The organism is Pseudomonas sp. FYR_7, from assembly GCF_043106155.1.
GTDB lineage: Bacteria > Pseudomonadota > Gammaproteobacteria > Pseudomonadales > Pseudomonadaceae > Aquipseudomonas > Aquipseudomonas parafulva_B.
Window position 1 is genome coordinate 56,693 of the sequence record NZ_JBICMI010000033.1, and the last position, 106,803, is coordinate 163,495.

The following is a 106,803-nucleotide window of genomic DNA, read 5'->3' on the forward strand; positions in this document are numbered from 1 at the left end:
GCGCATCCAGAATGCCCAGCCCAAGCCCGCGAACGTGGAACTGGACACCGCCAGCGGTGCCTTGATTGCCCAGGCCGAAGGGTATTACTGGGTGCTGGTGCGCGCGCGCACCCTGGGCAATGCCTTCGACATGCATCTGCCCCTACAGGTGGCGGATTTGCTGGCCCAGGGGCGTGTGCAGGCAAGCGCCGTCGATGCGCGGTTGCTGGCCGCCAGCGGCCTGCTGCACGCCGCCGCCGGCCAGCAGCAAGCCAGCCGGGAGATCACCTGGGTAGGCGGCGGGGCAACACTGGGTATCTTGCTGTTGCTATTGCTGGCCCTACGCAGCGTGCGCGCGCTGCTGGCGTTCGTGCCCGTGCTGGTCGGCATGCTGTTTGGCTCAGTGGTGTGCGTGGCAGTGTTCGGCCAGATGCATGTCATGACCCTGGTCCTGGGCTCCAGCCTGATCGGCGTCGCGATTGACTATCCGCTGCATTATCTGACCAAGAGCTGGAGCCTCAAGCCCTGGCAAAGCTGGACGGCCGTGCGCCTGACCCTGCCAGGCATGAGCCTGAGCCTGGCCACCAGTTGCATCGGCTATCTGGCATTGGCCTTCACCCCTTTCCCGGCGCTGACCCAGATTGCCGTTTTCTCCGCCGCTGGTCTGATGGGCGCCTACCTTGGTGCGGTGTGCCTGGTTCCGGCCCTACTGACCAAGGCTCAACTGCAACCCGCGGATTGGCCGATGCGTATCGCCCAGGCGCTCACCCGCTGGCGTAAGGCATTGCTGCGCAAAGTGCCGAGCGCAGCGTTGCTGGCCCTGCTACTGCTGTTCTGCGCCAGCGGCCTCTGGCACCTGCAGACCCACAACGATATCCGCCAATGGGTGGGCACGCCGCCGCAGCTGTTGCAGCAAGCCCAGGCAGTAGCACGCATCACCGGTTACCAGCCCACCAGCCAGTTCTACCTGGTGCGGGCTGCCGACCAGCAGCAATTGCTCGAACGCACCCAGCAGCTGGGGGCCAAGCTGGACGAGTTGGTGGCGCTGGACAAGCTCAAGGGCTACATGAGCCTCGGCCAACTGGTCGCTACCCCTGCCGAGCAAGCACAGGTGCGCGAGGCCTTGGCTGCGCTACCGGAGCATTGGCAGCCTCTGCTGGCGCTCGGCGTTCCCCAAGCGGCCCTTGACGCTGAAGTCGCGCAACTGCGCGCACTGCCACTGCAGCGCATCGACGACGTGCTGGCAGGCCCATTGGGCGAGGCATGGCGACCCTTGTGGCTGGGCAGCGCAGGTGACGGCGTTGCTGCCATCGTCAGCCTGCAAGGCTTGTCTGACGCCGCCCTGTTGCGGTTGCAGACGCAGGACCTGCCCGGTGTACAGCTGGTTGATCGTCTCGGCGAGCTGAACCAGTTGTTCGCCGCCACTCAGGTCAGCGCAGCGGAGCTCAAACTGCTTTCGTGCGCGTTGATTTTGATGCTGCTGGCCGTGCCTTTCGGGTTGCGGGGCTCTTTGCGCATCGTGGCCTTGCCGCTGCTGGCTGCACTGTGCAGCCTGGCGAGCCTCGGCTGGCTGGGCGAGCCGTTGACACTGTTCAGCCTGTTCGGGCTACTGCTGGTGACAGCCATCAGCGTCGACTACGCCATCCTCATGCATGAGCGCATCGGCGGCGCCGCGGTGAGCCTGCTCGGAACCCTGCTGGCTGCGTTGACCACATGGCTGTCGTTCGGCCTGCTGGCACTGTCCAGCACGCCGGCCGTCAGCAACTTTGGCGTGGCGGTGAGCCTGGGGCTGGTGTTCAGCTTCCTGCTGGCGCCTTGGGCAGCGCCCCGCGAGGGAGCGCACGACCGCTCATGATGATCGTTATCTTCTGGGCGCTGGCGCTGGCGCTCTTCACCCTGGCCAGCAGGCTGGGCAAGCGCCTCGGGTTGATCCCGATCGTCAGCCATCTGTTGCTGGCAACACTGGTGCTCCCTGCCTCGATGGGCCTGTGGGTGACGCCGCATTGGCGCTTGGAGGGCACTGCGCTGATCGCACCGGCATGGGTAAAAACGCTCTACGGCGGTAGTTTCGCCCTGTTGCTCGGCCACATTCTGATCGACGTGCTGGCGCTGCGCCCGGACCGCCAGGCGCTGAAACTTGCCGTGCCCAGTTTCCTGCTGCCGTTCGCCTGCGGTATCGCCTGTGCCTTCTGGGTGATAGGGCTGAGCGGTGTCGGTGCACTGGCACTGGGGCTGGTGTTCGCGATCACCGCCATACCGGTGCTCTACCTGTATCTCCAGGCAATCGGTTATCCCCCGGCGGCCAGCCGGCGGTTGTTGCAGGCTGCCATCCTGATCGACCTGGCATGCTGGCTGTTGCTAGGGGTAGGCCAGGGCAGCCTAGACCCCGGCACACTGGCCTTGCCGCTACTGGCGGCACTGCTGCCGTGGCCGTTGCACGCACTGGGTTTGCGTGCGCCTTCGCTGTATGGCGCGTTGTTCCTGGTGCTGTTGTTCATTGCCGAACACTACACGCTCAACGCACTGGTGCTGGGGGTTGGCTATCTGGCGTGCCTGGCCTGGCTCAAGGTCGCGGCGGCATTGCCGCTGCCAGAGCGGTACAACCGCCGCGTGCAGCAGGGTTTGGCGGTACCCATGATCCTGACTTACGGCGTGGTGCAGATCGATGCCCATCAAGCCTTGGGGCAGTTGGACGCGTGGCAGCTAGTTGCCCTGCTGGTGCTTCCGATCGTCAGCAAGTTGCTGGGCAACTGGCTGGGCCTGTGCTGGGCTGCTCCGTCGCCCGGCGCTGCCGGCAAATGGCGCGAGAGCCTGCTGCTGAACATTCGCGGCCTCAGTGAAATCGTTTTCCTCAACCTGCTGCTTTCCCAGCAGTTGATCACCCCAGCGGTGTACTTCGCGCTCATGCTGATGAGCCTGGTCGCCACCCTGATGCCGGCGCTGGCTGGCCTTCATCGCCTTCCACTCAACACAGAACCCATGGCAAGGAGCCCGCATGCCAAACCTTGAAACCCAACAACGCGAGGTCCTGGTCATCGGTGCCGGGCCTTCCGGCGCCATCGCGGCGGCCTTGCTCAAGCGCAGCGGGCACGACGTACTGGTGATCGAGCGTCAGCGTTTCCCGCGTTTTTCCATCGGCGAAAGCCTGCTGACGCACTGTCTGGACTTCGTCGAAGAGGCGGGCATGCTGGACGCCGTGCAGGCGGCAGGTTTCCAGTACAAGAATGGCGCTGCATTCGCCTGGGGCGACGAATACACCGCCTTCGACTTCGGGCAGACCTTCACGCCAGGCAAGACCAGCACCTTCCAGGTGCAGCGTGCCCGCTTCGACCAGATACTGGCCGACCAGGCCCAGGCTCAGGGCGTGGAAATCCGCTACGAGCATGAAGTTGTCAGCGCCGACATGGGCGGGCCACAGCCGCAGGTGGTGGTGCGCCGGCCCGATGGCAGCGAGTACCTGCTCCAGGCCCAGTTCGTCCTGGATGCCAGCGGCTACGGCCGCGTGCTGCCGCGCCTGCTGGACCTTGAAGCCCCGTCCGCTTTCCCAGTGCGCAAAGCGGTCTTCACGCACATCGAAGACCGCATCGACCACCCCGGCTTCGATCGCGACAAGATCCTCATCACCACCCACCCCGAGTACCGTGACGTCTGGTTCTGGACCATTCCCTTCAGTGATGGCCGCACCTCGTTGGGGGTAGTGGCCGCCGCTGAGCGCTTTGCCGCTGCCCCTGACGACCTCGATGCGTGCCTGAAGCACTTCGTGGCGCAAGCGCCTGGCCTGGCCAAGGTGCTGGCCAATGCAGTCTGGGACACCCCGGCTCGCACCATCGGCGGCTATTCGGCCAACGTGAAGGCGCTGCATGGGCCGGGCTACGCCCTGCTGGGCAATGCAGCGGAATTCCTTGACCCGGTGTTCTCCTCCGGTGTCACCATCGCCATGCGCTCTGCCAGCATGGCTGCCGGCCTGCTGCACCGCCAGCTGCAAGGGGAGGCAGTGGACTGGCAGAGCGCGTTTGCCGAGCCGCTGCAGCGTGGCGTCGATACCTTCCGTGTGTACGTGGAAGGCTGGTACGACGGCAGTTTCCAGGATGTGATCTATCACCCCGGCAGCTCACCGGAGATTCGCGCCATGATCAGCTCCATACTGGCCGGGTATGCCTGGGATACACGTAACCCGTTCGTCGCCGAGCCGCGGCGCCGGCTGCGTACCCTGGCCGAACTGTGCGCAAGGGACACCCCATGACCCAGCGCCCGTTCCTGAGCGAGACTTATGTGGAAGAAACCCGCATCGGGTTTCGCTTCCTGAGCAGCCACACCTGGCAGCATCACGTGCTGCGGGTGGCAATCGATGACCTCGCCCGGCTCTTCGCAGGCGCCCTTCCCCAGGCGCCGGTTCTGCTCGATGCCGGCTGCGGGCAGGGCAAGTCGTTCAAGCACCTGCAGCGGGTATTCGCCCCCTCCAGGCTGCTGGGCACCGACGCCGATCCGCACAGCCTCGACCTCAGCGCAGCCGAGGCCAAGCGCCTCGGTATCGAGGTGGAGTTGTCAGGCGGTGACTGCGCCAGCCTGCCCTACCCCGATGCCAGCATCGATGTACTGTTCTGCCACCAGACCTTCCATCACCTGGTCGAGCAGGAAAAGGCCCTGGCCGAGTTCTACCGCGTACTTAAACCGGGCGGCTACCTGCTGTTCGCCGAATCCACGCAAGCCTATATCGATACCTGGGTCATTCGCTGGTTCTTCCGTCACCCCATGCACGTGCAGAAAAGCGCCGAGGGCTATCTGCACATGCTGCGCGTGCAGGGGTTCGCGTTCGGGCCCGACAACGTGTCCTATCCCTACCTGTGGTGGAGCCGGGCCAAGGACTTCGGCCTGCTGGAGCGCCTGGGCCTGCGCAAGCCTCCACCGGTCGGCGAACGCGATGAAACGCTGGTCAATGTAGTGGCTCGCAAGCCCCTGGAGCACGCATGAAACCCTGGATGGCGCTTGCCCTTTGCCTGATGCTTGGTGCCTGCGCCGCCAGGGCACCACTGCCCGCATCCCTTCCGGCGCTTGCCCTGCCGCAGCAACTGCATGTTGAGCGCACCCAGGCCGGGCAGCGCCAGGACTGGCTACTGGTGATCCAGGACGAGGGCGGCCGTCTGCGCTGGTCGCTGCTCGACCTGCTGGGTATTCCCCAGGCGCGGCAAGTGCTGGACGGCCAGCAATGGCAGGCCGACGGCTTGCTGCCACCTAACCCGGCGGCCCGCGAGTTGTTCGCCGCCGTGCTGTTCGCCCTCACGCCACAGGACCAGCTGGCCCGGTTGTATCCCCAGGCCCGGGAGCAGCAGGGGCAGCGTTGGCTGGGCGCGCGCTGGCGGGTAACCTACCGCACGGCCCACGCGTTTGACTTGCACCTGGACCAAGGCCTGCGCTATGTAATCGACCCCCTGCCCCGTGAGCACACACCATGACCGCCTACCTCAATGCCCTGGGCCTGATCTGCACCCTGGGCCATGGCCAGGCCGACGTCGCCGCACGCCTGTTTGCCGGCGACTGTTCAGGGATGCGGCCCGCCCCAGGCTGGATTCCCGAGCGCCAGCCTCCGGTGGGCGCCGTGACGCAGCCGCTGCCAGCCGTCCCCTTGCCGGAGCAGCACAGCCGCAACAATCAGCTGTTGTACGCCGCCGCGCTGCAGATCGAGCCCGCCCTGCGCCAGGCGATCACGCAATACGGTGCCCACCGTGTCGGGGTGGTCCTGGGTACCAGCACCTCGGGCATCGCCGAAGGCAGTGCCGCCATTGGCCACTTCCTGGCGAGCGATCACTTCCCGGCCGATTATCACTATGCCCAGCAAGTGTTGAGCGCGCCGGCTGACTTTCTCGCCGACTGGCTGCAACTCGGCGGGCCGGCCTATGTGATTTCAACCGCGTGCACCTCCAGCGGCCGCGCGCTGCTGAGCGCTCGGCGTCTGCTGGACCTGGGCGTATGCGATGCGGTGTTGTGCGGTGGGGTGGACAGCCTCTGTCACCTCACGCTCAACGGGTTCAGCGCCCTGGAGGCGATCAGCGACCGCCGCTGCAATCCGTTCTCGGCCAACCGCGATGGCATCAATATCGGCGAGGCTGCCGCCTTGTTCTTGATGACCCGCGCGCCTGAAGCGCACGGCGAGCGCATCGCCCTGCTCGGCGCAGGCGCCAGTTCCGACGCCCACCACATCTCCGCGCCCGACCCAACTGGCGCCGGTGCCTTGCAGTGCATGGGCAAAGCGCTGGACAATGCCGGGCTTGAGCCCGCGCACATCCATTACCTGAACCTGCACGGCACCGCCACGCCCCATAACGACGCCATGGAAAGCCTGGCCGTCGATACCCTGTTCGGCGCCGGCCTACCGTGCTCATCCAGCAAGCCGATGACGGGCCATACCCTGGGCGCTGCCGGTGCGCTCGAGGCGGCGTTCTGCTGGCTGAGCCTGAGCAGGCACAACCCGTTGGGCTTGCTGCCGCCGCACCTGTGGGACGGCCAGCCCGACCCTGCCCTGCCTGAACTGACCCTGGTCGACGGCAGCCAGCGCCTGGCAGCCCATGGCCCACGCCGACTGATGAGCAACTCGTTCGCCTTCGGCGGCAACAACGTCAGCCTGATTCTTGGAGACATCGCATGATCACCTGGCCCCTGGCCGAGCTGCTGCCCCATGCTGGCGACATGATCCTGATCGATCACATCGAGCACTGTGACGAGGAGCAGATCAGCACCCGTACCACCGTACGGCCCGGCGCACTGTTCAATCGCGCCGATGGCAGCCTGCCGGCCTGGTTCGGCATCGAGCTGATGGCCCAGAGCGTCGCCGCCTACGCCGGTTGCCGGGCGCGACGCAATGGCCAGGCCGTCGAGCTGGGGTTTTTGCTCGGTGCCCGCAAGTACACGTGCGATGTCGAGTCTTTCCCGGCCGGCGCCCAATTGCATGTCCACGCCCAACGCTCGCTCGAAGACGAGAACGGCATGGGCGTTTTCGAATGTCACCTGCGCGGCCCCGGCATCCACGCCACCGCCCGCCTGAATGTGTACCGCCCGCCGCAAGCGGCCAGCTACCTGGCCGAAGCGGGCCCTGAGGAGCCCCTTTCATGACTGATACCATCCTGGTGACCGGTTCGAGCCGTGGAATCGGCCGTGCCATCGCCCTGCGCCTGGCACGTTCGGGTTACGACCTGGTACTGCATTGCCGCAGCGGCCGGTCCGAAGCCGACGTGGTGGCCGATCAAGTGCGTGCTCTGGGGCAGCAGGCGCGCGTATTGCAGTTCGACATCGGCGAACGCGCCGCCTGCCGCTTGGCGCTCGAAGCCGACGTGGAGGCGCACGGTGCTTACTACGGCGTGGTGTGCAATGCCGGCCTGACCCGCGATGGCGCTTTCCCCGCGCTGACCGACGAGGATTGGGACCAGGTGCTGCGGACCAACCTGGACGGTTTCTACAATGTGCTGCAGCCACTGACCATGCCCATGATCCGCCGCCGCGCGCCGGGCCGCATCGTCTGCATCACCTCGGTTTCAGGGCTCATCGGCAACCGCGGGCAGGTCAACTACAGCGCTTCGAAGGCGGGCCTGATCGGGGCGGCCAAGGCCTTGGCAATCGAACTGGGCAAGCGGCGCATCACCGTCAACTGCGTAGCGCCCGGGCTGATCGACACGGCCATGCTCGACGAACATGTGCCGGTGGACGAACTGATGAAGATGATCCCTGCCGGGCGCATGGGCACCGCTGAAGAGGTAGCAGGCGCCGTCAACTTCCTCATGTCGCCGGAGGCCAGCTACATCACCCGCCAAGTGCTGGCGGTCAACGGGGGGCTGTGCTGATGCGCCGCGTGGTCGTCACCGGCATGGCCGGCATCACCTCGCTGGGCAACGACTGGGCAACCATTGCCGGTCATTTCGCCAGCCAACGCAGTGGTATCCGCCGCATGGACGAGTGGGACCGCTTCGAGGAAATGAACACGCGCCTGGCCGGGCCCGTCGATGATTTCAAGGTCCCGGCGCACTGGACGCGCAAGCAGCTTCGCAGCATGGGCCGGGTGTCGCGCCTGGCCGTTGGCGCTGCCGAACAGGCCCTCGCCGATGCAGGCTTGCTCGGCGACCCGAGCATTCGCGATGGCCGCATGGGCGTTGCCTGCGGCTCATCCACCGGCAGTACCGACGAGATCAAGGCGTTCGGCAACATGCTGCTCAACTCGGTGGCCGACGGGCTCAACGCCAATTCCTATGTGCGCATGATGCCGCACACGACCGCCGCCAACATCAGCATTTTCTTCGGCCTGACCGGGCGCCTGATCCCCACGTCCAGTGCCTGCACCAGCGGCAGCCAAGGCATTGGTTATGCCTATGAAGCCATCAAGTACGGGCGCTTGCCGATGATGCTGGCCGGCGGTGCCGAAGAACTGTGCCCCACCGAGGCCATGGTCTTCGACGCGCTCTATGCCACCAGCCTCAAGAACGACACGCCGCACCTCAGCCCGCGCCCCTACGACTGCGGCAGGGATGGCCTGGTGATCGGCGAAGGCGCCGGCATGCTGGTGCTCGAAGAGCTTGAGCATGCACGGGCGCGAGGCGCGAAGATTCATGCCGAAATCATCGGTTTCGGCAGCAACGCCGACGGCCAGCACACGACCCGACCCGAACAGTCGACCATGCGCCGGGCCATGGAACTGGCGCTCGAAGACGCAGGCCTGGCACCGGAGGCGATTGGCTATGTGAACGGCCATGGCACCGCGACCGAGCAAGGCGACATCGCCGAAACCCTGGCCACCAGCAGCCTGTTTGGCCCACGCATGCCCCTCAGTTCGCAGAAGAGCTTCCTGGGCCATACCCTGGGAGCGTGCGGTGCGCTGGAGTCCTGGTTCAGCATCGAAATGATGAACAGCGACCGCTATGTGCACACGCTGAACCTGGACGCGGTAGACCCTCGCTGCGGCGAACTGGACTACCTGCGTGGTGAGTTCCGCCACATGAGCCACGGGTTCGTGATGAACAACAATTTTGCCTTCGGCGGGGTCAACACGTCGCTGATCTTCCGCCGCTGGCCCTGACCCTCGATAGGAGCGCAAGGAATGTCCTCACTGCTACGCGCCGCTGCACTAGGGCTGGTACTGGCCGGCCTTGCCGGTTGTACCTCCAAGCCGGTGCTCAACCCCTCGGAACAACTGGCTGCTGCCACCCCTTACACCCAGCAGCAGGTCCAGCAGGCGATCCTCAAGGCCATCGTCGAGCGTGGCTGGACGGCCCGTTCGGTGGGCGCCTCGGTCATTCAGGCCGACATCACCGTGCGCAATACCTTCTACGCCGCCGTGGATATTCACTACAGCGCCAGCCAGTTCCGCATCGATTACCGCGATAGCCGCGAACTGGGCTATGACGACGGCAAGATCCACCGCAACTACAACCGCTGGGTCTACAACCTGGACCGCAGCATCGTGCGCCAGCTCAACGCACTGTCCGCCGATCAGCTTCTGCAACGCAGCAACGCCTCATCCAACCACTGACCAAGGAAGACCCCGATGCGCTTGAAAACCCTGACCGCCGCCACCGCCCTGCTGCTCGCTGCCCTACCCGGCATGAGCCAGGCTCGCGACACAGCGCTGTACCTGCCGTTCGAAAAGGTGGTGCAGCAGATGCTCGCCGAGAAGAAGCTCGATGGCTCGGTCAAATTCTACCTGGCCGGCGTAAAGCCGCGCGGCAAGGTCACCGTGATCAGCCCCAACTCGGTCACCAACAAGAAAACCAACGCCTTCAACAAGAGTGACGAGGCTGCCTGTGAGTGGGCCCTGCAATCCGCGTTGCTGACCTTGCAGGACGCTGCTCGCAAGGCAAACGCCAATGCCGTGACGAACATCGCCAGCTACTACAAGCGCAACGAGCGCAAGGACGCTTCCACCTACGAATGCCACGCCGGTGCAGTGATTGCCGGTGTTGCGCTCAAGGGTGACCTGGCCCGCGTCAACTGATGACTCTCCGCGCTCACCGGGCAGGTTTCATCCCTGAACCTGCCCGGTGAGCAGCTCGGCAAATGCCTCGGCCATCGCCGACCTGCGGCACTGGCGCTGTACCAGCCAGACCGCCGAGGTGGCCTGCTCGTCCAGCAAGGTGCGGTACACCACGCCCTCGATGCGCATGCGCTGATAGGACGCCGGCAGCACCGACACCCCAAGCCCCGCCGACACCAGGCCGATGATGGTCATGGCCTCCCCTGCTTCCTGCGCGAAATGGGGACTGAAACCCGCCTGGCGCGCCAGATCCAGTAACTGCGCGTACAAACCACTGCCGTAGCTGCGTGGAAAGAAAACGAAAGGCTCGTGGGCCAGCGCTGCTAGGTGCACACCCTGCTCGGCGCCGTTGGCCAGCGCATGGGAGGCGTTGATCACTGCCACCAAGGGCTCACGAAACAGCTCGGTCGCAACCAGGCCGTCGGCCAGCGGCATGGGTCGCATCAGCCCCACTTCGATGGACTCGTCGAACACGCCCTGCGCCACTTCGCGGCTGCTCATTTCCATGAGGTTCAAATGCACGGCTGGAAAGCGCTGCCGGAACGCATGAATCGCCTTGGGAATTTTCGATGTGAACGGGGCCGAGGATGTGAAGCCGATCTTCATTTCACCCAGTTCACCCAACTGTGCGCGGCGGGCGACATCGGCGGCCTTTTCGACCTGCGCCAACACCTGGCGAGCCTCTTCCAGAAACAGTCGCCCGGCCTCGCTGAGCTCGACACGGCGGTTGGTCCGCTCGAACAGCCGCGCACCGAGTTCCTGCTCGAGCGCAAGGATCTGTTGGCTAAGTGGCGGCTGCGAGATGCCCAGTTGCTGGGCTGCCCGGCCGAAGTGCAACTCTTCGGCAACCGCGACGAAATAGCGTAGATGGCGCAGCTCCATCACCCACCTCATAGGTCGTGAAACGTCTTAATTAGGTCGAACAATATATTGGACCTAATTATTAGCCAGCTATATGATTTTTTCACTGCCTCTGAGGTAATTGCCCGTGAAAACCGCTGTAGCCCTCGTATCGACCCAACCTGAACCCGAGCCTGTGACCTCGCACGACGCCTGGATCGAAAAGGGCACCCCGGCGTTCATGAGAACGGTACTGGCGCTGTTCAGCGGCGGCTTCGCCACCTTTGCCCTGCTCTACTGTGTACAACCGATGATGCCCTTGCTGTCGAAGGAATTCGGCATCAACGCTGCACAGAGCAGCCTGGTGCTTTCGGTCTCGACTGGCATGCTGGCGCTTGGGCTGCTGGTCACGGGCCCGATCTCTGACCGCATCGGCCGCAAGCCAGTGATGGTGGCGGCCCTGGGCTGCGCGGCCTTGTCCACGATAGCCAGCGCGCTGATGCCGACCTGGGAGCTGGTCCTGGCAACTCGGGCCTTGGTCGGGTTGTCGTTGAGCGGGCTGGCGGCCGTGGCCATGACCTACCTTAGTGAAGAGATCCACCCACAGCACATTGGCCTGGCCATGGGCCTGTACATCGGCGGCAATGCCATCGGCGGCATGTGCGGGCGCCTGATCACGGGCGTGCTGATCGATTTCGTCAGCTGGCACGCGGCATTGCTCACCTTGGGAAGCCTGGCACTGCTGGCGGCCATCGTGTTCTGGAAGGCATTGCCCGAGTCGCGCAACTTCCAGCCCCAGACCCTGAACCCACGCACGCTGGTCAACGGGTTCCTCATGCACTTCAAGGACGCCGGCCTGCCCTGGCTGTTTCTCGAAGCCTTCCTGCTCATGGGCGCCTTCGTCACGCTGTTCAACTACATCGGCTACCGCTTGCTGGCCGAGCCTTATCACATGAATCAAGCCCTGGTGGGTTTGCTGTCGGTCGTCTACCTGTCTGGCATCTACAGTTCGGCCCAGGTGGGCGCTCTGGCTGACAGGCTGGGACGGCGCAAGGTGTTCTGGGCCAGCATCGTGGTCATGGGCGGCGGCTTGCTCATGACCCTGACCCAGCCGCTGTCGCTGATCATCCTGGGCATGCTTGTCTTCACATTCGGCTTCTTCGGGGCCCACTCGGTGGCCAGCAGCTGGATCGGGCGACGAGCGCTCAAAGCCAAGGGGCAGGCCTCCTCGCTGTACCTGTTCTGTTACTACGCCGGTTCAAGCGTGGCGGGCACGGCTGGCGGGGTGTTCTGGCACCATTGGGGCTGGAACGGCATCGGCCTGTTCATTGGATGCTTGCTGGCGGTGGCCCTGATGGTGGCGTTGCGCCTGAGCACCTTGGCGCCGAAGGCCGCCTGAAGGCAGGGGAACGCGGCAACGCAGGCAGGCTCGCAGTGGATCCGCCGCGAGCCTGCCTGCGACAGGATCACTGGATCAGTTGATGATCTCGACCCGGTCCACGTCCACCTCGCGGCTCATCAAGTGTTTTTCGACTTCACCGATGAGCTTGACCTTGGTCTTGTCATTGAATGGTGTGGGCGGCAGGTCCTCGTCGTCGATCTCGACCGTAATGGTGCCGGTGCTGTCCTTGAATTCGTATTTATCATCGTTGTCGAGCTTGCGGGTCACGTAGCCCTGCAAGACCACCGGCGTATCGTCCGCGGCCTCGCTGGCAGCGGCCACGGTGGCAATCGACTGCGCACCAGGGCCGGTGTAGCCGCCTGACGCCAGTGCAGCGGTGCTGAACAAGGGGGCAAGGATCAGGGCAAGGTAGCGTGCTTTCATGGGAGCGGGTCCTATCTCTGTTGGAGTAGGACCAGCCTAGCGAGCACCGCTGAATTGAAACTTAATGCGACAATCTCGCTGCACTCAGCCCCGGCCGGGCTACGCAGCGTCATGCGCTGTCACAAGCGGCTCACAGGTGATACTGCGCCGACAGCTCGTGCACGGCGTTGATGAAAGCGCCCGCGTGTTCAGGATCGACCTCCGGCGTGATGCCGTGGCCCAAGTTGAACACATGGCCGCTGCCGTGGCCGTAGCTGGCCAGGATGCGTGCCACTTCCGCACGAATGGCCTGCGGCCGGGCATACAGGACGGTCGGGTCCATGTTGCCCTGCAAGGCGACCTTGTCACCCACCCGGCGACGGGCATCGCCGATGTCGCAGGTCCAGTCCAGCCCCAATGCATCGGCCCCGGCATCGGCAATGCTTTCCAGCCACAGGCCGCCGTTCTTGGTGAACAGGATCACCGGCACCTTGCGCCCGTCGTGTTCGCGAATCAGGCCGCTGACGATCTTGCGCATATAGGCCAGGGAGAACTCCTGATAGGCCGCCGACGACAGGTTGCCGCCCCAGGTATCGAAGATCTGCACGGCCTGGGCACCGGCCAGGATCTGCCCATTGAGGTAGCTGGTCACCGACTGCGCCAGTTTGTCCAGTAACAGGTGCAGTGCCTGCGGATTGTCATAGGCCATGGCCTTGGTCTTGCGAAAATCCTTGGAGGAGCCGCCTTCGACCATGTAGGTGGCCAGGGTCCAGGGGCTGCCGGAGAAGCCGATCAGCGGCACGCGGCCGTTGAGTTCGCGGCGGATGGTACTGACCGCGTCCATCACATAGCCCAGGTCTTTCTGCGCGTCGGGAACAGGCAGCGCCTCGATGTCGGCCGGGGTGCTGACCACCTTCCTGAAACGCGGGCCTTCACCGGTTTCGAAATACAGGCCAAGGCCCATGGCGTCCGGGATGGTGAGGATGTCCGAGAACAGGATCGCCGCATCCAGCGGGTAACGGTCCAGCGGCTGCAGGGTCACTTCGCAGGCGAACTGCGGGTTCTTGCACAGGCTCATGAAGTCGCCGGCCTTGGCGCGGCTGGCGCGGTACTCCGGAAGATAGCGGCCGGCCTGGCGCATCATCCAGACCGGGGTCACGTCAACGGGTTGCTTGAGCAGAGCACGCAGGAAACGGTCGTTCTTCAGGGCAGTCATGTCGGCATCCGGAAAAATAGTGGGGGCATTTTCTCAGACACCGACACAAAAGGCACGGTCGGGGCCATGCGTTTTGTTTTTTGCGTGCTTCAGGTCAAGCATTCCCGGGCAGGTCTGGCGCTTGTCCCTGGCAAGTGAGGCCGCCCAGCGACCCCACGTGACCTGCCAGAGCGCGCTTAGACCTCCAGGTAGTCCAGGATGCCTTCGGCTGCGGTGCGCCCTTCGAAGATCGCGGTCACGACCAGGTCCGACCCGCGCACCATGTCGCCACCGGCGAACACTTTCGGGTTGCTGGTCTGATGCTTGAACCTGCTCTTCTCCGGCGCCACCACACGGCCCTGGCTGTCGAGCTGGATATCGTGCTGCTCGAACCAGGGGGCAGGGCTGGGGCGGAAGCCGAACGCGATCACCACCGCATCGGCCGGCAGGATCTCTTCGGAGCCTGGGATCGGCTCCGGGCTGCGGCGCCCACGCGCATCAGGCTCGCCCAGACGCGTCTCGACCACCTTCACCCCCTCGACCTTGTCCTCACCGACAATGGCGATGGGCTGGCGGTTGTAGAGGAACTTGACCCCCTCTTCCTTGGCGTTCTTCACTTCCTTGCGCGAACCCGGCATGTTGGCTTCGTCGCGGCGATAGGCACAGGTCACCGACTGGGCACCCTGGCGAATCGAGGTGCGGTTGCAGTCCATGGCCGTGTCACCACCACCCAAGACCACGACTTTCTTACCCTTCATGTCGACGAAATCTTCAGGCGACTTCTCGAAACCCAGGTTGCGGTTGACGTTGGCGATCAGGAAATCCAGAGCGTCGTGCACCCCTGGCAGGTCCTCGCCAGGGAAGCCGCCTTTCATGTAGGTATAGGTGCCCATGCCCATGAAGACTGCGTCGTACTCAGCCAGCAACTGCTCCATGGTCACGTCCGTGCCCACGTTGGTGTTGAGGCGGAACTCGATACCCATGCCGGTGAAGACTTCGCGGCGATTGCTGAGCACGCTTTTCTCGAGCTTGAACTCAGGGATGCCGAAGGTCAGCAAGCCGCCGATTTCCGGGTTCTTGTCGAACACCACGGGCGTCACGCCGGCGCGCACCAGTACGTCTGCGCAGCCCAGGCCAGCCGGGCCGGCACCGATGATGGCCACGCGCTTGCCGGTTGGTTTGACCTTGGACATGTCCGGGCGCCAGCCCATGGCGAAGGCCGTGTCAGTGATGTACTTTTCCACCGAGCCGATGGTCACGGCGCCGAAACCGTCGTTCAGGGTGCAGGCACCTTCGCACAGACGGTCTTGTGGGCATACGCGCCCACAGACTTCGGGCAAGGTGTTGGTCTGGTGCGACAGCTCGGCGGCCGCCAGGATGTTGCCCTCGGACACCAGCTTCAACCAGTTGGGAATGAAGTTGTGCACGGGGCACTTCCACTCGCAATACGGGTTACCGCAGCCCAGGCAACGGTGCGCCTGTTCCACGGACTGCTGCGGCTTGAAGGGTTCGTAGATTTCCACGAACTCTTTCTTGCGCTGGCGCAGCAATTTTTTCTTCGGGTCCTTGCGACCCACTTCGATGAACTGGAAGTCGTTGTTCAGACGTTCAGCCATTTTTCAAAACCTCTTAACAGCAGCCGCACGCTACACGCTGCAAGCCGCAAGACGATCACTTGAGCCGGGCAAACCCTGGGCGGCTCCGTTCGAGCGCCCAGGGTTGGTCACGTGCAGCTGTTTACTGCGGGTTGGCGCGGGTGCTGGACAGCAGTTGCTTGAGGTTGGCGGCCTTGGGCTTGACCAACCAGAAACGTCGTACATAGTCGTCCAGGTTTTCGGAGAGCTCACGCCCCCACTCGCTACCGGTTTCATCCACATACTCGGCAAGAACCCGCGCCAAGTGGCTGCGGTAAGCCTCCATCGCTTCACCACTGATGCGCTGGATTTCCACCAGTTCGTGGTTGAGCTTGTCGACGAAGCTGTTATCCATGTCGAGCACATAGGCGAAACCGCCCGTCATGCCAGAGCCGAAGTTGTAACCGGTCTTGCCCAGGACGCAGACGAAGCCACCGGTCATGTACTCACAGCAGTGATCACCAGTGCCCTCTACCACGGCGTGGGCACCAGAGTTGCGTACAGCGAAGCGCTCGCCCGCCGTGCCGGCAGCGAACAACCTGCCACCGGTGGCGCCGTACAGGCAGGTGTTGCCGACGATTGCGCTGTGCTGGGTTTCGAACGGGCTGCCAGCCGGCGGCACGATGGTGACCTTGCCACCGGTCATGCCCTTGCCGACGTAGTCGTTGGCGTCACCCTCAAGGTACAGGTTCAGGCCGCCGGCGTTCCAGACGCCGAAGCTCTGGCCTGCGGTACCTTTGAAACGGAACGTGATCGGCGCACCGGCCATGCCCTGGTTGCCATACAACCGGGCGATTTCACCAGAGACACGCGCACCGATGGAACGGTCGCAGTTGCAGATGTCGAGCGCGAACTCGCCACCGGCCTGGTCACGCACAGCCGGCATGGCCATTTCGACCATCTTCTCGGCAAGCTCGCCCTTGTCGAAGGGCGGGTTTCTGTCCACCTCGCAGAACTGCGGCTTGTCGGCCGCAATGTGCGAGCTGCCCAACAGCGGGGTCAGGTCCAGGTGGTGCTGGCGCTCGGTGTCGCCCGGCAGTACCTCAAGCAGGTCGGTGCGCCCGATCAGCTCGCCAAGGCTGCGCACGCCAAGCCTTGCCAGCCACTCTCGGGTTTCCTCAGCCACGAAGGTAAAGAAGTTGACGACCATGTCGACCGTGCCGATGTAGTGATCCTTGCGCAGCTTGTCGTTCTGGGTCGCCACGCCGGTCGCGCAGTTGTTCAGGTGGCAGATACGCAGGTACTTGCAGCCCAGCGCGATCATTGGGGCGGTGCCGAAGCCGAAGCTCTCGGCACCCAGGATGGCAGCCTTGATGACGTCCAGGCCGGTCTTGAGGCCGCCGTCAGTCTGTACCCGGACCTTGCCGCGCAAATCGTTGCCGCGCAGGGTCTGGTGAGTCTCGGCCAGGCCCAGTTCCCACGGCGCGCCCGCATACTTGATCGAGGTCAGTGGCGATGCGCCCGTGCCGCCGTCGTAGCCCGAGATGGTGATGAGGTCGGCATAGGCCTTGGCCACGCCAGCGGCGATGGTACCGACACCCGCCTCGGCCACCAGCTTGACCGAAACCAGCGCCTGCGGATTGACCTGCTTGAGGTCATAGATCAGCTGCGCCAGGTCTTCGATCGAGTAGATGTCGTGGTGCGGTGGGGGCGAGATCAGCGTCACGCCCGGTACGGCATAGCGCAGCTTGGCGATCAGGCCGTTGACCTTGCCGCCGGGCAGCTGGCCGCCCTCGCCGGGTTTGGCGCCCTGGGCCACCTTGATCTGCAACACTTCGGCATTGACCAGGTATTCAGGGGTCACGCCAAAGCGGCCGGTCGCCACCTGCTTGATCTTGGAACTCTTGAGGGTGCCGTAGCGGGCTGGGTCTTCTCCGCCTTCACCGGAGTTGGAACGCGCGCCCAGGCGATTCATCGCCTCGGCCAAGGCTTCGTGAGCCTCTGGAGACAGCGCACCCAGCGAGATACCGGCAGAATCGAAGCGCTTGAGGATGGCGTCGAGCGGCTCGATCTGCTCCAGCGGCAACGGCTGGTCGGCCACCTTGACCTTCAACAGGTCGCGAATCATCGACACCGGACGCTGGTCGACCAGCGTGGTGTACTCCTTGAACTTGGCGAAGTCGCCCTGCTGCACGGCCGCTTGCAGGGTGTTGACCACGTCGGGGTTATAGGCGTGGTATTCGCCACCGTGTACGAACTTCAGCAAGCCACCCTGCTGAATCGGCTTGCGCACGCTCCAGGCCTCGGCAGCCAACAGCTTCTGGTCACTCTCCAGATCGACGAAGCGCGCACCCTTGATACGGCTCGACACACCCTTGAAGCTCAGCCCAACCACTTCTTCGGCAAGGCCGATGGCTTCGAACAACTGGGCGCCCCGGTAGGAGGCGACCGTGGAGATGCCCATTTTCGACAGGATCTTGAGCAGGCCTTTGGAGATGCCCTTGCGGTAGTACTTGAAGACCTCGTCCAGATCGCCCAGCACTTCGCCCGTGCGGATCAGGTCGGCCAGCACTTCATAGGCCAGGTACGGGTACACAGCCGAGGCCCCGAAGCCCAGCAGCACGGCGAAGTGGTGCGGGTCGCGGGCGGTGGCGGTTTCCACCAGGATGTTGCTGTCGCAACGCAGGCCTTGCTCGGTCAAGCGGTGATGCACTGCACCTACGGCCAGCGAAGCATGCACCGGCAGCTTGCCGGGTGCGATGTGCCGGTCGCTGAGCACCAGTTGCGTCTTGCCCGCGCGCACGGCCTCTTCGGCCTGGTCGGCGATGTTGCGGATAGCCGCTTCCAGCCCGACGGCCTCTTCGTAGTTCAGATCGATCAACTGACGCTCGAAGCCGTCACGCTCCAGATTCATCAGCGAGCGCCACTTGGCCGGCGAAATGACGGGCGAGCTCAGGATGACGCGTGAGGCATGCTCCGGCGACTCCTGGAAAATGTTGCGCTCGGCGCCCAGGCAGATCTCCAGCGACATCACGATCGCTTCACGCAGTGGGTCGATCGGGGGGTTGGTGACCTGGGCGAACTGCTGGCGGAAGAAATCGTACGGCGAGCGCACGCGCTGCGACAGCACGGCCATCGGCGTGTCGTCACCCATCGAGCCGACCGCCTCCTGGCCCTGTTCACCCAAGGGGCGCAGCACCTGGTCACGTTCCTCGAAGGTAACCTGGAACATCTTCATGTACTGCTTGAGCTGGTCAGCGTCGTAGCTGGCCACACCCTGGTCGTCGGTCAGGGTCGCCTGGATCCGCGTGGCGTGCTGACGCAGCCAGCGCTTGTACGGGTGACGAGACTTGAGACGGTCATCGATGGCATCGGTGTCGAGGATCTGCCCGGTCTCGGTGTCCACCGCCAGGATCTGCCCAGGCCCGACGCGGCCCTTGGCCAGTACTTCATCAGGCTGATAGCCCCACACCCCGATTTCCGAGGCAATGGTGATGTAGCCGTTGGTGGTGGTGACCCAGCGCGCCGGGCGCAGCCCATTGCGATCGAGCAGGCATACCGCGTGGCGGCCTTCGGTCATCACGATGCCGGCCGGGCCGTCCCATGGCTCCATGTGCATGGAGTTGTATTCATAGAAGGCGCGCAGGTCGGCGTCCATGGTCTCGACGTTCTGCCAGGCTGGCGGCACCAGCATGCGCACGCCACGGAACAGGTCAATACCGCCGGTCACCATCAGTTCGAGCATGTTGTCCATGCTCGAGGAGTCTGAGCCGACGCGATTGACCAGCGGGCCAAGCTCTTCAAGATCGGGGATCTGGTCATTGGCGAATTTGGTACGCCGAGCCATGGCCCAGTTGCGGTTACCCGTGATGGTATTGATCTCGCCGTTATGGGCGAGGAAGCGGAAGGGCTGCGCCAGCGGCCACTTCGGCAGGGTGTTGGTGGAGAAGCGCTGGTGGAACACGCAGATCGCGGTTTGCAGGCGCTCGTCGCTCAGGTCCGGGTAGAACGCAGCCAGGTCCCGCGGCATCATCAAGCCTTTGTAGATGATGGTCTTGTGCGAGAAGCTGCAAATGTAGTGGTCGGCGTCATGGGCATTGGCTACAGACGAACGGCGACGGGCGCTGAACAGCTTGATGGCCAGTTCCTGATCGCTCAGGCCGTCGCCACCGATGAACACCTGCTCGATCTGCGGCAAGCGCTCCAGGGCCAGGCGGCCCAGCACGCTGGTGTCGATCGGCACCTTGCGCCAGCCCACCAGCTGCAGGCCGGCCGCACGGATTTCACGGTCCATGTTGGCGCGAGCCGCTTCTGCCTTTATCGGGTCCTGGTTGAAGAACACCATGCCAACGGCGTACTGCCTGGGCAGTTCGACGGCAAAATGTTCCTGGGCCATGGCACGCAGGAACTGATCGGGCTTCTGCATCAACAGCCCGCAACCGTCGCCGGTCTTGCCGTCGGCGTTGATACCGCCGCGGTGCGTCATGCAGGTCAACGCCTGCATGGCGGTTTGCAGAAGGTGGTGGCTGGGCTCGCCCGTCATATGGGCGATCAGGCCGAAACCACAGTTGTCCTTGAATTCTTCGGGATGGTACAGACCTGTTTTCATAGACACATTCTCACCAGGTTCACCCCTCAACGGAGGCAAATCTCTTTTTTAACAACCACTTACCATCCACGCCGATCAAACGCCAGCTTTTTTGCGGTGGCCATGGAAAACCATTGTTGCACAGCGACAGCGACACTCACAAATTTTCATGTCTCACCATTGAAAATTTATGTCGCATTTTTGAATGTATTGATGCCGCCAACCAGGTGGCAACTTCACTGGACTCTGAAGCGATTCAGCCAGAGCTGCGTGGGTGGCTTGTGGCCGACAGCCCGGGACAGAAAAGCCTGCCGCGCTTGGGCGCAGCAGGCTAGACGAAAACCAGAATTCGCTTGGCTACAGGGCAGCGGGGTGATGCTGCCCGGAAGGTATCAGCGGGCCGAAGCCAGCTCTTGTTGGACGCTGGCGACAGTACGTGGCCAAGGTTTACCAGCCTGGACCTTCGCTGGCAAGTTCTTGATGGCGGCCACCGCTGCATCGCGGTTGGCGAAGTTGCCGTAGGTGACCACGTACAGCGGCTTGCCCTGCAGGGACTTGCGGAAGTAGCGATAGTCGCCACCTTGGGCTTTCACAAAGGCCTGGGCCGACGCTTCGGAGCTGGTCCCCAGAATTTGCACTACATAGTTGCCTGGCTTCTGGCCGGTGTACCAGGCGCTGTTGCCGCTGCCACCTGACGCTGATTTTTCAGCAGGTTTCTCGGCAGCCTTGGGCGCGGGCTTGGCCACCGCCACCTGGGTACGTGCAGGCTCAGGCTTGGCCGGCGAGGTCTGCTTGGGCTGTTGCGTGACCGCCGGCTTGGCCGTGGAGGTAACCGGCTGGGCAGGCGCCGGAGCTGGGCCAGCAGACACACCTTGTGGCGGTGCGATGGTGGTGACCGTGGGTGGCGGATTGCCCGGTTGCAGCGCTGTATCACCCGCCGGGCTGCCCTCTTCGCCCTCGCCCATGCCTGCTGCCTGGGCCAACGGTTCACGCATCACCGGTTGCGACTGCCCGCCCAACGGCAGGGGCTTGGGCTGGGACGAGCCGGAGAACTCGATTGCCGCGCTGGAATTGCCGTCGCCAAGGGGCAACTGGGCTTGGGCTGCGGGTGCATCTTCAGGGGCCTTGTCGCCCTTGCGGGGCATCAACACCGCCGCGGCCACGGCGACGACGACCACGGCGGATAGCGCGAGTACGTGTTTTTTAGGCATCTTGAACCCCATGGCTGGTCGCTTTGCCGTCGTGCGGCTGGCGATCATGGCTTCGATCAGAGTGTCACGGGCAACCTGGTTGATAGTGCCAGGCCACCCATCGGCATTTTCATGGATATCGGCGATCTGCTCCCGGCTGAACACCTCGATACCCCGGCCAGCACCCACCAGGCGCTGTTCGAGGTACTCGCGGGTTTCATCCTCGCTGTACGGCGCAAGTTCGATGATGTGGAAGCGTTCTTCCTCGATGTTCAACTCATCGAGCCCTGCGATCAGCGATGGCTCACCGAACAGGAAGACATGCGGACGCCCTTCGGGAACGCCTGCCGCCAGTTCCAGCAACGCTTGGAGTGCCGACTCGTCCAGTTGTTCCGCATCGTCCACCAGCAGATACACTTCCTGGCCAGTCAGGGCCAGTTGCACCATCTTGGACAGGATGCTCTGCACCTGCGGCTCGGCCACATCCAGGTATTGCGCGATCTGGCCGAGAATACTGGCAGCATCGCCGGCACTGCGGGCCGACACCACGACGCTCTGCACCGACTGCTTGTTGGTGCTGGCCGCCAGCGCCTGGCGCAGCAGGGTCTTGCCGCTGCCCAGAGGCCCGGTGACCACCAGCATCAGGTGGCTGTAGCGGGCCAGGTGGTGCAGCTGTGCCAGGACCGGCTTGCGCTGGGCGGGGAAGAACTTGAAGCCCGGTACGCGTGGTGCGAACGGGTCGTGGCTCAGTTGGTAATGGTCGAGAAAGGCCTCATCGGCGTGCAAACTGGTCATTGCGCTGTCACAACCTCAAAGCTGGGCCACGATCGCGCGGTAATCCGCCGACAGCGTGGCCTGAAGAATCTCATTGGGATAGTCGTCGGTGACCACGGCCTCGCCTAGCTGGCGCAGCAGCACCAAGCGCAGACGGCCGTCCAGCACCTTCTTGTCGACCGCCATGTGTTCCATGAAATGCGCCGGGGTCATTTCCTGTGGGGGCACCACCGGCAAGCCTGCTTCCAGCAGCAAGCCGATGCCGCGGTCACGTTCGGCCTGGGTGATCCAGCCCAGCCGCATGGACATCTCCAGCGCCATGGCCGTACCTGCTGCCACGGCTTCGCCATGCAGCCAGACGCCATAGCCCATATGGGTTTCGATGGCGTGGCCGAAGGTATGGCCAAGATTGAGCGTGGCCCGAACACCCGACTCGCGCTCGTCAGCCCCTACGACGGCTGCCTTGGCCGCGCACGAGCGACGGATGGCTTCGGTCAACGCTACTGGGTCAAGACTGCGCAGCGCCGGCATATTTTCTTCGAGCCAGGCCATGAAAGGCTTGTCACAGATCAAGCCGTATTTGATGACTTCGGCCAACCCGGCAGACAGCTCACGCGCTGGCAACGTCCCGAGCGTCGTGGTGTCGATCACCACGGCGTTTGGCTGGTAGAAGGCGCCGACCATGTTCTTGCCCAGCGGGTGATTGATGCCGGTCTTGCCGCCGACCGACGAATCCACCTGCGACAGCAGGGTGGTGGGCACCTGGATGAAATCCACACCGCGCTGGTAGCACGCTGCGGCAAAACCGGCCATGTCGCCGATCACGCCGCCACCGAGCGCCACGACAGTGGTGCGCCGATCGTGGCGGGCCGTCAGCAGGCCATCGAAGATCAGCTGCAACGTTTCCCAGTTCTTGTGGGCCTCACCGTCAGGCAGTACCACCGGCAGTACGCTGTAAGCCCCCAATGTCTTGCTCAGACGTTCCAGATAGAGCGGCGCCACAGTTTCATTGGAAACGATGGCAACCTGACGGCCCGCGATATGCGGCGTCAGCCACTCAGGCTGGTCAAGCAGGCCTTCGCCAATGTAGATCGGGTAGCTGCGCTCGCCCAGGTCGACCTTCAGTGTCTGCATGTATCCCCACAATGAGCTGGTGCACGGCGCCTTTGGCAGGCAAGCCACGCGGTATCGTTGAACCTCGCCTTGGCGCAGGAGGCCGAGAATAGTCCCGGGCTAACGGGGCGGCAACTGCTGCAGGCGCTCGAGAATGTCGATCACTACCATCCGCGGTGGCCGCTCGTCGGTTTGCACCACCAGATCGGCAATTTCACGGTAAAGCGGGTCTCGGGTTTCGAGCAAGGCGCGCAGGGTCGCCTCCGGGTTGGCGGTACGCAGCAATGGCCGGTTGCGATCCCGAGCGGTGCGGCCAACCTGCTGCTCGACCGAGGCATGCAGGTAGATCACCCGGCCGCCCTGGTGCAGCACGCGGCGATTGGCCTCGCGCATGACAGCCCCGCCGCCGGTGGCAACGACCACGCCATCGAGGCTGCATAACTCGGCGATCATGGCCTGCTCGCGGTCACGGAAACCCGGCTCGCCTTCCTTGTCGAAGATCCACGGGATGTTGGCACCGCACCTCAGTTCGATTTCCTTGTCGGAATCCCTGAATGGCAGGCGCAGCTCTTTGGCCAATAGGCGCCCGATGGTGCTTTTACCAGCACCCATGGGCCCCACAAGTATCAAATTTCGCACAGAATCAACGACTCACAGCAATCGTCTGGTCACTCATGATACGCGGAGTCAGGAAGACCAGCAGCTCGGATTTTTTCTCTTGTAGTACATCGCGTCGAAACAGCCGTCCAACATACGGCAGATCGCCAAGAAATGGCACCTTGTCCACCACATTGTTTTGCGTGGTCGAGTAGACGCCTCCGATCACGATCGTCTGTCCGTTCTCGACCCTGACCTTGGCATTGACCTCGTTCTTGCGAATGGGCGGGACGTCATTCAGGGCATTGACATAGTCAGGTTCGTCCTTGGTCACTCTCACGGTCATGACGACACTGCCATCGGGCGTGATCTGCGGCGTTACTTCCAGTGAAAGCGAAGCCTCGCGAAACGACACAGTCGTCGCGCCGTTCTTGTTGGACTGCTGGTAAGGCACCTCGGTACCTTTGAGTATCCGCGCCGTCTCCTTGTCAGCGGTCACTACCTTGGGCTGCGAGATGATCTCCCCCTCACCGCTCTTTTCCATGGCGCTGAGCTCAAGATCAAGGAGCACGTCGCCGCGCAACAGACCAACGCCAAGGCTGCTGCCGCCCCGCTCGACGCCCAGGTCTACAAACAGGTCCTTGCCCGGTCTTAGTTCGTTGCTGTACAGGTCGCCGCCCCATCGCACCCCCAGGCCTTTCTGGTAGTCGACATTGGCCTCCACGATACGGGCTTCGATCGCGACCTGACGCACGGGCACATCCAACTGGGCGATCAGTTGCCGAATCTCGGCAAGTCGATTCGCCGGCTGGTGGACAACCAGCGTGTTGGTACGCTCATCCACACCCAGGCTGCCCCTGCCGGCAAGGATGCCGTCCTCAGACAGGCTCGCCAACAACAGCTCGGACAAATCTGCGGCCTTGGCATAGTGGATACGCATCAGTTCTCGACGCATGGGCTGTTGTTGCACGTCGAGTGAATTTGCGGTGCCCTCGAACGACTGCGCGTTCAGGGTCGAAAGCGGTGCGATCAGCAGTACATTGCCTTCCTGGCGTCGACCCAGGCCCTTGCTGCGCAATACCAGGTCGATCGCTTGATCCCAGGGGACATCTTCCAGCCGCAAGGTGACGCTCCCTTGGACGTCGTCGCTGGCGACCAGGTTGATACCGGCATGGTCGGCAAGCACCTGCAGCACGGCGCGTACCTCGACATCCTGAAAATTCAGTGACAGCCGTTCACCCTGGTAGGGGGCGGCCATTGCCGTCAACGGCAACAGCAGGGTTGCGAGTAGCCATTTCCATGTCTTGCTCATCCAGGATCAGGGCCTCCTTGCCCGCAGGTGTTGCCATAGAGATAAACGCAACGCGCTCGTGCCATGCACCGTCCATGAACCAGTGTTCGCGAATTTCCACCTGACCCGGATCGATATGCGCAACGACCCCTTGATCGCGCCCGACCCGGTCACCCAGGCTTACCCGATGAACCCTACCGGCTGCCATCAACAGCGCTTCGTGAGCCTGCGCCCGCGACAGACTGCCAACCATGCGCACCTGCGACAGCGGCACGCTTGCCAGCCCGCGATCAGGCAGTTGGTCCTGCTGCGGCCTGAATGGGTCGACGTGCGGTGCCGCCACGGGCATGCGTGCCGGCAGCTGGGCCAATGCCTGTGCCGGCAGCGTTGGGACGGTTGCCTGGAAGGCATCGACCTGCAGCCGCAGTTGCACCATGCCAGGCTGCCCGGTGACAGGTTCCAGGCTCATGTCGCCAGTGCGCAGCAGCCGAGCCTGGCCAAGCCACTCGAACAACCATTGCCGCACGCCGGCATACTCGCCTTTGACCCGCAGTTCCAGCGGCACCTGTTGGTAATCACCGTGGGTTTGCGCCTCTTGCACCCGCAGCAGCTCGATGAGCAAGCCGTGGGCGCGGCCCAACGCCGCGATGTGATCCACCAGGTCGCTCATGTCCTGGCCGGCGGCCATGCTCCACAGGGCCACCTGCAAGCGTTGCTCGGCCTCAGCCACCGCGGCGCGCAGGCTGTCGAGCCCGGCGCGTTCTGCGTTCAAGGCCGATTGCCGCTCATCCAGCGCCTGGGCCCTGACCTGCTCCCGGTCCATGTGCTGCAGCGCTGCTGGCAGGCGTATCGCGCAGCCCAGGGCGAACAGACAACAGGTCAGCAGCACCGGCGCCATGCGCTTGGCCCGCACGGACTGCCCGAATGCCGACGCGCGCTCAAATGCCGCCTGCAGTTTCATGACCAGGACGCCGCGACGCGTGCTGTCAGCAGGAACTGATCGGCACGGGGCAGGCTTTTGATCTGCTTGAGTTGCAGGTCGATCAACATGCCCGAGCGACCCAGGTCCCGCATGAACTGGGCGATCACGGCGCCAGAGGGAGCCAGGCCCGTTATCTGCAGGTGATTGGCTTCAAATTGCAGGCCCAACAACTGCACAGTAGTTGGCAGGGCGCGCTCAAGGTCCGTGAACAACCCCTCCAGGATGCGCTGCTCAGCGCGCAGCGTCTCAAACCGGGAAAGCTGGCTCGACGACGCGGCGTGCTGGTCCTGCAGCTGTGCCCTAGACGCTGCCGGCTCACCCAGGGCCGCCAATTCAGCCGCTCGCTGCTTGTTATCAGCCGCCTGCAAGTGGGCCCGTTGACGCGCCAGCTGATCGACCGTTGTCACGGCGCACAGGGCCGCCAATGCGCTTGCCAACAGCTGGTTGCGAAAGCGCCGAATGGCCGCTTGCCGCTGCCGCTCGCGCCAAGGAAGCAGGTTGAACCGGATCATGCCCGCAAGCCTCCTGCCGCCAGCGTGCTGGCAAGCAGCATGGGGCCGCCGAGACATTCGAGCCCGCCGGGTGCAGGTAACGGCCGGCAATGTACGTTGAGCCTTTCGCTCATCGCTCGCAGGTGCCGATGGGTCATGCAGGCACCGCTTGACACCCACAGGTCTTCCGGCAGGCTCTGCGACACGAGCGCCGCGGCAACCTGCTCTGGCAACTCGCCCGGCAGCAAGGGTTCAGTCGCCGTCCACTCCCATCGCTGGCAGACGCCCTGGGGTTGCCAGCGATGCAGCACGATGTTTTGCCGATCAATCCGCAACAAGGCTGCCTGATCCGAAAATGCAGACGGTAACAGGCGGGTAAGGGCGACCGTGTCGACCTCCACGGCCTCGAGTTGTAGCCCCGCTTGCGTCACCATCGATTGCACCAGTGCCAGCGTGCTTTGCCGGCAAGCCGCCACCATCACGTCGATACTGTTGGGCTTATCAAGGCTGGGGCCCAGTACATGAAAATCCATGGCCAGGTCATCCAGTGCAAAAGGCAGTAGCCGCTCGGCTTCGGCGAGCAATTGCGCTTCGATCTGTTCCTCACAAGCCTGAAGCGGCAGGCGGGTCGGCTTGCAGATCACCTGGTCGGCTGGCAGCGCCATGGCCACTCGATGCTGGCGTAGACCGTGACGTTCGAAGGCGCGCCGCAGCGCAGCTGCGGCATGTGCTGGCTGGGCCATCCAGGTGGTGGCCGCTGGCTGTCGGTAGGATTCCTGTGTCTGGCACAGCACCTCAAAGCCCCGCTTGCGTTTGCGCAACTGAACCACCCGCACCGCATTCTCGACGATTTCAATCCCTGTAAATGAACCGGCATCCCTGCTAAAGCGTCCAAGCATCGCGGCCTCCCTGCGCTCGATACCCCCTGGGGCGTTCCCTGAATCCGGCCGCCGCCAGACGACGAGCAGCCCGGGCGGTAACCCCGGCGTGGCGAAAAATGCTTATAATGCCCGGCGTTTTCCGGCCCGCCGGGCCTGCGTGCAATCCATTCACAACCTGGACACCGAAAAGCCTTGATACGTCTGCTTAAGTTCTTCTGGTGGTCTTCCGTCGCAGCCATCTGCGCGCTCGTACTCGGTGTGAGCGGTGCGTTTCTGTATCTTAGCCCCAACCTGCCTTCGGTCGATTCGCTCAGAAGCATCCAGTTGCAGATCCCCCTCAAGGTGTTCAGCAGCGACGGTAAGCTGATCGCCGAATTTGGCGAAATGCGCCGTTCCCCGATCCGCTTCTCGGAGATTCCGCCACAGTTCATTCAGGCACTTCTGTCCGCCGAGGACGACAATTTCCTCAACCACTATGGCGTCGACCCCAGCAGCCTGATGCGCGCGGCCACACAGCTGGTCAAGACCGGCCATATCCAGACCGGTGGCAGCACTATCACCATGCAGGTGGCGAAGAACTTCTTCCTGACCAGCGAACGCAGTTTCTCGCGCAAGACCAACGAGATTCTGCTGGCACTGCAGATCGAGCGCGAGCTGACCAAGGACGAAATTCTCGAGCTGTACGTGAACAAGATCTACCTGGGCAACCGCGCGTACGGCATCGATGCCGCCGCCCAGGTTTACTACGGCAAGTCGATCCGTGACGTGAGCCTGGCGCAGATGGCGATGATCGCGGGCCTGCCCAAGGCGCCGTCACGCTTCAACCCGCTGGCCAACCCGGTCCGCGCCAAGGAGCGCCGTGACTGGATCCTGGGCCGCATGTACAAGCTCGGCAAGATCGACGAGGCAAGCTACCAGGCCGCCCTGGCCGAACCGCTGAACGCCCGCTATCACGTGCCCACGCCGGAGGTGAATGCGCCCTTCGTCGCCGAAATGGCCCGCGCCGAGATGGTCGGCCGCTACGGCAGCGACGCCTACACCGAAGGCTTGCGCGTGACCACCACTGTACCCAGCGACACCCAGGAAATCGCCAACAAGGCGGTGCTCAAGGGGTTGACCGACTACGATCAGCGCCATGGCTACCGCGGCCCCGAGGCCCGATTCCCTGGGCGCACCGTGGCGGCCTGGACCCACGAACTGGCCAGGCAGCGCACACTGGGTGGACTGGAACCGGCCATCGTTACCCGCGTCGAGAAGACCGGCCTTCAGGTGCTGACCCGCAACGGCAAGGAACAGACCGTGGCCTGGGACACCATGAAGTGGGCACGTCCGTTCATCAACACCAATGCCCAGGGCCGTGCGCCTCAGTCGCCGGCAGACGTTGCCCAAGTGGGCGACCTGGTGCGCCTGCAACGCCTGGATGACGGGTCATTGAAATTCAGCCAGGTGCCTAGTGCACAGAGCGCACTCGTCACCCTGGACCCGACCAGCGGCGCCATCCGTGCACTGGTCGGCGGCTTCTCGTTCGAGCAGAGCAACTATAACCGTGCCATGCAGGCCAAGCGCCAGCCTGGTTCGAGTTTCAAGCCCTTCATCTACAGCGCAGCGCTCGACAGCGGCTACACCGCTTCCAGCCTGGTCAACGACGCGCCGATCGTGTTCGTCGACGAGTCGGTGGACAAGGTCTGGCGCCCCAAGAACGACACCAATACGTTCCTCGGCCCGATTCGCATGCGCGAAGCCCTGTACAAGTCACGTAACCTGGTTTCGATCCGGCTGCTGCAGGCCATGGGCATCGACCGCACCATCGACTACATCGCCAAGTTCGGTTTCAACAAGCAGGACCTGCCCCGTAACCTATCGCTGGCACTGGGTACCGCCACCCTGACGCCGATGGAAATCGCCACCGGCTGGAGTACGTTCGCCAATGGCGGCTACAAAATCTCGCCCTACCTCATCGACCGTATCGAGAGCCGCAATGGCGAGACGCTGTTCACGGCCAACCCGCCACGCGTTCCCCAGGGTTCGGAAGACAACGCCGGGCTGGCCGCTCCCGAGCAGCCCATCAGCACTGGGCAGGTTCCTGGTGAGCCCGCCGGCTCGTTCGATCAGACACCCGCACCCCAAGCCCCGGCAGTGGCCGAGCGCATTATCGACGGCCGTACCACCTACATCCTCACCAGCATGCTGCAGGACGTCATCAAACGCGGTACGGGCCGCCGAGCGCTGGCACTGGGACGCACCGACCTGGCAGGCAAGACCGGTACCACCAACGAATCCAAGGATGCCTGGTTCTCTGGCTACAACGCCGACTACGTGACCACGGTATGGGTTGGTTTCGATCAGCCCGAAACCCTGGGTCGTCGGGAATACGGTGGCACTGCCGCACTGCCGATCTGGATGGGCTTCATGGGCCCTGCCTTGCAAGGCCGGCCGGAGCACCCGCCTGCGCAGCCTGAAGGCATCCTGAGCCTGCGGGTCGATCCGGTCAGTGGCCGTGCTGCCTCGGCAAGTACGCCCAATGCCTATTTCGAGCTGTTCAAGGCGGAGGACTCTCCACCCTCGGTGGATGAACTGGGTAACGGGACTGCACCGGGTAGCCCGCTTCCAGCCGATGAAACAACGCCCATGGATCTCTTCTGATATCCAACCGGCACCCTGACAGGGCTGCAATGCGGCCCTGGCATTACGGCTCGATGCTGCCGATTTCCCGGGAACCCTTCGTTTTACAGCCATGAAAAAACCCGGCAGTCATGGCTATATGCTGTCTTGATATCGTTGGGGCCGCTTCGCGGCCCATCGCGGCACAAGACCGCTCCTACAAAGTTCCGCGAAACCGTCAAATCAGACTTCACGCGATCAATGTAGGAGCGGTCTTGTGCCGCGATGGGCTGCGAAGCAGCCCCACGTATACAGCATCAGGCCATGACAGCCGGGTTAGTCAGTGCAGAACAACGATCAGCCGTTGAACACGTCGTCAACGTTCTTGAGCGGGTAATGCTTCGGATACGGCAGCGTAGCGACGCCCGACTCGATGGCAGCCTTGGCCACGGCGTCGGAGACGACAGTGATCAGGCGTGCATCCAGCGGCTTGGGAATGATGTACTCACGGCCAAATTCCAGGCCTTCCACACCGTAGGCTTCGCACACTTCCTTGGGAACCGGCTGCTTGGCCAGGTCTTTCAGGGCGATGGCAGCGGCGATCTTCATTTCTTCGTTAATACGCTTGGCTCGAACGTCCAGCGCGCCGCGGAAGATGAACGGGAAGCCCAGTACGTTGTTGACCTGGTTCGGATAGTCGGAACGACCAGTGGCCATGATCACGTCGTCGCGCGTGGCATGGGCCAACTCAGGGGCGATCTCGGGATCGGGGTTCGAGCAGGCGAACACGATCGGGTTGGCGGCCATCGACTTCAGGCCTTCAGCGCTCAACAGGTTCGGACCGGACAGGCCCACGAACACGTCAGCACCCTCGAGGGCATCGGCCAGGGTACGTTTGTCGGTCGCGTGCGCGAACTGCGCCTTGTACTGGTTCAGGTCGTCACGGCCAGCGTGGATAACGCCGCTGCGGTCGATCATGAAGATGTTCTCGACCTTGGCACCCATGCTGACCAGCAGCTTCATGCAGGAAATGGCCGCTGCACCAGCGCCCAGGCAGACGATCTTGGCGTCTTCGAGGGTCTTGCCGGCGATTTCCAAGGCGTTGATCATGCCGGCGGCCGTAACGATGGCGGTGCCGTGCTGGTCATCGTGGAAGACCGGAATGTCGCACTGCTCGATCAGGGTGCGTTCGATCTCGAAGCACTCTGGCGCCTTGATGTCTTCAAGGTTGATGCCACCGAAGGTGATCGAAATGCGGCGTACGGTATCGATGAACGCCTGCGGGCTCTCGGACTCGACTTCGATGTCGAACACGTCGATACCGGCGAAACGCTTGAACAGAACACCCTTGCCTTCCATGACAGGCTTGGACGCCAGCGGACCCAGATCGCCAAGACCGAGAATGGCAGTACCATCGGAAATCACGGCAACCAGGTTGCCTTTGCCGGTGTACTTGTAGGCCAGCTCCGGATCACGACCGATCTCGCGCACAGGCTCTGCCACACCTGGGCTGTAAGCCAAGGCGAGGTCACGGGCGGTGGCGGTGGGCTTGGAGAGCTCGACGCTCAGTTTCCCTGGACGAGGGTGAGCGTGATATTCGAGAGCGGCGGTTTTCAGGTCTGACATGTTGGGCATTCCGCTATTGGCTGTTCTGACGGACCGCCGAGGATACGCAAAGAGTCCAGCCGTCACAAGACTGGCCGGTCACTCGTGTCAAGGCCTCTAGCCTAAGACTTTATGCTACAACCCACGGGGCATGCAGGCTTCAGTGTGTACAATCTGCTGTAGAAATGTCTACATCTTTTATCTCTGCACACGGTCGAGCATGCTGACGTCTGTGAGGGTCAGCTGCCAGCGTCGCTGACCCGACGTGTAGGAAGCCTTACGTGATGCACTGCGAATCCAACCCCTGGCCTCGACCTTTTGCCCCTTGAGGTTATCGAAGAAACCTGTGGGGAATGCACGGCGCAGACGAGCGGGTATATGAAGCGTCACGGCGCTGTCGAGGGTCACTCGAATGCCCGCGCGGCTCCGTTCGATGGCGGTGACGCGGCCTGACACCAGCGCAAAACCTGGCTTGCGCACTGCATGGGCGGGCACCACCGGTGAGCGCTTCCACACACCGACAGCCGCCTGACGCGCAACTGACTCGGCACTTTGCTGGCAGCGGCTGAGCTCAGTATTGGGTGCGAAGGCGATGCGGTATGCAAGGCCTTCGCTGAGCAGCTGCGCCTCAAAGTTACGCCCCTCACGGCTGTACAGGTGGGCCAGCGTGCGACCGTACCGGTCTTTGGCTTCCTTACCGCGTACCAAGCCAACGCGCCCGTCACTGGCCTTGATCAATGCTTGCAAGCGTTTTCGGGCAGCCTGGGCAAAAGGCTCATCCGCTTGCCCCTTGCGGCCGATTTCGGGGGCATTGATCCCGATCAGACGCACACTGCGGCCATCGACCAAGCGCACGGTGTCGCCATCGACCACATGCCGTACGGCGACCCATTGCGCACGTGCCGGGGGCGGGCAGAAAGCCAGCGCCTGGGATGCCCAGCAAACGAGCATAAAAAAAGCGCCCACAAGGGGCGCTTTTCTCTGCAACGCTGCGAAACCCGAAGGGTTCGCCACGCACATCAGCCTTTCTTGGCACCGAACATGCCGAAGCGATCGGCGAACTTCTGTACGCGGCCGCCGGTGTCCAGGACTTTCTGCTTACCGGTGTAGAAAGGGTGGCACAGGTTGCATACGTCGATCGACAGGGTATCGCCCAGGGTCGAACGGGTTTCGAATTTGTTGCCGCAGCTGCAGGTGACAGCAACTGCTTCGTAGTTCGGATGGATATCAGCTTTCATGGTCACTTCCTCGAGCTGCGTGCCGCCACCCAACACCAATTGTTGAATACCGCACGTAATTAGGCGGCAAATAATACCAGAGCATGGCGCCAGCGCAAGTTGTCGCTTGTACCGACCGTCGTCTGCTAGGCTCGCCAGTTCTGAAACGCCCCCCGAGACCTTTAGCGTGCCCGACGTCATCCTGCGCCTTGCCCTGCCCTCCCCGCTGCGCCGCCTGTTCGACTACAAGGCGCCGGTCGGCATGGCGAACCAGACATGGATGCCTGGCATGCGCCTGCGCGTGCCGTTCGGGCGGCGCGAGATGATCGGTGTCCTGGTAGAAGTGTGTGCCGAAAGCGAGGTGCCGGCTGACAAACTCAAGCCAGCAAGCGCCCTGCTCGACCCGGTATCGCCCATTCCAGCCTCGCTGTTCAAGCTGTGCCTGTGGACCGCCCAGTACTACCAGCACAGCTTGGGTGACACCTTGAGCTGGGCGCTTCCTACCCTGCTGCGTCAGGGTGAACCTGCCGAGATGCGCCAGGAACGTTTCTGGCACGCAGCGCCGGGCGCTCGCCTTGAAGACCCGCGCATCGCGCGTGCACCTCGCCAACGCGATGCGCTCAAGACCCTGGCTCAGCACCCGCATGGGGTGGCCCACAGCGTGCTGTCGAAGCTCAACCTCAACAAGGACAGCCTTGACCTGCTGTTGGCCAAAGAGCTGGTGTGCGTAGAAATACGCCGTCAGCGCCCGGCCGAACGGCGTGAGCATTGGCTGGCGCAGTCGGAATTGCCCCTGAACGAAGAACAGCGTGATGCCTTCGATGCCGTGCTCGGCGGTTTCGGGCAGTTCGGCGCTTTTCTGCTGGCGGGCGTCACAGGAAGCGGCAAGACCGAGGTTTACCTGCAACTGATTCGTGAAACGCTCGAAGCAGGCAAGCAAGCCCTGGTATTGATCCCGGAGATCAACCTGGGGCCGCAGACACTGGCGCGTTTCGAGCAGCGCTTCAACGCCCGCATTGCCCTCGTGCACTCGAACGTCAGCGACCGTGAGCGCCTCGATGCCTGGCTGGCGGCGCGTGACGGCGAGGCAGACATCATCATCGGCACACGCTCGGCCTTGTTCACGCCCATGAAGAACCCGGGCCTGATCATCATCGACGAGGAACACGACGGCTCTTATAAGCAGCAGGAGGGCCTGCGCTACCACGCCAGGGATCTGGCGCTGGTGCGCGCGCATCAGGAGAACGTGCCGATCGTGCTTGGCTCGGCCACGCCCTCCCTGGAAACCCTGCACAACGCCGTGAGCGGCCGCTACCGCCTGCTGCACATGACCCAGCGCGCAGGCGGTGCGCGTGCACCACGCATGTTGCGCCTGGACGTGAAAAGCCTGCCGCTGGACAGCGGCATCAGCGGCCCCCTGCAGCAGGCCATTGGCCAGACCCTAGAGGCGGGACAACAGGTACTGGTGTTCCTCAATCGCCGTGGCTTCGCGCCTACCCTGCTATGCCACGACTGCGGCTGGCTGTCCGAATGCCCGCGGTGCGATGCGCGCATGACGGTTCACCAGCGCTCCGGCGTGCTGCGCTGCCACCACTGCGGCTACGACGAGCGGTTGCCGCATCACTGCCCACAATGCAAGCACGTGGACCTGCGCCCTGTCGGGGCCGGCACCGAGCGCGCCGAAGAGCGCCTGAAGGTGTTGTTCCCGGATTATCCCGTGCTGCGCGTGGACCGCGACAGCACCTCGCGCAAGGACGCGATGCACCAACTGTTCACAACCATTCAACGCGGCCAGCCAAGCCTGTTGGTCGGCACGCAGATGCTCGCCAAAGGGCATCACTTCCCCCGGGTAACGCTGGTTGCCATTCTCGATGCCGATGGCGGTCTGTTTTCCGGGGACTTCCGCGCCAGTGAACGCATGGCCCAATTGATCGTACAGGTCGCTGGCCGTGCAGGACGGGCGGAAGAGCCCGGCAAGGTCATCATCCAGACGCACTTGGCTGACCACCCTTTACTGGTTCAACTGACCGAGCAGGGCTATTTTGCCTTCGCCAAACAGGCGCTCGACGAACGCCGCGCCGCCGGTTTGCCGCCCTTTTCGCACTTGGCCCTGTTGCGCGCCGAAGCGCACAAGCCGGGGCAGGCCGAGGCGTTTCTGGATGAAGCCTGCACAGCGGCCGAGCGCCTGATGGCGCAGCAGCGCCTGCCCGGCATCGAACTGCTTGGCCCGGTACCGGCGCCCATGGAGCGCCGAGCGGGGCGCTTTCGCGCACAACTGTTGCTGCAGGCCAGTACCCGTGCCCCTCTGCACCGCCTCATCAGCGCCTGGCTACTGGTGCTGGAGCAACTGCCAAGCGGGCGCCAGGTACGCTGGTCGATAGACGTCGACCCGGTGGATCTTTACTGAAGGCACGTTTGAAGCGCCACGCCGCGCGCGGCGAGGCTGCATCAGGACCCAGCGAAGGCTTTCAAGTTGCCCCGTGCCTGGCCACGTGCCTGCCAAAGGTTGGCAACGCGCGCCCAGCCACGGATAATGCCCAGTTTTTCCACCAGCGCATCCAGGCGCCCGCCGCGCTTGCGGTCGAAAAGAGATTCCTATGAAAGACACCATTCGCCAGCTGATCCAGCAAGCCCTCACCCAACTCGTCAACGACGGTGTGTTGCCTGACGGGCTGTCGCCGGCGATCCAGGTGGAAAACGCCAGGGACAAGACCCACGGCGATTTCGCCAGCAACATTGCCATGATGCTGGCCAAGCCGGCCGGCATGAAGCCGCGTGACCTGGCCGAAAAACTGATCCAGGCCCTGCCGGCCAGCGCCGACATCAGCAAGGTCGAGATCGCAGGTCCGGGCTTTCTGAACTTCTTCCAAAACACCGCTGCATTGGCCGCCCGCCTGGACGCAGCGCTTGACGATCCTCGGCTTGGCGCGCGCAAGGCTGGCCCTGCGCAGAAGGTGGTGGTCGACCTGTCGGCGCCGAACCTCGCCAAGGAAATGCACGTTGGTCACCTGCGCTCGACCATCATCGGCGACAGCGTGGCGCGGGTACTCGAGTTCCTGGGTGACCAGGTGATCCGCCAGAACCACGTAGGCGACTGGGGCACCCAGTTCGGCATGCTGCTGGCATACCTCGAAGAAAACCCCATCACCAGCGACGAACTCTCCGACCTGGAAAACTTCTACCGTGCGGCCAAGAAGCGCTTCGACGAATCCGAAGCCTTCGCCACGCGCGCGCGCGGGTTGGTGGTCAAGCTGCAGGCGGGTGACCCTGACTGCCTGGCCCTGTGGACACGGTTCAAGGACATCTCGCTGTCGCACTGCCAGAAGACCTACGAACTGCTCAACGTCAAGCTGACCATGGCCGACGTCATGGGCGAAAGCGCCTACAACGATGACCTGGCCAATGTCGTCGCCGAACTCAAGGCCAAGGGCCTGTTGGTCGAAGACCAGGGTGCCCAGTGCGTGTTCCTGGAGGAGTTCAAGAACAGCGAAGGCGAACCGCTGCCCGTGATCGTGCAGAAGGCCGATGGTGGCTACCTGTACGCGACCACGGACCTTGCCGCGGTGCGCTACCGCAGCAATGTGCTCAAGGCAGATCGCGCCCTCTATTTCGTCGACCAACGCCAGGCGCTGCACTTCAACCAGGTATTCGAAGTCGCTCGCCGCGCCGGCTTCCTCGGGCACCCGATGCAGATGGAGCACATGGGCTTTGGCACCATGAACGGCGCCGACGGCCGCCCGTTCAAGACCCGTGACGGCGGCACGGTCAAGTTGATCGACCTGCTCAACGAAGCCAAGGACCGTGCGTATGCGCTGGTGAAGGAAAAAAATCCAGGCCTGCCCGAAGACGACCTGCGTCGCATCGGTGAGGTGGTGGGTATCGGTGCGGTGAAATATGCCGACCTGTCCAAGCACCGTACCAGCGACTACAGCTTCAACTTCGAGTTGATGCTCAACTTCGAAGGCAATACGGCCCCCTACCTGCTGTACGCCTACACCCGTGTGGCCGGGGTGTTCCGCAAGCTGGGCAAGGGCTTTGACGAAGTCGAAGGCACTATCGTGCTGCAAGCGCCTCACGAGCAGGACCTGGCCGCGCGCCTGGCCCAGTTCGGGGAAATTCTCAACAACGTAGCCGACAAGGGCACGCCACACGTCTTGTGCAGCTACCTGTACGACCTGGCAGGCCTGTTCTCCAGCTTCTACGAAAATTGCCCGATCCTGGCTGCCGAGACGCCCGAGCAGCAACAAAGCCGCCTACGTCTGGCAGCGCTGACCGGGCGCACCCTCAAGCAAGGTCTGCAACTGCTCGGCCTGGAAACTCTGGAGCGCATGTAAGGTGGCTGCCAAGAAGAAACCTGCCCCCAAACGTGGCGCCAGTCGTCAGACGGCGCCCGCCAAGCAGCCCATGCCCGGCTGGGTATGGCTGGCAGTCGGCCTGACCATCGGTGCGTTCATCGTGTTTCTGATGAAGCTCGAACCCGGTGGCGGCGATATCAAACGCACCAAGCCCGAACAGCAGAAAACCGAAAAGGCGGTCGAAGCCGGGAAGTCGAACCAGGCCACCCCGCAACAGCCGGTAAAGCCCAAGTACGACTTCTACACCTTGCTGCCGGAGTCGGAAGTCATCGTGCCGCCTGAGGCAGTGCCCGAGAAGACGCCACCTGTGCCAGCCCAGCCGGTCACCCCAGTGACCCCGGCAGAGGCCGCCAAGATCGACACCGCACGCGCCCAAGCTGCATTGCTGGGCCAGACACCACCGCCTGCCCCTCCGGTGATCAAGCCGGCGGCAACCACGCAGTTCTTCCTCCAGGCAGGCTCGTTCCGCAAGCAGGCCGATGCCGACAAGGTGCGCGCGCAGATCATCCTGCTGGGGCAGAGCGTGAAAGTGGAGTCCGGCACGGTGAAGGACGAAACCTGGTACCGGGTGCTGGTCGGGCCGTTCAGCAACCGCGAGCAGTTGACCGTCGCCCAGAAGCAATTGGCCGGCGCGGGCTTCAGTAACCTGCTGCTGCAACAGCGTCAGACCCGCCAATAGCAGTCAGTGCCCACAGGCTGGCGCGGCCTGGCCAGGCCGCGCCAGCGTTTCTAACGGTCAGCGCTGGCCGGCATTGCGCTCGGACACCTGCCCGTTCAACGTCCAGAAGTCATACAGAACGCCCACCAGGAACAACCCGCCCGTGCAGAAGTAGATGATGGCGGTGATCCACTTGCCTTGATAAAGGCGGTGCAGGCCGAAGATGCCCAGGAAGGTCAGCAGTATCCAGGCGATGTTGTAGTCGATTCGGCCAGAGTGGAAACGCAGGTCGGCTTCGCGGTCCATGGCCGGGATCAGGAACAGGTCGATGAGCCAGCCAATGCCCAGCAGCCCGAAGGTGAAGAACCAGATCGTCCCGGTGATGGGCTTGCCGTAATAGAAACGGTGCGAGCCGGTAAAGCCGAAAATCCACAGCAAGTAGCCGATCACCTTGCTGTGGGTGTCGTGAAAGGGCGCGCCCTGTTGATAAGTGTTCATGCATGGCCCTCGTGGGTTGCTGATTAAATTTTCTAAAAAAAGTTGTGACTTTTTCCGCCAAGGCCGACGGATGGTAAGCAAGAATCGACCAGCGGATCAAAATTTGATCAAAAAGCTGTTATAAAGTTGCGCGCCCAACACACAACTATTCATAAGAGCTTCATCTATGCCGCCTTTGATCAAGACATGGCTGACCCTCTGCCTACTATTGCCCCTGGCCGCCCACGCCACTAACCGTGAGCAACGTCTTCCCAACGGCTTTACCGGTTACACCACCAACGCATCGGTAAAGCGCACGCCCATCAAACAGACCACCCTGCACGCCCGCCCTGGCAACGCTGCCAATAAGTCGCGTGGCAAGACGGTGGCGGCTGCTTCGAGCAAGCAAAGCAGCGCCGTGCTCGATCGTGCCGTGAACATGCTCGGCACCCCTTATGTTTGGGGCGGTACCAGCCCGAAAAAAGGGTTCGATTGCAGCGGCCTGGTTCGCTACGCCTTCAACGACGTGGCTGAGGTCAACCTGCCTCGCACTTCCAGCGCCATGGCCAGCGGTCACGGCACCAAGGTTGCCAAAAGCGATCTCAAGCCGGGCGACCTGATCTTCTTCAACATCAAGAGCCGGCGCGTCAACCATGTTGCCATCTACCTGGGCAATGACCGCTTCATTCATGCGCCGCGTCGCGGCAAGCGGGTGAGCATCGATAACTTGAGCAAGCCCTATTGGCAGAAACACTACGTGGTCGCCAAACGCGTACTGCCCAAGGAAAAGCAACAGCTTAGCCTGGCCAAGCGTTAACCCTGCCTCATAGCAACCCCGTGGAGGGCCGCTCCGCTGCCAACCCTAGGTGGTGGGTAGCGGCCCTGGTTGCATCACTCGGCGAGCAGCCCGCGCGCTCGAAGTTGCCTCATGGCCCCGTCTAAGGTTTGCATACCCTCTGCCGCGCCGGTCTGCATCGCCGAATGGAGCTGGGCCATGCGCCCTTCGCGGATCAGATTGCGGACAGCATCCGTCACCACCAGCACTTCTCGCGCCGCGACCCTCCCACCGCCCCGGCGGCCAACCAGCACTTGCGCCACTACCACTCGCAGCGAGTCTGCCAGCATCGCGCGCACCCATGCCTTTTCCTGCGCAGGGAATACCTCTACTACCCGGTCGATGCTGTTCACCGCTGAGCGTGTATGAACGGTTGCCAGTACCAGATGACCTGTTTCGGCGGCACGCAGTGCAAGACGAATGGTTTCCAGGTCCCTCAACTCGCCCAGCACGATCACGTCGGGGTCCTGACGCAACGCACTGCGCAGGCCTTGGGCAAAGCTGCAGCAATCTCGGCCGACCTCACGCTGGTTGACCACGCCCTGATGGCTGGCATGGACGACCTCGATCGGATCCTCGAGGGTGACGATGTGCAGCGCGCGCTCGCGGCTCATCTGATTGAGCAGGGCTGCCAACGTGCTCGTCTTGCCACTGCCCGTCGGCCCACCTATGAGCACCAGACCGTCACGGTATTGGCCAATGGTTTGGGCAATCTCGCCCAGGCCGAGCGCTTCGGCGCAGGCGAGCCGCGCGGGGATCAAGCGGAACGTGAGCGCAGGGCCGTTCATCTGCCTGAACAGGTTCACGCGAAACCGCCCAAGCGCGGGCAGCTCCAGTGCCAGGTCCAGGTCGTGACCGGCGACCCACTGTCGATACGGGTCGGCGTCGAGCAACGTTTCCATGCTTCGCATCAATCCATCCGGCGTTGCCATCGGCACGGGCAGGCGTTGCAGCACGCCATGCACGCGCACTGTCGGCGTCTGGCCTGCAGCCAGGTGCAGGTCGCTGGCACCTGCCTTCAAGGCAAGCGCCAGCAGGTCTGTCACATCCATGAGACTCCCCATCTGCCTTCAACTAGGTAAAATGCGGCGACACTTCAGCTGCCGGCCTCGATCTATGTCCACCCTAGCAGACAACCTTTCCTCGATTCGCGACCGCATCAACCGGGGTGCCCAGGCTGCCGGGCGTAATCCCGCCGACGTCCGGTTGCTAGCCGTCAGCAAAACCAAGCCGGCCGCCGCCATACGCGAACTCCACGCCGCAGGCGTGCAGGATTTCGGGGAAAACTACCTACAAGAGGCGCTGACTAAACAACAGCAACTCATCGACCTGCCTCTGACCTGGCACTTCATTGGCCCTATTCAGTCGAACAAGACCAAGGCCATTGCCGAGCATTTCGACTGGGTGCATTCCGTGGATCGCCTGAAAATCGCCCAACGCCTTTCAGAACAGCGCCCAGTTGGCCTGGCGCCGCTCAACATCTGCCTTCAGGTGAACGTCAGCGGTGAGGCCAGCAAGGCCGGCTGCGCACCCGCGCAACTGCCCGCACTGGTGGAGGCCGTGGCTGCCCTACCCAACCTGCGTTTGCGTGGGCTGATGGCAATCCCCGAACCTACCGATGATCGTAACGCCCAGGAAGCAGCGTTCGCCCAGCTGCGCCAGTTACAGGACGCGCTCGGGCTGGGCCTGGACACCCTGTCCATGGGCATGAGCCATGACCTGGAAGCGGCAATTGCTCAAGGCGCGACCTGGGTCCGTATCGGCACCGCCTTGTTTGGTGCCCGCGACTACGGCAACGCTTGATGACATGCTTAACTCACTTTTCCTAACAAGGACCTGACATGAGCAAGACACGTATTGCCTTTATCGGCGCCGGCAACATGGCCGCAAGCCTGATCGGTGGTCTGCGTGCCCAGGGCGTGGAGGCGACGCACATTCGCGCCAGCGACCCCGGTGCCGAAACCCGTACTCGCCTCCAGGCCGAACAGGGCATCGAAACCTTCGAGCACAATGCACAGGCCATCGAAGGCGCCGATGTGATCGTGCTGGCGGTCAAGCCGCAGGTGATGAAGACCGTGTGCCAGGCCTTGCGCGATGACCTGAAGGAAGGCCAGCTGATCGTGTCCATCGCTGCGGGCATCACCTGCGCCAGCCTGCAGAGCTGGGTGGGCAGCCACCCGATAGTGCGCTGCATGCCCAACACGCCGTCGCTGCTGCGCCAGGGCGTCAGTGGCCTGTACGCCACAGCCGAAGTCACGGCCGAGCAACGCCAGCAGGCCGAGCAACTGTTGTCGGCGGTAGGGACGGCGCTCTGGCTCGAACAGGAGCAGCAACTGGATGCAGTGACCGCCGTCTCCGGTAGCGGCCCTGCGTATTTCTTCCTGCTGATCGAGGCCATGACTGCGGCGGGCGAGAAGCTCGGCCTGCCTCGGGAGACCGCCACCGAGCTGACCTTGCACACGGCGTTGGGCGCCGCCCGCATGGCGGTTGCCAGCGATGTGGACGCCGCCGAATTGCGCCGCCGCGTGACATCACCTGCCGGCACCACCGAAGCCGCTATCAAATCGTTCCAGGCCAGTGGTTTCGAGGCCATCGTGGAGCAGGCGCTGCACGCTGCAGCCACACGCTCTGCTGAGCTGGCCGAGCAACTGGGCAAATAAGGAGTTTCAAATGAATGCACTGTCCGGCGCCGCGATTTTCGTGGTGCAAACACTGGTCAGCCTGTACTTGGTGATCGTCCTGTTGCGCTTTGTGCTGCAACTGGTCAAGGCCAACTTCTACAACCCACTCAGCCAGTTCACGGTGCGCGCGACCCAACCGCTGCTCAAGCCGATCCGCCGGATCGTACCCAGCATCGCCGGGCTGGATACCTCATCGCTGCTGCTGGCCGTGCTCATCCAGGCCCTGCTGATGGGGTTCGTGCTGATGGTGACCTACGGCACCTTCGGTGATGTGCTGCACCTGCTGTTGTGGGCCATTATCGGCATCACCTCGCTGTTCCTGAAAATCTTCTGGGTGGCAATGATCGTCATGGTGATCGTTTCCTGGGTAGCGCCGAACAGTCACAACCCGGCGGCCGAGCTTGCGTATCAGATCAGCGAGCCGGTGCTGGCGCCGTTCCGCCGTATCGTGCCAAACCTGGGGGGCATGGATATTTCGCCGATCTTCGCGTTCCTGGCCATTCAGGTCATCCAGTCGTTCGTCATGCCACCACTGGCTGCCTACGCTGGCATGCCGCAGGAGCTGTGGCGGATGATCTGACCCGGCAGCACCCTGGCGACAAGCCTGCGCTTGCCGCTGGGGGTGGTGCTCTTTAGACTTACGCCTCCGTCAAGCGTGAGCAGGGTCGATGTCCACTGTCTTTCCAGAAGATTCCGTCGGTCTGGTCGTACCCCAGACCGCCCGGTTCGACGAGCCGCTGGCTCTGGCCTGCGGCCGTTCGCTGAGCAGCTACGAGCTGGTCTACGAAACCTATGGCACGCTGAACGCCAGCGCGAGCAATGCAGTACTGATCTGCCATGCCCTGTCTGGGCACCACCATGCCGCGGGCTACCACGCTGCCACTGACCGCAAGCCGGGTTGGTGGGACAGCTGCATCGGCCCAGGCAAGCCCATCGACACCAACCGCTTCTTCGTGGTCAGCCTGAACAACCTGGGCGGCTGCAATGGCAGCACCGGACCAAGCAGCATCAACCCGGCCACTGGCAAGGCCTATGGCGCCGACTTCCCAATCCTGACCGTCGAAGACTGGGTTCACAGCCAGGTCCGCCTGGCAGAGCGCCTGGGCATCGCGCAGTGGGCCGCCGTGGTGGGTGGCAGCCTGGGCGGCATGCAAGCGCTGCAATGGACCATCAGCTATCCCGAGCGCGTGCGCCACTGTATCGATATCGCCTCGGCGCCCAAGCTGTCCGCGCAGAACATCGCGTTCAACGAGGTGGCGCGCCAGGCCATTCTCACCGACCCCGAGTTCCATGGCGGCTCGTTCCAGGATCAGGGCGTGATTCCCAAGCGGGGCTTGATGCTGGCACGCATGGTCGGGCATATCACCTACCTGTCGGATGACTCGATGGGTGAGAAATTCGGTCGCGAGCTCAAGAGTGACAAGCTCAACTACGACTTCCACAGTGTGGAATTTCAGGTTGAAAGCTACCTGCGCTACCAGGGCGAAGAATTCTCCGGGCGCTTTGATGCCAACACGTACCTGCTGATGACCAAAGCACTGGACTACTTCGACCCGGCGGCGGCGCACAATGGCGATCTGGCCGCGACCCTGGCCCATGTCAAGGCCAACTACTGCATCATGTCGTTCACTACCGACTGGCGCTTCTCGCCGGCCCGCTCGCGGGAAATCGTCGATGCCCTGATGGCGGCGCGCAAGAACGTCTGCTACCTGGAAATCGACTCGCCCTACGGCCACGATGCCTTCCTGATTCCCACGCCTCGCTACATGCAGGGTTTCTCGAACTACATGAACCGCATTACCCTCTGAGGACAGCATGAGAGCCGATCTGGAAATCATCCACGACTGGATTCCCGCCGGCAGCCGGGTACTGGACCTGGGCTGTGGTACCGGCGAGCTGCTGGCTTCGCTGCGCGACCGCAAGCAGGTCACCGGCTACGGCCTCGAAATCGACGGGGACAATATCGCCGCCTGCGTGGCCAAGGGCGTGAACGTCATCGAGCAGGACCTGGACAAAGGCCTGGGCAATTTCGCCAGCGACAGTTTCGATGTGGTGATCATGACCCAGGCCTTGCAGGCGGTGGAGTACCCCGACCGCATCCTGGACGAAATGCTGCGCGTCGGTCGCCAGTGCATCATCACCTTCCCCAACTTCGGTCACTGGCGCTGCCGGTGGTACCTGGCGACCAAAGGCCGCATGCCCGTCTCGGACTTCATGCCGTACACCTGGTACAACACCCCTAACATCCACTTCTGCACCTTCGCCGACTTCGAAGAGCTGGTCCACGAGCGCAAGGCCAAGGTGCTGGACCGGCTGGCGGTGGATCATATGCACCGCAACGGTCTGGGCGGCCGGCTGTGGCCTAACCTTCTGGGCGAAATCGGTATCTACCGCGTCAGCAGCCCCGGCCCGCAGGCACATCAACTCGCGGTCTGACCCAGGAGAATCTGCACCATGCGTCGCCTTGCCCTGCTTTTGATCAGCCTGTGTCTGGCAATGCCAGCACTGGCAGCCGATACTGCACGCGCTGCTCGCAAAGAGGTATTTGGCGATATCACGGTGCACTACGGCGCGTTTACCTCAAGCATGCTCACCCCGCAGGTCGCAGCGGCCACAGGCCTGGTCCGCAGCCGTCACCAGGGCGTGCTCAGCCTCACCGTACTCAGAGCCGGCAAACCCATCACGGCCGTGGTCAGCGGCGCGGTCAAGGACCTGACCGGTCGCAAGGAGCCCCTGGCCTTCAAGCAGGTCACCGACCACGGCACCGCGTCTTACGTCGCCCAATTCAAGATCGAACACCCTGAGACCGTCGTCTTCGAGCTAGGTGTCCAAGCCGGTGGTGTCAGTCACTCCTTCAGCTTCAACCAGGACGTTTTCCCAGGCGAATGATGAATTTCCAGCAACTCGTATTGGCCAGCCATAACGCCGGCAAACTCAAGGAACTGCAGGCGATGCTCGGTCAATCCGTGCAATTGCGATCGATTGGCGAATTCAGCCAGGTCGAGCCGGAAGAAACCGGCCTCTCGTTCGTTGAGAACGCCATCTTGAAAGCCCGCAATGCCGCGCGCATTTCCGGGCTGCCCGCCTTGGCGGACGATTCCGGTCTGGCCGTGGATTACCTGGGAGGTGCACCTGGCATCTACTCAGCGCGTTATGCCGACGGCCAAGGCGATGCCGCCAACAACGCCAAGTTGCTCGACGCACTGAAGCACGTACCCGAGGCCGAGCGCGGTGCGCAGTTCGTCTGTGTATTGGCGCTGGTACGGCACGCCGATGATCCGTTGCCAATCCTGTGCGAAGGCCTGTGGCATGGTCGCATCCTGCTCAAGGCAAGCGGCGAACACGGGTTTGGCTACGACCCACTGTTCTGGGTGCCAGAACGTGATTGCTCAAGCGCCGACCTGACCCCGGCTGACAAGAATCAGATCAGCCACCGTGCCCGCGCCATGGCACTGCTGCGTCAACGTCTGGGCCTGGCATGACCCTGACGTCGTCGCTCATCCAGGCACCGGGCATCAGCCAGCTGCCGCCGTTGGCGTTGTACATCCACATCCCGTGGTGCGTGCGCAAATGCCCCTACTGCGACTTCAACTCCCATGCCGCGGGGCCTGAGCTGCCCGAAGCGGCCTACGTTGCGGCGCTGCTGACCGACCTGGACCAGGAACTGGCCGCAGTCCAGGGCCGCGTCATCACCTCGATCTTCTTCGGTGGTGGCACACCAAGCCTGTTCAGTGCCGATGCCCTGGGCCGGTTGCTGCGCGGCGTCGAGCAACGCATCCCATTCGCTTCGGACATTGAGATCACCCTGGAAGCCAACCCGGGAACGTTCGAACAGGACAAGTTCAAGGCCTATCGCCAGACCGGCATCAACCGCCTGTCCATTGGCGTGCAGAGTTTCCAACCCGCCAAGCTGCAAGCGCTGGGCCGCATCCACAACGGCGAGGAGGCGATCCGCGCTGCTGGCATGGCAAGGGCCGCAGGCTTCGACAACTTCAACATGGACCTGATGCATGGCTTGCCCGACCAATCGATGGACGACGCCCTGGGCGATCTGCGTCAGGCAATCGAGCTCGGGCCCACGCACCTGTCCTGGTATCAACTGACGGTAGAGCCCAACACCGTATTCTGGAACCAGCCGCCCGAGCTGCCCGAGGACGATATCCTCTGGGACATCCAGGAAGCCGGCCAGGGCCTGATGGCGGCCAATGGGTTCGGCCAGTACGAGGTGTCTGCCTACGCTCAGCCCGAGCGCGCTGCCCGCCACAACCTCAACTACTGGCGCTTCGGAGACTTCATCGGCATTGGTGCCGGGGCCCATGGCAAGCTCACCTATGCGGACGGCCGTATCGTACGCACCTGGAAAACCCGGCTGCCCAAGGACTACCTGAACCTGGCCAAACCATTCAAGGCCGGCGAAAAACAGTTGCCCGAGGACGAGCTGCCCTTCGAGTTCCTGATGAACGCGCTGCGCCTGACCCAGGGTGTGGAAGCGCAGCTGTTCACCGACCGCACCGGGTTGCCGCTCGCACGGCTCGCCCAAGCCCGTCGCCTGGCAGAACAAAGGGGGCTTTTGCAGGTCGAACCGGATCGACTGGTGGCAACGCCCAGGGGCCAACTGTTCCTCAATGACTTGCTGCAGTATTTCTTGACCTAAGGATGACCCATGGATCTGGTACTCGACCTGCTCGCGACGATTTCCCGCTGGAGCCGCAGCAACTTGTCGGAGATTTCTCTGGCGTTGGTAGGCTGTCTGCTGGTGCTGTTCGGGACGGACATCAAGGCCTGGGCCGAGCAGCGCCTGGGCGGGCTGACAGGGGCCCTGCGGGTGCCGCTGATGGCATTGCTGGTGATGATCGGCAGCGGCGCGGCCTTGATCTACGCCACACCCTGGGTTTTGAAGGGGCTGAGCCAGTTCAACAACTACGCGTTGGCGCCTGTGCTGCTGGTGGTCCTGGCGCTGATCGGCGTGGTGGCGGACCGTCGCGGCTGAAGCTGTAGCAGTCCGGCCGCCTTTTACGTAACGCCCTGGCGTTAGCCCCCGTGGTTGTCGGCACTCAAAAACCGACCTTGCAGAATGATGCTGTTCATCAAGATCGCTGGGGCCGCGCCGTGGCCCCAAATACTAGCGCTTGCAAGGCAGCTTTTTGTCCATCCGCACAGCGTCAGGCTTAGCGGGTCACGCGGTCTTTTCGAATTTCAGGTCCCAGACACCATGGCCCAAGCGCTCGCCGCGGCGTTCGAACTTGGTGATCGGCCGCTCGGTCGGGCGCGGCACGTAGGTACCGTCCGCTGCTTGATTGCGATAGCCAGGGGCTGCATTCATCACTTCCAGCATGTACTCGGCATAGGGTTCCCAATCCGTGGCCATGTGAAACACGCCGCCGGGCTTGAGCTTGCGCCGTACCAACTCGGCGAACGCCAGCTGGACAATGCGGCGCTTGTGGTGGCGCGCCTTGTGCCAAGGGTCAGGGAAGAACAGCATCAGGCGGTCAAGGCTGTCGTCGGCCACGCAACGGTTCAATACCTCGATGGCATCGCAATCGTATACCCGCAGGTTGGTCAGCCCTTGGGTGAGCACGCCATTGAGCAGCGCCCCTACGCCTGGGCGATGGACCTCGACACCGATGAAGTCCTGCTCAGGCGCAGCGGCGGCCATTTCCAGCAGGGAATGACCCATGCCGAAGCCGATTTCCAGCGTGCGCGGTGCCGAGCGGCCGAAGACCTGGTCGTAGTCGACCGGGCTGTCCGCCAGCGGCAGGATGTACAGCGGCCCACCCTGGTCCAGGCCGCGCTGCTGGCCTTCGGTCATGCGCCCGGCACGCATCACGAAGCTCTTGATGCGGCGGTGTGGGCGGGCGTCGCCGTCGGCGGCGTTCGGCAGATCTTGCGAATCAGTCATCAGGGGCTCTTACTTGATCAGACCATCCAGCGGCGAAGAGGCGCTGGCATAGAGTTTCTTGGGCATGCGACCGGCCAGGTACGCCATGCGACCCGCCACGATGGCGTGCTTCATGGCCTCGGCCATCAATACCGGTTGCTGGGCATGGGCGATGGCCGAGTTCATCAGCACCGCCTCGCATCCCATTTCCATGGCGATGGTGGCGTCGGAGGCAGTGCCTACGCCAGCATCCACCAGCACCGGTACTTTGGATTCTTCGAGGATGATCTGCAGATTGTAGGGGTTGCAGATGCCAAGCCCTGTACCGATCAGGCCAGCCAGGGGCATGACGGCGATACAGCCGGCTTCGGCCAGTTGGCGGGCGATGATCGGGTCGTCGCTGGTGTAGACCATCACGTCGAAGCCATCCTTGACGAGCACCTCGGCGGCCTTGAGGGTTTCGATTACGTTGGGGAACAGGGTTTTCTGGTCGGCCAGCACTTCCAGCTTGACCAGGTTATGCCCATCGAGCAGCTCCCGGGCCAGGCGGCAGGTACGCACCGCTTCGACGGCGTCATAGCAGCCGGCAGTATTGGGCAGAATGGTGTAGCGGTCCGGTGGCAGTACGTCCAGCAGGTTCGGCTCGCCCGGGTTCTGACCAATGTTCGTGCGGCGCACCGCCACAGTCACGATCTCGGCACCCGAGGCCTCGATGGCCTGGCGGGTTTGCTCCATGTCACGGTACTTGCCGGTGCCTACCAGCAGGCGCGACTGGAAGGTACGCCCGGCCAGGGTGAAGGGCTTGTCGCTGCGAACGTTGCTCATCGTTGTTCCTCGGGAAAAGGTTGCGGGGCCTGCCGTTGGGTTGCCGACAGCGGTCAGCCGCCGCCAATCGCGTGCACCACTTCGACCTGGTCGCCATCGCTCAGCGCGGTGGTGACATGCTGACTGCGCGGCACGATGTCCTGATTCAGCTCTACCGCCACGCGGCGGCCAGCCAGCTCAAGGCGTGCCAGTAGCCCGGCGACGCTTTCGCCAGCAGGCAATTCGTAGGGTTCACCGTTCAGTTGGATACGCATGCTCACGGCCACCATTGTTCTTTGGGGCCCGCATTCTAGCGCCGAAAGGCCGCGCAACCCAAGGCCACCGCACGCCATTAGTCGTTAATGTGGACTGGGCAGTCAGCCCAGTCGCCACGCGGCGAGCCCAAGGCAAAGCCACCCTGCCAGGAAGCACAGGCCACCGATGGGCGTGATCATGCCCAGCTTGCTGATGCCGGTCAGCGTCAGCAGGTACAGGCTGCCGGAGAACAGCACGATACCCAGCACGAACAGATAACCCGCCCAACCCACCAGCCGACCAGGCAGATGGACCGCCAGCAATGCCACGCCAAACAGCGCCAGCGCGTGAACCAGTTGGTAGGTGACACCGGTGTGGAAGATAGCCAGGTAGTCAGCGCTGAGTCGATTTTTCAGGCCGTGGGCTGCAAAGGCGCCCAGGGCCACGCCGGTAAAGCCGAAAAAAGCGGCAAGCATCAGGAAGCTGCGAAGCATGAGACGACTCCTCCAATCGGGTCTGTATAATGGCCCTTCCCAAACGTCCGGCCAAGCCACCCTATGCTGCGAAACCTTCTCCGACGTCTTCTGCGCGCCCTGCTCTGGTTTGCTGCCGTCAGTATCGTGCTGGTTTTGGTGTTTCGCTGGGTGCCCCCGCCCGGTACGGCGTTGATGCTCGAGCGCAAGGTGCAATCGTGGGTGAGCGGCGAACCGATTGATCTGCAGCGCGAATGGGTGGGTTGGGACCATATCTCCGATGACCTCAAGGTGGCGGTCATCGCTGGCGAAGACCAGAAGTTCGCCAGCCATTGGGGGTTCGACATACCCGCCATCCAGGCAGCCCTGGCTTTCAACGAGCGTGGCGGTAGCGTGCGCGGAGCCAGCACCCTGACCCAACAGGTGGCCAAGAATCTGTTTCTGTGGCCGGGGCGCAGCTGGCTGCGCAAGGGGCTGGAAGCATGGTTCACCGGCTTGATCGAGCTGTTCTGGACCAAGCAGCGCATTCTTGAGGTCTACCTGAACAGTGCCGAGTGGGGCCAGGGTGTGTTCGGCGCCCAGGCAGCCGCTCGCCATCACTTTGGTGTGGAGGCCAGTCAACTCAGCCGGCAACAAGCCGCGCAACTGGCCGCGGTGCTGCCCAGCCCTCTCAAGTGGAATGCTGGGAAGCCAAGCACCTACGTGGCCAGCCGTGCTGGCTGGATTCGCCGCCAGATGAGCCAGCTGGGTGGGCCAAGCTACTTGATGCAATTGGACACATCACGCAGGCCCTGAGCCTGGCACCGCGTACAGGGCAGACATAAAAAGCCGCTGTTCCTTTGCGGGGCAGCGGCTTTCTTGTCGAACAGAGAACGATCAGGCTGCGATCAAGGCCTTGACCTTGTTCATCGCGTTCTTCTCCAACTGGCGAATACGCTCGGCCGACACGCTGTATTTCTCGGCCAGCTCATGCAGGGTAGCTTTCTCTTCGGCCAACCAGCGCTGGTACAGAATATCCCGGCTACGGTCATCCAGACCCTGCAAGGCCTCATGAAGGTTGCTGGTGGAGTTGTCGCTCCAGTCTGCATCTTCAAGCTGTACTGCCGGGTCGTAACGGTGGTCTTCCAGGTAATGCGCAGGCGACTGGAAGGCACTGTCGTCATCGGCTTCGGCTGCCGGATCGAACGCCATGTCGTGACCGCTCAGACGGCTTTCCATCTCGCGGACTTCACGAGGCTCGACCCCCAGGCTTTCGGCAACCCGGTGCACTTCGTCGTTATTCAACCAGGCCAGACGCTTTTTCTGGCTGCGCAGGTTGAAGAACAGCTTGCGCTGGGCCTTGGTGGTCGCCACCTTGACGATACGCCAGTTGCGCAGGATGAACTCGTGAATCTCGGCCTTGATCCAGTGCACGGCGAACGACACCAGGCGCACGCCCATTTCAGGGTTGAAGCGCTTGACGGCCTTCATCAGGCCAACGTTGCCTTCCTGGATCAGGTCGGCCTGGGCCAGCCCATAACCGGCATAGCTACGGGCGATATGCACGACGAACCGCAGGTGGGCCATTACCATCTGCCGAGCAGCTTCGAGGTCCTGCTCGTAATAGAGACGCTCAGCCAGATCACGCTCCTGCTCGACAGTCAGCAGCGGGATGCTGTTGACCGTATGCACGTAGGACTCCAGGTTTGCACCGGGGACCAGGGCATACGCAGGTTGCAACGATGTGGTCATTCAAGAACCTCCGACTTACTGAACTCGCGCTTTTCAGGCGCTGCCTACATAGACCTGGGGCCCAGGTACAAGTTCCAACGGGCACGCCCAGGCCAATGCTGGCCAATAAAAACTATCGCGGCGCCAGCTCGTTCAAGTGGCGGGCGACTGCAATCCATGCACCGATATACCCCAACAGCACCGCTCCGATCAAGAGCGACAGACCATCGGAGGCAGGTACGCCACCCAAGGCGAAATCGCTGCCATACAGACCGGACAGGCTCACCACGGCCTCGTTCAGCCACCCTAGGCCAAACGCCAGGATGGCCCAGGCCAACAGGCCCGCGCCCAGGCCGTACAAGGCCCCCATGTACAGGAAAGGCCGGCGTACGTACGCATCGGTGCCCCCCACCAGCTTGATCACTTCGATCTCGACACGGCGGTTCTCGATATGTAGACGAATTGTGTTGCCAATTACTAAAAGCAGCGCAGAAATGAGCATGACGGCCAGCCCGAAAACGAACCGGTCCCCAAGCTTGAGGATGGCCGCCAGCCGCTCGACCCACACCAGGTCCAGCTGCGCTACATCGACGCGCGGCAACTCCGACAGGCGCTGACGCAACGCTTCCAAGGCCGGCTTGTCGACTTCGGTCGGGGTCACCACGACCACGCCGGGCAGTGGGTTGTCGGGCAACTCACGCAGCGCCTCGCCCAGGCCCGATTGCTGCTGGAACTCCTGCAGCGCCTGCTCGCGACTGACATACTGCGCCTCTGCTACGCCAGGCATGCCCTTGATTTCATCGCGCAACGCCTCGCCGTCACGGCTGCTGGCATCGAGCTTGAGGTACAGGGATATCTGCGCGGCGCGCTGCCAGGACCCGCCCAACTGCTCGATGTTCTTGAGCAACAACGACAGCCCCATGGGCATGCTCAGCGCCACGGCCATCACCATGCACGTGAAGAAGCTGCCAATGGGCTGCTTGCCCAGTCGCCGTAAGCTATCCGCCAGGCTGGCGCGATGGCTCTCGAGCCAGGCATGCATGAGCGATCGCAGGTCCGGACCGTCATCGTCGGAGCCTGCGCCACGTTTCTTCGCAGGCTGTGGGTCGGCAGGTTTAGGCGCGACGCGCTCGGAGACCTTCGGTGATCGTGTCGTACTCATTGTCCGGCCTCCCCGTCGCCGATCAGACGCCCGCGCTGCAAGGTGAGCATGCGGTGACGCATGCGCGCGATCAGGGCCAGGTCGTGGCTGGCGATCAAGACCGTTGTGCCCAATCGGTTGATGTCCTCGAACACCCCCATGATTTCCGCAGCCAGGCGCGGGTCCAGGTTACCCGTTGGCTCGTCGGCCAGCAGCAGGGCTGGCTGGTGCACGATGGCGCGGGCGATACCCACGCGCTGCTGCTGGCCGGTCGACAGGTCGGCAGGGTACAGCTCGCCTTTGTCGACCAGAGACACCCGCTCCAGCGCCGAGTCCACGCGCTTGGCGATCTCGGCCTTGGACAAGCCCAGTATCTGCAGGGGCAAGGCAATGTTGTTGAAGACCGTGCGGTCGAACAGCAACTGGTGGTTCTGGAACACCACGCCTATCTGGCGGCGCAGAAACGGGATCTGCGAATTGCTGATCTGGCCCAGGTCCTGCCCGGCCAGCATCAGTTTGCCGCTGGTAGGACGCTCCATGGCCAGCAGCAGGCGCAGCAGCGTACTTTTACCTGCGCCCGAGTGCCCGGTGACGAACAGGAATTCGCCCCGACGCGCCCGGAAACTCAGCTCGTGCAGCCCCACGTGGCCGTTGGGGTAGCGCTTGGCAACCTGTTCGAATCGAATCATGGTCAGTCTCGCTCGGCGAACAGGGCCTTGACGAACGGCTCGGCCTCGAAGGTGCGCAGGTCATCGATCCCTTCACCAACACCGATGAACCGGATAGGCAGCTTGAATTGCTTGGCCAGGGCGAAGATGACACCCCCCTTGGCGGTACCGTCGAGCTTGGTGAGCGCAAGGCCGGTCAGCTCCACGCTCTGGTGGAAATACTTGGCCTGGCTGATGGCGTTCTGGCCAGTACCGGCGTCGAGCACCAGCAGCACTTCGTGCGGTGCATCGGGATCGAGCTTGCCAATGACGCGACGGACCTTCTTCAGCTCCTCCATCAGGTTGTCCTTGGTGTGCAGGCGCCCGGCGGTATCGGCGATCAGCACATCCACGCCCCTGGCCTTGGCTGCCTGCACCGCGTCGAAGATCACCGAGGCGGAGTCGGCGCCGGTGTGCTGCGCGATCACCGGGATGCGGTTACGCTCACCCCACACCTGCAATTGCTCGACCGCCGCGGCCCGGAAGGTGTCGCCTGCAGCGAGCATCACTTTCTTGCCTTCCATTTGCAGCTTCTTGGCCAGCTTGCCGATGGTGGTGGTCTTGCCAGCGCCATTGACGCCTACCACCAGGATCACATAAGGCTTGTTCTGCGCCGCCACGACCAGCGGCTGCTCGACAGGCCTGAGCAACGCGGCCAGTTCTTCCTGCAAGGACTTGTACAGCGCATCGGCGTCGGCCAGCTGCTTGCGAGCCACCTTCTGCGTCAGGTTCTGAACGATGGTGGACGTGGCCTCCACCCCGACGTCGGCGGTCAGCAGGCGAGTCTCGATCTCGTCGAGCAAGTCGTCGTCGATGACTTTCTTGCCCAGGAACAGGCTGGCCATGCCTTCGCCAATGCTGGCGCTGGTTTTCGACAATCCCTGCTTGAGGCGGGCGAAAAAGCCTGCTTTCACAGGCTCGGCCTGGGCGGCCTCGACGGGCGGGGCAGCCTCGGCCTCGACGTGCAGATCGACCTTGGGCGGCTCTGCAATGGGCTGGACCGCTGGCGCAGGCGCCGGGCGATCAGGAATGACCGGTGGCGCCTTGGCTTGCAGATCGGGCACCAGCGCCACGGGTTCTTCTGCAACCGGCAGCACCAGGTTGCTCACGGGGGCAGGGATTTCGGCTTCAGGCGCGACCGCTTGAACAGGCGCGGGCACGTGCGGTGCAGGATCGACTACCGGCGCCGGTGCCTCGGGCACGGCGACCTCTGGCAAGGGCTCAGCCGTCACGGGAGCAGGGGGTATAGGCTCCGCACGCGGCGCAACGACCGGGGCCGCAGCGGCGTGCTCGTCCAGCGGCGCAGGCACCTCCGCTCGCTCGGAATCAGCTAGTGCGGGCGCTTCGACAGCTGGGGATTTTTCCGCCGGCACGTCCGCTTGCGCAGGTGGCTGCGGCTTCTTGCGGAACCAGCCGAACAGGCCTTTCTTCTCGCCAGCCTCGGCCGGCGCTTTTTTGTCGTCGTTGGAACCAAACATGGAAGACGGCTATCTCAGGGTAGCGATGGCCCGCTAGGGCGCATCAGGAATTCTTTCTACGCAGAACAGACTATCTAGAAGCCGGCTGGTTCATGCGCAACGTTTTGTCTTGATGTCCTGCAGGCCAGAACGGCGACAGGCATGGTCGCCAGGCAACCGGATCAGTATCCTAGCACCTCCTGGCCTGCCGACGCTAAACCCAGCGGGCCGCCGAACAGGTTAAACACCGTATGAATGCTCTAGCCCGCCGCGCCGCTGGCCTGTTGCTCGGCACGCTGTGCCTCCCGCTTGCGGCCTTCGCCGCCGATGTGCAACCCACTCACGAATTCATCCTGGATAACGGCCTCAAAGTGGTCGTGCGCGAAGACCATCGCGCGCCAGTGGTGGTCTCGCAAATCTGGTACAAGGTCGGCTCCAGCTACGAGACGCCTGGCCAGACCGGCCTTTCCCATGCGCTCGAGCACATGATGTTCAAGGGCAGTGCCAAGGTCGGCCCCGGCGAAGCCTCGCGTATCCTGCGGGACCTGGGCGCCGAAGAGAACGCGTTCACCAGCGACGACTACACCGCCTACTACCAGGTGCTGGCGCGTGATCGCTTGCCGGTTGCCTTCGAGCTGGAGGCCGATCGGCTGGCCAGCCTGCGTCTGCCAGCCGACGAGTTCAGCCGTGAAATCGAGGTCATCAAGGAAGAGCGCCGCCTGCGCACCGATGACCAGCCCAATGCCAAGGCGTTCGAGCTGTTTCGGGCCATGGCCTACCCGGCCAGTGGCTACCACACCCCGACCATCGGCTGGATGGCCGACCTGGAGCGCATGAAGGTCGAGGAGCTGCGCCACTGGTACACCTCCTGGTACGCGCCCAACAACGCCACGCTCGTGGTGGTGGGCGATGTCACCGCCGAGGAAGTCAAGGGCCTGGCCCAGAAGTACTTCGGCGCTATCCCTCGCCGGGACACACCTGCGGCCAAGCTGCCGCTGGAGCTGGCTGAGCCCGGCCAGCGTCAGTTGACCCTGCACGTGCGCACCCAGCTGCCAAGCCTGATCTACGGCTTCAACGTACCCGGCCTGCCCACGGCCAAGGACCCTCGCACGGTGCATGCCTTACGTCTGATCTCGGCCTTGCTCGACGGCGGCTACAGCGCACGCATGCCCGCACGACTGGAGCGCGGGCAGGAACTGGTGGCCGGCGCCTCGTCCAGCTACAACGCCTTCACGCGCGGCGACAGCCTGTTCCTCATTTCAGCCACACCCAACGTGCAGAAGCAAAAAACCCTGGCAGACGTAGAAAAGGGCATCTGGCAACTGCTGGATGAACTCAAGACTACTCCGCCCACGGCAGAAGAGCTCGAGCGCGTGCGCGCCCAGGTCATCGCCGGGCTGGTGTATGACCGCGACTCAATCAGCAGTCAGGCAACCACCATCGGCCAGCTGGAAACCGTCGGGCTGTCCTGGAAGCTGATCGACAGCGAGCTGGACGAACTCAAGCGCGTTACCCCTCAGGACATCCAGCAAGCTGCCCGTACCTATTTCACCCGCGAACGCCTGAGCGTTGCCCATGTTCTGCCCGAGGAGTCCGCTCATGAGTGACCGTCGCTTGCACCGCCCCCACTGGCTGGCTACGGGTATCTGTACCTGGGCATTGACGGCTGCGCTGGCCGTACCGGCACTGGCCCAGGACGCTGCCAAGGCTGGCAATGCACAAGCCCGGCAGGCCAACACTCTACAGTCCCTGGCCGAGCTTGATGGCAAGGCGCCCACCACCCGCCAGTTGAACATCCAGCACTGGAACACGGCTGAAGGCGCGCGGGTGCTGTTCGTCGAGGCCCGCGAGCTTCCGATGTTCGACCTGCGCGTGACCTTCGCTGCCGGCAGCAGCCAGGACGGTGACACACCAGGCCTGGCGGCGCTGACCAACGCCATGCTCAACGAAGGCGTACAGGGCAAGGATGTGACGGCCATCGCCCAGGGCTTCGAGGGCCTGGGCGCAGATTTCGGTAACGGCTCGTACCGCGACATGGCCGTCGCCTCGCTACGTAGCCTCAGTGCCAAGGACAAGCGCGACCAGGCCTTGAAGCTGTTTACCGAAGTCACAGGCAAGCCCACCTTCCCGGAGGATGCGCTCAAACGGCTCAAGAACCAGATGCTGGCCGGCTTCGAATACGACAAGCAGAATCCCGGCAAGCTCGCAGGCAAGACGCTGTTCGCCAACCTGTACGGCGAACACCCTTATGCGCATCCCAGCGATGGAACACCGCAAAGCATCACTGGCATTACCCTGGAGCAGTTGCGAGCGTTTCACGCCAAGGCCTACACGCCTGGCAATGCCGTCATCGCACTGGTGGGTGACCTGAACCGCAGCGAAGCCGAGGCAATTGCCGCGCAGGTTTCAGCCGGTCTGCCCAAAGGCCCGGCCTTGCCTGCTCCAGCCCAACCGACGGAGCCCAAGGCAGGCTTCACCCACATCGAGTTTCCGTCTCAGCAGACCCACCTGATGCTCGCAGAGCTGGGTATCGATCGCCAGGACAAGGATTGGCCAGCCCTGTCACTGGGCAATCAGATCCTGGGTGGCGGCGCGTTCGGGACGCGGCTGATGAGCGAGGTGCGGGAAAAGCGCGGCCTGACCTACGGGGTCTATTCGGCCTTCAGCCCAATGCAAGTGCGCGGCCCGTTCATGATCAACCTGCAAACCCGCGCCGAGCTCAGCGAAGGGACATTGAAGCTGGTTCAGGGTATTCTGGCCGACTACCTGCGCAGCGGTCCTACCCAGCAAGAACTGGACGATGCCAAGCGCGAGCTGGCCGGAAGCTTCCCGCTCTCCAATGCCAGCAATGCCAGCATTGTCGGCCAACTGGGCGCCATCGGCTTCTACAACCTGCCATTGAGCTGGCTGGAAGATTTCATGCAGCAGTCCCAGGCCCTGACCGTCGAACAGGTTAAAGACGCCATGAACAAGCACCTGTCTGCCGACAAGCTGGTCATCGTCACGGTTGGCCCGAAGGTGCCGCAGAAGCCACTGCCAGCCCCCACTGATAAACCCTCCGGGCAACCGCTCGGGGTACCGGAGCACTAATGCCAAGATCCAACCCTCCCGCTCGCCAGCAACCGGGCCAGAGCAAGGGCCAGGGCCACCTGCGTATCATCGCGGGCCAATGGCGCAGCCGTCGCCTGGCCGTGCCCGACGGCGAGGGCTTGCGCCCTACGCCTGACCGGGTACGCGAGACGGTTTTCAACTGGCTGGCACCCTACATCGAGGGCGCGCACGTGCTCGATGCCTTCACCGGCAGCGGAGCCTTGGTGCTGGAGGCCCTGTCTCGCGGGGCTGAAGATGCCGTGGCGCTGGACAGCAATCCTGCGGCCATCGCCAACCTCAAGAACAACCTCGAGCTCCTGCGCTGCCCACGGGGGCAGATCCTGCAGACCGATGCCTTGCGTTATCTGCAAGGCCCTGCAAAAAAGCAGTTCGACCTGGTGTTCCTTGATCCACCCTTCCATCAACAGTTGCTGGCAGACACCTGCAATCTGCTTGAACAGCACCAGTGGCTGAGCGAGCAAGCATGGGTATACACCGAGAGCGAAGCGGCTCCATCGACCTTGCAGTTGCCTGCCAACTGGCGCCTGCACCGGGAGAAAAAAACCGGACAGGTGTACTACGCGCTGTGGCAACGGGGCTAGTTATATAGCGCAGGCCAGGTCTTGCATTGACTGATGCTGCTCGGGTCTCTAGCCACCCGAGCACCTCAGCATGACCGTATCACTCTCTGCGCCTTCACTGGCCGATGATGTCTCGGCGGCGCTTGCCTCTCTTACAAGCGCCAGCCCCTCCCCTCTCCAGCATTTCACGCTTGAAAACGGTCTGTCCGTCTACCTAAGGCAGCAGAGCCGAAATGCCCTCGCCGCCGTCCAGCTCTGGTACAACGTCGGTACCCGCCATGAGCCGGCAGGGCAGACCAACCTCTCGCACTTGCTCGAACACGTCATATTCGAAGGCAGCCGCAAGCTGGAGCCTGGGCAGTACGCCAAAGTCGTTGCCCGCCTTGCGGGACAGGCCAATGCCAGTACTCACCTCGACGCCACCTCTTTCGACATGCTGCTGCCTGCATCGCGCCTGCCCGTTGCGCTCGAACTGTTGGCAGATGCCATGACCACAGCCACATTCGGGTTGCCCGAGTTGGCACGAGGCGCCAAGGCAATCGCTGACGAACGACGCCTGAAGGTAGACGCCCAGCCCGTCCAGCAAGCCTACGACCGTCACTTGGCTTTGGCACACGGCAGCAGCCCTTATGCCACCCCAAGCTTCGGCTCGCCGGTGGATCTACAGAACATCGACCTTCCAACGCTGCGGCAGTGGTACATCACCCATTACCGGCCTAACAACGCCACGCTCGTCGTGGTGGGCAACGTAGAACTGGAAACGTTGAAACAGCAGGTCGAAAGGTACTTTGCGCACGTGGAGCGCGGCCAGCTGACAGACTCGCCTTTTCCTCGCTCAGACGCGCCATTGGCTGAACGCAGCCAGACCGTCAGCTTGCCGGGGCTTAGCCATGGTCTGTTGATGTCCTTCAACGTCCCCAGCTGTGCCACAGCCATCAATGCACTCACGAGCAAGACCCTCGAACTGATCTGTGAAGTACTGGCCGAGGGCTCCAGCGCTTGGTTGTATGCCGAACTTGTCAGGGGCCGGGGTCTGCTGACAGGCGTTGCCGCAACCTACGACCTCCTCGTACGTGGCGACACCGTAATCACCTTCTCAGCCTATGTGAACACGCTGAATGCGACCCTCGAACAAGCTGCTGATGCTATCTACAAGCAGATAGCACGCCTGCATACCGAAGCCTTGTCCGACGAGCAGTTGCAGCGGATAAAACTGCGATTGCTCGCCCGCCAGCTTTTCTCTCTCGACAGCCCAATTGCCCAAGCCTCACAAATCGGCGCCATGGCCGCGACAGGGCAGCCAGCAACCCTGATCGACGAACATGCGCGCCTGATCTCGATCATCGATAGCGCTCAGGTGCAGCAGGTAGCGCGCACTTATCTGGGCCGTGAGCGGCTGACCACCACCTCTCTTTTACCAGGAGCGCAAGCATGACCGACGATCAGATACGCCAAGCAGCACCTGTGCTGTGCCAGGGGCCTGCCATCGATGCTGCGCGTCAAGCGATGGCAAGGCTGACCTCGACCCAAACGGTCGAGCTCGACCAGCCTCCTGCCCTCCTGGCCACGGCTGAGCGATGGGAGACGGCGCAAGGTACGAAGGTCAGTTTCATAGCTGCGCACGATCGGCCCATGATTGATCTGGTGCTGCGATTCCGGGCAGGTAGCGCTCTTGATGGCGATCACCCAGGGCTGGCTGCGCTGACGCTCTACAGCCTTGATCAGGGTACCGAAACCCTCAGTGCGGCGCAGTTTGCCGAGCACATGGCTGCAAGGGGCGCCATCGTGGGACGCTCGTTGAGCGAAGACAAAGCCACGATCACGCTAAGGTGCCTAAGCACACCCGGCTTGCTGCGAGCTGTTTCGCAAACGCTGGCGCAGATGCTGGCCCGCCCAGCGTTTCGCGCAGAGGACGTGGCGAAGATACGTGATCGAATAGCGCTCTACCAAGGCCGGCAAAACCTCAATCCGCTGGCACGCCTGATCAATACGACCACCGGTCATGTATTCAGCGGCCATCCGTACGCTTCGCACGCCGATGCAGCAATCATCGGCCCCTTGACCACTGATCAGGTGCGGGCCTTTCATGCAAAGGCTTACTCGGCCAGTAACCTCGCTATAGGACTGGTTGGCGACCTGAGCCGAGACGAGGCGGAACAGCTGGTCAATGACCTGATACGTGATTTGCCGCAGCAGTGGGCATCGCAACCACCGTCCATGTTAGGTGAGCAGTCGCCTCTGTCACGCCATATTGCGCACCCTGGCAGTGCAACTCAGGCAATGCTGACCCTGGCCATCCCCGTGCTACCCAACGCCCCGGTCTATGCTGCACTGGAGTTGCTGACCGAGATTCTTGGCGGCAACTACGAGGCGCGCTTGCCTCAGGAACTGCGCCATGTGCGAGGGCTGACCTACACGGTCACTACCAAACTGAGGCACTTGGATGCGGGAGCACTGTTGCACGTACACTGGGACGTCGCCCCGCAATACCGGGAAGCTTCACATGCCCTTGTCGCAGGCATGCTGGATTGCCTCCATGAACTTGGACCAACTCAGGTGGAGTGCGACATGGCCGTTAACCAGATCGCTGCTCGGCTGCACCGGGAACTGGCCGACAGCGCAAAGCTGGCAGCGACATTGGCCACGCACAGTCATCAGGGCCTGCCCGCCGATTACCTGACCACCCATCTGGACAGGCTTGCTTCATTGACCCCTGCCCACCTTCGTGAAGTAGCGCAGGTGTGGTGGCGCAACGCACCTCAGGTATTCGTCACCCTCGGCCCCGACGCCGAGCAGTCCCCCTTGCCTACGCCGGAGCCAGCACAGCGATAGGCGAGCAGGAGCACAGGCGAGTCAGTGAGAGCTGATACAGGCGCTGTTTCATGGCACTCTAGCCGGGCACATCACGAGTTACCCAGCATGCCAAGCTCCAGCGCCCTGTTTCATCCTGCCAAAGGCCTTTCCAACCCCCACCTGCAAACATTGTGGGGTCCCCTCTGGCGCAAAATCCCAGTGCTGCAACGCGACCGCGAACGCATCTGGCTGGCGGACGGGGATTTCATCGACCTCGACTGGCATGGCCCGCACCAGCCCCATGCGCCGCTGGTGCTAGTGCTTCATGGGTTGACGGGGTCATCGGGCTCACCCTATGTCAAAGGCCTGCAACAGGCGCTGCACGCACTGGGCTGGGCCAGCGTTGCAGCGAACTGGCGGGGCTGTTCTGGGGAGCCGAACCTGCTGCCGCGCAGCTACCACTCTGGCGCCAGCGAGGATCTGGCTGAAATCATCAGCCACTTGCGCGCCAAAAGGCCCCTGGCCCCCCTGTCCGCGGTCGGCTACTCCCTGGGAGGCAATGTCCTGCTTAAATACCTGGGCGAACAGGGTGACGACAGCCAGTTGCAGGCAGCAGTTGCCGTCTCCGTGCCTTTTCGCCTGGACCAGTGTGCCGATCGTATCGGCCTAGGGTTTTCGAAGGTGTACCAGGCACATTTCATGCGCGAAATGCTCGCCTACGTGCAGATCAAGCAGCGCTTGTTCAAAGACCAAGGCCACCCAGAACGTCTGGCGAAGCTGGAGCAGCTCGGGCCACTGCGCGGCTTGCGCACGTTCTGGGATTTCGACGCCAAGGTCACTGCACCGCTGAATGGTTTTCAGGATGTGCACGACTATTATCGCCGCGCTTCAAGTGGCTTCTACCTGGGTCAGAACCGTACCCGGACCCTGATCATCCAGGCCAGCGACGACCCCTTCGTCTCGCCCCTGAGCTTACCAACGGCAAACGAGCTGGCCCCGGGGACCGAGCTGGAGTTGCACGCCCATGGCGGCCACGTCGGGTTCGTCGACGGCAGCCTGCGAAAACCGGGCTATTACCTGGAGCGCCGGATTCCGCAGTGGTTGCGCGAAGGTATGCAGAGGACGGCTTACTGATCGCCCGTTGCCACTGCATGCTCAGGGCGGGTGATCCATTCACTCCATGAGCCTGCATACAGTTTGCCGAGCGGGTAGCCTGCCAACGCCAACGCGAACAGGTTATGACACGCCGTTACCCCCGAACCACAGTACGCAACCAGTTGCTCAGGCGCACGCCCCTGCAGTTGCTGCTCGAAACGTTGTCTGAGTTGCTCGGGCGGCAGAAAACGGCCATCGCTGCCAAGGTTTTCGGTGAAAGCGGCGCAGCGTGCTCCAGGGATATGCCCTGCCACTGGGTCGATGGGTTCCATGTCGCCACGAAAACGTGGCAATGCGCGCGCATCCAGCAGGGTCAGGTCTGCGCTGTCCAGGCGCTGATCCAGGCCATCGGCATCGATCAACATCGCATCATCGGGCTGGCCGCTGAAGTTGCCTTCGCGCCGGGCCGGGGGGTCCAGGCTCAATGGCAGGTGCGCGGCGTGCCAGGCGGTCAGGCCGCCGTCCAGGAGGGCAACGCCACTGCGTTTGCCCAGCCAGGCCAGCAGCCACCAACCTCGCGCGGCATAGGCGCCGGTACCGTCGTCGTACAGCACCACTTCGCTCTCGTTATCCACGCCCCATTCGCGCAGGCGGGCTACCAGCTTTTCTGGATCGGGCAGCGGGTGACGCCCTGTCACTCCCTTGCTGACCGAGCCGCTGAAGTCTCGTTCAAGGTCGGCAAAGTGCGCCCCTTCGATATGACCCAGGGCGTAACTGCGCTGACCGTAATCCACATCCTCAAGGGCGAAGCGACAGTCGAGAATGACAAGGTTTGGTGAATCCAGCCGCTCAGCCAACTGCTGCGGGGTGATCAACTGCGCAAGTGACATGACAATCTCCTGATCGATGTAATCCCAGGCCCTGGCGCTAGTGCTCAAGCGCCTGAATGAACGGTACGTGAAACTCGCGGCACAAGGCTTGCACCGCATTGCGCGCAGGCTCGGTGACGAACCCCAGCTCAAGGGCCAGCACTTGATACACGCCCCGCTTGAACGCTTCTTCACCCAGGTGCGCTGCATGCTCCCGGGTCGTGCTGAGAAAGCGCACCCATGAGGTGAGCACGATCCAGGCGTTGATGGTCAGCGACTCCTGCTGCGCGGGGTTCATCGCCAGGATACCCGCCTCGACGAAACCGCGGTAAATGGCCTTGCCCTGACGCATGCAGCGTGCGGAGAAGCGTCGATAACGGGCTGCCAGCTCAGCATCGCTGCCCAGCAGATGCTCCAGATCGCGGTGCAGAAAACGGTAGTTCCACATCGCAGCCAGCAGTGCCTGCAGGTAGAACCGCTTGTCCTGCACCGCCAGCGGGCGCCCCTGCGGCGGGCGCAGAAAGCTGTCTACGTGCGCTTCGTAATGGCCGAACAAAACCGCAATAATCGCCTGCTTGTTGGGGAAGTGGTAATACAGATTGCCGGGTGAGATGCCCAGATGCGCCGCGATATGGTTGGTGCTGACGCTGCGCTCGCCCGACTGATTGAACAGCTCGAGGCTGCTCTGGACGATTCTCTCGCGGGTCTTGATGGGCCGGGCCATGTCCAGCTTCCTGTATACGGAGCAGTGAAAACCGCCATGGTACGAGGTATTGCCGAGGTGTTGCACGGTACCCAAGCGCTGCGGCCTCGCACCATCGGCTGGCCCAAAGTATAGTGCCTTGGCCGGCCGCATGACTTGGCCGGGCGCAGTCGCTGCGCTACCATCCGACTCCCCAACGCACTCCAGCCAGGATGACGCGATGAACCGAGTGTTGTACCCGGGTACTTTCGACCCCATTACCAAAGGCCATGGCGATCTGGTCGAGCGCGCCTCGCGGCTGTTCGACACCGTGATCATTGCAGTGGCCGCCAGCCCCAAGAAAAACCCTTTGTTCCCGCTGGAACAACGCGTGGAGCTGGCCCGTGAGGTCACCAGGCACCTGCCCAATGTCGAAGTCATCGGCTTTTCCTCGCTGCTGGCGCATTTCGCCAAGGAGCAAGGTGCCAATGTGTTCCTTCGTGGTTTGCGTGCAGTGTCGGACTTCGAATACGAGTTCCAGCTGGCGAACATGAACCGTCAACTGGCCCCCGACGTCGAGAGCCTGTTTCTTACGCCGTCAGAGCGGTACTCGTTCATCTCGTCGACCCTGGTTCGCGAAATCGCCGCACTGGGGGGCGATATCAGCAAATTTGTGCACCCGGCCGTGGCCGATGCGCTGACTGAGCGCTTCAAGAAATAAAGCCGCTGTTCCAGATCGTCGCGCCTGCGTGCACTGCAGGCGCGAATGCGGCACAATTGTGCCCATTGCGTTGAACATGCCCGGGCGTTGAGCCCCGGCCGGAGCCCCCATGTCCCTGATCATCACCGACGATTGCATCAACTGCGACGTCTGCGAACCCGAGTGCCCCAACGAGGCCATCTCCCAAGGCGAAGAGATCTACGTGATCGACCCCAACCTGTGCACCCAGTGCGTGGGTCATTACGACGAGCCGCAGTGCCAACAGGTCTGCCCGGTCGACTGCATCCCGCTGGATGAGGCGCACCCGGAAAGCCAAGAGCAGCTGATGGCCAAGTACCTGAAGATCACCGGCAAGGCCTGACGCTGCCGGCCATCGGCATGCCCGCGCCTTGCTCCTCCGTGGCGATCATCCCGAAGCGCGCAAGGCCTCAGCGCTGGCAGCGCGGGCAGAACACGCTGGCGCGTTGACCCAGCTTCACATCCCGTAGTTCGGTGCTACATACCTTGCAGGGCAAGCCGCCGCGCCCGTAGGCGAACAGTGTCTGCTGGAAATACCCTGGCTGGCCGTCACCGCCGATGAAATCGCGCAGCGTGGTGCCGCCCAGCTCGATGGCCGCCGCCAGCACGCGCTTGATCTCGATGGCCAGCTTCAGGTAACGCGCCCGCGAAATGCCACCGGCCGCGCGGCGCGGATCGATGCCGGCAGCGAACAGCGCTTCGGTCGCATAGATGTTGCCTACGCCAACGACCACGGCGTTGTCCATGATGAAGGGCTTGACCGCCATCGACCGACCGCGGGACAGCTGGAACAGTCGCTCACCGTCAAACAGGTCGGTCAGTGGCTCGGGGCCAAGTCGCAGCAGCAACGCATGATTGAGCGGGTCCTGGCTCCAGAGCATGGCGCCAAAGCGGCGCGGGTCGGTGTAGCGCAGCATCAGACCGGATTCGAGCTCGATGTCCACGTGCTCGTGCTTGCCAGCCGGCAAGCCCGCCTCCACCAGCCGTAGATTGCCCGACATGCCCAAGTGGCTGATCAGGGTCCCTACTTCGGCATTGATCAGCAGGTACTTGGCCCGGCGTTCGACCGTGACGATGCGTTGCCCGGAGAGCCGCACGTCCAGGTCCTCCGGGATCGGCCAGCGCAAGCGGCGGTCACGCACGACCACGCGGCTGACGCGCTGACCTTCGACATGCGGTGCAATGCCGCGCCGGGTGGTCTCTACCTCGGGTAACTCAGGCATGTATCAGTGCCCACCTAGTTCTCGGATGTTCTGTTTGAGGTTATCGAAGTCGTATTCCGACAAGCCTATGTAATCGAGCACCAGCGGCCCCACTACGTTCCATTCCTGATCCACCGTCTGGTTGCCCAATACCCGGTAGGAGGCACAGATGTGCTCGGCCATCTTGAGCACCGCCAACAGGTTTTTCATCTGGCTTTGGTTGTTGCGGGCGCTGTCATCGCGAAACACTGCCAGCGCGTTGTGGTGGTTGGCGATGGCGCCGGTCAGGTGTTCGGGCAGGCGCCAGGACTTGGCCGTGAAATAGCCGACGACGGCATGATTGGTGTTGAAGGCGCGGTTCTCGGTGTCCACCACGCGGGTCTGCTCGTTGGTTTTTGCATAGGCCTCTTCGAGCACATCCATGTACGTGGGGAAGCGCTTGAGCATCAGCGGAACGCCGCAATCGTGGAACAGCCCGAGGGTATAGGCTTCGTCGGCGGGCTGGATACCCGTGCGCTTGGCCAGCGTCAGACAGGTCATTGCCACATCCTGCGCGGTATCCCAGAACCGGTTAAGGGTGACGATGGTTTCATCGCTCATTTCACCCTTGATCGACTGCGCGTTGATCAGGTTGATGATCGAACGACTACCCAGCAAATTCACCGCACGCTGGATCGAGCCAATCTTGTTGGACAGGCCAAAGTGCGCCGAGTTGACCAGCTTGAGCAAGGCCCCCGACAACCCGGGGTCCTGAGCGATCAGTTTGGCGATGGTTTCCAGGTCCGGGTCAGGCATGTACTGCTCGAACTGCAAATCGACCATGATCTGCGGCTGCGGCGGAATGGTGATGCCTTGCAAGGCTTGCTGGATCTGTTCGGCGGTGAGTTCTTGGGACATGCGTGCACACTCGTATGGGACTGCCGATTCTACCGCGATGCACCCCACAGAACTAACCGCTGGATCAGTGAACTTGAACTTTCATGAGCGCGGGTGGGCCTGTTTCTCATATTCATCAAGTAAAGGAGCAAGGCCCATGGGTACTGAACTGAACGGCAAGCGCGTGGCTATCCTGGTGACTGATGGCTTCGAGCAGGTGGAATTGACAGGCCCGCGTGACGCCCTGCAGCAGGCGGGCGCCCAGGTGCACGTGCTGAGCGAGAAGCAAGGCACGGTGCGCGGCTGGAACCACGACGAGCCCGCGGACGAATTCAAGGTCGACGGCACCTTCGACAGCGCCAGCGAACTCTACGATGCCGTGGTCCTGCCAGGCGGCGTACAGAACTCGGACACCATCCGCCTGGTTGAAGGCGCGCAGAAAATCGTCAAAAGCCATGACGCGGCCGGCAAACCGATTGCCGTGATCTGCCACGGCGGCTGGTTGCTGATTTCGAGCGGCTTGACCCAGGGCAAGCGCATGACCAGCTTCAAGACCCTGCAGGATGACCTGCGCAACGCTGGCGCCGAGTGGGTCGACGAAGAAGTAGTGGTTGACGGGAACCTGATCAGCAGCCGGCAGCCCGATGACATCCCTGCCTTCAACAAGGCACTGATCCAGGCCCTGTCGTCCTGACAGCTGGCGCTCAGCATTAAGGTTGGGTAGGGGTTATACTCCCGCTCTTTTTTCCGGAGCGACGTCATGTCCCTGCCCAGCCTTCGCCTCAAAGCCAATGCCGACCGCCGCCTGCGCGCAGGCCATCTGTGGGTCTACAGCAACGAGGTAGACGTTGCCACCACCCCGCTGCAAGGCTTGCAGGCCGGCCAGCAAGCCGTGCTCGAAGCCGCCAACGGCAAGCCACTGGGCATCGTTGCCCTGAGCCCCAATAACCTGATCTGCGCCCGCTTGCTGTCACGCGACGTCAAGCTGCCACTGGACAAGTCACTGCTGGTGCACCGCCTGAACGTGGCCTTGTCACTGCGCGAGCGCCTGTTCGACAAGCCATGCTATCGCCTCGTCTATGGCGATTCCGATTGGCTGCCGGGGCTGGTCGTCGATCGCTTCTTCGACATCCTGGTGGTGCAACTGGCATCGGCAACCATGGAAGCGCACAAGGATGAGGTGATCGCGGCGCTGGTCCAGGTGCTCAAGCCAAGCGGCATCCTGTTCAAGAACGATTCGGCGGCCCGTGATGCCGAAGGCCTGCAGCGCTATGTCGAAACCGTTTACGGTGAAGTCCCGGATTGGGTTCCGCTGGAAGAAAACGGTGTTCGTTTCGAAGCCCCGGTCCGTGAAGGCCAGAAAACCGGCTGGTTCTATGACCACCGCATGAACCGTGCACGCCTGGCCCCCTATGTTCAGGGCAAGCGCGTACTCGACCTGTTCAGCTACATCGGCGGTTGGGGTGTGCAGGCGGGTGCCTTCGGCGCCAGCGAAGTGTTCTGCGTCGATGCATCGGGCTTTGCCCTGGATGGCGTTGAGCGCAACGCCGCGCTCAACGGTATTGGTGAGAAGCTGACCTGCGTCGAGGGCGACGTCTTCGAAGCCTTGCGCGAACTCAAGGCAGCCGAGGAGCGCTTCGACGTGATCATTGCCGACCCGCCCGCCTTCATCAAGCGCAAGAAAGACCTGAAGAACGGCGAGGCGGCTTACCGCAGGCTCAACGAGCAGGCCATGCGCATGCTGAACAAGGACGGCATTCTGGTCAGTGCTTCTTGCTCGATGCACCTGCCCGAAGACGATCTGCACAACATCCTGCTGACCAGTGCCCGTCACCTGGACCGCAACATGCAGCTGCTCGAGCGCGGTGGTCAGGGCCCTGACCATCCGGTGCACCCGGCGATTGGCGAAACCCGCTACATCAAGAGCATCACCTGCCGGTTACTGCCCAACAGCTGAGCCATGACGGGGGCCTGGGTGGCCCCCGATCGTTTCAGAGTTCAAGCACCTGGGTCGCGATACCGAAGTACACCAACACGCCTGCTGCGTCGGCAATGGACGTGATCAATGGCCCGCTGGCCGTGGCGGGGTCCAGCTTGAGCCGGCTCAGCAGAAACGGCAGGCTCATGCCGATCAGGCTGCCGACCAGCACGATCACCACCATGCTGCTGGCCACGATCAAGGCGATCTGCGGGCCGCCACGCAACAGCCCAAGCGATGCCACGGCTACCGCCATGGTGCAGCCCAGCAGCAGCGCGACGCCAAATTCGCGCCCCAGCATTCGCCCCCAGTCGCTCAGCGTGACTTCGCCTGTGGCCAGGCCCCTGACCATGAGGGTTGCCGACTGGGAGCCTGCATTGCCGCCGCTGTCGACCAGCAGTGGCAGAAAGAACACCAGGGCGATATGCGCGGCAATGGTTTCTTCGAAGGCCGCGATGCCTGCCCCTGAGAACAGGTTGCCGAACACCAGCAGCACCAGCCACAGCACCCGCTTGCGGTACAGCAATCCGAGGGTCGCGTGCCGCAGGTCACCGATGGTAGTGGTGATGGAGGCGCCTTTGTGGAAGCTTTCGGTGGTTTGCCGCCGTTGCGCATCGAGCGCAGCGTCGACGGCACCAGCAGCGATGGTTTTATCGATAGGGTTTTGCATGAAGTTCTCCAGGCGCCGACCAGGCGCCTGCAGGCTTCAGCCTCGCAGACTCAAGCCCTCGGCAGCCCTGGCGGCGGCGCGCTCAGTGCCAGGTTGCAGTTCGTGACGAACCGGTAACTGGGAAGGTCCATTGAGGGTTATCTCGTCAAGCCGCACATGCGGCGGCCGAATGATAATGGCAAGTCAGGCGCAGGTCAGCCTCACACGGATCGTTTCAGACGGTTCCTACAACTTCGGGTTTCCGCCCAAAACCGCCGCCCGGACACATCGTCATGCCTTCCCGGCGCCAGCGGTGTAGAATCGGGCTATTCATCGCCAGTCATCCCCCGGCGGGTTTATGAGCTCTGGCCAAGCACGCGGCGATCCCGCGCGGTCTTCGGCCCCATCCGTGCCAGTGGCAACCGGCCTGCGGTACAGAGGACAAGAGAAGCTCACTCCCCTTTCTGTGACCTGATTAAGCCGCCAGGAGTGTTTCATGCCTGATTATCGTTCCAAGACTTCCACCCACGGCCGCAACATGGCAGGTGCACGCGCCCTGTGGCGTGCCACCGGCATGAAGGACGAAGACTTCAAGAAGCCGATCATCGCCATCGCCAACTCCTTCACCCAGTTCGTGCCGGGCCATGTGCACCTCAAGGACCTGGGCCAGCTGGTCGCTCGCGAGATCGAGCGCGCCGGTGGCGTGGCCAAGGAATTCAACACCATCGCGGTCGATGACGGCATCGCCATGGGTCACGACGGCATGCTGTACTCGCTGCCCAGCCGTGAAATCATCGCCGACGCGGTGGAGTACATGGTCAACGCGCACTGTGCCGATGCCATCGTCTGCATCTCCAACTGCGACAAGATCACCCCCGGCATGCTGATGGCTGCCTTGCGCCTGAACATTCCGGTGATCTTCGTCTCCGGCGGCCCTATGGAAGCCGGCAAGACCAAGCTGGCAAGCCATGGCCTGGACCTGGTCGACGCCATGGTCATCGCCGCCGACAGCACGGCCTCCGATGAAAAGGTCGCCGAATACGAGCGCAGCGCCTGCCCTACCTGCGGCTCGTGCTCTGGCATGTTCACCGCCAACTCGATGAACTGCCTGACCGAGGCGTTGGGCCTGGCCCTGCCGGGCAACGGTTCCACCCTGGCCACCCACTCGGACCGCGAGCAGTTGTTCCTGACGGCCGGCCGCACCATCGTCGAGCTGTGCAAACGTTACTACGGCGAGAACGACGCATCGGTCCTGCCGCGCAGCATCGCCAACTTCAAGGCGTTCGAGAACGCCATGATGCTGGACATCGCCATGGGGGGGTCGACCAACACCATCCTGCACCTGCTGGCTGCGGCGCAGGAAGGCGAAGTGGCATTCGACCTGCGCGACATCGATCGTCTGTCGCGCAAGGTGCCGCAGCTGTGCAAGGTGGCGCCCAACATCCAGAAGTACCACATGGAGGACGTGCACCGCGCCGGCGGTATCTTCAGCATCCTGGGCTCGCTGGCCCGTGGCGGCCTGCTGCACACCGACCTGCCCACCGTGCATAGCCGCAGCATGGAAGAAGCCATCGCCAAGTGGGACATCACCCAGACCGACGACGAGGCAGTGCACACCTTCTTCAAGGCTGGCCCAGCTGGCATCCCGACCCAGACCGCGTTCAGCCAGTCGACGCGTTGGGAAACCCTGGATAACGACCGCGAGAACGGCTGCATCCGCAGCTTCGAGCACGCGTATTCACAAGAGGGTGGTTTGGCCGTGCTGTACGGCAACATCGCCCTGGACGGCTGCGTGGTGAAAACCGCCGGTGTCGACGAATCGATCCATGTGTTCGAAGGCACGGCCAAGATCTTCGAAAGCCAGGACAGCGCCGTGCGTGGCATCCTCGCCGACGAAGTGAAGGCCGGCGACATCGTGATCATCCGCTACGAAGGCCCGAAAGGTGGCCCGGGCATGCAGGAAATGCTGTATCCCACGTCGTACCTCAAGTCCAAAGGCCTGGGCAAGGCGTGCGCCCTGCTCACCGACGGCCGCTTCTCGGGAGGCACCTCGGGCCTGTCCATCGGTCATGCCTCGCCGGAAGCCGCAGCAGGCGGCGCCATCGGCCTGGTGCGTGACGGCGACAAAGTCCTGATCGATATCCCCAACCGCTCGATCAACCTGCTGGTGAGCGATGACGAGCTGGCCGAGCGCCGCGCCGAGCAGGACAAGAAGGGCTGGAAACCGGCTGAGGTACGCCCGCGCAAGGTGACGACAGCCTTGAAGGCCTACGCCCTGTTGGCGACCAGTGCCGACAAAGGTGCCGTGCGCAACAAGGCGATGCTCGAAGGGCTGTGATACCCATCCAGCATGACGAGAACCGGCGCTTCGAGCGCCGGTTTTTTATTGCCAAGACAGCGGCCTCGCGCATCCATCACGGATGCAACCTGCTCACTGAATCTGTTCAGGCGTCACGATCACCCAGTTCTTGTCTGCCGTCACCGGCAACCCTTCCTTGGCCTGGGCCGCTGCCTGCCTGGCGATCATTCCTTCGAGCTGCTCCATGTACTTGGGCTTGCGGTTTATCCACAGGTGGATCCCGCCCTTGCCGACATCCACGCCATGAAACTGCATGTAGCCATCGCTGGTCGGGGTATCGCCGCCCACCAGCACGGGCTTCTTCCATTCATCGATGTAGGTCAGGATCGCCGCTTGCTTGCCCGCCATCCACGTGGCGGGCGTCCACAGGTAAGGGGTCAGTTCGAGCCCTTCGTTAGCCTTGGCGTCGTAGTGCCCAGCGCTGATCTGCTTGCGTGCCGTGGTCAATTGCCCCGTGGCACGATCCTTGAGCAGCAGGCTGACCCCGATCACGTTCTGCGGCTTCACGTTGTAGCCATACTTGGGGTCAGAGGCGACCATGCGCACCAGCTCTTCGGAAGCGGCTGACACCACGTAGACTTCAATGCCGTTCTCCATCAACTTGTTGTACAGCTCGGCCTGGCCCTTGAAGACCTTGGGCGGCTGCACTTCGATGGCCTTGACCTGATCCCCGTCGTAGTAGGTGCTGGGCACAGGCTTGCCGGACGCCATGAGCGCATCCACCTGTACTTTCAGTTCCTTGAGGGTGAAGCCGGAAAACACTTGCGCCACCCAGGGGTAGCAGACCATGTCGTCGATCTCACACAGCCGGTAGTAGTAGCTGAACAGGCTTTCCTTGTGCTCGGCACTGTCCTTGAAGGGAATGAGTTTCAGCGAAGGGTCCAGCTTGTCACGGCTCAGCAGCCCTTTGTTCTCCATGAATGGCAACAACGCTTCTTCAAGGTCGTAGCGGTAGCTGGTGTTGTCCATGTCGAACACCGCATAGTTACCCTTATGGGCATTGGCGATGATCATGCGGTCGAGCTGTGTGGCGGCTTCGGCTGGCCAGTGGTCAAGCTCGGTAGCGGAGGTTTGCCAGCTGAACAGCAGGGACAGGCCGATGGCGGCGGTTTTGAGCGCAACGTTCATGTACGAATCTCCTGAAACGACTGACAGACGCTATTCGAGTGAGCCCTGTCAGCACCGCTCGATTGCGACCTTTACACCCCAGTAAACGCCTCGCTCATTACAATCCACGACGCCTCTTTATTCCATTTGCGACTATATAAATTCGATTTGGATATAAATTCGTTTGTTTTCAGGCTGTTAGCATTTCCGTTCGCAATCGCACATAGAGGCGGCGCCTCATCTTCTCGTTTTCGGAGCTTCAATGAACCTGCCACTGCTGCTAAACCTGCTGGCGTTCCTGGCCTTGTTGCTAGGACTGGCGCAGACCCGCCGTACCGACTGGAGCCTGGCCAAGATAGTGCTGCTGGGCCTGGCACTTGGCGTGGGCTTCGGCTTGGCCCTGCATACGATCTATGGCGCAGGGCACCCTGTGCTCAAGACCACCATCACCTGGCTGGACCTGGTCGGCAACGGCTACGTGGGCCTGTTGCAGATGATCGTCATGCCGCTGATCTTCGCCTCCATCCTCAGCGCCGTGGCGCGTCTGCACAATGCCTCTTCCCTGGGACGCATCAGCGTCCTGAGCATCGGCACGCTGCTGCTGACCACGGCTATCGCTGCCCTGATCGGCATCCTGCTGACCAACCTCTTTGGCCTCAGTGCCGAAGGCCTGGTGGCAGGCGCCCAGGAGAGCGCACGCATGCAAGTGATCCACAGCGACTATGCAGGTAAGGTCGCCGACCTCAACATCCCGCAACTGCTGCTTTCGTTCATCCCCAGCAATCCGGTTGGCGACCTGGCGCGGGCCAAGCCGACATCGATCATCAGCGTGGTCATCTTTGCCGTCTTCGTCGGCCTGGCCGCCTTGCAGTTGATCAGGGACGACGCCGAAAAGGGTCAGCGTGCACTCTCGGCCATCGATACCCTGCAAGCCTGGGTGATGCGCCTGGTGCGCGTGGTCATGAAGCTCACGCCTTACGGCGTGCTGGCATTGATGACCAAGGTGGTGGCCAGCTCGAACATGGAAGACATCCTCAAGTTGGGCAGCTTCGTGGTCGTGTCCTACCTAGGCCTGGCGCTGATGTTCGTGGTCCACGCCATCATCCTGGCGGCGATCGGGGTCAGCCCGCTGCGCTTCTTCCGCAAGGTATGGCCCGTACTGACCTTCGCCTTCACCAGCCGTTCGAGCGCTGCCAGCATCCCGCTGAACATCGAGGCCCAGACGCGTCGCCTGGGCGTGCCGCAGTCAATCGCCAGCTTCAGCGCCTCATTCGGGACCACCATCGGTCAGAATGGCTGTGCCGGGCTGTACCCTGCCATGTTGGCGGTGATGGTCGCGCCAGCGGTTGGCATCGACACCTTCGATCCGCTATGGATCGCCACGTTGGTGGCCATCGTCACGCTCAGTTCGGCCGGTGTGGCCGGAGTTGGCGGCGGCGCTACCTTCGCCGCGCTGATCGTGCTGCCGGCCATGGGCTTGCCGGTGGAGCTGGTGGCCCTGCTGATTTCGGTGGAGCCGCTGATCGACATGGGCCGTACGGCGTTGAACGTGAACGGTTCGATGACGGCTGGCGTGGTAACCAGCCAGCTGCTCAAGGAAACCGACAAGCAGGTACTGGCCGATGATGAACACGCAGCATTAAGCCATACCTGAGTTCACGGGGGGCCGCACGGCGCGGCCCTTTCCTCGCGCAACAGGCGTCAGGCCTTGTCCCACACCTCGAAGTGATACAACGGCTTACCTTCCTCAGCCTGCGCCTGACTGGACAGCAGCGTCCACTGCTTGCGATCGAAATCCGGGAACCAGGCATCGCCCTTGGGCGACAGCTCGACCCGCGTCACGTACATCCGGCTGACGAGTCCTTGCTCCAGCGCCTGCCCGTAGAGCTGCGCACCACCGATCAGCATCAGCTCGTCGACACCTTGCTCGCGCGCCCACTGATCAGCCCGCACCAGCGCGTCTTCCAGCGAAGCGAAAACTTCGGCACCGGCCAGTTCCAGCCCGGGCTGCCTGCTGACCACGAGATTCAACCGCCCAGGCAGCGGCCGCCCCAGCGAATCCCAGGTCTTGCGGCCCATGATGATGGGCTTGCCCAAGGTGGTGGCCTTGAAATACTTGAAGTCCCCCGGCAAATGCCAGGGCATGGAATTGTCGATGCCTATCACGCGGTTTTCGGCGCAGGCCACGATCAGGCTTAAGGGCAGTAATGTCTTCATGCCGGCGAGAATAGCATCGCGCGGGTGAGTTATGCTGCTGCCACGACCTGTGCGATGGAACACCCTGTGACTGCACCTTCTTTGCTGGACAAGCGCTGGCTCACCGAGGCGATACGCCTGCGCGAAGAACATGCCGGCCCTCTCGAGGATCAGGAAGCCAACCGCCGTGCCCGCCAGCAAGGCGGCAGCCTGGCCCTGCGCATCGAGACCCGCGCGCTGCTGCTGGCCGAACGCGACGGCTTGACCGCCGCGTTGCGGCGTTGGAAGCAAGGGGCACGCCTGGCGCTGGTGGCGATGGTGTTGATGGCCGTGCTCAGTGGCGGCGGCCTGGCGTTGGCCGCACTGGGTGACGGGCAGCGGCCGGTGAATGTGTTTTGGGCGCTGGGCAGCCTGCTGGGGCTGAACTTGGTCATGTTGCTGGGCTGGTTGATCGGCTTGTTTCTGAGCGGTGAACATGGCGCGCTGCTGGGGCGGCTTTGGCTGTGGTTGAGCGAACGCTTTGCCCGCGACGCCCGTGCCGCCCACCTGGCGCCGGCCCTGCTGGTGCTGCTGCAACGCCAACGCCTGGGCCGTTGGTTGCTGGGTTTGCTGGTCCACAGCCTGTGGCTGGCGGCCATGCTGAGCGCGGTGGGTATGCTGCTGACATTGCTGGCCACCCGGCGCTATGGCTTTGTCTGGGAAACCACGTTGCTGGCGGCCGAACCCTTCATCGCCATGACCCAGGCCCTGGGCGCCCTGCCCGCGCTGCTGGGCTTTGCGGTACCTGACCCGGCCATGATCCGGGCCAGCGGTGACACCGCGCCGGCCCTGGCCATGACGCGCCAGGCATGGGCCAGCTGGCTGCTGGGCGTGGTGGTAGTCTATGGCGTGCTGCCGCGTCTGCTCCTGGCTGGCGTATGCCTGTGGCGCTGGCGGCAAGGGCGCCAACGCCTGGCGCTGGACACGGACCTGCCAGGCTACATGCCGCTGCGCGACAGGCTGATGCCCAACAGCGAGCGCCTGGGCGTGAAGGACGATGCGCCCGACACACTGCCGCAATTCAAGGCCCAGCCGTCACTCATTGAAAATGCCGGCGCACTGCTGGTCGGCGTCGAGCTGGATGATCAGCGCCCCTGGCCGCCGTCATTGCCCGACAATGTCGCCGATGCTGGTGTGCTGGACAGCCGGGAGTCGCGGCATCGTCTGCTTGAGCAACTGGGGCGTTTTCCACCCGCGCGCCTGACCATTGCCCTCGATCCTGAGCGCTCGCCGGACCGCGGTAGCCTGGCCTTGCTAGCCGAGCTGGCGCGCAATGCAGGCAGTACGCGTATCTGGCTGTTGCCTACCGTCGCTGACCAGCTGCGTGACGAGCGGCGCTTGAATGACTGGCGTGAAGCCCTGGATCGCCTGGGGCTCCCTCATGCCGATACTTTACCGCTGGCCTGGTTGGAGCACGGTCATGACTGAGCCCTTGAAGCTGGCCGTAGTAGGCCACACCAACGTGGGCAAGACCTCGCTGCTACGCACCCTCACGCGTGACGTCGGTTTCGGGGAGGTCTCGCATCGCCCCAGCACCACACGCCATGTGGAAGGGGCTCGCTTGTCCGTGGACGGGGAGCCTCTGCTGGAGCTCTACGACACACCGGGCCTGGAAGACGCCATCGCCCTGCTCGACTACCTCGAACGCCTCGAACGCCCTGGCGAGCGCCTGGATGGCCCGGCGCGGCTGGAGCGCTTTCTGCAGGGCAGCGAGGCGCGCCAGCGCTTCGAGCAGGAGGCCAAGGTGCTGCGCCAGCTGCTGGCAAGCGATGCCGGGCTCTATGTCATCGACGCCCGCGAGCCGGTGCTGGCCAAGTACCGTGACGAACTCGACGTGCTGGCCAGCTGTGGCAAGCCACTTCTGCCGGTGCTCAACTTTGTCTCCAGCCCCCAGCATCGCGAACCGCAGTGGCGTGAAGCCCTCGCCCGGCTTGGGCTTCATGCATTGGTGAGATTCGACACCGTAGCCCCACCAGAAGATGGCGAGCGCCGCCTGTATGAGAGCCTCGCCCTGCTGCTGGAAGATGCACGCCCTAGCTTGCAGCGCCTGATCGACGATCAGCAGGCCCAACGGGTGGCCCGCCAGCAAGGTGGCAAACGCCTGATCGCCGAATTGCTGCTGGACTGCGCCGCCTGTCGTCGCAGCGTGGAAGGTGAACCTTCTGCCCAGGCACAGGCCATCGAGGCGCTACACCAGGCCGTGCGCCAGCGTGAACAGCGCTGCGTGGAGGCTCTGCTCAAGCTCTATGCGTTCCGGCGCGACGACGCGCATGCCAGCGACCTGCCGTTGCTGGACGGGCGCTGGGGGGACGATCTGTTCAATCCTGAAGCCCTGAAGCAGCTTGGAGTGCGTGTAGGCGGCGGTGTAGCGGCAGGCGCGGCGGCCGGGGCCGGCGTGGACCTGCTGGCAGGTGGGCTTACCCTGGGCGTCGCAGCCTTGGCCGGGGCCATCGCCGGCGGCGCCCTGCAGACGGCACGCGGCTATGGCGCGCGCCTGATGGGCAAGCTCAAGGGCAAACGCGAGCTGACCGTCGACGATACCGTCCTGCGCTTGCTGGCCTTGCGTCAGCAACAGCTGATGGTGGCACTGGACCACCGTGGGCACGCCGCTCAGGACAGTATTCGCTTGGGCCCCTTGGATGAAAAGACCTGGCGTCAGGGCAAGCTGCCCGAACCGCTGGTGCGGGCTCGCGCGCACCCGCAATGGTCCACGCTCAACCCAGGTGCTAAACCGAACCAGGCCCAGCGTCAGGAGCAGCTCGAAGCGCTGGTACAGCAGCTTTAGGCCTGGCCTTAGGCTGTGGTCACTTGCGCAACAAGCGCAGGCCGTTGAACACCACCAGCAGGCTCACGCCCATATCGGCGAATACGGCCATCCACATGGTGGCCAGCCCGGCGAAGGTAATGCCCAGGAAAATCGCCTTGATCGCCAAGGCCAGCACGATATTTTGCTTGAGGATCGCTGCGGTGTGCCGCGACAGCCTGATGAACGCAGGGATCTTGCGCAGGTCATCGTCCATCAGCGCCACATCGGCCGTTTCGATGGCAGTGTCGGTGCCAGCCGCCGCCATGGCGAAGCCGATTTCGGCCCTGGCCAGCGCCGGCGCGTCGTTGATGCCGTCCCCGACCATGCCGACGCGATGACCTTGGTCGTACAGCGCCTGGATGCTACTGAGCTTGTCGGCTGGCAGAAGGTTACCTTCGGCCCGATCAATGCCTACCGTACGCGCGATGGCCGCGGCGGTGTGCGGGTTGTCACCGGTCAGCATGGCTGTCTGGATGCCCAGTGCATGAAGCTCGGCAATGGCTTGCCGGCTGCTTTGCTTGACGGTATCGGCCACCGCAAACAATGCCAGGGGGCCTGATGCGTTGAGCAGCAACACCACCGTCTTGCCCTGCTGTTCAAAGGCATCGAGCTGGGCTTCCAGTTCGGGTGAACACAGCCCCAGCTCCTCGACCAGGCGATGGTTGCCCAGGTGCAACACCTCACCCTCGATGGTGCCACGCACGCCACGGCCCGCGAGCGCGGTGAAATCCCGGACCTCACTGTGGGGCAGGTCGTTGTCCTGGCCGAACTGGGCTATCGCTCGCGACACGGGGTGATCGGAGCGTGCAGCCAAGCTCGATGCCAGGGCCTGCGCACGATGCTCGAACGCCGGTTGCAGGGCCTTGAAGTCTGTCTGGACCGGCTTGCCGTGGGTGATCGTGCCGGTCTTGTCCAGGGCCAGAAAGTCCAGGTGGCGCCCGCCTTCGAGGTACACCCCGCCCTTGATCAGGATGCCTTTGCGCGCCGCAGCCGCCAGGCCACTGACGATGGTGACGGGGGTCGAGATCACCAGTGCACAGGGACATGCCACTACCAGCAGCACAAGCGCACGATACACCCAGTCGAACCAGGTGCCGTCCAGCAGAAGCGGCGGGACGATCGCCACGGCCAGCGCAAGGGCCAGCACCGCCGGCGTATAGATCCGCGAAAACCGGTCGACGAAGCGCTGGGTTGGCGCCCGCGCCCCTTGCGCCTGCTCGACGGCCTTGATGATGCGAGCCAGTGTGGACTGACCGGCCACGGCGGTGGCTTTGATTTCCAGGGCACCTGCCTGGTTGATGGTGCCGGCGAAGACCTTGTCGCCCAGGCCCTTCTCCACCGGCAGGCTTTCACCGGTTATCGGGGACTGATCGACGCTGGACTGCCCGCTGATCACCTGGCCATCGAGCCCGATACGCTCGCCTGGCCGTACGCGCATCGTCGCGCCGACAACGACTTCACGTACGTCCATTTCGCGCCATTGGCCGTCGGCCCGTTGCACGGTCGCCATGTCCGGCGCCAACTGCATGAGCCCGCCAATGGCATTGCGTGCACGGTCCAGCGAGCGGGCTTCGATCAGTTCGGCCACGGTAAAGAGCACCATCACCATGGCTGCTTCCGGCCATTGGCCGATCAGCAACGCACCGGTGACCGCGATGCTCATGAGGGCGTTGATGTTGAGGTTGCGGTTTTTTAGCGCAATCCAGCCCTTCTTGTAGGTACCCAGACCACAACCCAGGATCGCCGCCAGTGCCAGCGCGGCCACCAGCCATTGCGGCGCGAGCTGGGCGAAGTGCACGATTTCGGCGCCCAGGGCTGCCAGGCCGGACAGCGCCAGCGGCCACCAACCCTGCTGGCGCGGCGGCGCTGGCACGGTAGCGCTGTCCGCATCACCCACGAGCGGCTCGGCTTTCATCCCCAGGCTGTCGATGGCCCGTTCGATGTCGGACGTGCCATCGAGCGTGTGCCTGACCCCCAGGATGCGACTGATGAGGTTGAATTCCAGCGCCTCGATGCCAGCCATCTTGCCCAGTTTGTCCTGGATCAGCGTCTGCTCGGTCGGACAATCCATGGCATCGATACGGAAACGGCTGAGCTGGGCCTGCTCGCTGGGAATGGACGTCAACTGCACGTGGGCAGGCGCGGCCTGCGTGCTGCAACAGGTATGACCCTGATCGCCATGGCGCACGTCGTCATGGGCATGGTCATGATTGTGCTCATGATGATGCGTGTGTTCAGGGCTGACAGACTTGTTCATGGGTCATCCTTAATTGAGTCTGTTGCCAAGTGAACACCCTGTAGCCACTATAGGGTCAAGCGAATGCCAGGAGTTTTCAACATGAAGATCGGCGACCTTGCCAAGGCGACGGACTGCGCTGTGGAGACCATTCGTTACTACGAACGCGAAAAGCTCCTGCCTGAGCCTGCGCGCAGCGAGGGCAATTACCGGATGTATACCCAAGAGCATGTCGAGCGCCTGACATTCATACGCAACTGCCGCACGCTGGACATGACGCTCGATGAAATCCGCAGCCTGCTGCAGCTGCGTGACAGCCCTCAGGCCTCGTGCGGCAGCGTGAATGCCTTGATCGACGAGCATATCGAGCACGTCCAGGCCCGGCTCGATGGGTTGGTGGCATTACAGGCGCAACTGATGGATTTGCGAAGACGGTGTAACGAGGAAGGCGCGCAATGCGCCATTTTGCAGCAGCTAGAAACCAACGGCGCTGTGACGGTGCCAGACATCGAGCATTCACATGTTGGGCGTAGCCATGGGCATTAGTGGGCGTGACTAGCCTGCCGGAACAATGGTCTTGCGCCGCATCCAAGGGCTAGCGGATTTCGGGTAGGAGCGTCCCGGCTAGGCCGCTCCTGTGGGGATCGTACACTGGGGGTATGAAAGGGATCCCTCAGACCGCCATCGGCGCCGTCATCGGGGCATGATGCTCATACCCTTCGAGCCAGAAATCACTCGGCTCGATCTGCTCAAGCCACTGCGGCTCGTACTTGCCTGTGTCGGCGAACGCCGGGACCCGATCGCTTATCACCAGTTTGGGCGCTTCCAGCGGCTCGCGCTTGAGCTGCTCGTTGAGCATGTCCAGGTGGTTCTCGTACACATGGGCGTCGCCGATGAAATAGGTGAACCAGCGCGGCGTGTAGCCGGTCAGCCGGCCGAACAGCGCCAGCAATGCCGCTCCTTCGGTGAGGTTGAATGGTGTACCCAGGCCAAGGTCGTTGGAGCGGATGTAAAGCGTCAGTGAAAGCTCGCGCGTTTCCACGTTGGGGTGGAACTGGTAGAGCAAGTGACAAGGCGGCAGGGCCATTTCATCCAGCTGGGCGCAGTTCCAGCCGTGGAACAGGATGCGTCGGCTGCCAGGATCGTTGGCGATGGTGTCCAGGCACTGGCGGACCTGATCGATGGCCTTGTAGAGGATGACAAACGCCACGCCACCCTCTTCATCCTGGGCAATCTGCCGGAAGCCGGCCTTTTCCGCCATCTCGATCGCGGCCTGATTGCTCAGGGCGATGCGCTTGTAGCCCGGCCATTGCCGCCACTGTACCCCGTAGATCTCGCCCAGGTCGTCATGGCCCTGGCGGAACGGGTTGGCCAACCACTGGGCATTTTCGTTGGCGTTCTGGTCCCAGACCTTGCAACCCAACTCACGGAATTGGCCGGCATTGCGAACCCCGCGCAGGAAGCCCACCATTTCGCCGATGGCCGACTTGAACGCGAGCTTGCGCGTGGTGATAGCGGGGAAGCCCTTCTGCAAGTCGAAGCGCAGCATCGCCCCTGGCAGGCTGATGGTGCGGATGCCGGTACGGTTTTCCTGCAACGTGCCGTTTTCGATAACGTCGCGGACCAGGTCCAGATACTGTTTCATGGCTTACCTGTAGCTAGACGGCAGGGGATCGCCCCTGCCGGGAGAGTGATCAGGCGGGTGTCGCCGTAGGCTTGCGATTATAAGCCCACCAGATGAGCCCAAGGCCAGCCACGATCATGGGGATGCACAGAATCTGACCCATGGTCAGCCATCCCCACGCCAGGTAACCGAGCTGGGCATCCGGCACCCGCACGAACTCGACGATGAAACGGAAAATACCGTAGAACAACGCGAACATTCCGGAAACTGCCATGGTTGGCCGGGGTTTGCGCGAGTACAGCCAGAGAATCACGAACAGTGCCACGCCTTCGAGGGCGAACTGATACAGCTGCGAAGGGTGACGCGGCAACTGCGCCGGGTCGCTGAACGGCGGGAAGATCATCGCCCATGGCACATCGGTCGGTTTGCCCCACAGTTCAGCATTGATGAAATTGCCGATACGCCCGGCACCCAGGCCGATCGGCACCAGCGGGGCGACGAAGTCCATGAGTTCGAAGAACGACTTGTTGTTGCGCTTGCCGAACCACAGTGCAGCCAGCATCACGCCAATGAAACCGCCGTGGAACGACATGCCGCCTTTCCAGACCTCGAAGATCAACGTCGGGTTGGCCAGGTACGCGTGCAGGTCGTAGAACAGCACATAGCCCAAACGTCCCCCTACGATCACGCCCATCGACAGCCAGAAGACCAGGTCGGAAAGCTTTTCGCGGCTCCAGGTAGGGTCGAACCGGTTGAGGCGGCGGGTGGCCAGTAACCAGGCCCCGCCAATGCCGATCAGGTACATCAGGCCGTACCAATGGATTTTCAGCGGTCCGATGGCCAGTGCCACGGGGTCTATCTGCGGGTAAGGCAGCATTTAACATCCTCTCGATTCAAATCAGAAAGCTCAGGCCTACACAGAACAACAGGGCCGCAAACAGGCGCTTCAACAGGCGCGGTGACAGTCTGTGAGCCAGCCGCGCCCCGTAACGTGCGAAAAACATGCTGGTCACGGCGATGCCGACCATCGCCGGCAGGTAGATGTAACCGACGCTGTGCGGCGGCAGCTGGGGTTCATGCCAGCCCAGCACCATGAAACCCGCTGCACTGGCGATCGCAATGGGCAGGCCACACGCTGACGACGTCGCCACGGCCTGCTGCATGGGCAGGCTGCGCCAGGTCAGGAAGGGTACAGTCAGCGAGCCGCCACCGATGCCGAAAATGGCCGACGCCCAGCCGATTACGCCACCCGCTGCCACCCGTGCAGCCTTGCCGGGCACACCGCGGCTGGCCTTGGGCTTGAGGTCCAGTGCCATCTGCGCGGCAATCACCAAGGCGAAGACGCCAATGATCTTCTGCAGCATGGGCCCCTGGATCAGCGACGCCGTCTTGGCCCCGACACCAGCACCCAGCAGGATCCCCAAGGTCATCCAGGCAAAGATCGGCCATTGCACCGCGCCTTTGCGGTGATGCTCGAGCACGGCGTTGATGGAGGTGAAGACGATGGAGGCCAGGGATGTGCCTACCGCTAGGTGCGTCAACACCGAGGCGTCAAAGCCCTGCAATGTGAAGCTGAACACGAGCACAGGCACGATGATGATGCCCCCGCCCACGCCGAACAAGCCGGCCAGCACCCCCGCACATGCACCTAATACCAGATAGAGCACGAATTCCATTCGGCTTCCCCGAGAAATCAATCCGGCATGGTAACGGAAGCTGGGTTCGCGGCTCTAGTGAAGTCTGTGTCAGGTTGGATCTGTCCCGCTGCCTGGGTACAGTGGAAGAAAACACAGGACCCGAAGAATGTGCCTGATCGTATTCGCGTGGCGGCCAGGGCATGCCCTGCCCCTGATCGTGGCGGCCAACCGTGATGAGTTCTACGCCCGCCCTACCCTGGCGTTGGCACCGTGGGAAGAGGCGCCGCAGGTGTACGCCGGTAGAGACCTGGAGGCTGGCGGGACTTGGCTGGGGATCGGCCCGCAGGGACGTTTCGCCGCGTTGACCAATATCCGCGACCCCAGGCAGGCACTGGGATCGCGTTCGCGTGGCGAATTGGTGGCCGCTTTTCTGAAGGGAGAGCAAACCGTGGAGGCGTATCTGGCTCAGGTGGCCAGCCAAGCCGACCAGTATTCAGGGTTCAACCTGCTCATCGGCAATGACCATGCCCTGGGTTACGTCAACGCCAGGGAAGCAGCGCCACGCCTGCTTGAGGCAGGGGTGTACGGGCTTTCCAATGCGCAGCTTGATACCCCATGGCCAAAACTGGTCAAGGCGCGCAGCCGCCTGGAGGGGTTATTGGAAAAGCCCGATCCAGAGCAACTGCTGGCACTGTTGGCCGATGACGAGCCTGTAGCCGACGCCCAGTTGCCGGAAACAGGTGTTGGCCTGGCAACCGAAAAACTGTTGTCGAGCGCGTTCATCGCCAGTCAGAACTACGGCACACGCGCCAGTACCGTGCTGATCGTCGATGATCGAGGACAAAGGCAGTTCATCGAACGCAGCTTCGGCCCGTTCGGGTCCCTTATCGGGGAGGTGAAACGCTCGGTTTGATCACCCAGGCCGGCCTTGTGCGCAGGTCAACTGCCAAGGCGCCAGCACACGCGGCGCTCAGAGCGGCTTGTTGGCTCCAGGCCCGATCATCCGTGCAAGCCCGAGGTTCTTCAGCGCCAGCTGCAGCGAGCTATGGATGACCTGCGGGTTGTCATGGCTCAGCGCCTCTTGCAGCAGCTCCTTGGCCTTGCTCATGTTCACCTGGCGCAGCATCCACTTCACCTTCGGCAGGTTAGTGGCGTTCATCGACAGGCTGTCGAAGCCCATGGCCATGAGCAGGATGGCAGCGGCCGGGTCGCCCGCCATTTCGCCGCAGATACTTACCGGCTTGCCTTCGGCATGGGCATCACGGACCACAGTGTTGACCGCCTGCAGTACGGCTGGATGCAGGTAGTCGTAGAGGTCGGCCACCCGTGGGTTGTTACGGTCCACAGCCAGCAGGTACTGGGTAAGGTCGTTGGAACCCACCGACAGGAAGTCCACTTGCCGCGCCAGTTCTCGGGTCTGGTACACCGCGGCCGGGATTTCCACCATGACGCCCACCGGCGGCATTGGCACATCGGTGCCCTCGTCACGCACCTCGCCCCAGGCGCGGTGAATCAGGTGCAGCGCTTCCTCGAGTTCGTGAATGCCGGAAATCATCGGCAGCAGAATCCGCAGGTTGTTCAAGCCCTCGCTGGCCTTGAGCATGGCGCGCGTCTGCACCAGGAAGATCTCGGGGTGGTCGAGTGTGACGCGAATGCCACGCCAACCCAGGAAGGGGTTTTCTTCCTTGATCGGAAAGTAGGACAGCGCCTTGTCGCCCCCGATGTCCAGCGTGCGCATGGTCACGGGCAGTGGATGGAAAGCCGCCAGTTGTTCGCGGTAAATCGCCAACTGCTCTTTTTCGCTGGGGAAGCGCTGGTTGATCATGAACGGCACTTCAGTGCGGTACAGGCCTACCCCTTCGGCGCCACGCTGCTGGGCGCGGGCCACGTCGGCCAACAGGCCGGTATTGACCCACAGCGGCATGCGGTGCCCGTCAGGGGTAACGCAGGGCAGCTCGCGCAAGGCGTCCAGGCCCTGGGCCAGCTGGCGCTCTTCCTCGACCACGTCGCTGTACTGCTTGCGCAGCACCTCGCTGGGGTTGGTAAAGACCTCCCCTTTGTAGCCATCGACGATCAGCTCGATGCCATCGACCTTCGAATAGGGCAGGTCGACTAGGCCCATGACGGTCGGAATGCCCATGGCGCGGGCCAGAATGGCCACGTGCGAGTTGCCCGAGCCTAATACCGAGACCAGGCCCACCAGCTTGCCTTCGGGCACTTCGCCCAACATGGCCGGGGTCAGCTCTTCGCTGACCAGAATAGTGTTGTCGGCATAGACCAAAGACTGCGAGCGTGCCTGTTGCAGGTAGGCGAGCAAGCGTCGGCCCAGGTCCTTGACGTCGGAGGCCCGCTCGCGCAGGTAATCGTCATCCATCAGTTCGAAGCGGTTGACGTGCTCGCCCACCACCTGGCGCAGTGCGCCCTGCGCCCATTGACCCGTCTTGATGACCTCGCGCACCTCGCCGCCCAGGGCAGCGTCCTCGAGCATCATCAGGTAGACATCGAATAACGCCCGCTCTTCGGGACGCAGTTGGGTGGCCAGCTTGGCCGACAACTTGCGCATGTCGGCGCGCACCCCTTCGAGGGCCGCATGGAACAGGTGCAGTTCGGCGTCGATGTCCTCGACCGTCTTGTCCGGGACCACTTCCAGGTCGGCCGGTGGCAGCATCACCACGGCCCGCCCTACGGCAGCGCCAGGGGAGCCAGGCACACCGACGAATCGCGTTTCCTGGATGCCTTTGCCCTGGCGATCCAAACCGCGAATCGAGCCAGTGGCCTCGGCGTGGGCGATCACCCCAGCCAGTTGCGCACTCATGGTCACCAGAAACGCTTCTTCGCCCTCATCGAACTGGCGACGCTCGCGCTGCTGAATGACCAGCACACCCACCACGCGGCGGTGGTGAATGATCGGGGCGCCCAGGAAGGAGGCGAAGCGCTCCTCGCCGGTCTCGGCGAAGTACCTGTAGCGCGGGTGCGCGGCGGCATCTTCGAGGTTAAGAGGTTCTTCGCGGGTGCCTACCAGCCCGACCAGGCCTTCGTTGGGGGCCATGCTGACTTTGCCGATCGAGCGCTTGTTCAACCCTTCGGTGGCCATCAACACGAACCGGTTGGTTTCCGGGTCCAGCAGGTAGACCGAGCAGACCTGGCTGGCCATGGCCTCTTTGACACGCAAGACAATGATCCCCAACGCCGACTTGAGATCTTTGGCGGAGTTTACTTCCTGGACGATCTTGCGCAGCGTATTGAGCATGGCTCGGGGTCGAACTCCGTCGTCAGTCGCGCGTCAGAAGACGCGGTGCTAGCTCTTTCAGGGCGCGCCGATAGACCTCGCGCTTGAATGTCACAACCTGGCCCAGCGGGTACCAGTAGCTCACCCAGCGCCAGCCATCGAACTCCGGCTTGCCGGTCAGGTCCATGCGCACCCGTTGCTCATTGCTGATCAGACGCAACAGGAACCACTTCTGTTTCTGGCCGATGCACAACGGTTGGCTGTGGGTGCGCACCAGTCGCTGGGGTAAACGATAACGCAACCAACCACGGGTGCAGGCAAGAATTTCCACATCGTCGCGTTCAAGGCCAACTTCTTCGTTCAGCTCGCGGTACAGGGCATCTTCTGGCGTCTCGTCAGGGTTGATACCGCCCTGTGGAAATTGCCAGGCATCCTGGTTGATCCGTCGAGCCCATAGCACCTGCCCAGCATCATTCGTGAGAATGATCCCGACATTGGGGCGAAAACCATCCGGGTCGATCACGGCAGCAACCTCGCAAACGCATGTCACCGCATTGTTCCACAAAGCCTGCGAGCGCAGCAACGCGCCTGCGGTGCTTATATACCGTCAGCGCTATGCAAGTGTGTGAACCAGGCTTTGCCGGCAGGCAATCAGTGGATGTCTTGGCGAAGATCAGACGGGCTTGGCGCCCATCAGCCCGGCGATGGACAGCAGGCACACGGCACTGAATACGGCCAATGCCAGCGTTAGCCGCATACTCTGTGCAGGTGTCCTGCGCAGCCGGTTCAGGCGCACGACTAGCCATACCCAGGCCAACGCGCTCATGGTATACAGCGCAGTCGACGCCAGTAGCCAGGTCTGACCCAGCGGCCAACCTACTAGGTGCACCAGCCACCAGCCGGTAAACGGCAGGCTGAACAGGCTGATACCCATCACCAGCCAGACGAAGACCAAGGGCCGTTGCATCAGCCTGCCATACACCGCCCTGTCGCCCTGCCGGCGGGCACGCATCGTCCAGATCGCCACGCCCAGCGCACCGAGCAACAACAGTGCGGTGCCGATCACGTGCAAGGCTTTGAGGGTGTTGAGGTGTTCCATGTCACTCGTCCTGGGCCGGTGGCGTTACAAGGGCTGCGAGCGGAAAAGCCCGCCAGGCTGCGCCGCCTGTTCATTGCAAAGCGGCGCGCCCCCTGGGCAAGAGCTTAGCCGTTCAGCCAAGGAACAGCGTGTAGGCCGGGTTTTGGGTTTCATCCCAGTAGGGGTAGCCAATCTGGGCCAGCGCGGCCGGCACCAGGTGGCGCTCGTCCTCAGGCACCTGCAACCCCGCCACCACACGGCCATCTGCCGCACCATGGTTACGGTAGTGGAACATCGAGATGTTCCAGCGCCCGCCCAGTTTGTCGAGGAAGTTGAACAGGGCCCCTGGCCGCTCGGGGAATTCGAAGCGCAGCACCATTTCATCGCTCGCCCCGGCCGAGTGCCCACCCACCATGTGGCGAATGTGCAATTTGGCCAGCTCATTGTCGGTCAGGTCCGTGACCGGGAAGCCCTGGTCGATCAACTGTTGCACCAGTGCCGCGCGGGGGTCGTTTTCCGGGTGGGTCTGCACGCCCACGAAGATGTGCGCCTCATCGGAGGTGTGCTTGCGGTAGTTGAATTCGGTGATCTGGCGCTTGCCCACCGCCTCGCAGAAGGCCTTGAAGCTACCGGGACGCTCCGGGATGGTGACCGCGATGATGGCTTCGCGCTTTTCACCCAGTTCTGCCCGCTCCGCGACATGGCGCAGGCGGTCGAAATTGACGTTCGCCCCGGAATCGATGGCGACCAGTGTCTGGCCGCTGACCCCGTACATCTCCACGTATCGCTTGATGCCCGCCACGCCCAGTGCCCCCGCAGGCTCGGTGATCGAACGGGTATCGTCGTAGATGTCCTTGATCGCCGCGCAGATTTCGTCGGTGCTGACGGTGATGACTTCGTCCACGTGATGGCGGCAGATGTCGAAGGTGTGCTGGCCAATCTGAGCCACCGCCACGCCATCGGCAAACAACCCTACCTGTGGCAGCACCACCCGCTCACCAGCGGCCATGGCGGCCTGCAGGCAGTTGGAGTCGTCCGGTTCAACGCCAATGACCTTGATTTCCGGGCGCAGGTACTTCACGTAGGCGGCGATGCCGGCGATCAGGCCGCCGCCGCCGACCGGCACGAAAATCGCGTCCAGCCGACCGGGGTGCTGGCGCAGGATTTCCATGGCCACGGTGCCCTGGCCAGCAATGGTATGAGGATCATCGTAGGGGTGGATGTAGACGAAGCCTTTTTCATCGACCAGTTTCAGCGAATAGGCCAATGCCTCGGGGAACGAATCACCGTGAAGGACCACTTTGCCGCCGCGCGAGCGCACGCCTTCGATCTTGATTTCAGGCGTGGTCTTGGGCATCACGATGGTGGCCTTGATGCCCATTTCCCGTGCGGCGAGGGCCAGCCCCTGGGCATGATTGCCAGCCGAGGCGGTGACCACGCCGCGGGCCAGCTCTTCTGCGGTCAACTGCGCCAGCTTGTTGTAGGCCCCGCGGATCTTGAACGAGAACACCGGCTGCAGGTCTTCGCGCTTGAGCAGGATCTTGTTGCCCAGGCGTTTGCTCAACTGCCCGGCGCTGTGCAAGGGGGTTTCGACGGCAACGTCATAGACGCGCGAGGTGAGGATCTTCTTGACGTACTGTTCGAGCATCGGGAAAGCATCACTGGCCGCGGGACAAGGGCTCGGAGTCTACCCCAGCGTTACGTCGGACGACCACAGCCAAGCCGCGCTTGCCGTTATACTGGTCGCCTTTACATCCGCCCTGCCCCACCTCGGAGCCCGCATGACCCAGGACCAACTCAAACAGGCCGTTGCCCAGGCTGCCGTCGACTTCATTCTGCCCAAGCTCGATGACAAAAGCGTCGTTGGCGTGGGCACCGGTTCGACCGCCAATTTCTTCATCGACGCCCTGGCGCAGCACAAGACGGCCTTCGACGGCGCGGTCGCCAGCTCCGAAGCCACGGCCCAGCGCCTCAAGGGCCATGGCATCCCGGTCTACGAGCTCAACAGCGTCAGCGAGCTGGAGTTCTATGTGGACGGCGCCGATGAAAGCGACGAACACCTGAACCTGATCAAAGGCGGTGGCGCGGCCCTGACCCGGGAAAAGATCGTTGCTGCCGTGGCCAAGACGTTCATCTGCATCGCCGATGGCAGCAAGCTGGTACCGGTTCTGGGCAACTTCCCGCTGCCGGTGGAGGTCATCCCGATGGCCCGCAGCCATGTTGCTCGTCAGCTGGTGAAGCTTGGCGGCGACCCGGTTTACCGTGAAGGCGTGATCACGGACAACGGCAACGTGATCCTCGACGTGTACAACCTGCAGATCACCGACCCGGTAGCGCTGGAAGCCCAGATCAATGCCATCGTGGGCGTGGTTACCAATGGCCTGTTCGCCGCACGGCCTGCCGACCTGCTGCTGCTGGGCACTGCCGAGGGCGTGAAGAGCCTGAAGGCCGAGTAACCATGCAAGCCGGCAAGCCCGGGTACGGTTGCGCCGACCGGGGCTTGCCGAACGCCGACAAGGTCACGGCGCCGGCTGCTTGAATACGTAGAACAGGTTCGGCTCACTGACCATATAGATGGTCCCGGCCTCGTCCATCGCAATGCCCTCCGCCTGCGGGACTGTCGCTTTGAGCCCCTGGAACCCTTTGCGCAATGACAAGGTGCTCAGTGGCCGCCCCTGCACATCAAGCTCCAGCACCAGGCGCGATTCATCCGACAGCGCCAGCAGGTGCCCACTGCGCTCGTCGAACTGCAGGCTCGACAGATCGCGCACGAACAGGCGCGAATCGCGCTTGCGGTCCTGGACCACGTTCACGGCATAGGGTTGTTGCGGATCGTCATGAGGAAACCCGTGCACTTCGTAGATGAGCATTGGGTCGCGCTCCTTGGCCACGAACAGCCGCTTGCCCACCGAATCGAAGGCCAGCCCTTCGAAACCCTTGTTACCGTTAAGGCCGATGCCCAAGGTCAATTGCTCTGCCTGGGCAGCGTCCAGTGACAAGGTGTCGTCGGTGAGCCGCACACGGATCAGCCGCTGTTGGCGCTCGTCGGTGATCACGTAGCTATTCGGACCGATGTACTCCACCGCCTCGGGGTCACCGAAACCGTGCAGCGCGATGCGTCGCAGGATTCGCCCATCCAGCGACAGCTCGATCAGCTCAGAGCGGGCGTTGGTCACGGTGAACAGGCTCTTGCGGTCAGGGTCGTAGGTCAGCGCCGAGACATCGTCATCCAGCCCTTCGATTGGCCGCCCCTCGACCACCACCTGGTAGCGATTCAGGCCAATGCTTTGCTCGGCCGGTTGCCACCACGTGGTGAGGTTGAACCAGGCACGTTCGAACAGACGAAATTCCTGCCCGATCCAGCCCAGCAACAGCAGGCATAGGACGACAGGGACCAGTGACAGACGCAAATAACGGTGCATGAAGGCAGACTCGACGGAGGATGGCGAATCTAACCACAAACAACTGAAATAAAGCTTAATGCCATCATGCAAATAGCAGGAAAAACCTACCCTTTGGTGAAGCGATAGAACAATGCCGGTTCGCTGACCATGTACAGGGTGCCCTGGTCATCCATTGCCACGCCTTCGGCCCTAGGAATGGTGTGCTGCAGACCATTAAAGCCCCCCAGCAAGGTCATGAAGCTGACCTGTTCACCCTGCTCATCTAGTTCCAGCAGCATGTTGGAATCGGCAGACAGCGCCAGCAGGTGCCCCGTTCGCGGATCAATGCCCAATGCCGACAGGTTTCGCAGGTCGAGCGAATCACTGGGCAGCGGCGTTTTTTTGCCCGTCAGTTGGCCTTGCCCATTGGACTTCCATTCATACAGGCGCGGCGGCCGTTCCTCGCCGATGACCAGCCGCTGTTTCGACGCGTCCCAGACCACGGCTTCGTAGCCCTTGTTGCCATTTTGCGACGCCCCCAGGTCGTGGCTGGGGAAGTCCGCATGGTTGAGCGCGGTGGTGGTGGCATCGACTTTCACCACGGTCAGGTCATGCAGCCGCTCGTCCGTGATTGCTAGGTAGCCGCCATCCATGACGGTGACGCCTTCCGGGTTTGCCCAGCCATTGAGGGGAATATTGCGCAGCACGTCGCCGTCCAGGTTCAGCTCGGTGAGGAAGGGTTGCTTGCCCATGACGGCGAATAGCGTGCGGGTACTGGGGTTGTACGTGAGGTCCGATGCTTCGTAGTCGGCCATTTCCGGCAAGGGCTTGGCGTCGATATCCACCGTGTAGTCCGGCAGCCACACGCTTTCACTGCGCTCGGCCGTGCTTTCGAAGCCTTCCTTGACCCACAGCGCTGCCCGATCGTCCCAATGCATGGCGAAGGCCACGCCATAGGCAATCATCACTGCCACGGCCAGGCCGAACGGCCAGCGCAGGTAGAACGGGCGCTTGAAGGAGGCAGGGGCGTTTGATTGCATCGAGACGTCCTGGGGAGAAAGGCGAAGGTCTGCGCATTATCCAGAAGACGTGTGAAAAAACAGTCAACCCGCTAGGGCCATTCGCAGATGACGCGGGGATGGGCCGCCTGACCGGAGCCTTGGCCAAGGCGGATCATCTGCGAAAAATCAGGTGGGTACTGGTTTAGAGCACCCGGCTCTCGAACCGGCTAACCCCTGGCAGCTCCAGGACCACGTCATCGCCCACGTTGAAGGGGCCTACGCCTGCTGGTGTGCCGGTCAGGATGACGTCGCCGGCCTGCAGCGAAAACTGCGCAGCCATGTGCTGGATCATCGGCACGATCGGGTTGAGCATCATTGCACTGGAGCCGTCCTGGCGGACTTCGCCGTTGACCGTCAGGCGCACCGGGATGGCCGTGATGTCTTCGAAGCTGGTGGCAGACACAAAGGGCGGCAACACGCAGGCGCCGTCGAAACACTTGGCCAACTCCCAAGGCAAGCCCTTTTCCTTGAGCTTGGCCTGCACGTCCCGCAGGGTCAGGTCCAAGGCCGGCGCAAACCCGGAAATGGCATCGAGCACCTCCTCCTGGCTCGGCCGCGTGGACAGCGACTTGCCCAGCAACACCGCGATTTCCACCTCGTAATGCACCGACCCACGTTCGGCAGGAATCTTGAAACCGCCCTCGGCCGGCACCACGCAACTGCCCGGTTTGATGAACAGGAGGGGTTCGGTCGGTATGGGATTATCCAGCTCCTTGGCATGTTCGGCGTAGTTACGCCCGATGCATACCACCTTGCCCAGTGGAAAATGAATGCGCGTGCCGTCTGCATACTGGTGCTGGTAGTTCATGGCCACTCCTCTGGATACTGCTTTTTATTCAGGTGCGAAGATCTTACCCGGATTCATGATGCCCGCAGGGTCGAACACGGCCTTGATTGCTTTCATGCAGGCGATTTCTTCACGGGACCTGCTGTAGCCCAGGTAATCGCGCTTGGTCATGCCCACACCGTGCTCGGCGGAGATCGAACCCTCGTAGCGCTGGACGATCTCGAACACCCACTGGTTGACCTCGGTGCAGGACGCGAAGAAGTCATCCTTGCTCATGTGCTCGGGCTTGAGGATGTTCAGGTGCAGGTTGCCGTCGCCGATGTGCCCGTACCAGATCACCTCATAGTGGGGGTAATGCGCCTGGACGACGGCATCGATGTCGCGCAGGAATGCCGGCACTTTCGAGACGGTCACGGAGATGTCGTTCTTGTACGGTGTCCAGTGCGAAATGGTTTCGGACAGGTATTCGCGCAGCTTCCACAAATTCTTCAGCTGCGTCTGGCTCTGGCTCATCACGCCATCGAGCACCCAACCTTGCTCGACACAGTGTTCGAAGGTAGCCAAGGCTTCGTTGGCCACCGCATCGGTGCCGGCCTCGAACTCCAGCAAGGCGTAGAACGGGCATGGCGTTTCGAAGGGCGCAGGCACATCACCACGTGCCAGGATCTTGGCCAGGCCCTTGTCGGAGAAAAACTCGAACGCCGTCAGGTCCAACCTGCCCTGAAAAGCGTGCAGTACAGGCATGATCGAGTCGAAATCAGGCGTGCCCAATACCATGGCGGTGAGGTTGCGCGGTGCGCGGTCCAGGCGCAGGGTGGCCTCGACCACGAAACCCAGGGTACCTTCGGCGCCAATGAACAGCTGGCGCAGGTCGTAGCCGGTGGCGTTTTTGATCAGGCCCTTGTTCAATTCCAGCAACTCGCCGCTGCCGGTGACCACCTTGAGGCCCGCGACCCAGTTGCGGGTCATGCCGTAGCGGATCACCTTGATGCCACCGGCATTGGTGCCGATGTTGCCGCCTATCTGGCTGGAGCCACTGGAGGCGAAGTCCACCGGGTAATACAGGCCCTGCTCCTCGGCGAACGCCTGCACCTGCTGGGTAATGACCCCTGGCTGGCAGACCACGGTACGGTCGAAGGCGTTGAAATCCAGGATGCGATTCATGTAATCGAAGGCGACCACCACCTCCCCATTGGCGGCCACGGCGCCCGCGGACAACCCGGTACGCCCGCCGGAAGGCACGAGCGCCACACGATGGGCATTGGCCCAGCGCACGATGGCCTGCACCTGTTCGATCGTACGGGGCAGGACGATGGCGCTGGGCGCAGGCGGGTAATGGCGCGTCCAGTCCTTGCCATAGGCTTGCAGGGATTCGGGGTCGGTCAACACCTTGCCGGGGTCGACCAGGGTCTTCAACTCATCCAATACAGCGGGCTGGGTCATCGCCTGAACTCTCGCTTTATTCATGGTCACCCTGAGCACGCTTCACCTGTCGGGATAAGCTCAGATTGTGTCGCGTATGCTAGCATAGCGCCCCCGCTGTTCATGCTAGAGCTGCCCACGGGCACCTGGCATCACCCTCGCCACTTTTCTCCGGGATACAGGTTTACGCAGATGAGCAAGACTTCTCTCGACAAGAGCAAGATCCGGTTCCTTCTTCTTGAAGGTGTACACCAGAACGCAGTCGATACCCTGACGGCTGCCGGCTACACCAACATCGAATACCTCACTGGTTCGTTGCCCGAAGCAGAGTTGAAGGAAAAGATCGCCGACGCGCACTTCATCGGCATCCGCTCACGTACCCAATTGACCGAAGAAATCTTCGACTGCGCCAAGAAACTGGTCGCCGTCGGTTGCTTCTGCATCGGTACCAACCAGGTCGACCTGGAAGCTGCCCGTCAGCGCGGTATCGCAGTGTTCAACGCACCGTACTCCAACACCCGTTCTGTAGCCGAACTGGTGCTGGCCGAAGCCATCCTGCTGCTGCGCGGCATTCCGGAAAAGAACGCCTCGTGCCATCGTGGCGGCTGGATCAAGAGCGCAGCCAACTCCTTCGAGATTCGCGGCAAGAAGCTGGGCATCGTCGGTTACGGCTCCATTGGTACCCAACTGTCTGTACTGGCCGAAAGCCTGGGCATGCAGGTGTACTTCTTCGATCCGCTGACCAAGCTGCCGCTAGGCAATGCTGTCCAGGTGACCAGCCTGCACGAATTGCTCGGCCTGGCCGATATCGTCTCGCTGCACGTGCCTGAGCTGCCCTCCACCCAGTGGATGATCGGCGAGAGGGAAATCCGCGCGATGAAAAAAGGCGCCATCCTGATCAACGCTGCCCGCGGCACCGTGGTCGAACTTGATCACCTGGCCGCGGCCATCAAGGACAAGCACCTGATCGGCGCTGCCATCGACGTGTTCCCGGTCGAGCCACGCTCCAACGATGAAGAGTTCGAAAGCCCGCTGCGTGGCCTGGATAACGTGATCCTCACGCCGCACATCGGCGGCTCCACTGCCGAGGCCCAGGCCAACATCGGCCTGGAAGTGGCCGAGAAGCTGGTCAAGTACAGCGACAACGGCACCTCGGTGTCGTCGGTCAACTTCCCGGAAGTGGCCCTGCCTGCTCACCCTGGCAAGCACCGCCTGCTGCACATCCACGAAAACATCCCGGGTGTGCTCAGCGAAATCAACAAGGTGTTTGCCGAAAACGGCATCAACATCTCGGGTCAGTTCCTGCAGACCAACGAGAAAGTGGGCTACGTGGTGATCGACGTCGACGCCGAATACTCGGACCTGGCGCAGGAGAAGCTGCAACAGGTCAAGGGCACCATCCGCTCGCGCGTACTGTTCTAATACGCAGCAAGCGTGGATCGAGGGAGGCCCAGGTGGCCTCCCTTTTCGTTATGGCCCACCACGGCGGCGGGCGGCGAGCACGAAAAAATCCAGGCTGCACATCAAACAATGCCGCGACTTCAGGGTCATAGGCTGCGCTCGACCATGGCGAGGAAGAAAGCCATGGCGACGGTTATTCATGGGTAAACGAAAAGGGGCATTCATGCGTTCGACCATAGGGGTACTGCTGGCGGTACTGATCAGCCCATTGGCTCAGGCAGAGCTGCTGGACGAAATCGCCGATCGCGGTGAACTGCGTATCGCCGTCCAGGGCGACAACGCGCCATACGCTTTCAAGCAGGATGATCACCTGACAGGGTTCGATGTGGAGTTCGGCCAGGCCCTGGCCTCAGAGCTCGACCTGCGCGTGGAATTCGTCGAAACACCCGAGGCGCAAACCCTGCCCGGCGTCGAAAGTGGCAAATACGACATCGCGTTGCTGCCTGTCACGGCAATAGCGCAAGGTGATAGCCCGCTCGACACCAGCCTGCCCTTTGGCAAGCACCAGCTTGTGGTGCCGTTCCAGAAGGACAACCCCGCCTTCGAAAGCGCCGTGAACAATGCGCTGCAACGCCTGAAGGACAGCGGTCGTACGGCCGAACTGGAACACAAGTGGCTTGCCGACGAGCAGCAGGCCGCAGCGACTCAGTAGCGTGCCGCAGTCAAACGAGGCACGCGCTGATCAGCACGCACGGCCGTTCAGAACGGGTCATTGCCGCGGCGTCTGAACCAGCCAGTCAAGGACAGGCGTTCACGACCGGCCGGCAGCACCTCGTGAGGGACTTCGCCGGACAGGAAGACCACCAGGCACCCTGCGACGGGCTGAACATCGTGCTCCACCCCATCGGCCAGGAACATGCGCAACTGCCCACCGTCTGCGGGCGTCCAGTCTTCGTTCAGGTAGAACACGGCCGACACCATGCGCCGGTCGTCATCGCGAAAACGGTCCAGATGCCGTTTGTAGAAAGCGCCGGGTGGATAAAGGGCAAAGTGGCATTCGAAGTCTTCCAGGCCCAGGAAAAGCCCTTGGTTGATTGCCAGGCGCAGTTGATCCATGGCTGCCAGGTACTGGTCGCAGGCGTGCGCCTGGCCTGGATCGATCCACTGAATCTGATCCCCACGGATGGCCTCGCGCACCTCTTGGGAAGGGCCTCGTCCAATACCTGCGGGGTTAAGCTCCCCTTGGGCATAACGGCGTCGGCATTCGTTCGCCAGCGCGCCGACCAGGTCCGCCGGCAGGAACAGTGCCTGTTGGGACCAGCCATGGGTTGCCAGATCGTCGACGACGGCCGCAAGCATCGGGTGTGGGGGGGAAATGTGCATGGCGCATCATATCCATTCGCCCTCTCGGCGCCCAGCGCCACTTGGCTGAGAAGCGCGTGGATATCTCGACAAACCGACGCCGCCCCACAGACAATAGCCATCTGCCGACAGGAGTCCTGAATGCGCCGTCTGTTTTCCCTGATTCTGCTGATGAGCTGTACGTTGCCTGTCTGGGCAGACAACCTGGATCAGCTGTACAAGACCGCTGGCTGGCCCGAGCAACGCGCTCATTTCACCGACGCCTTGAACGCCGCCCAGCAGCGCTACCGCAACAGCTTGCCACCTGCCGTCTACCAGGCACTGGTGAGCAACAGCAACCAGCGTTTTCAGGCTCAGGCCGTGGACCGTCGTGCGCTTGCACAACTGCGCGCCGCATTACCCAACCCATCGCCGGCGCTGGCCTTTTTCCAGTCGCCATTAGGCCGCAAGATCGTCGCGGCCGAACTGCGGGCGACGCGCAAGGATGAATTGGCCAAAAATGCCGATGGCCTGCCCAAGATTCAGGCCAGCGACGATCGCGTGTTGATCATTGGCCACCTGGCCCAGGCCCTGCCTGCCCGGGAAGCGGGGGCGGAGGTAAGCCTGGCCATTGCCGGTATGGCCGCCGACAGCCTGAGCGCCATGATTCCGGGGCTGTTGGGCGGTGGCCAGGCGCAAGGCCTGCTCGACGGCCAGCGCCAACGCCTGATGAACCAGATAGGCCAGGACCTGAACAATACCTTGCTGTACGTGTACCGTGACCTCACGGACGCAGAGCTCGAAGAATTCGCGACCTTTGCCGAATCCAACGACGGCAAAGCCTACTACCGCGCAGCGCTGGCGGCCATTCGCGCCGGCCTGGCGGTCGGCCAGAGCACGGGCGAGCTGAAGTGATCAGCCCAGGTGCTGGTCGATGAAGTCGAAATAGCGCTGTCGAATGGCAGGCAGTTCGTTGGCCAGGTGATGACGGGCCCCTGGTAGCATAAGCACCTGCGGTTCGGCGAACTTGGCCTTCAACACGCGAAGGTTGTAAGACCAGTCGACCGTGCCATCCGCCTCTCCCTGCACGATCACCGGACGCCGAGTGCTGACGGGCGCCGCCTCGATGCGTCTGATCCAGTCGATCAGCGCCCCGACCCATGCCGTGGGGAGCCGCCGCGGCTGAAGCGGGTCAGCTTCAAGAAACGGCAGAAATGCAGGGTCCGTGCTGTTTTCAGTGAACCGCCGCTCGATGCCGTTCACGAAATGGCGCAACACGTGATAGCTGAGCTTCGACCAGTGCCAGGCACAAGGCCGCACCAGCGGGGCGAGCAGCAGTACCTGCCCATCGACGGGGCTGGTCCCTTCACTGTGCAGCAAGTGGTCCACGGCAATCGCCCCGCCCGTACTCTGCCCGCACAGGTGCCAAGGGTGCGGCAGTTGCAGGCTGTGCGCCTGTTCGAACAAGCCTTGGAGCACCTGCTGGTACACGGCGAAGTCATCAATGCTGGCACGCTCACCGCTGGACAGGCCGTGACCCGGCAAATCGCAGCTGACAACGGCGTAACCGCGCTTCAATGCCCAGGCCACCAGGTGCCTGTACAGTCCCATGTGGTCATAGTAGCCGTGCAGCAGTAGCAAAGTCGCCGTAGGCTGTAGCGGAGCCCACACCTGCGCGACCACCTCGAAACCGGCAACTGCAAACCGTCCAAGCCAGCTGTGAACCGGCAGGTCGAGGCCGTAGAAGCGTTGATAAGCCTGCGCGTGGGTGGATAGGCGTTCGCGCGCGCTCAGCGGGGCCAGGCTGGTGCGCAGGAGGTCTGGATGAAAGCTTGCGGGCATTGGCTGGATCCGGCGTGAAGCAAGTATTGACTTGGGATATTCAGCTGATCGACGCGCCGTGGCAAGCTGGCTGCATCCGCCACCACCTTCGAACTGCCTACGGGAGCTGCCATCGGCCCTTCATGAACCTGCCAACCCTCAAACTATTGGGCACCCTGCTCGGCCTGGTGGCCGGAGCGGTCTTCATCTGGCAGGCCTACACAACCTTCCAGGCTCGCTATGTGCGACCGTTCGACAACCAGACGACATTCTTCGACGGTGCCCGGTTACAGCTACCCCGCGAACTGGCCGGCCCTGGGCCGGTTCGGGTCGTGCACTTCTGGGACCCGGCCTGTCCGTGCAACGTCGGCAACCAGCAGCACCTGGCTGACCTGATGCAGCGCTTCAAAGACCGGGGTGTCACCTTCCACGTCCTGCAAAAACGCGGAACGCGCGGCTACCTGCCCGATGACCTCGCCGGGCTCAAGCCACTGGGCAACCTACCGGGTAGCGAGCACCTGCCCGCCTCGCCTGCGGTAGCCATCTGGGATCGCCACGGACAACTGGCGTATTTCGGCCCCTACAGCGAAGGTGCGGTGTGCAACGCCGCCAACAGTTTCATCGAACCGATACTCAACGCGCTACTCGAAGGCCGCCCAGTCAGCGCCTCCAACACCCTGGCAGTCGGCTGTTATTGCCCTTGGGCAGGTTGACGTATGCGGGCCGGGTTGCCCACCACCGTCGCGCCAGGTGGCACATCGCGGGTGACGACACTGCCCGCGCCAACCACGGCGTCATCACCGATACGCACCCCCGGCAGGATGATGGCCCCGCCCCCGATCCACACGTTATTGCCGATGCTGACCGGTCGCCCGCTTTCCAGGCCCGTACGCCGCACCTGTGGATCGAGCGGGTGATCGGCCGTGTAGATCTGCACGTTCGGGCCGATCTGGCAGTCCTCGCCGATCTGCACAGGCAGCACGTCCAGGATCACGCAATTGAAGTTCATGAAGGTATTGCGGCCCACATGGATGTTGTAGCCGTAGTCGCAATAGAAAGGCGCACGCAGCGTGACACCTTCGCCTGCATGGCCAAAGTGCTCGGCCAGCAACGCATGCCGCGCCTCGGCCGTCAGCTCGACGCTGTTGTTATAGCGGTGCATCCACCGTTTGTTGGCGGCCTGTTCGGCTTGTAATTCAGGGCAGGTGGCGAGGTAGAGCTCGCCTGCGAGCATCTTCTGTTTTTCGCTCAGGGACATGGCAACTCCTCATCAGAACTATGCGCGTAGCGGGGCTAGGCTGATCATCGGACCACACACAGGGCTCAATCTCTCAGCCGCAGGCAGCATTGTCTTGGGGTATACCTGAAACGAAAACGCCGATACACAAGGCGTCGGCGTTTGGGCAGCGGTGCGCTGGTCAGAATGCAGGCAGCACGGCACCCTGATACTTCTTGGCAATGAAGTCCTTCACTTCCTGGCTGGTCAGCGCCTTGGCCAGCTTCTGGATGGCATCGCTGTCCTTGTTGTCAGGACGTGCGACGAGGAAGTTGACGTAAGGCGAGTCGCTGCCTTCGATGACCAGAGCGTCCTTGGCAGGGTTCAGGCCCGCTTCCAGCGCATAGTTGGTGTTGATCATGTCCAGGTCGACCTGATCCAGCACGCGGGGCAACATTGCCGATTCCAGCTCGCGGAACTTCAGCTTCTTAGGGTTCTCGGCGATGTCCTTCGGCGTGGCCAGGGCATTTTTCGGATCCTTCAGGGTAATCAGCCCTGCCTTCTGCAACAGCAGCAGAGCACGCCCGCTGTTGCTGCCCTCGTTAGGGATGGCGACGGTCGCGCCTTCCTTAAGCTCATCCAGGCTCTTGACCTTCTTCGAGTAGCCACCGAAGGGCTCGACGTGGACGCCGACAACGGTCTCCAGGTGGGTGCCCTTGCCCTCGTTGAAGCTCTGCAGGTACGGGAGGGTCTGGAAGTAGTTGGCATCCAGACGCTTCTGGTCAACCTGCACGTTGGGTTGCACGTAGTCGGTGAACACTTTGATCTGCAGATCGACACCTTCCTTGGCCAGGGTCGGCTTGATCAGCTCGAGGATCTCGGCGTGCGGGATGGGCGTTGCGGCAACCAACAGCTTCTCGGCGGCGCCGGCCAGGCCAGCGAAGGACAGGGCAGCAGCCAGGGCGGTGGTCAGCAGGGTCTTCTTCATGGTGATCCTTGTTCTGCATCTGAGCCATCGACGATGGCGAACGGGGTGGCCGAGGCACTGCGGTCCTGGGCGTGGAGCGGACAATACCGATAATTTTTATGCCGGAACAATATCTTTTATTTCGCTGCTTATTCCAAAAGCAAAATGCCACCAGCGCGTGTGCTTATGAGCGCCTCTACTGTGGAGTATTGGGCAGGTCCAGGTCTTCGGGCAGGAGTTCGGGCCCGTCATTGACCAGCAAGGCGAAGTGGATGACGTTTTCCAGCTCGCGGGTATTGCCGGTCCAAGGGTGGTGCTCGAGCAGGCGCTGTGCAGCCTCGCTTATCAACGGCACGGGCCGCTGCAAACGCCCGCTGTAGATGCCAACGAAGTATTCCGCCAATGCCAGGATGTCCCCCGGGCGCTCGCGCAGCGGCGGCAGTTCAAGGGCGCCCTCGCGCAAGTATTGATACAACCGCTCGCTGAAGCGTCCTGCCTTCACCACCCGCCCCAGGTCAATGCTCGTGGCTGCCACCAGTCGCACATCCACCGGCTGCGCCTGGTGTGCGCCTACGCGGGTGACTTCGCGGTTTTCCAGTGCCGCCAGCAGCTTGGCCTGAATGGCCGAGGGCAAGTCGGCGATTTCGTCCAGATAAAGCGTGCCGCCGTTGGCCGATCCGAACCAGCCAGCGCGGCTGCTGGCGGTGCCGCCATGGCTACCGGCGCTATAGCCGAACAGCTCTGCATCGGCATAGGTTGGGCTGATGGCGGCGCAATTGACCGACACGAACAGGCCGGGGCGGTCGCTGGCGCGGTGAATCTGGCGGGCCAGCAACTCCTTGCCGGTGCCGGTTTCACCGCGGATCAGCACCGGCAGCGGCAGCGGCGCCAAGTGCTCCAGCTCCGTGCGCAATCGCTGGGAGCGCGGATCGATGAAGACCAGCGCCTTGGCGCGAATGCTCAGCGGGCTCTTGTCGAGTTCGGGGAATGTCAGCAATGGCTGGCCGAAGGGATTCTGATACGTCATGACGAGCTCCCGCCCCTGGCCTGCGGCGGCTGGGCGTGTGACGGATGGAAACGGACGCCGTTCAGGCGCGGCGCAGCGCGCGTTGTTCGATGCGGCCTTGCAGGCGATACAGGTAGGCGAATCCCTGCTCCCAGCACTCATGCCCGGATTTCACGTTGATGTGACCGGCGCCGGTCAAGAGCCCTGCTTCTGCTCCCCACTGCTGGGCCATGTGCAAAGCGCGCGGGACGCTGACAGCGGGATCGTTGTCCGAGCTGACCACCTGGCTTGGAAAGGGAAGCGCCGACTGCGGGATGGGCGAAAAATTGCGCAGCGCCGGCGCGCACCCTGGTCGCTCGACATCCGCTGGCGCTACCAACAAGGCGCCGCGCACGCGACCGAGCAGACCGGCTGCGGCCTGTTCGGCCCAATGCGCCACCGTGATGCAGCCCAGGCTATGGGCAATGAGGATAACCGGGTCGGGCTCGGCAGCAATGGCAGTATCCAGCGCCTTTACCCAGTCCTGGCAGAGCGGTGTCAGCCAATCGCGCTGCTCCACGCGTGCGCTGTTGGGCAGGGTGCGCTGCCAGTGGCTTTGCCAATGATTGTCCGGCGATCCCTGCCAGCCTGGGATGATCAGGTAGCGAACTGATTCGTTACGCATGAAGTGGGTCTCCAGTAGCTTGCGTGCTTGGAAACCCAGTATAAAGCGGCCTATATATACTTAAAGGAATAAAAAGAAATTTATTTATAACCTTTAAGCAGCTAACCGGCGGATGTTTCCTGGCGACACCGCTTTATCCGCCCCAAACCCATCGCCTTAAATGGCTGGCAGTTTCTGCCAGACCTTCGGCCGGAAGAACAACGTCTCGCCCCGGGCCAGCCCTGTCAGGCTGTCGTGGTCCTTGACCACCTCGGCTTCGATCAGCTCACTTTGGCCCTCGACTTTCAAAGTCACCCGCGTGGTGGCCCCCAGCGGGCGAATGTCCCGGACTTCGGCGGCATGGTGGCCCTCGGTTTCGTGACGTGACAACGACACTTCGTGGGGACGGAACAGCACATGCTGACCCTCGCTCAAGGCCAGGCGGTTGGAATCACCCAGGAAGTGGTAGACGAAATCGTTGGCGGGTTGTTCGTACACTTCGCCCGGCGAGCCAATCTGCTCGATCACGCCCTTGTTCATGACCACGATACGGTCAGCTACTTCCATGGCCTCTTCCTGGTCATGGGTCACGAATACCGAGGTCAGGTTGATATCTTCGTGCAAGCGGGCCAGCCAGCGGCGCAGCTCTTTGCGCACCTTGGCGTCCAGCGCACCGAAGGGCTCGTCCAGCAGCAACACCTTGGGCTCTACTGCCAGGGCGCGGGCCAGGGCGATACGCTGGCGCTGACCGCCGGACAACTGCTCCGGATAACGATCGGACAGCCAATCGAGCTGCACCATGTTCAGCAACTCGTGCACTTTCTGGGCAATGCTGCTTTCGCTCGGGCGTTCACCCTTGGGCTTCATGCGCAGGCCAAAGGCGACGTTGTCGAACACGGTCATGTGCCTGAACAGCGCATAGTGCTGAAACACGAACCCGACATTGCGATCGCGTACATCGTGCCCGGAGACGTCCTCGCCATGAAAGACGATGTTGCCCTGATCCGGCGTCTCCAGGCCGGCGATGATCCGCAGCAGTGTGGTCTTGCCGCAGCCCGATGGGCCCAGCAGCGCTACTAGCTCACCACTGTTGATGTCCAGGTTGATACCATCGAGCGCCTGGAAACTGTTGAAACGCTTGCTGACGTTACGAACTTCGATCGACATGAATCATTCCTCCGCAGCGCTATGGCGCAGACGGTTAATACGGTTCTCGCTCCACTGCTTGAGCAGCAGGATGAAGAGCGCCAGGATCAGCAACAGGCTGGCCACGCTGAAGGCCGCCACGTGGTTGTACTCGTTGTAGAGAATTTCCACATGCAGCGGCAAGGTATTGGTCACACCGCGAATATGCCCGGAAACGACCGACACTGCGCCAAACTCCCCCATCGCCCGTGCCGTGCACAACACCACGCCATAGATCAGGCCCCACTTGATGTTGGGCAGCGTTACGTGCCAGAACATCTGCCAGCCATTGGCACCGAGCAGCCGGGCGGCTTCTTCTTCCTGGGTGCCTTGCTCCTGCATCAGTGGAATCAGTTCACGGGCTACGAACGGCACCGTCACGAAGATGGTGGCCAGGACGATGCCCGGCAGGGCGAAGACGATCTGGATGTCGTGATCCTGCAGCCACGGCCCGAACAGGCCCTGGGCGCCGAACATGAGTACGTAGACCAGGCCGGCGATCACGGGCGACACTGAAAACGGCAGGTCGATCAGGGTGACCAGAATACTTTTGCCGCGGAAGTTGTACTTGCTCACGCACCATGCCGCGCTGACGCCGAACACCAGGTTCAGCGGCACCGAAATGGCAACGGCAAGCAGGGTGAGCTTCAGGGCCGACAACGCGTCGGGTTCGAAGATGGCTTCGAAGAAGGTGCCGAACCCATTCTTCAGGGCCTGGGAAACCACGATGACCAGCGGCAACAGCAGAAACAGTGCAAACACCAGCCAGCCAAGGCCGATAAGCAGCCGCCGCGATGTGGCGCTGCCGCGACGGGCGGCGTTGGCGGCGGCGGTTGCATTCAGGGAAGAACTGGACATGCCGACCTCCTTCAAGGGGTTTCGATGCGGCGCTGCAACAAGTTGATCAGCAGCAGCAGGATGAAGGAAACCACCAGCATCAACACGCCGATGGCGGTAGCGCCGGTGTAGTCGTACTGGTCGAGCTTGACCATGATCAGCAGGGGCAGGATCTCGGTTTTCATCGGCATGTTGCCGGCGATGAAAATGACCGAGCCGTATTCACCCACCCCACGGGCGAACGCCAGGGCAAAGCCGGTGAGCCAGGCCGGCAGCAGGGCCGGGGCCAGCACATGGCGAAACACCTGCAGAGGTCTGGCGCCCAGGCAAGCAGCGGCTTCCTCAACCTCGCGCGGGATGTCTGCCAGCACTGGCTGTACCGTGCGCACCACGAACGGCAGGGTGACGAACGTCAGCGCCAGGGTAATGCCCAGAGGGGTGTAGGCGATCTTGAAGCCCAAGTCGGTCGCGAACTGGCCGACCCAGCCCGCCGGCGCGTACAGCGCAGTGAGCGCAATGCCGGCCACTGCCGTTGGAAGGGCGAAGGGCAAATCGATCATCGCGTCGATGATCTTGCGTCCGGGGAAGGTGTAGCGCACCAGCACCCAGGCCAGCAGCGTCCCGATCACACCATTGATGATCGCGGCAAACAGGGCGGTGCCAAAGCTCAGCTTCAGCGCGGCGATGACCCGCGGCGCGCTGATGATGGTCCAGAACTGTTCGAAGGTCAGCTGTGAGGCATGGATGAACATGGCCGCCAGCGGTATCAGCACAATCAGGCTGAGGTACACCAAGGTGTATCCCAGCGTCAGCCCGAAGCCGGGTATGACGGGGGAAATGCGACGTGACATAGAGATCCCTGGTTGAATGCACGTGGCCCGGGAACCATCCCGGGCCGTGGTAGGCGTCCGAATTTCGGGTTATTTCTTGGTCCTTACTGTGCCTGATAGATCTGGTCGAACACACCGCCATCATTGAAGAATTTTGGCTGTGCGCTCTTCCAGCCGCCGAAGTCCTTGTCGATGGTCACCAGGTCCAGCTTGGGGAACTGCTTGCCAAATTCAGCCGCCACCTTCTCGTCACGCGGGCGGTAGAAGTTCTCGGCAGCAATCTTCTGCCCAGCCGGGCTGTAAAGGTGTTTCAGGTACTCGGTAGCGATTTCGGTATTGCCCTTTTTCTCGGCATTCTTGTCGACTACCGCCACAGGCGGCTCAGCCAGAATCGACAGCGATGGCACGACGATGTCGAACTTGTCAGCCCCACCGTCCTCCTTCAACGCCAGGAAGGCTTCGTTTTCCCAGGCCAGCAGCACATCGCCCTGACCGTTGTTGACGAAGGTGATGGTCGAGCCGCGGGCGCCGGTGTCCAGTACTGGCACGTGCTTGAACAGCTCCTGCACGTAGGCTTTTGCCTTGTCCTCGCTACCGCCGGTTTTCAGGCCATAGGCCCAGGCGGCGAGGAAGTTCCAGCGCGCGCCCCCGGAAGTCTTGGGGTTTGGGGTAATGACCGAGACGTCCTTCTTGATCAGGTCGCCCCAATCCTTGATGCCCTTGGGGTTGCCCTTGCGTACCAGGAATACGATGGTCGAGGTGTAGGGGGTGCTGGCGTCCGGCAGGCGAGTCTGCCAGTTTTCCGGCAGAGTCTTGCCGAGCTTGGCGATTTCGTCGATGTCCCCGGCCAAGGCCAGGGTCACCACGTCGGCGCGCAGACCGTCAATCACCGCACGGCCCTGTTTGCCCGAGCCGCCATGGGACTGCTGGATCTTCACCTTGTCGCCCGGATGGGCCTGCTGCCAGTGCTTGATGAACTCGGCGTTGTACTGCTGGTACAGCTCGCGGGTCGGGTCGTAGGACACGTTCAGCAGTTCGTAATCCTTGGCGATGGCGGAACCGGCAAACACAGCACTGGCCAGAGCGGCAAGCGCATAACGGCGGATGGACATGGTGAAGCTCCCGATTGGCATTTTTTCTAGTTCTGGAAGGTGGGGCGTGTTCAGCCAGGCTTGTTGCCAGGCTGCTGCAGGCGGAACTTCTCCTTGCGCTCGATCTGTACCACCTGGGCGTTGTGCACGGTGATTTCCACGGCGCCAAAGCGCAGATCGCGCAGCGCGCTCTGGATCTCACGCAAGATGGTGGCTTCGTCCTGACCGTCGATACTGCGCAGCGATGCACTCATGCTCGTTCTCCTTGGAGTGAGATTGCCGGGCAGAGGTTTGAATGAGGGTTTGCGCCTGGCGTGAGGGCAATAGTAGTGGGGGCGAATTATTCTTAAAAATACTATTTAAAAATGTTTATATAACCTTTTTTAAGATTATTTGATGCCCTTTCTGCATGGATTCATTAGCGCTGCGCACGCGCTCAGTGGCGTACTCGCGTCTAGCAACCCCTCGCCTGAAAGCGGGCTATGACACGGAGAGTCGCTGGCCTCGGGATCGTGGCTCACGGCAGCGACCTGCCAAAGCCTACAGCTGCGGGTGCAGGTCCCCATTGTAGATACAAGGAGCGACCTCTCCGGGTCGCCAGACCGGCGAGGCTGCACACATGGGGGATCGGCTAGCCTTCCAGGGGCGGTGCAAGGCAGTTGCTTCGGCATGGCCCCTAGGCACGGTAATTCAGTCATCACACGGTCAAGGTAGGAGCAACTATCTTTCACCGCATCTAAGGGCCAGCATCTCTGGGGCTGCTGCGCAGCCCATCGCGGCAC

The 106,803-nt window shown here is 62.6% G+C and carries 102 protein-coding genes and 1 pseudogene (1 of these 103 running past the window's edge); 48 read left to right on the forward strand and 55 right to left on the reverse strand.

The genetic code is table 11. The features are described 5' to 3' along the window. The 11 genes in view from ACF8R3_RS08205 to ACF8R3_RS08255 are tightly spaced (at most 21 nt apart) and all read left to right on the forward strand, a layout consistent with a single transcriptional unit that may run on beyond the window. Nucleotides 1–1,834, forward strand: the 3' portion of a protein-coding gene (locus tag ACF8R3_RS08205) for a hypothetical protein (RefSeq protein ID WP_326383348.1). It extends 488 nt beyond the left edge of the window; 1,834 of the gene's 2,322 nt are visible here — the last part of the coding sequence; its start codon lies beyond the left edge, outside the window; its stop codon occupies nucleotides 1,832–1,834. Continuing rightward, entirely contained in the window at nucleotides 1,831–2,988 is a 1,158-nt protein-coding gene (locus ACF8R3_RS08210; RefSeq protein WP_326383312.1) for a sodium:proton antiporter, read from the forward strand. The genes ACF8R3_RS08205 and ACF8R3_RS08210 overlap by 4 nt, the downstream gene beginning before the upstream one ends. Beyond that, nucleotides 2,975–4,222 carry an NAD(P)/FAD-dependent oxidoreductase gene (locus ACF8R3_RS08215; RefSeq protein WP_392515427.1) on the forward strand — a complete coding sequence of 416 codons (1,248 nt, stop codon included), beginning with the start codon at nucleotides 2,975–2,977 and terminating at the stop codon, nucleotides 4,220–4,222. Before ACF8R3_RS08210 ends, ACF8R3_RS08215 begins: the two co-directional genes overlap by 14 nt. Then, on the forward strand, nucleotides 4,219–4,950 hold the full coding sequence (locus ACF8R3_RS08220; RefSeq protein ID WP_058602933.1) for a class I SAM-dependent methyltransferase: 732 nt from the start codon (nucleotides 4,219–4,221) through the stop codon (nucleotides 4,948–4,950). Before ACF8R3_RS08215 ends, ACF8R3_RS08220 begins: the two co-directional genes overlap by 4 nt. Beyond that, nucleotides 4,947–5,432 carry a hypothetical protein gene (locus ACF8R3_RS08225; protein WP_182138603.1) on the forward strand — a complete coding sequence of 162 codons (486 nt, stop codon included), beginning with the start codon at nucleotides 4,947–4,949 and terminating at the stop codon, nucleotides 5,430–5,432. Before ACF8R3_RS08220 ends, ACF8R3_RS08225 begins: the two co-directional genes overlap by 4 nt. After that, on the forward strand, nucleotides 5,429–6,622 hold the full coding sequence (locus tag ACF8R3_RS08230) for a beta-ketoacyl-[acyl-carrier-protein] synthase family protein (RefSeq protein ID WP_196185533.1): 1,194 nt from the start codon (nucleotides 5,429–5,431) through the stop codon (nucleotides 6,620–6,622). The genes ACF8R3_RS08225 and ACF8R3_RS08230 overlap by 4 nt, the downstream gene beginning before the upstream one ends. Beyond that, nucleotides 6,619–7,086 carry a hotdog family protein gene (locus tag ACF8R3_RS08235; protein ID WP_023532704.1) on the forward strand — a complete coding sequence of 156 codons (468 nt, stop codon included), beginning with the start codon at nucleotides 6,619–6,621 and terminating at the stop codon, nucleotides 7,084–7,086. Before ACF8R3_RS08230 ends, ACF8R3_RS08235 begins: the two co-directional genes overlap by 4 nt. Beyond that, nucleotides 7,083–7,811 carry a 3-oxoacyl-ACP reductase FabG gene (gene fabG, locus ACF8R3_RS08240; RefSeq protein ID WP_058602930.1) on the forward strand — a complete coding sequence of 243 codons (729 nt, stop codon included), beginning with the start codon at nucleotides 7,083–7,085 and terminating at the stop codon, nucleotides 7,809–7,811. The genes ACF8R3_RS08235 and fabG overlap by 4 nt, the downstream gene beginning before the upstream one ends. Continuing rightward, nucleotides 7,811–9,037 carry a beta-ketoacyl-ACP synthase gene (locus tag ACF8R3_RS08245; RefSeq protein WP_392515430.1) on the forward strand — a complete coding sequence of 409 codons (1,227 nt, stop codon included), beginning with the start codon at nucleotides 7,811–7,813 and terminating at the stop codon, nucleotides 9,035–9,037. Before fabG ends, ACF8R3_RS08245 begins: the two co-directional genes overlap by 1 nt. A gap of 21 nt (nucleotides 9,038–9,058) precedes the next feature. Further along, on the forward strand, nucleotides 9,059–9,490 hold the full coding sequence (locus ACF8R3_RS08250; RefSeq protein WP_058638111.1) for a hypothetical protein: 432 nt from the start codon (nucleotides 9,059–9,061) through the stop codon (nucleotides 9,488–9,490). A gap of 15 nt (nucleotides 9,491–9,505) precedes the next feature. After that, on the forward strand, nucleotides 9,506–9,952 hold the full coding sequence (locus tag ACF8R3_RS08255; RefSeq protein WP_196185531.1) for an excinuclease: 447 nt from the start codon (nucleotides 9,506–9,508) through the stop codon (nucleotides 9,950–9,952). Between the two features lie 27 nt (nucleotides 9,953–9,979). Here ACF8R3_RS08255 and ACF8R3_RS08260 read toward each other — a convergent pair whose 3' ends face one another. Beyond that, a complete protein-coding gene (locus ACF8R3_RS08260; RefSeq protein ID WP_058602927.1) occupies nucleotides 9,980–10,873 on the reverse strand; it encodes a LysR family transcriptional regulator in 894 nt (297 codons plus the stop codon). A gap of 199 nt (nucleotides 10,874–11,072) precedes the next feature. On the opposite strand from ACF8R3_RS08260, the gene ACF8R3_RS08265 reads away from it, so the two are divergent. Next, the gene (locus tag ACF8R3_RS08265) at nucleotides 11,073–12,230 is read left to right on the forward strand and encodes an MFS transporter (RefSeq protein ID WP_241493063.1); all 1,158 of its coding nucleotides are present in this window, start codon (nucleotides 11,073–11,075) and stop codon (nucleotides 12,228–12,230) included. Nucleotides 12,231–12,305: 75 nt separating this feature from the next. On the opposite strand, the gene ACF8R3_RS08270 is transcribed toward ACF8R3_RS08265, so the two are convergent. The 11 genes from ACF8R3_RS08270 to pilM form a co-directional block, all read right to left on the reverse strand. Then, nucleotides 12,306–12,656: a YgiW/YdeI family stress tolerance OB fold protein gene (locus tag ACF8R3_RS08270; RefSeq protein WP_058602925.1), complete on the reverse strand. Its 351-nt coding sequence runs from the start codon at nucleotides 12,654–12,656 to the stop codon at nucleotides 12,306–12,308. A gap of 130 nt (nucleotides 12,657–12,786) precedes the next feature. Further along, on the reverse strand, nucleotides 12,787–13,851 hold the full coding sequence (gene hemE, locus ACF8R3_RS08275; RefSeq protein ID WP_078479269.1) for a uroporphyrinogen decarboxylase: 1,065 nt from the start codon (nucleotides 13,849–13,851) through the stop codon (nucleotides 12,787–12,789). A 176-nt stretch (nucleotides 13,852–14,027) separates the two neighbouring features. Further along, the gene (locus tag ACF8R3_RS08280; protein WP_078479270.1) at nucleotides 14,028–15,446 is read right to left on the reverse strand and encodes an FAD-dependent oxidoreductase; all 1,419 of its coding nucleotides are present in this window, start codon (nucleotides 15,444–15,446) and stop codon (nucleotides 14,028–14,030) included. Between the two features lie 121 nt (nucleotides 15,447–15,567). Continuing rightward, nucleotides 15,568–20,013 carry a glutamate synthase large subunit gene (gene gltB / locus ACF8R3_RS08285; protein ID WP_078479271.1) on the reverse strand — a complete coding sequence of 1,482 codons (4,446 nt, stop codon included), beginning with the start codon at nucleotides 20,011–20,013 and terminating at the stop codon, nucleotides 15,568–15,570. A gap of 371 nt (nucleotides 20,014–20,384) precedes the next feature. Then, nucleotides 20,385–21,977 carry an SPOR domain-containing protein gene (locus ACF8R3_RS08290; RefSeq protein WP_058638115.1) on the reverse strand — a complete coding sequence of 531 codons (1,593 nt, stop codon included), beginning with the start codon at nucleotides 21,975–21,977 and terminating at the stop codon, nucleotides 20,385–20,387. A gap of 15 nt (nucleotides 21,978–21,992) precedes the next feature. Further along, nucleotides 21,993–23,090 (reverse strand): 3-dehydroquinate synthase, encoded by a 1,098-nt coding sequence (gene aroB / locus ACF8R3_RS08295; RefSeq protein ID WP_058602920.1) that lies wholly within the window; start codon nucleotides 23,088–23,090, stop codon nucleotides 21,993–21,995. A 99-nt stretch (nucleotides 23,091–23,189) separates the two neighbouring features. After that, nucleotides 23,190–23,708, reverse strand: a complete 519-nt coding sequence (gene aroK / locus ACF8R3_RS08300) for a shikimate kinase AroK (protein ID WP_058638116.1) — start codon at nucleotides 23,706–23,708, stop codon at nucleotides 23,190–23,192. Nucleotides 23,709–23,712: 4 nt separating this feature from the next. After that, on the reverse strand, nucleotides 23,713–24,978 hold the full coding sequence (locus ACF8R3_RS08305; protein WP_392515433.1) for a type IV pilus secretin PilQ: 1,266 nt from the start codon (nucleotides 24,976–24,978) through the stop codon (nucleotides 23,713–23,715). Next, complete coding sequence (locus ACF8R3_RS08310; RefSeq protein WP_392515435.1) at nucleotides 24,902–25,918, reverse strand: pilus assembly protein PilP; 1,017 nt, start codon at nucleotides 25,916–25,918, stop codon at nucleotides 24,902–24,904. The genes ACF8R3_RS08305 and ACF8R3_RS08310 overlap by 77 nt, the downstream gene beginning before the upstream one ends. Then, nucleotides 25,915–26,451 carry a PilN domain-containing protein gene (locus ACF8R3_RS08315; RefSeq protein ID WP_392515437.1) on the reverse strand — a complete coding sequence of 179 codons (537 nt, stop codon included), beginning with the start codon at nucleotides 26,449–26,451 and terminating at the stop codon, nucleotides 25,915–25,917. The genes ACF8R3_RS08310 and ACF8R3_RS08315 overlap by 4 nt, the downstream gene beginning before the upstream one ends. After that, on the reverse strand, nucleotides 26,448–27,329 hold the full coding sequence (pilM, locus tag ACF8R3_RS08320; RefSeq protein ID WP_392515439.1) for a type IV pilus biogenesis protein PilM: 882 nt from the start codon (nucleotides 27,327–27,329) through the stop codon (nucleotides 26,448–26,450). Before pilM ends, ACF8R3_RS08315 begins: the two co-directional genes overlap by 4 nt. Nucleotides 27,330–27,503: 174 nt before the next feature. On the opposite strand from pilM, the gene ACF8R3_RS08325 reads away from it, so the two are divergent. After that, nucleotides 27,504–29,954 carry a penicillin-binding protein 1A gene (locus ACF8R3_RS08325; protein ID WP_078479275.1) on the forward strand — a complete coding sequence of 817 codons (2,451 nt, stop codon included), beginning with the start codon at nucleotides 27,504–27,506 and terminating at the stop codon, nucleotides 29,952–29,954. Between the two features lie 315 nt (nucleotides 29,955–30,269). On the opposite strand, the gene ACF8R3_RS08330 is transcribed toward ACF8R3_RS08325, so the two are convergent. From ACF8R3_RS08330 to rpmE, 3 genes are all read right to left on the reverse strand, one after another. Further along, nucleotides 30,270–31,538, reverse strand: coding sequence for a malic enzyme-like NAD(P)-binding protein (locus tag ACF8R3_RS08330; protein WP_058638201.1), 1,269 nt, complete (start codon nucleotides 31,536–31,538; stop codon nucleotides 30,270–30,272). A gap of 177 nt (nucleotides 31,539–31,715) precedes the next feature. Beyond that, nucleotides 31,716–32,537, reverse strand: coding sequence for a thermonuclease family protein (locus tag ACF8R3_RS08335; protein WP_182138591.1), 822 nt, complete (start codon nucleotides 32,535–32,537; stop codon nucleotides 31,716–31,718). Then, a complete protein-coding gene (gene rpmE, locus ACF8R3_RS08340) occupies nucleotides 32,537–32,755 on the reverse strand; it encodes a 50S ribosomal protein L31 (protein ID WP_023532368.1) in 219 nt (72 codons plus the stop codon). Before rpmE ends, ACF8R3_RS08335 begins: the two co-directional genes overlap by 1 nt. A gap of 166 nt (nucleotides 32,756–32,921) precedes the next feature. Here rpmE and ACF8R3_RS08345 point away from each other — a divergent pair, with 166 nt between their 5' ends. The 3 genes from ACF8R3_RS08345 (at nucleotide 32,922) to ACF8R3_RS08355 (ending at nucleotide 37,768) form a co-directional block, all read left to right on the forward strand. Beyond that, nucleotides 32,922–35,141, forward strand: coding sequence for a primosomal protein N' (locus ACF8R3_RS08345; RefSeq protein WP_078479277.1), 2,220 nt, complete (start codon nucleotides 32,922–32,924; stop codon nucleotides 35,139–35,141). Between the two features lie 190 nt (nucleotides 35,142–35,331). Next, on the forward strand, nucleotides 35,332–37,068 hold the full coding sequence (gene argS / locus ACF8R3_RS08350; protein WP_058602910.1) for an arginine--tRNA ligase: 1,737 nt from the start codon (nucleotides 35,332–35,334) through the stop codon (nucleotides 37,066–37,068). A gap of 1 nt (nucleotide 37,069) precedes the next feature. Then, complete coding sequence (locus ACF8R3_RS08355) at nucleotides 37,070–37,768, forward strand: SPOR domain-containing protein (protein ID WP_392515441.1); 699 nt, start codon at nucleotides 37,070–37,072, stop codon at nucleotides 37,766–37,768. Between the two features lie 57 nt (nucleotides 37,769–37,825). Here the strand turns inward: ACF8R3_RS08355 and ACF8R3_RS08360 are convergent, their stop codons facing one another. Further along, nucleotides 37,826–38,245, reverse strand: a complete 420-nt coding sequence (locus ACF8R3_RS08360; RefSeq protein WP_023532338.1) for a TM2 domain-containing protein — start codon at nucleotides 38,243–38,245, stop codon at nucleotides 37,826–37,828. Nucleotides 38,246–38,411: 166 nt separating this feature from the next. Here ACF8R3_RS08360 and ACF8R3_RS08365 point away from each other — a divergent pair, with 166 nt between their 5' ends. Further along, complete coding sequence (locus tag ACF8R3_RS08365; RefSeq protein ID WP_058638124.1) at nucleotides 38,412–39,041, forward strand: C40 family peptidase; 630 nt, start codon at nucleotides 38,412–38,414, stop codon at nucleotides 39,039–39,041. Nucleotides 39,042–39,115: 74 nt separating this feature from the next. Here ACF8R3_RS08365 and ACF8R3_RS08370 read toward each other — a convergent pair whose 3' ends face one another. Then, on the reverse strand, nucleotides 39,116–40,111 hold the full coding sequence (locus tag ACF8R3_RS08370; protein WP_392515443.1) for a type IV pilus twitching motility protein PilT: 996 nt from the start codon (nucleotides 40,109–40,111) through the stop codon (nucleotides 39,116–39,118). A gap of 64 nt (nucleotides 40,112–40,175) precedes the next feature. On the opposite strand from ACF8R3_RS08370, the gene ACF8R3_RS08375 reads away from it, so the two are divergent. From ACF8R3_RS08375 to ACF8R3_RS08415, 9 genes and pseudogenes are all read left to right on the forward strand, one after another. Further along, a complete protein-coding gene (locus ACF8R3_RS08375; RefSeq protein ID WP_182138586.1) occupies nucleotides 40,176–40,862 on the forward strand; it encodes a YggS family pyridoxal phosphate-dependent enzyme in 687 nt (228 codons plus the stop codon). 38 nt (nucleotides 40,863–40,900) lie between these two features. After that, on the forward strand, nucleotides 40,901–41,719 hold the full coding sequence (gene proC / locus ACF8R3_RS08380; protein WP_058638127.1) for a pyrroline-5-carboxylate reductase: 819 nt from the start codon (nucleotides 40,901–40,903) through the stop codon (nucleotides 41,717–41,719). 10 nt (nucleotides 41,720–41,729) lie between these two features. Beyond that, nucleotides 41,730–42,320: a YggT family protein gene (locus tag ACF8R3_RS08385; protein ID WP_058602904.1), complete on the forward strand. Its 591-nt coding sequence runs from the start codon at nucleotides 41,730–41,732 to the stop codon at nucleotides 42,318–42,320. An 88-nt stretch (nucleotides 42,321–42,408) separates the two neighbouring features. Continuing rightward, entirely contained in the window at nucleotides 42,409–43,548 is a 1,140-nt protein-coding gene (locus ACF8R3_RS08390; RefSeq protein ID WP_058602903.1) for a homoserine O-acetyltransferase, read from the forward strand. A 7-nt stretch (nucleotides 43,549–43,555) separates the two neighbouring features. Next, entirely contained in the window at nucleotides 43,556–44,176 is a 621-nt protein-coding gene (gene metW, locus ACF8R3_RS08395) for a methionine biosynthesis protein MetW (protein WP_058638129.1), read from the forward strand. 18 nt (nucleotides 44,177–44,194) lie between these two features. Continuing rightward, nucleotides 44,195–44,629, forward strand: a complete 435-nt coding sequence (locus ACF8R3_RS08400) for a DUF4426 domain-containing protein (RefSeq protein WP_058638130.1) — start codon at nucleotides 44,195–44,197, stop codon at nucleotides 44,627–44,629. Further along, nucleotides 44,626–45,222: an RdgB/HAM1 family non-canonical purine NTP pyrophosphatase gene (gene rdgB, locus ACF8R3_RS08405; RefSeq protein ID WP_058602900.1), complete on the forward strand. Its 597-nt coding sequence runs from the start codon at nucleotides 44,626–44,628 to the stop codon at nucleotides 45,220–45,222. The genes ACF8R3_RS08400 and rdgB overlap by 4 nt, the downstream gene beginning before the upstream one ends. A 35-nt stretch (nucleotides 45,223–45,257) precedes the next feature. Beyond that, a pseudogene (gene hemW, locus ACF8R3_RS08410) lies at nucleotides 45,258–46,394 on the forward strand (radical SAM family heme chaperone HemW); the annotation flags it as partial. A gap of 9 nt (nucleotides 46,395–46,403) precedes the next feature. Beyond that, the gene (locus ACF8R3_RS08415; RefSeq protein WP_023532330.1) at nucleotides 46,404–46,730 is read left to right on the forward strand and encodes a DUF3392 domain-containing protein; all 327 of its coding nucleotides are present in this window, start codon (nucleotides 46,404–46,406) and stop codon (nucleotides 46,728–46,730) included. Nucleotides 46,731–46,916: 186 nt separating this feature from the next. Here ACF8R3_RS08415 and trmB read toward each other — a convergent pair whose 3' ends face one another. The 4 genes from trmB to ACF8R3_RS08435 form a co-directional block, all read right to left on the reverse strand. Then, complete coding sequence (trmB, locus tag ACF8R3_RS08420) at nucleotides 46,917–47,639, reverse strand: tRNA (guanosine(46)-N7)-methyltransferase TrmB (protein WP_058602898.1); 723 nt, start codon at nucleotides 47,637–47,639, stop codon at nucleotides 46,917–46,919. A gap of 9 nt (nucleotides 47,640–47,648) precedes the next feature. Beyond that, nucleotides 47,649–48,443 carry a thiazole synthase gene (locus ACF8R3_RS08425; RefSeq protein WP_023532295.1) on the reverse strand — a complete coding sequence of 265 codons (795 nt, stop codon included), beginning with the start codon at nucleotides 48,441–48,443 and terminating at the stop codon, nucleotides 47,649–47,651. 53 nt (nucleotides 48,444–48,496) lie between these two features. Continuing rightward, the gene (gene thiS, locus ACF8R3_RS08430; RefSeq protein ID WP_058603078.1) at nucleotides 48,497–48,697 is read right to left on the reverse strand and encodes a sulfur carrier protein ThiS; all 201 of its coding nucleotides are present in this window, start codon (nucleotides 48,695–48,697) and stop codon (nucleotides 48,497–48,499) included. A 102-nt stretch (nucleotides 48,698–48,799) separates the two neighbouring features. Beyond that, the gene (locus ACF8R3_RS08435) at nucleotides 48,800–49,171 is read right to left on the reverse strand and encodes a DUF423 domain-containing protein (RefSeq protein WP_027913492.1); all 372 of its coding nucleotides are present in this window, start codon (nucleotides 49,169–49,171) and stop codon (nucleotides 48,800–48,802) included. 63 nt (nucleotides 49,172–49,234) lie between these two features. Here ACF8R3_RS08435 and mtgA point away from each other — a divergent pair, with 63 nt between their 5' ends. Further along, nucleotides 49,235–49,945 (forward strand): monofunctional biosynthetic peptidoglycan transglycosylase, encoded by a 711-nt coding sequence (gene mtgA / locus ACF8R3_RS08440; RefSeq protein ID WP_058602896.1) that lies wholly within the window; start codon nucleotides 49,235–49,237, stop codon nucleotides 49,943–49,945. An 81-nt stretch (nucleotides 49,946–50,026) separates the two neighbouring features. Here the strand turns inward: mtgA and rpoH are convergent, their stop codons facing one another. From rpoH to ftsY, 4 genes are all read right to left on the reverse strand, one after another. Continuing rightward, on the reverse strand, nucleotides 50,027–50,881 hold the full coding sequence (gene rpoH / locus ACF8R3_RS08445) for an RNA polymerase sigma factor RpoH (RefSeq protein ID WP_023532728.1): 855 nt from the start codon (nucleotides 50,879–50,881) through the stop codon (nucleotides 50,027–50,029). 112 nt (nucleotides 50,882–50,993) lie between these two features. After that, entirely contained in the window at nucleotides 50,994–52,022 is a 1,029-nt protein-coding gene (gene ftsX / locus ACF8R3_RS08450; protein ID WP_058602895.1) for a permease-like cell division protein FtsX, read from the reverse strand. Further along, the gene (gene ftsE / locus ACF8R3_RS08455; protein ID WP_023532835.1) at nucleotides 52,019–52,690 is read right to left on the reverse strand and encodes a cell division ATP-binding protein FtsE; all 672 of its coding nucleotides are present in this window, start codon (nucleotides 52,688–52,690) and stop codon (nucleotides 52,019–52,021) included. Before ftsE ends, ftsX begins: the two co-directional genes overlap by 4 nt. A gap of 2 nt (nucleotides 52,691–52,692) precedes the next feature. Next, nucleotides 52,693–54,186 (reverse strand): signal recognition particle-docking protein FtsY, encoded by a 1,494-nt coding sequence (ftsY, locus tag ACF8R3_RS08460; protein ID WP_078479282.1) that lies wholly within the window; start codon nucleotides 54,184–54,186, stop codon nucleotides 52,693–52,695. Between the two features lie 230 nt (nucleotides 54,187–54,416). Here ftsY and ACF8R3_RS08465 point away from each other — a divergent pair, with 230 nt between their 5' ends. The 6 genes from ACF8R3_RS08465 (at nucleotide 54,417) to ACF8R3_RS08490 (ending at nucleotide 61,763) form a co-directional block, all read left to right on the forward strand. After that, complete coding sequence (locus ACF8R3_RS08465; protein WP_058602893.1) at nucleotides 54,417–55,772, forward strand: pitrilysin family protein; 1,356 nt, start codon at nucleotides 54,417–54,419, stop codon at nucleotides 55,770–55,772. Next, nucleotides 55,765–57,255 (forward strand): pitrilysin family protein, encoded by a 1,491-nt coding sequence (locus tag ACF8R3_RS08470; protein ID WP_078479283.1) that lies wholly within the window; start codon nucleotides 55,765–55,767, stop codon nucleotides 57,253–57,255. The genes ACF8R3_RS08465 and ACF8R3_RS08470 overlap by 8 nt, the downstream gene beginning before the upstream one ends. Beyond that, a complete protein-coding gene (gene rsmD / locus ACF8R3_RS08475) occupies nucleotides 57,255–57,857 on the forward strand; it encodes a 16S rRNA (guanine(966)-N(2))-methyltransferase RsmD (RefSeq protein WP_058638137.1) in 603 nt (200 codons plus the stop codon). The genes ACF8R3_RS08470 and rsmD overlap by 1 nt, the downstream gene beginning before the upstream one ends. 70 nt (nucleotides 57,858–57,927) lie before the next feature. Beyond that, complete coding sequence (locus ACF8R3_RS08480) at nucleotides 57,928–59,271, forward strand: pitrilysin family protein (protein ID WP_058638138.1); 1,344 nt, start codon at nucleotides 57,928–57,930, stop codon at nucleotides 59,269–59,271. After that, nucleotides 59,268–60,668, forward strand: a complete 1,401-nt coding sequence (locus tag ACF8R3_RS08485; protein ID WP_058638139.1) for a pitrilysin family protein — start codon at nucleotides 59,268–59,270, stop codon at nucleotides 60,666–60,668. The genes ACF8R3_RS08480 and ACF8R3_RS08485 overlap by 4 nt, the downstream gene beginning before the upstream one ends. Nucleotides 60,669–60,755: 87 nt before the next feature. Beyond that, complete coding sequence (locus ACF8R3_RS08490; RefSeq protein WP_058638140.1) at nucleotides 60,756–61,763, forward strand: hydrolase; 1,008 nt, start codon at nucleotides 60,756–60,758, stop codon at nucleotides 61,761–61,763. Here ACF8R3_RS08490 and ACF8R3_RS08495 read toward each other — a convergent pair. Continuing rightward, nucleotides 61,757–62,614 (reverse strand): sulfurtransferase, encoded by an 858-nt coding sequence (locus ACF8R3_RS08495; protein WP_058638141.1) that lies wholly within the window; start codon nucleotides 62,612–62,614, stop codon nucleotides 61,757–61,759. The genes ACF8R3_RS08490 and ACF8R3_RS08495 overlap by 7 nt on opposite strands. A gap of 37 nt (nucleotides 62,615–62,651) precedes the next feature. Continuing rightward, nucleotides 62,652–63,317, reverse strand: coding sequence for a TetR/AcrR family transcriptional regulator (locus tag ACF8R3_RS08500; protein WP_058638142.1), 666 nt, complete (start codon nucleotides 63,315–63,317; stop codon nucleotides 62,652–62,654). A 199-nt stretch (nucleotides 63,318–63,516) separates the two neighbouring features. Between ACF8R3_RS08500 and coaD the strand changes: the two genes are divergently transcribed. Both coaD and ACF8R3_RS08510 read left to right on the forward strand, forming a co-directional pair. Then, on the forward strand, nucleotides 63,517–63,996 hold the full coding sequence (gene coaD / locus ACF8R3_RS08505; protein WP_023532462.1) for a pantetheine-phosphate adenylyltransferase: 480 nt from the start codon (nucleotides 63,517–63,519) through the stop codon (nucleotides 63,994–63,996). A gap of 109 nt (nucleotides 63,997–64,105) precedes the next feature. After that, entirely contained in the window at nucleotides 64,106–64,357 is a 252-nt protein-coding gene (locus ACF8R3_RS08510; protein WP_058602885.1) for a YfhL family 4Fe-4S dicluster ferredoxin, read from the forward strand. Nucleotides 64,358–64,424: 67 nt separating this feature from the next. On the opposite strand, the gene mutM is transcribed toward ACF8R3_RS08510, so the two are convergent. Both mutM and ACF8R3_RS08520 read right to left on the reverse strand, forming a co-directional pair. Beyond that, nucleotides 64,425–65,237: a bifunctional DNA-formamidopyrimidine glycosylase/DNA-(apurinic or apyrimidinic site) lyase gene (gene mutM / locus ACF8R3_RS08515; protein ID WP_058602884.1), complete on the reverse strand. Its 813-nt coding sequence runs from the start codon at nucleotides 65,235–65,237 to the stop codon at nucleotides 64,425–64,427. Nucleotides 65,238–65,240: 3 nt separating this feature from the next. Beyond that, nucleotides 65,241–66,059, reverse strand: a complete 819-nt coding sequence (locus ACF8R3_RS08520) for an HDOD domain-containing protein (RefSeq protein ID WP_178091246.1) — start codon at nucleotides 66,057–66,059, stop codon at nucleotides 65,241–65,243. Between the two features lie 190 nt (nucleotides 66,060–66,249). Here ACF8R3_RS08520 and ACF8R3_RS08525 point away from each other — a divergent pair, with 190 nt between their 5' ends. Together ACF8R3_RS08525 and ACF8R3_RS08530 are read left to right on the forward strand one after the other, a co-directional pair. Further along, on the forward strand, nucleotides 66,250–66,786 hold the full coding sequence (locus ACF8R3_RS08525; RefSeq protein WP_058638143.1) for a type 1 glutamine amidotransferase domain-containing protein: 537 nt from the start codon (nucleotides 66,250–66,252) through the stop codon (nucleotides 66,784–66,786). Between the two features lie 66 nt (nucleotides 66,787–66,852). Then, nucleotides 66,853–68,049 carry a class I SAM-dependent rRNA methyltransferase gene (locus ACF8R3_RS08530; protein ID WP_058638144.1) on the forward strand — a complete coding sequence of 399 codons (1,197 nt, stop codon included), beginning with the start codon at nucleotides 66,853–66,855 and terminating at the stop codon, nucleotides 68,047–68,049. A gap of 34 nt (nucleotides 68,050–68,083) precedes the next feature. Here the strand turns inward: ACF8R3_RS08530 and ACF8R3_RS08535 are convergent, their stop codons facing one another. After that, nucleotides 68,084–68,740 carry a magnesium transporter gene (locus tag ACF8R3_RS08535; RefSeq protein WP_081321296.1) on the reverse strand — a complete coding sequence of 219 codons (657 nt, stop codon included), beginning with the start codon at nucleotides 68,738–68,740 and terminating at the stop codon, nucleotides 68,084–68,086. 475 nt (nucleotides 68,741–69,215) lie between these two features. Between ACF8R3_RS08535 and ilvD the strand changes: the two genes are divergently transcribed. Continuing rightward, entirely contained in the window at nucleotides 69,216–71,057 is a 1,842-nt protein-coding gene (gene ilvD / locus ACF8R3_RS08540; RefSeq protein ID WP_058638145.1) for a dihydroxy-acid dehydratase, read from the forward strand. 93 nt (nucleotides 71,058–71,150) lie between these two features. Here the strand turns inward: ilvD and ACF8R3_RS08545 are convergent, their stop codons facing one another. Then, the gene (locus ACF8R3_RS08545) at nucleotides 71,151–72,206 is read right to left on the reverse strand and encodes a haloacid dehalogenase-like hydrolase (RefSeq protein WP_196185510.1); all 1,056 of its coding nucleotides are present in this window, start codon (nucleotides 72,204–72,206) and stop codon (nucleotides 71,151–71,153) included. A gap of 241 nt (nucleotides 72,207–72,447) precedes the next feature. Between ACF8R3_RS08545 and ACF8R3_RS08550 the strand changes: the two genes are divergently transcribed. Then, nucleotides 72,448–73,839: an L-cystine transporter gene (locus tag ACF8R3_RS08550; RefSeq protein ID WP_392515447.1), complete on the forward strand. Its 1,392-nt coding sequence runs from the start codon at nucleotides 72,448–72,450 to the stop codon at nucleotides 73,837–73,839. Nucleotides 73,840–73,886: 47 nt separating this feature from the next. Here the strand turns inward: ACF8R3_RS08550 and ACF8R3_RS08555 are convergent, their stop codons facing one another. Beyond that, nucleotides 73,887–74,402, reverse strand: coding sequence for a dihydrofolate reductase (locus ACF8R3_RS08555; protein WP_392515448.1), 516 nt, complete (start codon nucleotides 74,400–74,402; stop codon nucleotides 73,887–73,889). Between the two features lie 54 nt (nucleotides 74,403–74,456). On the opposite strand from ACF8R3_RS08555, the gene ACF8R3_RS08560 reads away from it, so the two are divergent. Both ACF8R3_RS08560 and ACF8R3_RS08565 read left to right on the forward strand, forming a co-directional pair. Next, on the forward strand, nucleotides 74,457–75,848 hold the full coding sequence (locus ACF8R3_RS08560) for a DUF2868 domain-containing protein (protein ID WP_392515449.1): 1,392 nt from the start codon (nucleotides 74,457–74,459) through the stop codon (nucleotides 75,846–75,848). Then, on the forward strand, nucleotides 75,841–77,205 hold the full coding sequence (locus ACF8R3_RS08565; protein WP_392515451.1) for a GTPase/DUF3482 domain-containing protein: 1,365 nt from the start codon (nucleotides 75,841–75,843) through the stop codon (nucleotides 77,203–77,205). The genes ACF8R3_RS08560 and ACF8R3_RS08565 overlap by 8 nt, the downstream gene beginning before the upstream one ends. Nucleotides 77,206–77,224: 19 nt before the next feature. Here the strand turns inward: ACF8R3_RS08565 and ACF8R3_RS08570 are convergent, their stop codons facing one another. Next, the gene (locus tag ACF8R3_RS08570) at nucleotides 77,225–79,483 is read right to left on the reverse strand and encodes a heavy metal translocating P-type ATPase (RefSeq protein ID WP_392515453.1); all 2,259 of its coding nucleotides are present in this window, start codon (nucleotides 79,481–79,483) and stop codon (nucleotides 77,225–77,227) included. Between the two features lie 81 nt (nucleotides 79,484–79,564). Between ACF8R3_RS08570 and cadR the strand changes: the two genes are divergently transcribed. Beyond that, nucleotides 79,565–80,008: a Cd(II)/Pb(II)-responsive transcriptional regulator gene (gene cadR / locus ACF8R3_RS08575; RefSeq protein ID WP_058638152.1), complete on the forward strand. Its 444-nt coding sequence runs from the start codon at nucleotides 79,565–79,567 to the stop codon at nucleotides 80,006–80,008. A 127-nt stretch (nucleotides 80,009–80,135) separates the two neighbouring features. Here the strand turns inward: cadR and ACF8R3_RS08580 are convergent, their stop codons facing one another. Genes ACF8R3_RS08580 through ACF8R3_RS08590 form a run of 3 tightly spaced genes read right to left on the reverse strand, consistent with a single transcriptional unit; the run spans nucleotide 80,136 to nucleotide 82,762 of the window. Further along, entirely contained in the window at nucleotides 80,136–81,107 is a 972-nt protein-coding gene (locus ACF8R3_RS08580) for a thymidylate synthase (RefSeq protein WP_058638153.1), read from the reverse strand. Between the two features lie 49 nt (nucleotides 81,108–81,156). Continuing rightward, on the reverse strand, nucleotides 81,157–81,963 hold the full coding sequence (lgt, locus tag ACF8R3_RS08585; protein WP_058602872.1) for a prolipoprotein diacylglyceryl transferase: 807 nt from the start codon (nucleotides 81,961–81,963) through the stop codon (nucleotides 81,157–81,159). A 16-nt stretch (nucleotides 81,964–81,979) separates the two neighbouring features. Then, complete coding sequence (locus ACF8R3_RS08590) at nucleotides 81,980–82,762, reverse strand: sulfite exporter TauE/SafE family protein (protein ID WP_058638154.1); 783 nt, start codon at nucleotides 82,760–82,762, stop codon at nucleotides 81,980–81,982. 127 nt (nucleotides 82,763–82,889) lie between these two features. Between ACF8R3_RS08590 and ACF8R3_RS08595 the strand changes: the two genes are divergently transcribed. Beyond that, nucleotides 82,890–83,636: an NRDE family protein gene (locus ACF8R3_RS08595; RefSeq protein WP_392475096.1), complete on the forward strand. Its 747-nt coding sequence runs from the start codon at nucleotides 82,890–82,892 to the stop codon at nucleotides 83,634–83,636. A gap of 57 nt (nucleotides 83,637–83,693) precedes the next feature. On the opposite strand, the gene ptsP is transcribed toward ACF8R3_RS08595, so the two are convergent. The 4 genes from ptsP to ilvA all read right to left on the reverse strand — a co-directional run bounded on the left by ptsP (nucleotide 83,694) and on the right by ilvA (nucleotide 88,678). Next, on the reverse strand, nucleotides 83,694–85,973 hold the full coding sequence (ptsP, locus tag ACF8R3_RS08600) for a phosphoenolpyruvate--protein phosphotransferase (RefSeq protein ID WP_392515455.1): 2,280 nt from the start codon (nucleotides 85,971–85,973) through the stop codon (nucleotides 83,694–83,696). Between the two features lie 22 nt (nucleotides 85,974–85,995). Continuing rightward, complete coding sequence (locus ACF8R3_RS08605) at nucleotides 85,996–86,475, reverse strand: RNA pyrophosphohydrolase (RefSeq protein WP_023532670.1); 480 nt, start codon at nucleotides 86,473–86,475, stop codon at nucleotides 85,996–85,998. 150 nt (nucleotides 86,476–86,625) lie between these two features. Beyond that, the gene (locus ACF8R3_RS08610; protein ID WP_058638156.1) at nucleotides 86,626–87,051 is read right to left on the reverse strand and encodes a DUF2269 family protein; all 426 of its coding nucleotides are present in this window, start codon (nucleotides 87,049–87,051) and stop codon (nucleotides 86,626–86,628) included. A gap of 112 nt (nucleotides 87,052–87,163) precedes the next feature. After that, complete coding sequence (ilvA, locus tag ACF8R3_RS08615) at nucleotides 87,164–88,678, reverse strand: threonine ammonia-lyase, biosynthetic (RefSeq protein ID WP_392515457.1); 1,515 nt, start codon at nucleotides 88,676–88,678, stop codon at nucleotides 87,164–87,166. A 133-nt stretch (nucleotides 88,679–88,811) separates the two neighbouring features. Here ilvA and rpiA point away from each other — a divergent pair, with 133 nt between their 5' ends. Next, nucleotides 88,812–89,486: a ribose-5-phosphate isomerase RpiA gene (gene rpiA, locus ACF8R3_RS08620; RefSeq protein WP_058638158.1), complete on the forward strand. Its 675-nt coding sequence runs from the start codon at nucleotides 88,812–88,814 to the stop codon at nucleotides 89,484–89,486. 63 nt (nucleotides 89,487–89,549) lie between these two features. Here the strand turns inward: rpiA and ACF8R3_RS08625 are convergent, their stop codons facing one another. The 4 genes from ACF8R3_RS08625 to ACF8R3_RS08640 form a co-directional block, all read right to left on the reverse strand. After that, on the reverse strand, nucleotides 89,550–90,452 hold the full coding sequence (locus tag ACF8R3_RS08625; protein WP_058602866.1) for an SdiA-regulated domain-containing protein: 903 nt from the start codon (nucleotides 90,450–90,452) through the stop codon (nucleotides 89,550–89,552). An 86-nt stretch (nucleotides 90,453–90,538) separates the two neighbouring features. Further along, entirely contained in the window at nucleotides 90,539–91,453 is a 915-nt protein-coding gene (locus ACF8R3_RS08630) for an SdiA-regulated domain-containing protein (protein ID WP_326383329.1), read from the reverse strand. 163 nt (nucleotides 91,454–91,616) lie between these two features. Beyond that, nucleotides 91,617–92,282 (reverse strand): fumarylacetoacetate hydrolase family protein, encoded by a 666-nt coding sequence (locus ACF8R3_RS08635; protein WP_326383330.1) that lies wholly within the window; start codon nucleotides 92,280–92,282, stop codon nucleotides 91,617–91,619. Nucleotides 92,283–92,306: 24 nt separating this feature from the next. Further along, a complete protein-coding gene (locus ACF8R3_RS08640) occupies nucleotides 92,307–93,704 on the reverse strand; it encodes an FAD-binding oxidoreductase (RefSeq protein WP_100852455.1) in 1,398 nt (465 codons plus the stop codon). A 171-nt stretch (nucleotides 93,705–93,875) separates the two neighbouring features. Between ACF8R3_RS08640 and serA the strand changes: the two genes are divergently transcribed. Together serA and ACF8R3_RS08650 are read left to right on the forward strand one after the other, a co-directional pair. Next, nucleotides 93,876–95,105 carry a phosphoglycerate dehydrogenase gene (serA, locus tag ACF8R3_RS08645; protein ID WP_058638161.1) on the forward strand — a complete coding sequence of 410 codons (1,230 nt, stop codon included), beginning with the start codon at nucleotides 93,876–93,878 and terminating at the stop codon, nucleotides 95,103–95,105. A 202-nt stretch (nucleotides 95,106–95,307) separates the two neighbouring features. After that, entirely contained in the window at nucleotides 95,308–95,796 is a 489-nt protein-coding gene (locus ACF8R3_RS08650) for an ABC transporter substrate-binding protein (RefSeq protein ID WP_058638162.1), read from the forward strand. A gap of 47 nt (nucleotides 95,797–95,843) precedes the next feature. On the opposite strand, the gene ACF8R3_RS08655 is transcribed toward ACF8R3_RS08650, so the two are convergent. Further along, the gene (locus ACF8R3_RS08655) at nucleotides 95,844–96,467 is read right to left on the reverse strand and encodes a 2OG-Fe(II) oxygenase (protein WP_058638163.1); all 624 of its coding nucleotides are present in this window, start codon (nucleotides 96,465–96,467) and stop codon (nucleotides 95,844–95,846) included. Between the two features lie 120 nt (nucleotides 96,468–96,587). Here ACF8R3_RS08655 and ACF8R3_RS08660 point away from each other — a divergent pair, with 120 nt between their 5' ends. Further along, a complete protein-coding gene (locus ACF8R3_RS08660; protein ID WP_058638164.1) occupies nucleotides 96,588–97,340 on the forward strand; it encodes a DUF2059 domain-containing protein in 753 nt (250 codons plus the stop codon). Here ACF8R3_RS08660 and ACF8R3_RS08665 read toward each other — a convergent pair whose 3' ends face one another. Then, a complete protein-coding gene (locus ACF8R3_RS08665) occupies nucleotides 97,341–98,267 on the reverse strand; it encodes an alpha/beta hydrolase (RefSeq protein ID WP_326383332.1) in 927 nt (308 codons plus the stop codon). It lies immediately after the preceding gene. Between the two features lie 122 nt (nucleotides 98,268–98,389). Here ACF8R3_RS08665 and ACF8R3_RS08670 point away from each other — a divergent pair, with 122 nt between their 5' ends. Beyond that, nucleotides 98,390–98,959 carry a DUF6436 domain-containing protein gene (locus ACF8R3_RS08670; RefSeq protein ID WP_196185550.1) on the forward strand — a complete coding sequence of 190 codons (570 nt, stop codon included), beginning with the start codon at nucleotides 98,390–98,392 and terminating at the stop codon, nucleotides 98,957–98,959. Here ACF8R3_RS08670 and ACF8R3_RS08675 read toward each other — a convergent pair. From ACF8R3_RS08675 to oscA, 9 genes are all read right to left on the reverse strand, one after another. Further along, nucleotides 98,938–99,504 (reverse strand): sugar O-acetyltransferase, encoded by a 567-nt coding sequence (locus tag ACF8R3_RS08675; RefSeq protein ID WP_078479324.1) that lies wholly within the window; start codon nucleotides 99,502–99,504, stop codon nucleotides 98,938–98,940. The genes ACF8R3_RS08670 and ACF8R3_RS08675 overlap by 22 nt on opposite strands. A 160-nt stretch (nucleotides 99,505–99,664) precedes the next feature. Further along, a complete protein-coding gene (locus ACF8R3_RS08680; RefSeq protein ID WP_392515459.1) occupies nucleotides 99,665–100,450 on the reverse strand; it encodes a MetQ/NlpA family ABC transporter substrate-binding protein in 786 nt (261 codons plus the stop codon). Nucleotides 100,451–100,625: 175 nt separating this feature from the next. Next, nucleotides 100,626–101,456, reverse strand: coding sequence for a sigma 54-interacting transcriptional regulator (locus tag ACF8R3_RS08685; RefSeq protein ID WP_058638168.1), 831 nt, complete (start codon nucleotides 101,454–101,456; stop codon nucleotides 100,626–100,628). A gap of 61 nt (nucleotides 101,457–101,517) precedes the next feature. Next, nucleotides 101,518–102,099, reverse strand: a complete 582-nt coding sequence (locus ACF8R3_RS08690) for an alpha/beta hydrolase (RefSeq protein WP_058638169.1) — start codon at nucleotides 102,097–102,099, stop codon at nucleotides 101,518–101,520. A gap of 156 nt (nucleotides 102,100–102,255) precedes the next feature. Then, nucleotides 102,256–103,245 (reverse strand): sulfate/molybdate ABC transporter ATP-binding protein, encoded by a 990-nt coding sequence (locus ACF8R3_RS08695; RefSeq protein ID WP_058602853.1) that lies wholly within the window; start codon nucleotides 103,243–103,245, stop codon nucleotides 102,256–102,258. Between the two features lie 3 nt (nucleotides 103,246–103,248). Beyond that, entirely contained in the window at nucleotides 103,249–104,121 is an 873-nt protein-coding gene (gene cysW / locus ACF8R3_RS08700) for a sulfate ABC transporter permease subunit CysW (RefSeq protein WP_058602852.1), read from the reverse strand. A gap of 11 nt (nucleotides 104,122–104,132) precedes the next feature. Beyond that, nucleotides 104,133–104,951: a sulfate ABC transporter permease subunit CysT gene (cysT, locus tag ACF8R3_RS08705; protein ID WP_058602851.1), complete on the reverse strand. Its 819-nt coding sequence runs from the start codon at nucleotides 104,949–104,951 to the stop codon at nucleotides 104,133–104,135. Nucleotides 104,952–105,034: 83 nt separating this feature from the next. Further along, nucleotides 105,035–106,042 (reverse strand): sulfate ABC transporter substrate-binding protein, encoded by a 1,008-nt coding sequence (locus ACF8R3_RS08710; RefSeq protein WP_058602850.1) that lies wholly within the window; start codon nucleotides 106,040–106,042, stop codon nucleotides 105,035–105,037. A 50-nt stretch (nucleotides 106,043–106,092) separates the two neighbouring features. Next, nucleotides 106,093–106,275: a sulfur starvation response protein OscA gene (gene oscA, locus ACF8R3_RS08715; protein ID WP_003248957.1), complete on the reverse strand. Its 183-nt coding sequence runs from the start codon at nucleotides 106,273–106,275 to the stop codon at nucleotides 106,093–106,095. Nucleotides 106,276–106,803 lie beyond the last annotated feature (528 nt).

Bases quoted from the DNA above. Each gene is read 5' to 3' on its own strand.
- ACF8R3_RS08485 (WP_058638139.1), top strand. From the start codon at position 59,268: ATGACCGACGATCAGATACGCCAAGCAGCACCTGTGCTGTGCCAGGGG.
- ACF8R3_RS08595 (WP_392475096.1), top strand. From the start codon at position 82,890: ATGTGCCTGATCGTATTCGCGTGGCGGCCAGGGCATGCCCTGCCCCTG.
- fabG (WP_058602930.1), top strand. From the start codon at position 7,083: ATGACTGATACCATCCTGGTGACCGGTTCGAGCCGTGGAATCGGCCGT.
- ACF8R3_RS08525 (WP_058638143.1), top strand. From the start codon at position 66,250: ATGGGTACTGAACTGAACGGCAAGCGCGTGGCTATCCTGGTGACTGAT.
- ACF8R3_RS08710 (WP_058602850.1), bottom strand. From the start codon at position 106,042: ATGTCCATCCGCCGTTATGCGCTTGCCGCTCTGGCCAGTGCTGTGTTT.
- ACF8R3_RS08495 (WP_058638141.1), bottom strand. From the start codon at position 62,614: ATGTCACTTGCGCAGTTGATCACCCCGCAGCAGTTGGCTGAGCGGCTG.
- ACF8R3_RS08280 (WP_078479270.1), bottom strand. From the start codon at position 15,446: ATGGCTGAACGTCTGAACAACGACTTCCAGTTCATCGAAGTGGGTCGC.
- ACF8R3_RS08695 (WP_058602853.1), bottom strand. From the start codon at position 103,245: ATGTCGATCGAAGTTCGTAACGTCAGCAAGCGTTTCAACAGTTTCCAG.
- ACF8R3_RS08565 (WP_392515451.1), top strand. From the start codon at position 75,841: ATGACTGAGCCCTTGAAGCTGGCCGTAGTAGGCCACACCAACGTGGGC.
- ACF8R3_RS08310 (WP_392515435.1), bottom strand. From the start codon at position 25,918: ATGAAACTGCAGGCGGCATTTGAGCGCGCGTCGGCATTCGGGCAGTCC.
- proC (WP_058638127.1), top strand. From the start codon at position 40,901: ATGAGCAAGACACGTATTGCCTTTATCGGCGCCGGCAACATGGCCGCA.
- ACF8R3_RS08535 (WP_081321296.1), bottom strand. From the start codon at position 68,740: ATGCAAAACCCTATCGATAAAACCATCGCTGCTGGTGCCGTCGACGCT.
- ACF8R3_RS08370 (WP_392515443.1), bottom strand. From the start codon at position 40,111: ATGGATGTGACAGACCTGCTGGCGCTTGCCTTGAAGGCAGGTGCCAGC.
- ACF8R3_RS08425 (WP_023532295.1), bottom strand. From the start codon at position 48,443: ATGAGCAACGTTCGCAGCGACAAGCCCTTCACCCTGGCCGGGCGTACC.
- ACF8R3_RS08230 (WP_196185533.1), top strand. From the start codon at position 5,429: ATGACCGCCTACCTCAATGCCCTGGGCCTGATCTGCACCCTGGGCCAT.
- ACF8R3_RS08590 (WP_058638154.1), bottom strand. From the start codon at position 82,762: ATGGAATTCGTGCTCTATCTGGTATTAGGTGCATGTGCGGGGGTGCTG.
- pilM (WP_392515439.1), bottom strand. From the start codon at position 27,329: ATGCTTGGACGCTTTAGCAGGGATGCCGGTTCATTTACAGGGATTGAA.
- rpmE (WP_023532368.1), bottom strand. From the start codon at position 32,755: ATGAAAGCTGATATCCATCCGAACTACGAAGCAGTTGCTGTCACCTGC.
- ACF8R3_RS08245 (WP_392515430.1), top strand. From the start codon at position 7,811: ATGCGCCGCGTGGTCGTCACCGGCATGGCCGGCATCACCTCGCTGGGC.
- ACF8R3_RS08315 (WP_392515437.1), bottom strand. From the start codon at position 26,451: ATGATCCGGTTCAACCTGCTTCCTTGGCGCGAGCGGCAGCGGCAAGCG.
- hemE (WP_078479269.1), bottom strand. From the start codon at position 13,851: ATGACTGCCCTGAAGAACGACCGTTTCCTGCGTGCTCTGCTCAAGCAA.
- aroB (WP_058602920.1), bottom strand. From the start codon at position 23,090: ATGCAGACACTGAAGGTCGACCTGGGCGAGCGCAGCTACCCGATCTAC.
- ACF8R3_RS08235 (WP_023532704.1), top strand. From the start codon at position 6,619: ATGATCACCTGGCCCCTGGCCGAGCTGCTGCCCCATGCTGGCGACATG.
- ftsE (WP_023532835.1), bottom strand. From the start codon at position 52,690: ATGATTCGATTCGAACAGGTTGCCAAGCGCTACCCCAACGGCCACGTG.
- ACF8R3_RS08630 (WP_326383329.1), bottom strand. From the start codon at position 91,453: ATGCAATCAAACGCCCCTGCCTCCTTCAAGCGCCCGTTCTACCTGCGC.
- ACF8R3_RS08680 (WP_392515459.1), bottom strand. From the start codon at position 100,450: ATGAAGAAGACCCTGCTGACCACCGCCCTGGCTGCTGCCCTGTCCTTC.
- ACF8R3_RS08690 (WP_058638169.1), bottom strand. From the start codon at position 102,099: ATGCGTAACGAATCAGTTCGCTACCTGATCATCCCAGGCTGGCAGGGA.
- ACF8R3_RS08670 (WP_196185550.1), top strand. From the start codon at position 98,390: ATGAACCTGCCAACCCTCAAACTATTGGGCACCCTGCTCGGCCTGGTG.
- ACF8R3_RS08570 (WP_392515453.1), bottom strand. From the start codon at position 79,483: ATGAACAAGTCTGTCAGCCCTGAACACACGCATCATCATGAGCACAAT.
- metW (WP_058638129.1), top strand. From the start codon at position 43,556: ATGAGAGCCGATCTGGAAATCATCCACGACTGGATTCCCGCCGGCAGC.
- ACF8R3_RS08675 (WP_078479324.1), bottom strand. From the start codon at position 99,504: ATGTCCCTGAGCGAAAAACAGAAGATGCTCGCAGGCGAGCTCTACCTC.
- oscA (WP_003248957.1), bottom strand. From the start codon at position 106,275: ATGAGTGCATCGCTGCGCAGTATCGACGGTCAGGACGAAGCCACCATC.
- ACF8R3_RS08210 (WP_326383312.1), top strand. From the start codon at position 1,831: ATGATGATCGTTATCTTCTGGGCGCTGGCGCTGGCGCTCTTCACCCTG.
- ACF8R3_RS08225 (WP_182138603.1), top strand. From the start codon at position 4,947: ATGAAACCCTGGATGGCGCTTGCCCTTTGCCTGATGCTTGGTGCCTGC.
- ACF8R3_RS08375 (WP_182138586.1), top strand. From the start codon at position 40,176: ATGTCCACCCTAGCAGACAACCTTTCCTCGATTCGCGACCGCATCAAC.
- thiS (WP_058603078.1), bottom strand. From the start codon at position 48,697: ATGCGTATCCAACTGAACGGTGAACCCTACGAATTGCCTGCTGGCGAA.
- ACF8R3_RS08365 (WP_058638124.1), top strand. From the start codon at position 38,412: ATGCCGCCTTTGATCAAGACATGGCTGACCCTCTGCCTACTATTGCCC.
- cysT (WP_058602851.1), bottom strand. From the start codon at position 104,951: ATGTCACGTCGCATTTCCCCCGTCATACCCGGCTTCGGGCTGACGCTG.
- ACF8R3_RS08260 (WP_058602927.1), bottom strand. From the start codon at position 10,873: ATGGAGCTGCGCCATCTACGCTATTTCGTCGCGGTTGCCGAAGAGTTG.
- trmB (WP_058602898.1), bottom strand. From the start codon at position 47,639: ATGACTGATTCGCAAGATCTGCCGAACGCCGCCGACGGCGACGCCCGC.
- serA (WP_058638161.1), top strand. From the start codon at position 93,876: ATGAGCAAGACTTCTCTCGACAAGAGCAAGATCCGGTTCCTTCTTCTT.
- cysW (WP_058602852.1), bottom strand. From the start codon at position 104,121: ATGTCCAGTTCTTCCCTGAATGCAACCGCCGCCGCCAACGCCGCCCGT.
- ACF8R3_RS08435 (WP_027913492.1), bottom strand. From the start codon at position 49,171: ATGCTTCGCAGCTTCCTGATGCTTGCCGCTTTTTTCGGCTTTACCGGC.
- rpiA (WP_058638158.1), top strand. From the start codon at position 88,812: ATGACCCAGGACCAACTCAAACAGGCCGTTGCCCAGGCTGCCGTCGAC.
- ACF8R3_RS08290 (WP_058638115.1), bottom strand. From the start codon at position 21,977: ATGACCAGTTTGCACGCCGATGAGGCCTTTCTCGACCATTACCAACTG.
- ACF8R3_RS08415 (WP_023532330.1), top strand. From the start codon at position 46,404: ATGGATCTGGTACTCGACCTGCTCGCGACGATTTCCCGCTGGAGCCGC.
- ACF8R3_RS08580 (WP_058638153.1), bottom strand. From the start codon at position 81,107: ATGAAACAGTATCTGGACCTGGTCCGCGACGTTATCGAAAACGGCACG.
- ACF8R3_RS08335 (WP_182138591.1), bottom strand. From the start codon at position 32,537: ATGTGCGTGGCGAACCCTTCGGGTTTCGCAGCGTTGCAGAGAAAAGCG.
- rpoH (WP_023532728.1), bottom strand. From the start codon at position 50,881: ATGACCACATCGTTGCAACCTGCGTATGCCCTGGTCCCCGGTGCAAAC.
- ACF8R3_RS08610 (WP_058638156.1), bottom strand. From the start codon at position 87,051: ATGGAACACCTCAACACCCTCAAAGCCTTGCACGTGATCGGCACCGCA.
- mtgA (WP_058602896.1), top strand. From the start codon at position 49,235: ATGCTGCGAAACCTTCTCCGACGTCTTCTGCGCGCCCTGCTCTGGTTT.
- ACF8R3_RS08685 (WP_058638168.1), bottom strand. From the start codon at position 101,456: ATGACGTATCAGAATCCCTTCGGCCAGCCATTGCTGACATTCCCCGAA.
- ACF8R3_RS08530 (WP_058638144.1), top strand. From the start codon at position 66,853: ATGTCCCTGCCCAGCCTTCGCCTCAAAGCCAATGCCGACCGCCGCCTG.
- ACF8R3_RS08250 (WP_058638111.1), top strand. From the start codon at position 9,059: ATGTCCTCACTGCTACGCGCCGCTGCACTAGGGCTGGTACTGGCCGGC.
- ACF8R3_RS08655 (WP_058638163.1), bottom strand. From the start codon at position 96,467: ATGCACATTTCCCCCCCACACCCGATGCTTGCGGCCGTCGTCGACGAT.
- rsmD (WP_058638137.1), top strand. From the start codon at position 57,255: ATGCCAAGATCCAACCCTCCCGCTCGCCAGCAACCGGGCCAGAGCAAG.
- ACF8R3_RS08480 (WP_058638138.1), top strand. From the start codon at position 57,928: ATGACCGTATCACTCTCTGCGCCTTCACTGGCCGATGATGTCTCGGCG.
- ACF8R3_RS08650 (WP_058638162.1), top strand. From the start codon at position 95,308: ATGCGTTCGACCATAGGGGTACTGCTGGCGGTACTGATCAGCCCATTG.
- coaD (WP_023532462.1), top strand. From the start codon at position 63,517: ATGAACCGAGTGTTGTACCCGGGTACTTTCGACCCCATTACCAAAGGC.
- gltB (WP_078479271.1), bottom strand. From the start codon at position 20,013: ATGAAAACAGGTCTGTACCATCCCGAAGAATTCAAGGACAACTGTGGT.
- ACF8R3_RS08385 (WP_058602904.1), top strand. From the start codon at position 41,730: ATGAATGCACTGTCCGGCGCCGCGATTTTCGTGGTGCAAACACTGGTC.
- rdgB (WP_058602900.1), top strand. From the start codon at position 44,626: ATGATGAATTTCCAGCAACTCGTATTGGCCAGCCATAACGCCGGCAAA.
- ACF8R3_RS08545 (WP_196185510.1), bottom strand. From the start codon at position 72,206: ATGAACGTTGCGCTCAAAACCGCCGCCATCGGCCTGTCCCTGCTGTTC.
- argS (WP_058602910.1), top strand. From the start codon at position 35,332: ATGAAAGACACCATTCGCCAGCTGATCCAGCAAGCCCTCACCCAACTC.
- ACF8R3_RS08390 (WP_058602903.1), top strand. From the start codon at position 42,409: ATGTCCACTGTCTTTCCAGAAGATTCCGTCGGTCTGGTCGTACCCCAG.
- cadR (WP_058638152.1), top strand. From the start codon at position 79,565: ATGAAGATCGGCGACCTTGCCAAGGCGACGGACTGCGCTGTGGAGACC.
- ACF8R3_RS08660 (WP_058638164.1), top strand. From the start codon at position 96,588: ATGCGCCGTCTGTTTTCCCTGATTCTGCTGATGAGCTGTACGTTGCCT.
- ACF8R3_RS08330 (WP_058638201.1), bottom strand. From the start codon at position 31,538: ATGTCAGACCTGAAAACCGCCGCTCTCGAATATCACGCTCACCCTCGT.
- ptsP (WP_392515455.1), bottom strand. From the start codon at position 85,973: ATGCTCAATACGCTGCGCAAGATCGTCCAGGAAGTAAACTCCGCCAAA.
- ACF8R3_RS08635 (WP_326383330.1), bottom strand. From the start codon at position 92,282: ATGAACTACCAGCACCAGTATGCAGACGGCACGCGCATTCATTTTCCA.
- ACF8R3_RS08625 (WP_058602866.1), bottom strand. From the start codon at position 90,452: ATGCACCGTTATTTGCGTCTGTCACTGGTCCCTGTCGTCCTATGCCTG.
- ACF8R3_RS08360 (WP_023532338.1), bottom strand. From the start codon at position 38,245: ATGAACACTTATCAACAGGGCGCGCCCTTTCACGACACCCACAGCAAG.
- ACF8R3_RS08270 (WP_058602925.1), bottom strand. From the start codon at position 12,656: ATGAAAGCACGCTACCTTGCCCTGATCCTTGCCCCCTTGTTCAGCACC.
- ACF8R3_RS08470 (WP_078479283.1), top strand. From the start codon at position 55,765: ATGAGTGACCGTCGCTTGCACCGCCCCCACTGGCTGGCTACGGGTATC.
- ACF8R3_RS08400 (WP_058638130.1), top strand. From the start codon at position 44,195: ATGCGTCGCCTTGCCCTGCTTTTGATCAGCCTGTGTCTGGCAATGCCA.
- mutM (WP_058602884.1), bottom strand. From the start codon at position 65,237: ATGCCTGAGTTACCCGAGGTAGAGACCACCCGGCGCGGCATTGCACCG.
- ACF8R3_RS08550 (WP_392515447.1), top strand. From the start codon at position 72,448: ATGAACCTGCCACTGCTGCTAAACCTGCTGGCGTTCCTGGCCTTGTTG.
- ftsX (WP_058602895.1), bottom strand. From the start codon at position 52,022: ATGAGTACGACACGATCACCGAAGGTCTCCGAGCGCGTCGCGCCTAAA.
- ACF8R3_RS08465 (WP_058602893.1), top strand. From the start codon at position 54,417: ATGAATGCTCTAGCCCGCCGCGCCGCTGGCCTGTTGCTCGGCACGCTG.
- ACF8R3_RS08490 (WP_058638140.1), top strand. From the start codon at position 60,756: ATGCCAAGCTCCAGCGCCCTGTTTCATCCTGCCAAAGGCCTTTCCAAC.
- ACF8R3_RS08560 (WP_392515449.1), top strand. From the start codon at position 74,457: ATGGAACACCCTGTGACTGCACCTTCTTTGCTGGACAAGCGCTGGCTC.
- ACF8R3_RS08305 (WP_392515433.1), bottom strand. From the start codon at position 24,978: ATGAGCAAGACATGGAAATGGCTACTCGCAACCCTGCTGTTGCCGTTG.
- ilvA (WP_392515457.1), bottom strand. From the start codon at position 88,678: ATGCTCGAACAGTACGTCAAGAAGATCCTCACCTCGCGCGTCTATGAC.
- ACF8R3_RS08665 (WP_326383332.1), bottom strand. From the start codon at position 98,267: ATGCCCGCAAGCTTTCATCCAGACCTCCTGCGCACCAGCCTGGCCCCG.
- ilvD (WP_058638145.1), top strand. From the start codon at position 69,216: ATGCCTGATTATCGTTCCAAGACTTCCACCCACGGCCGCAACATGGCA.
- ACF8R3_RS08220 (WP_058602933.1), top strand. From the start codon at position 4,219: ATGACCCAGCGCCCGTTCCTGAGCGAGACTTATGTGGAAGAAACCCGC.
- ACF8R3_RS08555 (WP_392515448.1), bottom strand. From the start codon at position 74,402: ATGAAGACATTACTGCCCTTAAGCCTGATCGTGGCCTGCGCCGAAAAC.
- lgt (WP_058602872.1), bottom strand. From the start codon at position 81,963: ATGCTGCCTTACCCGCAGATAGACCCCGTGGCACTGGCCATCGGACCG.
- ACF8R3_RS08500 (WP_058638142.1), bottom strand. From the start codon at position 63,317: ATGGCCCGGCCCATCAAGACCCGCGAGAGAATCGTCCAGAGCAGCCTC.
- ftsY (WP_078479282.1), bottom strand. From the start codon at position 54,186: ATGTTTGGTTCCAACGACGACAAAAAAGCGCCGGCCGAGGCTGGCGAG.
- ACF8R3_RS08255 (WP_196185531.1), top strand. From the start codon at position 9,506: ATGCGCTTGAAAACCCTGACCGCCGCCACCGCCCTGCTGCTCGCTGCC.
- ACF8R3_RS08640 (WP_100852455.1), bottom strand. From the start codon at position 93,704: ATGACCCAGCCCGCTGTATTGGATGAGTTGAAGACCCTGGTCGACCCC.
- ACF8R3_RS08510 (WP_058602885.1), top strand. From the start codon at position 64,106: ATGTCCCTGATCATCACCGACGATTGCATCAACTGCGACGTCTGCGAA.
- ACF8R3_RS08215 (WP_392515427.1), top strand. From the start codon at position 2,975: ATGCCAAACCTTGAAACCCAACAACGCGAGGTCCTGGTCATCGGTGCC.
- ACF8R3_RS08265 (WP_241493063.1), top strand. From the start codon at position 11,073: ATGAGAACGGTACTGGCGCTGTTCAGCGGCGGCTTCGCCACCTTTGCC.